At 45.2% G+C, this 99,409-nt stretch carries 77 protein-coding genes, 2 tRNA genes and 2 pseudogenes (1 of these 81 running past the window's edge); 45 read left to right on the plus strand and 36 right to left on the minus strand.

The annotated features are described in order from the left end of the window. A protein-coding gene (lpdA, locus tag F0229_RS05775; protein WP_048659365.1) for a dihydrolipoyl dehydrogenase crosses the window boundary here: on the plus strand, positions 1–1,409 show its 3' portion. It extends 22 nt beyond the left edge of the window; only the last 1,409 of its 1,431 coding nucleotides appear in the window; the start codon falls outside the window, past its left edge; its stop codon occupies positions 1,407–1,409. A gap of 275 nt (positions 1,410–1,684) precedes the next feature. Here lpdA and F0229_RS05780 read toward each other — a convergent pair whose 3' ends face one another. Beyond that, the gene (locus F0229_RS05780; RefSeq protein WP_019824386.1) at positions 1,685–2,290 is read right to left on the minus strand and encodes a LuxR/HapR/OpaR family quorum-sensing transcriptional regulator; all 606 of its coding nucleotides are present in this window, start codon (positions 2,288–2,290) and stop codon (positions 1,685–1,687) included. A gap of 337 nt (positions 2,291–2,627) precedes the next feature. On the opposite strand from F0229_RS05780, the gene hpt reads away from it, so the two are divergent. Next, positions 2,628–3,158, plus strand: a complete 531-nt coding sequence (hpt, locus tag F0229_RS05785) for a hypoxanthine phosphoribosyltransferase (protein ID WP_017633235.1) — start codon at positions 2,628–2,630, stop codon at positions 3,156–3,158. Positions 3,159–3,233: 75 nt separating this feature from the next. On the opposite strand, the gene can is transcribed toward hpt, so the two are convergent. After that, on the minus strand, positions 3,234–3,902 hold the full coding sequence (gene can, locus F0229_RS05790) for a carbonate dehydratase (protein ID WP_017063246.1): 669 nt from the start codon (positions 3,900–3,902) through the stop codon (positions 3,234–3,236). A 286-nt stretch (positions 3,903–4,188) separates the two neighbouring features. On the opposite strand from can, the gene F0229_RS05795 reads away from it, so the two are divergent. From F0229_RS05795 to F0229_RS05805, 3 genes are all read left to right on the plus strand, one after another. Then, positions 4,189–5,820 carry a SulP family inorganic anion transporter gene (locus tag F0229_RS05795; RefSeq protein ID WP_171732459.1) on the plus strand — a complete coding sequence of 544 codons (1,632 nt, stop codon included), beginning with the start codon at positions 4,189–4,191 and terminating at the stop codon, positions 5,818–5,820. Between the two features lie 336 nt (positions 5,821–6,156). After that, complete coding sequence (locus F0229_RS05800) at positions 6,157–7,074, plus strand: ABC transporter ATP-binding protein (protein ID WP_017059435.1); 918 nt, start codon at positions 6,157–6,159, stop codon at positions 7,072–7,074. A gap of 1 nt (position 7,075) precedes the next feature. Next, positions 7,076–7,846, plus strand: coding sequence for an ABC transporter permease (locus F0229_RS05805; protein WP_010435987.1), 771 nt, complete (start codon positions 7,076–7,078; stop codon positions 7,844–7,846). Between the two features lie 86 nt (positions 7,847–7,932). Here the strand turns inward: F0229_RS05805 and panC are convergent, their stop codons facing one another. The 7 genes from panC to sfsA all read right to left on the minus strand — a co-directional run bounded on the left by panC (position 7,933) and on the right by sfsA (position 14,071). Beyond that, positions 7,933–8,823 carry a pantoate--beta-alanine ligase gene (gene panC, locus F0229_RS05810; RefSeq protein ID WP_017059434.1) on the minus strand — a complete coding sequence of 297 codons (891 nt, stop codon included), beginning with the start codon at positions 8,821–8,823 and terminating at the stop codon, positions 7,933–7,935. Positions 8,824–8,831: 8 nt separating this feature from the next. Beyond that, positions 8,832–9,626, minus strand: coding sequence for a 3-methyl-2-oxobutanoate hydroxymethyltransferase (gene panB, locus F0229_RS05815; protein ID WP_171732438.1), 795 nt, complete (start codon positions 9,624–9,626; stop codon positions 8,832–8,834). 22 nt (positions 9,627–9,648) lie between these two features. Continuing rightward, positions 9,649–10,134: a 2-amino-4-hydroxy-6-hydroxymethyldihydropteridine diphosphokinase gene (folK, locus tag F0229_RS05820; RefSeq protein ID WP_004735459.1), complete on the minus strand. Its 486-nt coding sequence runs from the start codon at positions 10,132–10,134 to the stop codon at positions 9,649–9,651. Continuing rightward, positions 10,131–11,486: a polynucleotide adenylyltransferase PcnB gene (gene pcnB / locus F0229_RS05825; RefSeq protein WP_017059432.1), complete on the minus strand. Its 1,356-nt coding sequence runs from the start codon at positions 11,484–11,486 to the stop codon at positions 10,131–10,133. Before pcnB ends, folK begins: the two co-directional genes overlap by 4 nt. Before the next feature lie 183 nt (positions 11,487–11,669). After that, positions 11,670–12,545: a tRNA glutamyl-Q(34) synthetase GluQRS gene (gene gluQRS / locus F0229_RS05830; RefSeq protein WP_048612329.1), complete on the minus strand. Its 876-nt coding sequence runs from the start codon at positions 12,543–12,545 to the stop codon at positions 11,670–11,672. 218 nt (positions 12,546–12,763) lie between these two features. Next, positions 12,764–13,210, minus strand: coding sequence for an RNA polymerase-binding protein DksA (gene dksA, locus F0229_RS05835; RefSeq protein ID WP_004738189.1), 447 nt, complete (start codon positions 13,208–13,210; stop codon positions 12,764–12,766). Positions 13,211–13,345: 135 nt separating this feature from the next. Continuing rightward, positions 13,346–14,071, minus strand: a complete 726-nt coding sequence (gene sfsA / locus F0229_RS05840; RefSeq protein WP_017066814.1) for a DNA/RNA nuclease SfsA — start codon at positions 14,069–14,071, stop codon at positions 13,346–13,348. A 34-nt stretch (positions 14,072–14,105) separates the two neighbouring features. On the opposite strand from sfsA, the gene hrpB reads away from it, so the two are divergent. The 4 genes from hrpB to acnB all read left to right on the plus strand — a co-directional run bounded on the left by hrpB (position 14,106) and on the right by acnB (position 24,233). Next, positions 14,106–16,604, plus strand: a complete 2,499-nt coding sequence (gene hrpB / locus F0229_RS05845; RefSeq protein WP_171732439.1) for an ATP-dependent helicase HrpB — start codon at positions 14,106–14,108, stop codon at positions 16,602–16,604. Beyond that, positions 16,601–19,000 (plus strand): penicillin-binding protein 1B, encoded by a 2,400-nt coding sequence (gene mrcB / locus F0229_RS05850; protein ID WP_017063253.1) that lies wholly within the window; start codon positions 16,601–16,603, stop codon positions 18,998–19,000. The genes hrpB and mrcB overlap by 4 nt, the downstream gene beginning before the upstream one ends. A gap of 38 nt (positions 19,001–19,038) precedes the next feature. Next, positions 19,039–21,372: a patatin-like phospholipase family protein gene (locus F0229_RS05855; RefSeq protein ID WP_171732440.1), complete on the plus strand. Its 2,334-nt coding sequence runs from the start codon at positions 19,039–19,041 to the stop codon at positions 21,370–21,372. 272 nt (positions 21,373–21,644) lie between these two features. Next, the gene (gene acnB / locus F0229_RS05860) at positions 21,645–24,233 is read left to right on the plus strand and encodes a bifunctional aconitate hydratase 2/2-methylisocitrate dehydratase (RefSeq protein ID WP_171732441.1); all 2,589 of its coding nucleotides are present in this window, start codon (positions 21,645–21,647) and stop codon (positions 24,231–24,233) included. 101 nt (positions 24,234–24,334) lie between these two features. Here the strand turns inward: acnB and F0229_RS05865 are convergent, their stop codons facing one another. From F0229_RS05865 to F0229_RS05875, 3 genes are all read right to left on the minus strand, one after another. Further along, positions 24,335–25,468 carry a glycerate kinase gene (locus tag F0229_RS05865; RefSeq protein WP_171732442.1) on the minus strand — a complete coding sequence of 378 codons (1,134 nt, stop codon included), beginning with the start codon at positions 25,466–25,468 and terminating at the stop codon, positions 24,335–24,337. Positions 25,469–25,484: 16 nt separating this feature from the next. Next, the gene (locus F0229_RS05870; RefSeq protein ID WP_017059423.1) at positions 25,485–26,750 is read right to left on the minus strand and encodes a GntP family permease; all 1,266 of its coding nucleotides are present in this window, start codon (positions 26,748–26,750) and stop codon (positions 25,485–25,487) included. Between the two features lie 127 nt (positions 26,751–26,877). Beyond that, positions 26,878–28,032: a sugar diacid recognition domain-containing protein gene (locus tag F0229_RS05875; protein ID WP_017059422.1), complete on the minus strand. Its 1,155-nt coding sequence runs from the start codon at positions 28,030–28,032 to the stop codon at positions 26,878–26,880. Between the two features lie 131 nt (positions 28,033–28,163). On the opposite strand from F0229_RS05875, the gene F0229_RS05880 reads away from it, so the two are divergent. From F0229_RS05880 to F0229_RS05905, 6 genes are all read left to right on the plus strand, one after another. Beyond that, complete coding sequence (locus F0229_RS05880) at positions 28,164–28,532, plus strand: YacL family protein (RefSeq protein ID WP_019824378.1); 369 nt, start codon at positions 28,164–28,166, stop codon at positions 28,530–28,532. A gap of 238 nt (positions 28,533–28,770) precedes the next feature. Then, positions 28,771–29,109 carry a P-II family nitrogen regulator gene (gene glnK, locus F0229_RS05885; RefSeq protein ID WP_004738200.1) on the plus strand — a complete coding sequence of 113 codons (339 nt, stop codon included), beginning with the start codon at positions 28,771–28,773 and terminating at the stop codon, positions 29,107–29,109. A gap of 27 nt (positions 29,110–29,136) precedes the next feature. After that, the gene (locus F0229_RS05890; RefSeq protein WP_017059420.1) at positions 29,137–30,366 is read left to right on the plus strand and encodes an ammonium transporter; all 1,230 of its coding nucleotides are present in this window, start codon (positions 29,137–29,139) and stop codon (positions 30,364–30,366) included. A gap of 295 nt (positions 30,367–30,661) precedes the next feature. Next, a complete protein-coding gene (locus F0229_RS05895) occupies positions 30,662–31,675 on the plus strand; it encodes a Fe(3+) ABC transporter substrate-binding protein (protein ID WP_171732443.1) in 1,014 nt (337 codons plus the stop codon). Positions 31,676–31,919: 244 nt separating this feature from the next. Beyond that, positions 31,920–33,545, plus strand: coding sequence for an iron ABC transporter permease (locus F0229_RS05900; RefSeq protein ID WP_017059418.1), 1,626 nt, complete (start codon positions 31,920–31,922; stop codon positions 33,543–33,545). Beyond that, complete coding sequence (locus F0229_RS05905; protein ID WP_171732444.1) at positions 33,545–34,573, plus strand: ABC transporter ATP-binding protein; 1,029 nt, start codon at positions 33,545–33,547, stop codon at positions 34,571–34,573. The genes F0229_RS05900 and F0229_RS05905 overlap by 1 nt, the downstream gene beginning before the upstream one ends. Before the next feature lie 152 nt (positions 34,574–34,725). On the opposite strand, the gene F0229_RS05910 is transcribed toward F0229_RS05905, so the two are convergent. The 13 genes from F0229_RS05910 to F0229_RS05970 form a co-directional block, all read right to left on the minus strand. Next, positions 34,726–36,138: a phosphoglucomutase/phosphomannomutase family protein gene (locus tag F0229_RS05910; protein ID WP_171732445.1), complete on the minus strand. Its 1,413-nt coding sequence runs from the start codon at positions 36,136–36,138 to the stop codon at positions 34,726–34,728. A 74-nt stretch (positions 36,139–36,212) separates the two neighbouring features. Further along, positions 36,213–38,618: a N,N'-diacetylchitobiose phosphorylase gene (locus tag F0229_RS05915; protein WP_017066806.1), complete on the minus strand. Its 2,406-nt coding sequence runs from the start codon at positions 38,616–38,618 to the stop codon at positions 36,213–36,215. A 128-nt stretch (positions 38,619–38,746) separates the two neighbouring features. After that, positions 38,747–40,708: a beta-N-acetylhexosaminidase gene (locus tag F0229_RS05920; RefSeq protein WP_171732446.1), complete on the minus strand. Its 1,962-nt coding sequence runs from the start codon at positions 40,706–40,708 to the stop codon at positions 38,747–38,749. Positions 40,709–40,720: 12 nt separating this feature from the next. Beyond that, positions 40,721–41,605 (minus strand): BadF/BadG/BcrA/BcrD ATPase family protein, encoded by an 885-nt coding sequence (locus F0229_RS05925; protein ID WP_171732447.1) that lies wholly within the window; start codon positions 41,603–41,605, stop codon positions 40,721–40,723. A 2-nt stretch (positions 41,606–41,607) separates the two neighbouring features. Beyond that, positions 41,608–43,329: a glycoside hydrolase family 9 protein gene (locus tag F0229_RS05930; RefSeq protein WP_171732448.1), complete on the minus strand. Its 1,722-nt coding sequence runs from the start codon at positions 43,327–43,329 to the stop codon at positions 41,608–41,610. A 98-nt stretch (positions 43,330–43,427) separates the two neighbouring features. Next, the gene (locus F0229_RS05935) at positions 43,428–44,423 is read right to left on the minus strand and encodes an ABC transporter ATP-binding protein (RefSeq protein ID WP_171732449.1); all 996 of its coding nucleotides are present in this window, start codon (positions 44,421–44,423) and stop codon (positions 43,428–43,430) included. 87 nt (positions 44,424–44,510) lie between these two features. Then, the gene (locus tag F0229_RS05940; protein ID WP_017059410.1) at positions 44,511–45,494 is read right to left on the minus strand and encodes an ABC transporter ATP-binding protein; all 984 of its coding nucleotides are present in this window, start codon (positions 45,492–45,494) and stop codon (positions 44,511–44,513) included. Between the two features lie 2 nt (positions 45,495–45,496). Further along, positions 45,497–46,522 (minus strand): ABC transporter permease, encoded by a 1,026-nt coding sequence (locus F0229_RS05945; protein ID WP_017056648.1) that lies wholly within the window; start codon positions 46,520–46,522, stop codon positions 45,497–45,499. Between the two features lie 2 nt (positions 46,523–46,524). Continuing rightward, positions 46,525–47,511 (minus strand): ABC transporter permease, encoded by a 987-nt coding sequence (locus tag F0229_RS05950; RefSeq protein WP_017059409.1) that lies wholly within the window; start codon positions 47,509–47,511, stop codon positions 46,525–46,527. Positions 47,512–47,680: 169 nt separating this feature from the next. Continuing rightward, positions 47,681–49,363 (minus strand): ABC transporter substrate-binding protein, encoded by a 1,683-nt coding sequence (locus tag F0229_RS05955; protein WP_017056650.1) that lies wholly within the window; start codon positions 49,361–49,363, stop codon positions 47,681–47,683. Positions 49,364–50,074: 711 nt separating this feature from the next. Then, a complete protein-coding gene (locus F0229_RS05960) occupies positions 50,075–53,464 on the minus strand; it encodes a response regulator (protein ID WP_171732450.1) in 3,390 nt (1,129 codons plus the stop codon). A gap of 216 nt (positions 53,465–53,680) precedes the next feature. Then, positions 53,681–54,703: a 16S rRNA (guanine(1207)-N(2))-methyltransferase RsmC gene (gene rsmC, locus F0229_RS05965; protein WP_017066801.1), complete on the minus strand. Its 1,023-nt coding sequence runs from the start codon at positions 54,701–54,703 to the stop codon at positions 53,681–53,683. Positions 54,704–54,813: 110 nt separating this feature from the next. Continuing rightward, a complete protein-coding gene (locus F0229_RS05970) occupies positions 54,814–55,899 on the minus strand; it encodes an AI-2E family transporter (protein ID WP_017059406.1) in 1,086 nt (361 codons plus the stop codon). A 76-nt stretch (positions 55,900–55,975) separates the two neighbouring features. Between F0229_RS05970 and F0229_RS21955 the strand changes: the two genes are divergently transcribed. Next, the gene (locus tag F0229_RS21955) at positions 55,976–56,101 is read left to right on the plus strand and encodes a hypothetical protein (RefSeq protein WP_301338064.1); all 126 of its coding nucleotides are present in this window, start codon (positions 55,976–55,978) and stop codon (positions 56,099–56,101) included. A gap of 140 nt (positions 56,102–56,241) precedes the next feature. Here F0229_RS21955 and hemL read toward each other — a convergent pair whose 3' ends face one another. Then, a complete protein-coding gene (hemL, locus tag F0229_RS05975; protein WP_010436060.1) occupies positions 56,242–57,537 on the minus strand; it encodes a glutamate-1-semialdehyde 2,1-aminomutase in 1,296 nt (431 codons plus the stop codon). A gap of 296 nt (positions 57,538–57,833) precedes the next feature. On the opposite strand from hemL, the gene erpA reads away from it, so the two are divergent. The 3 genes from erpA (at position 57,834) to F0229_RS05990 (ending at position 62,674) form a co-directional block, all read left to right on the plus strand. Then, positions 57,834–58,175 carry an iron-sulfur cluster insertion protein ErpA gene (gene erpA, locus F0229_RS05980; protein ID WP_004734539.1) on the plus strand — a complete coding sequence of 114 codons (342 nt, stop codon included), beginning with the start codon at positions 57,834–57,836 and terminating at the stop codon, positions 58,173–58,175. A 271-nt stretch (positions 58,176–58,446) separates the two neighbouring features. Beyond that, positions 58,447–59,571 (plus strand): efflux RND transporter periplasmic adaptor subunit, encoded by a 1,125-nt coding sequence (locus F0229_RS05985; protein ID WP_017059405.1) that lies wholly within the window; start codon positions 58,447–58,449, stop codon positions 59,569–59,571. Between the two features lie 10 nt (positions 59,572–59,581). Then, the gene (locus tag F0229_RS05990; RefSeq protein WP_017063268.1) at positions 59,582–62,674 is read left to right on the plus strand and encodes an efflux RND transporter permease subunit; all 3,093 of its coding nucleotides are present in this window, start codon (positions 59,582–59,584) and stop codon (positions 62,672–62,674) included. 84 nt (positions 62,675–62,758) lie between these two features. Here the strand turns inward: F0229_RS05990 and F0229_RS05995 are convergent, their stop codons facing one another. Beyond that, positions 62,759–64,048 carry a peptidoglycan DD-metalloendopeptidase family protein gene (locus F0229_RS05995; RefSeq protein ID WP_065584911.1) on the minus strand — a complete coding sequence of 430 codons (1,290 nt, stop codon included), beginning with the start codon at positions 64,046–64,048 and terminating at the stop codon, positions 62,759–62,761. Positions 64,049–64,177: 129 nt separating this feature from the next. On the opposite strand from F0229_RS05995, the gene tyrS reads away from it, so the two are divergent. Together tyrS and F0229_RS06005 are read left to right on the plus strand one after the other, a co-directional pair. Beyond that, positions 64,178–65,365, plus strand: a complete 1,188-nt coding sequence (gene tyrS, locus F0229_RS06000; protein WP_017059402.1) for a tyrosine--tRNA ligase — start codon at positions 64,178–64,180, stop codon at positions 65,363–65,365. A gap of 382 nt (positions 65,366–65,747) precedes the next feature. Beyond that, positions 65,748–66,593, plus strand: coding sequence for a magnesium transporter (locus tag F0229_RS06005; protein ID WP_102428941.1), 846 nt, complete (start codon positions 65,748–65,750; stop codon positions 66,591–66,593). Positions 66,594–66,702: 109 nt separating this feature from the next. Here the strand turns inward: F0229_RS06005 and dacB are convergent, their stop codons facing one another. Both dacB and F0229_RS06015 read right to left on the minus strand, forming a co-directional pair. Further along, positions 66,703–68,136: a serine-type D-Ala-D-Ala carboxypeptidase gene (dacB, locus tag F0229_RS06010; protein ID WP_171732451.1), complete on the minus strand. Its 1,434-nt coding sequence runs from the start codon at positions 68,134–68,136 to the stop codon at positions 66,703–66,705. Positions 68,137–68,246: 110 nt separating this feature from the next. Further along, positions 68,247–69,302 carry a porin gene (locus F0229_RS06015; protein WP_171732452.1) on the minus strand — a complete coding sequence of 352 codons (1,056 nt, stop codon included), beginning with the start codon at positions 69,300–69,302 and terminating at the stop codon, positions 68,247–68,249. Positions 69,303–69,815: 513 nt separating this feature from the next. Between F0229_RS06015 and greA the strand changes: the two genes are divergently transcribed. Then, entirely contained in the window at positions 69,816–70,289 is a 474-nt protein-coding gene (gene greA, locus F0229_RS06020; RefSeq protein WP_017059397.1) for a transcription elongation factor GreA, read from the plus strand. A 125-nt stretch (positions 70,290–70,414) separates the two neighbouring features. Here greA and yhbY read toward each other — a convergent pair whose 3' ends face one another. Beyond that, positions 70,415–70,711, minus strand: a complete 297-nt coding sequence (gene yhbY / locus F0229_RS06025; RefSeq protein ID WP_004738252.1) for a ribosome assembly RNA-binding protein YhbY — start codon at positions 70,709–70,711, stop codon at positions 70,415–70,417. Between the two features lie 114 nt (positions 70,712–70,825). Here yhbY and rlmE point away from each other — a divergent pair, with 114 nt between their 5' ends. From rlmE to F0229_RS06110, 17 genes are all read left to right on the plus strand, one after another. After that, the gene (gene rlmE, locus F0229_RS06030) at positions 70,826–71,455 is read left to right on the plus strand and encodes a 23S rRNA (uridine(2552)-2'-O)-methyltransferase RlmE (protein ID WP_017633278.1); all 630 of its coding nucleotides are present in this window, start codon (positions 70,826–70,828) and stop codon (positions 71,453–71,455) included. 107 nt (positions 71,456–71,562) lie between these two features. Further along, entirely contained in the window at positions 71,563–73,530 is a 1,968-nt protein-coding gene (gene ftsH / locus F0229_RS06035) for an ATP-dependent zinc metalloprotease FtsH (RefSeq protein ID WP_017059395.1), read from the plus strand. An 88-nt stretch (positions 73,531–73,618) separates the two neighbouring features. Beyond that, positions 73,619–74,449, plus strand: coding sequence for a dihydropteroate synthase (folP, locus tag F0229_RS06040; RefSeq protein ID WP_017063276.1), 831 nt, complete (start codon positions 73,619–73,621; stop codon positions 74,447–74,449). 21 nt (positions 74,450–74,470) lie between these two features. Continuing rightward, positions 74,471–75,811: a phosphoglucosamine mutase gene (gene glmM / locus F0229_RS06045; protein WP_017059393.1), complete on the plus strand. Its 1,341-nt coding sequence runs from the start codon at positions 74,471–74,473 to the stop codon at positions 75,809–75,811. A gap of 294 nt (positions 75,812–76,105) precedes the next feature. Then, the gene (gene secG / locus F0229_RS06050; protein WP_017059392.1) at positions 76,106–76,438 is read left to right on the plus strand and encodes a preprotein translocase subunit SecG; all 333 of its coding nucleotides are present in this window, start codon (positions 76,106–76,108) and stop codon (positions 76,436–76,438) included. 16 nt (positions 76,439–76,454) lie between these two features. After that, positions 76,455–76,539: transfer RNA gene (locus tag F0229_RS06055), tRNA-Leu, on the plus strand. 53 nt (positions 76,540–76,592) lie between these two features. After that, positions 76,593–76,669: transfer RNA gene (locus F0229_RS06060), tRNA-Met, on the plus strand. 234 nt (positions 76,670–76,903) lie between these two features. Further along, entirely contained in the window at positions 76,904–77,359 is a 456-nt protein-coding gene (gene rimP, locus F0229_RS06065) for a ribosome maturation factor RimP (protein WP_004738265.1), read from the plus strand. 35 nt (positions 77,360–77,394) lie between these two features. After that, positions 77,395–78,882 carry a transcription termination factor NusA gene (gene nusA, locus F0229_RS06070; protein WP_017059230.1) on the plus strand — a complete coding sequence of 496 codons (1,488 nt, stop codon included), beginning with the start codon at positions 77,395–77,397 and terminating at the stop codon, positions 78,880–78,882. A gap of 22 nt (positions 78,883–78,904) precedes the next feature. Continuing rightward, complete coding sequence (gene infB, locus F0229_RS06075; RefSeq protein ID WP_017059231.1) at positions 78,905–81,595, plus strand: translation initiation factor IF-2; 2,691 nt, start codon at positions 78,905–78,907, stop codon at positions 81,593–81,595. Between the two features lie 134 nt (positions 81,596–81,729). Beyond that, on the plus strand, positions 81,730–82,143 hold the full coding sequence (gene rbfA, locus F0229_RS06080; protein WP_017059232.1) for a 30S ribosome-binding factor RbfA: 414 nt from the start codon (positions 81,730–81,732) through the stop codon (positions 82,141–82,143). Next, entirely contained in the window at positions 82,143–83,096 is a 954-nt protein-coding gene (gene truB / locus F0229_RS06085) for a tRNA pseudouridine(55) synthase TruB (RefSeq protein ID WP_017059233.1), read from the plus strand. Before rbfA ends, truB begins: the two co-directional genes overlap by 1 nt. A gap of 213 nt (positions 83,097–83,309) precedes the next feature. Next, positions 83,310–83,579 carry a 30S ribosomal protein S15 gene (rpsO, locus tag F0229_RS06090; protein ID WP_010436144.1) on the plus strand — a complete coding sequence of 90 codons (270 nt, stop codon included), beginning with the start codon at positions 83,310–83,312 and terminating at the stop codon, positions 83,577–83,579. Between the two features lie 378 nt (positions 83,580–83,957). Then, the gene (pnp, locus tag F0229_RS06095; RefSeq protein WP_019819855.1) at positions 83,958–86,078 is read left to right on the plus strand and encodes a polyribonucleotide nucleotidyltransferase; all 2,121 of its coding nucleotides are present in this window, start codon (positions 83,958–83,960) and stop codon (positions 86,076–86,078) included. A gap of 124 nt (positions 86,079–86,202) precedes the next feature. Then, positions 86,203–87,126 carry a lipoprotein NlpI gene (gene nlpI / locus F0229_RS06100; RefSeq protein ID WP_171732453.1) on the plus strand — a complete coding sequence of 308 codons (924 nt, stop codon included), beginning with the start codon at positions 86,203–86,205 and terminating at the stop codon, positions 87,124–87,126. A gap of 153 nt (positions 87,127–87,279) precedes the next feature. Beyond that, positions 87,280–87,687 carry a MarR family winged helix-turn-helix transcriptional regulator gene (locus F0229_RS06105; RefSeq protein WP_009847536.1) on the plus strand — a complete coding sequence of 136 codons (408 nt, stop codon included), beginning with the start codon at positions 87,280–87,282 and terminating at the stop codon, positions 87,685–87,687. Positions 87,688–87,776: 89 nt separating this feature from the next. Then, complete coding sequence (locus tag F0229_RS06110) at positions 87,777–89,114, plus strand: MATE family efflux transporter (RefSeq protein WP_017065966.1); 1,338 nt, start codon at positions 87,777–87,779, stop codon at positions 89,112–89,114. A gap of 85 nt (positions 89,115–89,199) precedes the next feature. Here the strand turns inward: F0229_RS06110 and F0229_RS06115 are convergent, their stop codons facing one another. The 4 genes and pseudogenes from F0229_RS06115 to F0229_RS06125 form a co-directional block, all read right to left on the minus strand. After that, positions 89,200–90,078: a U32 family peptidase gene (locus F0229_RS06115; protein ID WP_017059237.1), complete on the minus strand. Its 879-nt coding sequence runs from the start codon at positions 90,076–90,078 to the stop codon at positions 89,200–89,202. Positions 90,079–90,096: 18 nt separating this feature from the next. Further along, positions 90,097–90,876 (minus strand): annotated as a pseudogene (locus tag F0229_RS06120) (peptidase U32 family protein); the annotation flags it as partial. Beyond that, a pseudogene (locus tag F0229_RS22040) lies at positions 90,875–90,919 on the minus strand (hypothetical protein); the annotation flags it as partial. The pseudogenes F0229_RS06120 and F0229_RS22040, both read right to left, overlap by 2 nt. Positions 90,920–91,278: 359 nt before the next feature. Continuing rightward, positions 91,279–93,318, minus strand: coding sequence for a bifunctional diguanylate cyclase/phosphodiesterase (locus F0229_RS06125; protein WP_132762165.1), 2,040 nt, complete (start codon positions 93,316–93,318; stop codon positions 91,279–91,281). A 258-nt stretch (positions 93,319–93,576) separates the two neighbouring features. On the opposite strand from F0229_RS06125, the gene F0229_RS06130 reads away from it, so the two are divergent. The 6 genes from F0229_RS06130 (at position 93,577) to F0229_RS22045 (ending at position 98,274) form a co-directional block, all read left to right on the plus strand. Continuing rightward, on the plus strand, positions 93,577–94,104 hold the full coding sequence (locus F0229_RS06130; RefSeq protein WP_029235120.1) for an SCP2 domain-containing protein: 528 nt from the start codon (positions 93,577–93,579) through the stop codon (positions 94,102–94,104). Beyond that, on the plus strand, positions 94,088–94,591 hold the full coding sequence (locus tag F0229_RS06135) for a GNAT family N-acetyltransferase (protein WP_102433383.1): 504 nt from the start codon (positions 94,088–94,090) through the stop codon (positions 94,589–94,591). The genes F0229_RS06130 and F0229_RS06135 overlap by 17 nt, the downstream gene beginning before the upstream one ends. A gap of 159 nt (positions 94,592–94,750) precedes the next feature. After that, positions 94,751–95,149: a DNA polymerase III subunit psi gene (locus F0229_RS06140; RefSeq protein WP_171732454.1), complete on the plus strand. Its 399-nt coding sequence runs from the start codon at positions 94,751–94,753 to the stop codon at positions 95,147–95,149. Beyond that, on the plus strand, positions 95,142–95,597 hold the full coding sequence (rimI, locus tag F0229_RS06145) for a ribosomal protein S18-alanine N-acetyltransferase (protein WP_171732455.1): 456 nt from the start codon (positions 95,142–95,144) through the stop codon (positions 95,595–95,597). Before F0229_RS06140 ends, rimI begins: the two co-directional genes overlap by 8 nt. A gap of 159 nt (positions 95,598–95,756) precedes the next feature. Then, on the plus strand, positions 95,757–97,337 hold the full coding sequence (gene prfC, locus F0229_RS06150; protein ID WP_017063282.1) for a peptide chain release factor 3: 1,581 nt from the start codon (positions 95,757–95,759) through the stop codon (positions 97,335–97,337). Positions 97,338–97,443: 106 nt separating this feature from the next. Continuing rightward, positions 97,444–98,274 carry a LysR family transcriptional regulator gene (locus F0229_RS22045; protein ID WP_171732456.1) on the plus strand — a complete coding sequence of 277 codons (831 nt, stop codon included), beginning with the start codon at positions 97,444–97,446 and terminating at the stop codon, positions 98,272–98,274. Here F0229_RS22045 and F0229_RS06160 read toward each other — a convergent pair. Together F0229_RS06160 and F0229_RS06165 are read right to left on the minus strand one after the other, a co-directional pair. After that, complete coding sequence (locus F0229_RS06160; RefSeq protein WP_017059246.1) at positions 98,271–98,984, minus strand: hypothetical protein; 714 nt, start codon at positions 98,982–98,984, stop codon at positions 98,271–98,273. The genes F0229_RS22045 and F0229_RS06160 overlap by 4 nt on opposite strands. Before the next feature lie 95 nt (positions 98,985–99,079). Further along, positions 99,080–99,409, minus strand: a 330-nt coding sequence (locus F0229_RS06165) for a hypothetical protein (protein WP_216606081.1), incomplete at its 5' end; no start/stop codon positions are given.

The raw sequence follows: 99,409 nt of genomic DNA on the forward strand, positions 1-99,409 counted from the left end.
AAGTTGTTGTACTTGGTTCAGGTCCTGCTGGTTACTCAGCGGCATTCCGTTGTGCGGATTTAGGTCTAGAAACAGTACTAGTTGAACGTTACAGCACTCTTGGTGGTGTATGTCTAAACGTTGGTTGTATTCCATCAAAAGCACTTCTTCACGTTTCTAAAGTAATCGAAGAAGCTAAAGCGATGGCAGAGCACGGCGTTGTATTCGGCGAGCCACAAACGGACATCAACAAGATCCGTATTTGGAAAGAAAAAGTAGTTGATCAACTAACTGGCGGTCTTGGCGGTATGGCTAAGATGCGTAACGTTACTGTTGTTAACGGTTTCGGTAAGTTCACTGGTCCTAACAGCATTCTTGTTGAAGGCGAAGGCGAAGCAACAACTGTTAACTTCGACAACGCAATCATTGCTGCGGGTTCTCGCCCAATCAAACTTCCTTTCATCCCACATGAAGACCCACGTATTTGGGATTCTACGGATGCACTAGAACTAAACGAAGTACCTGAAAAACTGCTTATCATGGGCGGAGGTATCATCGGTCTTGAGATGGGTACGGTTTACCACTCTCTAGGTTCTAAAGTTGAAGTTGTAGAGATGTTCGATCAAGTTATCCCTGCTGCGGATAAAGACATCGTTAAAGTTTTCACTAAGCGCATTAAGAATAAGTTCAAGCTAATGCTTGAAACTAAAGTGACTGCTGTTGAAGCGAAAGAAGACGGTATCTACGTTTCAATGGAAGGCAAAAAAGCACCAGCTGAAGCTGAGCGCTACGATGCTGTTCTTGTTGCTATCGGTCGTGTTCCAAACGGTGCACTTATCGACGCTGAAAAAGCTGGTATCGAAGTTGATGAGCGTGGTTTCATCAATGTTGATAAGCAAATGCGTACAAACGTTCCTCACATCCACGCGATCGGTGACGTTGTTGGTCAACCAATGCTTGCTCACAAAGGTGTGCATGAAGGTCACGTAGCTGCTGAAGTTATCTCTGGTAAGAAGCACTACTTCGACCCTAAAGTAATCCCATCAATTGCGTACACTGAGCCAGAAGTTGCTTGGGTAGGTAAGACTGAGAAAGAAGCGAAAGCGGAAGGCATCAACTACGAAGTTGCTACTTTCCCTTGGGCTGCTTCTGGTCGTGCAATCGCTTCTGACTGTGCAGACGGTATGACTAAGATGATCTTTGATAAAGAGACTCATCGCGTAATCGGTGGTGCTGTTGTTGGTACTAACGGTGGTGAACTTCTTGGCGAAATCGGCCTAGCAATCGAAATGGGTTGTGATGCAGAAGATATCGCTCTTACTATCCACGCTCACCCAACTCTACACGAGTCTGTAGGTCTAGCTGCGGAAGTATTCGAAGGTTCAATCACTGACCTTCCAAACAAGAAAGCAGTGAAAAAGAAGAAGTAATTCTTTCTTAGCCACTCGCTAATGTTTTTAAAAACCGCTGATTCGTCAGCGGTTTTTTTATGTCTGAAGTAAGGCGCAGGAACGTTTCACTCCGAGATGCGAGTACGCTGCGCTTCGGGATGCGAAGAGCCATTCCATTCTACAAAAAAGGGTTGACCGCTTAGGCCAACCCTTAAATTATTTACTCGAATCTCGAATCTCGAATCTCGAATCTCGAATCTCGAATCTCGAATCTCGAATCTCGAATCTCGAATCTCGAATCTCGAATCTCGAATCTATTTATAAATGCACAGCATGTTTAAGTAGCTATCTGTTAAGCTTGAAAGCTCTTCAGGTGTTTCTACACGTTTCGCTTGGATGAATAGCGAGTAGCAGATGCCGTGGAATAGGTTCGCTAGATGCTTAGGATCGTGATCGTCACAAACTTCGCCGCGCTCAATCGCTTTACTAAACATGTTTTGTACCAACATTTGGTTAGTGCGGTTTGTTGTTACGAACAGTGGCCATACTTCATCACGCGTCGATGCGCTCCATTCGAACCATACGTTCAACCAGTGGCTGTCTTGAGCTACTAGTGTCACCATTTCAGTCGCAATATTATGTAGGTTTTGTTTTGCGTGAATATCTAGATCGATATTGTCTGAAAGGAAGTTTGAGAATTGACGGACAACATGATTAAGCACTTCATCAACCAGATCTTCACGAGTAGGGAAGTAGTTAAATACTGTTGCTACTGATACCTGAGCGATATCTGCAATGTCAGCGTGACCACCACGGCCAATGCCGCGACGAGAGAACACTTCAAGCGCGATTTCCATCAGCTGAAGTTTTCTTTTTAAAGGTGAAAGCCTAGTTCTAGGTCTCTTAGAGATTGAGTCCATTTTATTTTCCTTGCCAACGATTTTTTTATATTAATGATTTTATTATTATTTAAGCCAAGATGAGTGTAATGGTGCATATGCGAATGGTCAATCCTTTCAGCTTGTTTTATAGACAGTTACATCAAACTTGATACATAAAGCGTGATCAGCATTGATGTGAAAGGAGACGAGTATTGGATAAGGCACCAGCGCACATTTCGTTGAGAATCTGACAGTAAATTCGAACCATAAGGTGGTGTGGGTATTTGAGCAGTGCTAGACTTACGCACAAAATTGAGCGACACAACTGACGAAACTGTCAACATTCGTCGCAATCACCAAATAGAATGAGAGCAGTATGAAGCATACAGTTGAAGTCATGATCTCTGAGCAAGAAGTTCAGGATCGAGTGAACGAACTAGGCAAACAGATCACGGAGCACTACAAAGGTAGTGAAGATCTAGTTTTAGTTGGCTTATTGCGTGGATCTTTTGTCTTTATGGCAGATCTTGCTCGTGCTATCGATTTAACTCACCAAGTTGATTTCATGACCGCGTCTAGCTACGGCAACGGCATGGAAAGCTCACGTGATGTTCGTATTTTGAAAGACCTTGATGATGATATTCAAGGTAAAGACGTTCTACTTGTAGAAGATATTATCGATACGGGTAACACGCTGACTAAGGTGAAAGAGATTCTAAGCCTACGTGGCCCTAAGTCTATCGAAATTTGTACGCTACTAGACAAACCTTCTCGCCGTGAAGTGACTGTAGATACAAAGTGGATTGGTTTTGAAATCCCAGATGAGTTCGTTGTTGGTGTTGGTATCGACTACGCACAAAAATATCGTCACCTACCGTACATCGGTAAGGTAGTACCTCAAGAGTAATCATTGCGCTTGTGGTTTAGAAGTCATTAAAAAGCCCGCTTGATGCGGGCTTTTTGTATTTATTACAGAAGGGGGTTAGCTTTGTTGACTAAGAAGAGGCGTCGTTAAGATCTTGTTTAATGCATCTAAGTGACTGTTCTCTAAAGTATCGTTACTTGAGCAACGTACGCCAAGGTCCTGTAGCTTGCCATCGCCAATACCATAAACCACACCATGGATTTCAACGTCTTGGCCACGCTCCCACGCATTTTGCATAATGGTTGAGTTACCTAGGTTATAAACCTGTTCTGCGACGTTAATTTCGCATAACTTGTCACCCCATTGTTCACGAGGAAGCCCCTCGATTTGCTTGCGGTATTTTAGGTAATTGTCACGGATGTGCAGTAACCAGTTGTTGATAAGACCAAGTTTAGGGTTATCAATCGCCGCGTTAACACCGCCACAACCGTAGTGACCACAGACAATAATGTGTTTCACTTTAAGCACATCTACTGCGTACTGAACAACAGATAGACAGTTTAGGTCTGTATGAACCACTTGGTTGGCCACGTTTCGGTGAACAAACAGTTCTCCAGAATATAAGCCAGTCAGGCGCTCGGCTGGAACTCGGCTATCTGAACAACCTATCCATAGAAAACCAGGGCTTTGACCCTCTTCAAGCGTTGTAAAATACTCAGGTCTTTCAGAGCGAATTTCTTCAGACCATTTGGAATTGTTCTCAAAAAGCTGTTTTATTTCTGGCATCTTGCTTCTTACATCCCTCAATTAAGATGCTTAACTATACACAATGTTACAAATTCAATCTCGTAAAAACTGCGTCAAAATGTACTCATCTGACGTGTTCTAGTACGGAAAATCATAAACTTAGCCCACTATCAATAATCCGGTTATAAGACATGAATAATGTGATTGAATTAACACTTTCTGAACACTTGATACATTTGCTAAAGTGATAAGGTTTGTCATTTCATCATCAGGAAGGTGTGTTTTGTTTGGAAGTCGTTTTACGGATATCAATATCAAAGGGGATATGTTTGGCGGTGTAACTACAGCCATCATCTCGTTACCTTTAGCATTGGCATTTGGTGTTGCTTCTGGCGCGGGAGCTGAAGCTGGCTTGTGGGGCGCCATTATGGTTGGCCTATTTGCAGCATTGTTTGGCGGTTCGAGTAGTTTGATTTCTGAACCTACCGGCCCGATGACGGTGATCATGACTGCCGTAATGACGAGTATGGTTGCTAAATATCCTGAAACGGGTATGGCAATGACCTTTACTGTCGTGATGATGGCCGGTGCATTCCAGATATTACTTGGTACGTTAAAGCTAGGAAAATACGTCACTTTGATGCCATATAGCGTGATCTCCGGATTCATGTCGGGCATTGGCGTTATTCTGATTATCTTGCAGCTGTCTCCATTGTTAGGGCATGCCGCTCCATCCGGTGGTGTAATGGGCACGATCTCTGCTTTACCTGATACGCTAGCAAACTTAAAAGTGAGTGAGCTATTTCTAGGTGCTCTGACACTCGGTATTCTTTTTGGCTTCCCCGCTAAGTATCGTAAGTATGTGCCTGCTCAACTGGTCGCGTTAGTGGCTGTAACGCTCTTGTCCGTCATTATTTTTGATACCGACTCTATTCGCCGTATTGGTGAAATCCCAGCTGGTTTACCTTCCCTCGTTATCCCTACGATCAGCGCTGAACAGTTTACTACTATGGTTATCGATGCCTTGGTGCTTGGTACATTAGGTTGTATTGATACGCTTTTGACCGCGGTTATCGGAGATTCATTGACTCGTAAAGAGCATGACTCAGACAAAGAGCTTCGTGGCCAAGGCATTGCCAATATGATCTCTGGCCTGTTTGGTGCACTACCTGGCGCGGGTGCCACTATGGGGACTGTAACCAATATTCAGGTGGGAGCGCGTTCTCCGCTTTCAGGTGTTATTCGAGCTTTAGTACTTGCGCTCGTGGTATTGGTTGCAGGTGGTTTAACAGAACCGATTCCTATGGCAGTGCTGGCTGGTATCGCGATGTATGTTGGTTTCAATATCCTAGATTGGAGCTTTATCCAGCGCGCGCACAAGGTTAGCTATGCCGGCATGGGCGTGATGTACGGCGTGATGCTATTGACTGTGTTTGTTGACTTGATTATTGCCGTTGGACTGGGTGTGTTTATCTCGAATATTCTGATTATTGAAAGATTAAGCCGAGAGCAAGCCAGACAAGTTAAGGCGATCAGTGATGGTGATGATGAAGACGATATCCCATTGACTGATAGCGAACGTCAGTTACTCGATAGTGCCAATGGTAAGGTGCTATTCTTCTACCTATCAGGGCCGATGATATTCAGCGTTTCAAAGGCGATTTCACGTCAGCACTCAAGTATCTCTGACTATGAAGCGATGATTCTAGACCTGACAGATGTCCCTATGATTGATGTCACTGTTGGCCTAGCGCTAGAGAATGCGATTAAAGATGCATTGGATGCGCAGTGTGAGGTGTATCTGCTGTGTCCTAATGAGAATACTCGTCAACAACTAGAGAAGTTCCACGTGATTGACCTAGTACCTGAATCCAACACTTATCGATTCAGATATGAAGCCCTGACGGCAGCAACAAGCTATGTCGACAGAGATGAGCATCAATTTGAGTCAGTTTAATTTTTCAGTAATAAGCTGATATGAATGACCTGATATGAATAAGCCATAGACGCTCACTTCAAGACTGATCATTAATGCCGTTAAGTGAATCACTTAGCGGCATTCTTATATTTATTGAACGTTGATTTAGTCTTCACGTAGCCAAGACGCTTATTTGTTTTCGAAAGAAACTCTCACACGATATTTGTATTAATCGTCAATCAACGATAAACTTGTTTGCAAAATGGCCGAGTTAACAAGTTTGGGTTAGTTTTCTGCTAGCTCGTTTTAAGCATTACTCTCTTCCTCAAGCTCGGCCGTCTACATCTTATCTATAGCAAATGGCAGTCTATCTCTATGTATGCATTAGAAATTGAGCAATTAAGAAAAACTTATGCTGGGGGCTTCGAGGCTCTTAAGGGCGTTAGTTTACAAGTAGAAAAAGGCGACTTTTACGCACTACTTGGTCCCAATGGTGCGGGTAAATCAACCACCATTGGTGTTATCTCTTCACTGGTAAATAAAACGTCAGGCAAGGTTAAAGTGTTCGGCTACGACATTGATACCGATCTGGAATTGGCGAAGCAGAACTTAGGCCTTGTGCCTCAAGAGTTTAACTTTAACCCGTTTGAAACCGTTGAACAGATCGTGCTGCAACAAGCGGGTTATTACGGCGTGCCAAAAGCATTAGCGAAAGAGCGAGCGAAAAAGTACCTATCTCAACTCGATCTGTGGGAAAAGCGTGGCGAACGCGCGCGTAACTTGTCTGGTGGTATGAAGCGTCGTTTGATGATCGCGCGTGCATTGATGCATGAACCTCATTTGTTGATCCTTGATGAACCGACAGCAGGCGTTGATATTGAACTACGTCGTTCAATGTGGGAATTCCTAAAAGAGATCAATGAGAAGCAGGGCATTACCATTATCTTGACCACGCACTACCTAGAAGAAGCAGAAATGCTGTGTCGCAACATTGGTATCATCAATCGCGGTGAGCTGATTGAGAACACAACAATGAAAGCGCTGTTGGGCAAATTGAGTGCTGAGACCTTTATTCTGGATCTGGAAGAGGGCACGACTGAACCTAAGCTTGAAGGCGTGAATAGCCAAGTGATGGTCAATGGCTCGCTAGAAATCGAAATCGACAAGAACCTAGGTTTGAATACCATCTTTGCTCAATTGAGCGAGCAACAGGTTAAAGTCCTCTCTATGCGTAACAAAGCAAACCGTCTAGAAGAGCTATTTGTGAGTATCGTCCGTGAGGGGAGTAAATAATATGTACAGCCTATATTGGACCGCTTTCTGCAGTTTGTTGACCAAAGAGATCAATCGCTTTACTCGTATCTGGGTGCAGACTCTGGTGCCGCCAGCGATTACCATGACGCTTTACTTCATCATCTTCGGTAACCTGATTGGTGCGCGTATTGGTGAAATGAACGGCTTTAGCTACATGGAATACATTGTTCCCGGTCTGATCATGATGTCGGTGATCACCAACTCATATTCCAACGTTGCTTCATCGTTCTTTAGTGCCAAGTTCCAGAAGAACATTGAAGAGCTGCTTGTAGCGCCTGTTCCTAACTACGTGATTATCGCCGGCTTCGTAATGGGTGGTGTGGTTCGTGGATTGTTAGTGGGTACCATAGTAACCTTCGTGTCGTTGTTCTTTGTCGACTTACAAGTTGACCATTGGGGCGTGATCATTGCGACGGTATTTTTAACGTCGGTAGTATTCGCTTTGGGTGGCTTGATTAACGCGGTATTCGCACGCACGTTTGATGATATCTCTATTATCCCAACCTTTATCTTAACGCCGCTGACGTACCTTGGTGGTGTGTTCTACTCGATCAGTCTATTGCCTGAATTCTGGCAAGGTGTATCGAAGTTGAACCCTATCGTGTACATGGTTAACGCGTTCAGATATGGCTTCTTGGGTGTGTCTGATGTGGGGATCGTGACGTCGTTTGGCGTACTAGGTGTGTTTATCGTGCTGTTGTATGGCATTGCACACTACCTAGTGACAAAGGGTATTGGCTTACGTAGCTAACCTTTGGTTCATCTAAGTAACAGGTAAAGAAAAAGGTCGATATAACATCGACCTTTTTTTTGTTTTGCGTTAAGAGCAGAAGCCGACTATTCAGTCGTTTCTTCTTTCACTTCTTCTTTGGTTTCCGTTACCAAATCGAGAACTTGGTTATCGATAAGACGCGTCTTACCTAGGAAAGCCGACATTAGAATCACTGCTTGAGTTGATTCTGAAGTGATCGCTTGCAGAGTTTTAGCATCACAAATGAAGATTTCGTCAGGTTGAAGATCTGCAGCGCGTAGCTGGTCAGTAGCATCTTCAATCACTGATGCGTAATCATCGCGACCACCACGAATAGCGCTGCTGATCCAGCGCATAGTACGCGCTAAAACGGGCGCTCGTTGGCGCTCGTCAATCGTTAGGTTGCTATTGCGAGAGCTCATTGCCAAACCATCCATTTCACGAACGGTCGCAACGCCGACAACTTCAATGTCTAATGCTAAATCAGTGGTCATCTGGCGAATAACAGCAAGTTGCTGAAAGTCTTTCTCGCCGAAGCATGCAAAGTCTGGCTGAACGATATTAAACAGTTTAGTGACAATGGTTGATACACCACGGAAGTGACCTGGACGAGAGGCACCTTCAAGCATGTGAGATATGCCAGGGACCTCAACAAACGTCTGCTTGTCTAATCCATCTGGGTACATCACCTCTGGCGTTGGTGTAAATACTAGCTCAACCCCTTCACCTGTTAGTTTGCTTAAATCTGCTTCTAACGTTCGAGGGTAGTTGTTTAGGTCGTCTGCACGGTCAAACTGCATTGGGTTTACAAAGATGCTTACCACAACGATGTCGGCCAGTTCACGAGCTTTCTTTACCAGAGTCAGGTGGCCTTCATGCAGGTTTCCCATTGTCGGTACAAAAGCAACCGTACGTCCATCACGCTTAAACTGTTTAATCTGCTCACGAAGAGCCGCTATTTCAGCAAAAGTTTGCATACTTACTCCTAAGCGATTGTATGAGCTTCATCAGGGAAGCGCGCGCTCTCTACTTCTTCTTTGTATAGAGCTACTGCCTTACGCATATCACCTGTTTCTGCTAGGAAGTTCTTAGAGAACTTCGGCATGTAGTTCGCAGAAATACCGAACATGTCATGCATAACCAAGATCTGACCATCGGTAACATTACCTGCGCCGATACCGATAACCGGTACGTCACAAGCTTCTGTAATTCGTTTTGCCAATGAAGCTGGCACACATTCAAGTAGAACGATTTGAGCGCCTGCGTTTTGCAGTGCTAACGCGTCAGCAACCATTTTGTCGGCTTGCTCGTCGTCACGACCTTGAATCTTGTAACCACCAAAAATGTTCACAGACTGGGGCGTCAAGCCTAAGTGTGCACATACTGGTACTGCACGTTCTGTTAGCATCTTCACAGTATCAACCAACCAGCTTCCGCCTTCGATTTTTACCATGTTCGCACCAGCACGCATCAAAGTCGCTGCGCTCTCACAAGCTTGTTCTGGCGTCGCGTAGCTCATGAAAGGCATGTCAGCCATAAGAAGACAATTTGGGCTACCAGCACGCACTGAGCGAGTATGGTAAGCAATGTCTTCAACGGTTACTGGTAATGTATCGTTATGGCCTTGTAAAACCATACCCAGTGAATCACCGACAAGCAGAACTGGCATTTCTTGGCTTTCGAATAATTGAGCAAAGCTCGCATCATAAGCTGTCGAAGTCGCAAATTTACGGCCTTCAAGTTTGCATTTGATCAGGTCGTTAATGGTTACTTTTTTCATTGGTTTTCCTTAATGCGCTTGGCTATTGTTGCCAAACATTGAGCCCGTTCTTATCTACTATTTTCAGTAGTTCTGTCAGCTCAGTCCCATCAGGGAGTTGTAAACTTGGTGCGATTTCAGCAAGCGGGTAGAGTACAAACTCTCGTTCTTTCATTCCATAATGAGGAACGATTAAGCGCTCTGAATCGATCACCTCATTGCCGTATAGCACAATGTCGAGATCCAAGGTTCTTGGCCCCCAACGCTCGTCTTTACGGACGCGCCCTTGCTCTAACTCGATCTTTTGAGTGCAATCAAGCAGTTCAATTGGCGTTAATTCGGTTTGGATAGCGACTACCGCGTTGATGTAGTCCGGTTGATTTTGCGGCCCCATTGGAGTGCTACTATATAGCTGAGAGGTCGCAATAAACGTTGATCGCGGTAGGCTTTTTAGCGTTTCGATAGCCAAATTTGCTTGGCTAACTGGGTCGGCAAGGTTGCTGCCGACCGCAATGTAAGCCGTTATCATTCTGATTGCTTACTCTTTTTGTTTCGGTAAGTCTTACGGCGACGATGGCCTGACTTTGATGGTGCTGCAACGTCGTTAGCCATCGCTTGACGCATGTTGCGACCGGCTGTTTGATAACGCTCCCACCATTTTGCTAACTCTTTGGTTTCGCCACCTTCAATCTCACCACGCATTTCTAGGAAATCGTAGCCTGCACGGAATTTGTTTAATTCCATTAGACGAACAGCGCGTTTACCGTTGCGACGAGGCAGTCGAAGTTGCAGTTGCCAAACTTCGCGAATGGTTGCTGTGTGACGACGAGGAATAGCAATAGACTTTACTTGCTGATCTAGAATGATGTTACTCGCTTCCATGATCGCATCGTAGTGTGCCATACCCTGTTCAGCGACAAGTTTGTCTGCCAGCTTGTTCATTGGGTACCAAAGCATCGCTGCGAACATGAATGCTGGGTTTACTCGCTTACCATCTTCGATGCGAAGGTCGGTTGAATCGAGAACCAAATCAAGCATCTGCTCTGTGTGTGAGTCGTAATCTTCGGTGAAGTGCTCCGCTACCGCTGGGAACATCTGTTGGAATAGATTGTACTCGCGCATCAAGTGGTAGGTTTCTAAACCGTGACCTGATTGCAGTAATTTCAGAGACTCTTCGTAAAGGCGCGCTGCTGGGATATCTCTTAGAAGGTGAGCTAACTCTTCAATCGGGTCAGCCGTGTCTTCTTCGATGTCGAAATCCAGTTTAGCGGCGAAGCGCATTGCACGTAGCATACGCACTGGGTCTTCGCGGTAACGCGTTTCTGGATCGCCAATCAGGCGGATCAGTTTATCTTCTAAATCTTCTACACCACCCGCGTAATCGTGGATGCTGTAGTCTGCAATGTTGTAGTACATCGCGTTGATTGTGAAATCACGACGCTCTGCATCTTCATCAACACTGCCGTACACGTTATCGCGAAGTAGCATGCCTTCTTTAGATTGTGCAGAAACGTTCTTCGATGGTTCTTGGTGGTGACCACGGAAAGTTGCCACTTCAATGATGTCGCGACCAAACATGATATGTGCCAAGCGGAAACGGCGACCGATAAGACGACAGTTTCTGAAGAGGTGTTTGATTTGCTCTGGCGTTGCGTTGGTCGCAATATCAAAATCTTTTGGCTGAGAGCCTAATAAGATATCGCGCACACCACCACCGACTAGAAATGCGTCAAAACCCGCACCATTCAGGCGATATAGCACTTTTAGTGCGTTGTCGCTGATCTGCTTGCGTGAAATATTGTGCTCTTGACGAGTATAAATATTCAGAGCTAATTCGTGGAATCCGCGTTGTTCGCTTGGGGTATTGTCGTTTGTATTCATTAGTTTAGAACAAAGTAGGTATCGCCAACTTTGTTTTTCTCTTAGTCCAAAGTGGTAGTGCAGAGTTTAATTGCGGCTAATAATAGCTTAGCGCGAGCCATTTGAGAACATCGTCTGCTTAACCACAGTGGTTGGTTATGGCATTTTTATGTGTCGTTTTTGCTATTTGCCGTGAGTTTCGAGCTAATTACAGTGCTCTTTTTGTAAACTATCAGGTAACTGACTGACGTTCCATTGTTGGCAGCCCCACAATAAAATCTCATCCATTGAAGCCTCATAAAGGGCCGTCGGGATATCAAAACCTAAGAATCGCATCGCGTTGAGTAACGTTGGTTTTGGGTTGTCTAGATCTATCGCGGTGGCATGGTTCTGTTTTGACAGTTTATTCCCCAAGCCATCGGTTGCCAATGGTAAGTGCAAGTAGCTCACTGTTTTTTGCTTGAGCGTCTTATACAAACTGATTTGTCGACCTGTTGGTTCTATCAGGTCTGCGCCTCTTACGACTTCTGTTACTCCTTGGTCGATGTCATCAAGAACAACGGCCAAGTTATAGGCAAACAATCCATCTCTGCGTTTAATAATAAAATCTTCTTCAGCTAGTGCTTTAGGGATTTGAATGGTGCCGTGGCGAACATCATCAAAGGACTCCACTGGAAAGTCCATGCACAAGCGCACCGCCTGTTCGCCTGAATCGATTAAGCCTGCATCTCGACAATGACCATTGTAAAAACCACCCAAAGCCTTTATCTGCTTGCGGGTGCATTGGCAGTAGTAGGCTTGATTGTCAGCGACCCATTGATCGATTTGAGCTTGATACAAGCCATGACGCTGACTTTGATAAACGACTTCACCATCCCAGAATAGATGGTAAGCCTCAAGCGTCTTAAGAATGAGGTCTGCAGCGCCGGCCATTTCTCTTGGCGGGTCGAGGTCTTCCATACGAACTAACCATTTTCCTTGGTTAGATTTCGCTTGAAAGTAGCTACCAAGAGCAGCAACAAGTGAGCCAAAATGAAGAGGACCTGACGGTGATGGTGCAAAGCGCCCGATATAATTCATGAGTGAACAACCTAATCTAAATGGTACCGCAGTAGCCGATTCTTAAGACGTTTGACAAGAGCTTTAATGCCTAGAACTAAGCTTCAATCTATAGAACAAGGTTTGATGTATAGAACTAAGGCTTAAAGCTGCTATTTACTATCAAGCGTGTGAAATACTTCGCTTGGATAACAAACAAAAAAGGGAGCCAAGGCTCCCTTTCTTTACATCTGCAAGAATTAACCTTGCATCTGTTTTTCTTTGATCTCTGCAAGTGTTTTACAGTCAATACAAAGATCAGCAGTTGGACGAGCTTCAAGGCGACGAATGCCAATCTCGATACCGCAAGAATCACAGAAGCCGAAATCGTCTTCTTCGATCTTGTCTAATGTCTTCTCAATTTTTTTGATAAGACGACGCTCACGGTCACGGTTACGTAACTCTAAGCTGAATTCTTCTTCTTGAGAAGCACGGTCAACTGGGTCTGGGAAATTCGCTGCTTCGTCCTGCATGTGGTGCACAGTACGATCAACTTCTTCCCTGAGCTGGTTGCGCCAAGCTGCTAAAATTTTTGTAAAATGTTCCGTTTGCTCAGGTGACATGTACTCTTCACCTGGCTTCTCTTGGTACGGTTCAACACCTGCGATGGCTAGGATGCCTAGCGCTTTTTTCTTAGATTCTGGCATACAGCATCTCCTATTTACACCTAGTCAACTGCAAAGCAGCTAATTTTAAGGCGGGTATCTATAGCAGAAAGAACGAATGGTGGCAAATACTCTTATTCAAACTTGCAATCAATGTGATTAGTTCAGCATCTTTGCTTAGCTATTGATAAATTCAACAGCTTGTTTTAGTTGTATTTGAGTACTGCTGAGCTCTGCTTTATAGCAAAGCACTTCAACTCCAGCGTCTTGTGCTTGTTTTAGTAATAACGAATATTTGGCGTCTATATGGTGTGCCGCAGACACTTTTTCAATACCTGAATGTAAAACAGTGAATAAAAGTACGGCTCTATTTCCAGATTCGACCATTTCTGTGAGTTCACGCAGATGTTTTTGGCCTCTGGTTGTGACCGCATCAGGGAAAAAACCTTGCCCTTTAGTTGACGTTTCTTGCTCGTCGAGCAAAGTGACGCTTTTCACTTCGATATAGCAAGGCGGCTTTTCGTTATCTTCAAGCAGAATATCAATGCGACTATTCTCACTGCCATATTTCACTTCGGTTCGTAACGCGTTATAACCTAAGAGTTCAACTATAGTCCCATTTTCAATTGCTTCCACTGCTAGCTGGTTTGCCCGCGCAGTATTTACACAAATACGATGACCTTTGTCTGTTTCTGAGATCTCCCAGCTGTTTGGGTACTTTCTCTTTGCATTATCGGAGGTTGAGTACCACACCGTATTGCCAGGAGTCGCACATCCTGTCATCGCTCCAGTGTTAGCGCAGTGAATAGTACGCTCGCTACCGTCAGGAAGTTGGATGTCAGTGAGGAAACGTTTATAGCGTTTAATAAGAGTCGCAGGCTCTAATGGCGGATTGAAGTGCATATTACTTATTTAGACAGGTAGGTTTTTATGTACAATGTTGCCAACATTACACCACAAGGTTCTCCCATTGCCACAACTGCCCATAGAAGCTGTGATGCCAGATCTGCTCGCTGGCGTAGAAACACACACTCAACTTATTCTAAAGGCCGCTCCCGGTGCGGGTAAGTCAACATTCTTCCCTTTACAGTTAGTTAAGACCAACGCCGTTCAAGGCAAAATCATCATGCTTGAACCGAGGCGTTTGGCTGCAAGGAATATTGCTACTTACTTAGCGAGCCAATTGGGAGAAAAGGTGGGAGAGAGCATTGGCTTTAGAGTTCGTGGTGAATCTAAAAGCAGCAGTGCGACTCGCTTAGAGATTGTTACTGAAGGGATCATGACAAGAATGATCCAAACCGACCCTGAATTAACTGGGGTTGATATGGTGATCTTTGATGAATTTCACGAGCGCAGTATTCACGCCGATACCGCATTGGCGTTTAGCTTAGAGATCCAAGAGGCGTTGCGTGATGATCTGAAAGTGGTAGTGATGTCGGCAACTTTAGATCAACAAGCTCTGCAAACTTTGCTGCCGAATGCCAAATACGTTGAATCACAAGGTCGCACCTTTCCGGTCGATTTCCGTTATCAGCCTCTTAACGCAAATGAATATCTAGCCCCTAAAATGGCTAACGTGATTCGCTCTCTGATGGAGAAAGAGTCAGGCTCACTTCTGGCCTTTTTGCCGGGCGTTTCTGCGATTAAGCAGGTGGAATCTCAACTAGAACAATTCGCCAATGATATCGATGTGTGTCCTCTGTATGGGCAACTCAGCTTTTCTCAACAGCAGAAAGCGATCGCGCCATCAGAGAAAGGGCGTCGAAAGGTGGTGTTAGCGACCAATATTGCTGAGACTTCTTTGACGATTGAAGGTATTCGATTGGTGGTTGATTCCGGGCTTGAACGTGTGGCGAAGTTCGATCTGAAAACCGGTATTACTAAGCTTGAGCAAGTGAAAATCTCGCAATCTTCAGCTGAACAACGAGCGGGCCGTGCGGGACGAATTGAAGAGGGCTTGTGCGTTCGTTTGTACAGCGAAACGCAGCTGATGCAGCAACCAGCTATACCAGAACCTGAAATTCTTCATTCTGATTTGTCTTCGCTGGTGTCTGAATTGACGCAATGGGGCGCTGCGAGTGCTGATGAACTGCAATGGTTAGACGTTCCACCCAAAGCTTCTATCGGGCAAGCCAAGCAACTCTTACAGACTCTTGAATTGTTAGACGATAATGGTCAATTTACGGCATTAGGAAAACAGGTCCAACGTTTAGGTCTAGAGCCTCGTATTGCCAGCATGTTGGTTAAAGCGCAGCAAGGTAGTCCTGCTCTGTTGAATGTCGCGATTGTTGCTGCTGCTTTGCTGGAAGAGCCGGAGCGCAATGTGACGGATATTCAACACTCTTTGCATCGACTTAAGCAAAGAAAACATTCCAAAAATAGCGTTGTGATGCAGCGAGCGAAAAGTCTCGCGAGCAAACTCAATCATCACTTAGATTTGTCACAAGCTGACGAATCATTGCTACCATTAGTGCTTTGTTTTGCCTTCCCAGACCGGATTGCACAAGTGAGAAGCGCGACCAGCAGTGCTTTCCTTTTGGCGAATGGCCACGGTGCTGAGGTTCGTGATGATGATCCACTGGCGAACAATAACTATATCGTAGTGATTGATTTGATGCGCAGCACAGGGCGAGCCAGTCAGATTTTCTTAGCCACCGCGGTTGATATCGCACAGTTAGAAGCTGAATTTCCAAAACTGTTTGTGCGCTCCGATTACGCCGATTGGGATGAGAAACGTGGCCGTTTAGTTGCTGAGCAGCGTGTATCTCTGGGCAAGTTGATTATCAGCACCAAAGCTTTACCTGATCCCGATGCGAATCAGGCGAGCCAAGCGCTGCTCAATTATGTCGCTCGATGTGGGTTGGATCGCTTAAATTGGACAGCTTCGGCTAAGCAGTTGGTTGAGCGTGTACGCTGTGCAGAGCTTTGGATGCCTGAGCATGATTGGCCAGCGATGGACGATGCGAGTTTGATTGAACACCTTGATGAGTGGCTATCTCCCTATCTGAATGGCATTAAGTCGGCAAAAGGACTGTCTAGTGTTTCGATTGAGCAAGCATTGTCGGCTTATCTTGGTTGGCCTTTGAATCAAGAAATCGACCAATGGTTGCCAACGCACTATCTGATGCCAACAGGCAGCAAGAAGGCCATTCGTTATCAATATCAATCTGAACCAGTGATCTCAGTGCGAATGCAGGAAGTCTTTGGCGAACAAGACTCGCCATTGATCGCGCAAGGGCGTAAAAAAGTAGTGCTTGAGCTCCTTTCTCCAGCACAGCGACCACTACAAATTACTCAAGATTTAGCTGGCTTTTGGGCTGGCGCGTACAAAGAAGTACAAAAAGAGATGAAGGGCCGTTACCCAAAACATCCTTGGCCGGATGACCCTGCTAACCATGTAGCAACCACTAAAACTAAACGACAGTTGAATCGATGATGACCAAAATGTTAACGCCAAAAAAGGCACCACCTAAAAAAGCGCCAGCAAAGAAGTCACCAGCGACCAAAGCCAAGCCAAGAAAACCAAGAGCGGCTGCGAAAAAGACCAAACCTAAGGCTAAGAAATCTGGCAAAAGAGGTTGGTTGAAGATCCTATGGGGCATTTCTTGGAAAGCGGGCTTAGCGCTTGCGGCATTGCTGTTGTTCGTCGGTATTTATCTTGATTCTGTGGTCAAACAGCGCTTTGAAGGTCAGCTGTTTGATTTGCCAACCGTGGTTTATGCGCGAGTGCTAGACCTGTCTCCGGGAACTCCGGTGAGTTTGGTTCAGGTTAAGAATGAGCTCGATGTACTTAATTACCGTAAGGTGAACGCGCCTCGTCACCCAGGCGAATACTCTTCTTCTTCGACCAAGATTGAAATGATTCGTCGTCCGTTCGAGTTTGTTGATGGACCGGAAGCGGATCGTCATGTGATGCTGCACTTCAATGGTAACGAATTAACTCGCATTCAGTCGCTGGAGAAGAAAGGCGACATGGGCTACCTGCGTGTTGAACCGAAAATGCTTGGCATGCTTGAGAAAAGTAACGATGAGCAGCGCCTGTTCTTAAAACGCAATCAGTTCCCAGAAGTGATGGTTGATGCCTTACTGGCAACCGAAGACCGAAACTTCTATCAACACGATGGTGTGTCGCCACTGGCCATCGCTCGTGCAATGGTCGTTAACGTCAAAGCTGGGCGAACGGTACAAGGTGGTAGTACGCTGACACAACAGTTGGCAAAAAACCTGTTCCTGTCCAGTGAACGTACATTGTGGCGTAAGGTTCGTGAAGCCTACATTGCACTTATCTTAGACCATCGTTACAGCAAAGACCGTATCCTAGAGGCTTACTTAAATGAGGTTTATCTTGGACAGAATGGTGGGCAAGCGATTCATGGCTTCGGTTTAGCGTCTCGTTTGTATTTTGGTCAACCTATTCAAGAGCTGCGCATCGATCAGCTAGCACTGCTGGTGGGTATGGTGAAAGGACCGTCGTATTACAATCCGGTTCGCTATCCTGAGCGTGCTAAGACTCGACGCGATCTGGTTCTTCGCTTATTGATGCAACAAGACATCTTAACTCCGCGACAATACGAAGAGGCGGCGAGTCGTGATTTGGATATTCAAGACAACCCACGCATTGCTAGCCGTCAGCCCGCTTATTTCCAACAAGTAAACATTGAGCTTAAGAAGTATGTCGGCGATCGATTTGAGGCGAAAAAAGGGATTCGAGTCTTTACCTCTCTGGATCCGGTATCTCAAGACAAGTTAGAGAAGTCGATTGCTCGTAAGGTGCCTGATTTATCGAAAACCGCAGGTAATAAGCTGGAAGCAGCAGCTATTGCCGTGGATAGAAATACCGGTGAAATCCGGGCGATGGTCGGTGGTAAGCGTACTGGCTACGATGGCTTTAACCGTGCCTTGAACGCGAGTCGCCCAATTGGTTCTTTGGTCAAGCCTGCAATTTACTTAACCGCACTAGAGCAGCCTCAGAAGTACACGTTGGCGACAACATTGAAAGACACGCCACTGAGCTTGAAAGGCAGTAAAGGTAGCGTGTGGAGCCCGAGAAACTTCGATCGTAAGTTCCGTGGCGATGTGCCTTTGTATGTGGCGCTTTCTAAGTCTTACAACGTACCTACTGTTCGTTTAGGCATGCAATTAGGCATTGATAGTGTCTCGGATACGATTGGAAAACTGGGGGTCGATAAAAATGAGATTCGCCCAGTGCCGTCGATGTTTTTGGGTTCGTTCTCACTGACTCCGTTCCAAGTTGCGCAGATGTATCAAACCATTACCAATTCTGGGCGTATAGCACCTTTGTCTGCGCTTCGCTCAGTTGTTGATAACGATGGCGAGGTTCTGTATCAGTCGATCCCTCGTGTATCACAAAGCGTTGACCAGCAAGCCGCTTGGCTTACAACCTATGCAATGAAACGTGGCGTGTCGGAAGGCACGGGCCGTTTCCTACAAGGTCAGTTTGCATGGGCAGGGTTAGCTGGTAAAACTGGCACTAGTAATGACAGCCGAGACAGTTGGTTCGTGGGCGTAGATGGCCGTGAAGTGACGACCATCTGGCTAGGACGTGATGATAATAAGCCGACTAAGCTTACTGGTTCGAGTGGTGCGTTACGTGTTTATGCCGATTATCTCAAACAGAGAACACCCGAGCAGTTATTACTGCCTTGGCCGACAGGAATTGTCACCGCTAACTTTACTCGAACTTCTGAAGGGGCTTTAGAGTTTGATTGTGATGGTGCAGTTAAACTGCCACTTTGGGATGAGGGTGGAAACATTAAAAAGGGCTGTGAAAGTCAACCAAAACAGTGGCTAAAGAAGCTTTTTCAGTGGTAAAGTCGTAACAAGAAAGAATGACAAGGACAGTTAACATAATGATTTCTCGTTGGTTAGTGAGTGGCTTAGGTGTTGTCGGTACTGTGATCAGTTTTCAGCTGTTTGCATCCACCGCGACACAGATTGATCAATCTCAGCAGGCTGAACAAGCTCATAAAAGGCCAACCGTTGCTGTCGTTCTTGCTGGTGGTGGGGCAAAAGGTGCAGCTCACATTGGTGTGCTTAAAGCTCTAGAAGAGATGCAAATCCCGGTTGATTACATTACCGGTACCAGTATGGGCTCATACGTTGGTGGTCTTTATGCGACAGGGATGAGCGCAGACGAGATCGAGAGCTTTATTTATACGGTTGATTGGAATCGCGGTTATCGTGATCGCGTTAACCGTAGTGATCGCCGCGTACGTGACAAAGAATATGAAGACCGCTACCAACTGAACACCGATCTCGGCTTAGGTTGGGGCGAAATCAAAGCAAGGAAAGGGGTGGTGCAAGGCCAGAATATGTTGCGTATTCTGCGTGAGACCACGGGTAATCTATCCTCATTCGATTCTTTCGACCATCTTGCTATCCCATACCGTTCAGTCGCAACTGACATTATCGAACTTGAAGAGGTGGTCATCGATCATGGCCACCTTGTTGATGCCATGATGGCGAGTATGTCAGTTCCCGGCGCGCTTCCCCCTTATTCCTTAGATGGTCGAATGCTGGTTGATGGTGGTGTCACCAATAACATGCCCGTCGACGTAGCCAGAGCGATGGGTGCAGACATCGTCATTGCGGTGGATATCAGTACCAATTACAAAGGCAAAGAAGACTTCACGAATTTTCTAGCCGCAGCTGACCAACTCTCTAATTATCTTGTTCAACGCAGCACCCAAGAGCAAGCTGAAACACTCACAGACGATGATGTCTTCCTGCGCCCAGATGTTGGGGATATGGAGACGACAGAATTTGATAAAATGCCATCGGCTTTCCTCGCGGGCTATGAAGCCGCAAAGCAGCATACTGATGAGCTTTCTAAGCTATCGCTCTCAAATGCCGATTATCAGCATTATATCGAGGACAAACAAAAAGCGCGCAGACAGCTAAAACACGGCGATAAGACCGTCGTTGACCGAGTTGTTATCAATAACAATACCCACTATTCCGATAAGCTGATCGAAAACCGTTTAAACCTTGATTCAGGTGAGATTCTGAAGACCAGTGAAATTGAATCTAAAGTACAAGACCTCTATGCGCTAGATAGATTCGAGTTGGTGACTTATGAATTTGACACGGTAGATGGCGAGGAGCAACTGCTGGTCGATGTGAACGAAAAATCTTGGGGGCCAAACTACCTCAACTTTCGATTCTTTCTTGAAGATGATTTCTCTACTACAAGCCAATACTCGCTCGGCGTCTCAGCCAACTTTACTGATATTAATAAGCATGGTGCAGAGCTAAGAACCAATATCGAGATGGGAACGGACAAGCGAATTGAAGCGGAACTTTACTCGCCATTCTTTTCGAGTCAAAAGCTGTTTACTTCGGCATCGGTTGTTTACAGCAAAGAGAACAGAAACCTCCCCGCAGATATTGATGATATTGAAGAACCGACACTGGACGTAACGAAAGATTATCTCCCTATGACGTATAGTGAATATGTCGGTGAATTGGCATTAGGCTATCAACCAACCTTGTGGCAGGAGCTGACATTTGGTGTTCGTTATACAGATGGGGATGTTGAGGTTTCTTCGTTACCTTCATTGGGCAGTGGTGGCTACAAGCGTATTGGTGGCTTCATGGGTTACCGACTGGATACTTTGGATAATTTCAGCTTACCGACCAAGGGTTACTTTGTCGATTTAGAGTACCTCGTTTCTCATGATGATTTTGATAATGACAGCTCTCTTGGTGAATCGGATTTAACGTCTGAGAGCGATACGGTTTATGAGTTTTCGGCTAATTTCATGGCAGCAAAGAGTATTGAGAAGCATACTTTAGTCGCAAAGCTTGATTACGGTATTGTAGAGAGCAAAAATTCGATTTTCCCTATTGATCCCAAAGAGCTTGGTGGCTTCTTAAACCTGTCAGGTATTCCAAGGAATAGTATGATTGGTCAGAACTTGGCTTACACCAGCCTTATTTATCGTTATAAGTGGTTTGAAAATGACTTCGGCCTTTTTAAATCACCATTCTACGTGGGCGCATCCATTGAGCATGGTGGTGTTTGGTCGAACAATGATTTGAGTATTGATGAAGCGCCAATGTACACCGCGGGTTCTGTTTTCGCGGGTGTTGATTCTCCAATCGGGCCGATCATTTTAGCTTATGGCCGAACCGAAGATAATTTCGATTCGGTGTATCTGATTGTAGGTACGTCCTACAAATAATCATGCGCAGAGTCGCCATTTAAGTGCGTAATTAGGCAAAAATAGTGGGACTTTCGTCTTAACTTGCTATGTTGGTCAAAATGATAAGATTTTAATTTAACGTTAAATTTGCTATTCTACCGCCCACAGTTTGGCCTCTATGACGCCGCTCATCAATACAAATTGAATGACAAAAATGGCAATGGAGAGCCAAGTTTCCAAGGATGTTCACTTCTTTATTTTACTAACAATTATGAAGGGAAGAAGTGAACCGCAATGAGAGGAAAAAAGTCGTGCTTGAAGCCTACCGTAAACACGTCGAAGAACGTGCTGCCGAAGGAGTTGTTCCAAAACCACTAGATGCTGAGCAGGTAGCTGGCCTAGTTGAACTTCTGAAGAATCCACCTCAAGGTGAAGAAGAAATCATTCTTGACCTACTAGAAAATCGCATTCCACCGGGTGTAGATGAAGCTGCTTACGTAAAAGCTGGCTTCCTTACGGCTATCACTAAAGGTGAAGTAGCTTCGCCACTAGTAAGCAAAGCAAAAGCTGCAGAACTGCTTGGTACCATGCAAGGCGGTTACAACATCGAATCTCTAGTATCTCTACTAGACGATGCTGAGCTTGCTCCAATCGCTGTTAAAGCGCTATCTCATACTCTACTGATGTTCGATGCGTTCTATGACGTAGAAGAGAAAGCGAAAGCTGGCAATGCTGCTGCACAACAAGTACTTCAATCTTGGGCTGATGCTGAATGGTTTACAGCGAAAGATAAAGTAGCAGAAAAAATCACAGTAAAAGTATTTAAAGTCACTGGTGAAACGAACACCGATGACCTATCTCCAGCGCCTGATGCATGGTCACGTCCTGACATCCCAGTACACGCGAAAGCGATGCTGAAGATGGAACGTGATGGCATTACTCCTGATGAACAGGGTAGCGTTGGTCCAATCAAACAAATTGAAGAAATGCAAAAAGATGGCATTCCACTGGCTTACGTAGGTGATGTTGTTGGTACAGGTTCTTCACGTAAATCGGCAACAAACTCAGTACTTTGGTTCATGGGTGAAGATATCCCATTCGTACCAAACAAGCGTACTGGCGGTGTTTGTCTTGGTGGTAAAATTGCACCAATCTTCTACAACACAATGGAAGATTCAGGCGCACTACCCATTGAACTGAACGTACAAGACATGAACATGGGCGATATCATTGATATCTACCCGTACGAAGGTGTTGTTCACAAGAACGGTTCTGTGATCTCAAACTTTGAGCTAAGCAAAGTACTTCTTGATGAAGTGCGTGCTGGTGGCCGTATTCCACTGATCATCGGTCGTGGTCTAACGGGTCGTGCTCGTGACGCTCTAGGTCTAGCTGAAACGGATCTGTTTGCTAAACCAATCGATCCATCGGCATCTGATAAAGGCTACACGCTAGCTCAGAAGATGGTTGGTAAAGCATGTGGCGTTGAAGGTGTTCGTGCTGGTCAGTACTGTGAACCTAAAATGACGACAGTCGGTTCTCAAGATACGACCGGTCCTATGACGCGTGATGAGCTTAAAGACCTTGCATGTCTTGGCTTCTCAGCAGACCTAGTGATGCAGTCTTTCTGTCACACATCGGCATACCCGAAACCAGTTGACGTAAACACGCACCACACACTACCTGATTTCATCATGAACCGTGCTGGTGTTTCACTACGCCCAGGTGATGGTGTTATCCACTCATGGCTAAACCGTATGCTTCTTCCTGATACTGTAGGTACAGGTGGTGACTCGCATACTCGTTTCCCTCTAGGTATTTCATTCCCTGCGGGTTCTGGCTTGGTAGCATTTGCTGCAGCAACAGGCGTTATGCCTCTTGATATGCCAGAATCTATCTTGGTTCGTTTTAAAGGTGAAATGCAGCCAGGTATCACGCTACGTGACCTAGTACATGCGATTCCTCTATACGGCATCAAGCAAGGCCTACTAACCGTAGAGAAAGCAGGTAAGATCAACGAATTCTCTGGTCGCGTACTAGAAATTGAAGGTGTTGAGCACTTATCTGTTGAGCAAGCATTTGAGCTTTCTGATGCATCTGCTGAGCGTTCTGCTGCAGGTTGTACCGTTAAGCTTTCTCAAGAGTCTATCTCTGAGTACTTGAACTCGAACATCGTGATGCTGAAGTGGATGATCGCTGAAGGTTACGGTGATGTTCGTACGATTGAGCGTCGTATTACAGCAATGGAAGAGTGGCTAGCTAACCCTGAGTTGCTGTCTGCTGATTCAGATGCGGAATACGCGCACGTTATCGAGATTGACCTTGCTGATATCGATCAGCCAATCCTATGTGCACCGAACGATCCAGATGATGCTCGTCTTCTTTCTGACGTTCAAGGCACAGAGATCCAAGAAGTGTTCATCGGTTCTTGTATGACCAACATCGGTCACTTCCGTGCTGCAGGTAAGATGCTTGAAGAGTTCAACGGCTCGCTAAGTACTCGCCTATGGGTGGCTCCGCCAACTAAGATGGATAAAGACCAGCTAACAGAAGAAGGCTACTACGGCATCTTCGGTCGTGCAGGGGTTCGTATCGAAACTCCGGGTTGTTCTCTATGTATGGGTAACCAAGCACGTGTTGCAGACAAGTCGACAGTAATGTCTACGTCTACTCGTAACTTCCCGAACCGTTTGGGTACAGGTGCGAACGTTTACCTAGCATCTGCTGAGCTTTCTGCTGTTGGCGCGATTCTAGGTCGCATCCCAACGAAAGAAGAGTACTTAGAGTACGCTGAGAAGATTAATGCAACGGCTGCTGATACATACCGTTACCTGAACTTCCATAAAATGGGTCAGTACACGGAAAAAGCAGACACGGTTATCTTCCAAGAGCCTGCGTAACGTCTGATTTTGTTGTAAATATAATTAAGGCCGCTGTGAATAGCGGCCTTAATTGCTTTTAGCATACAGCGAAAATTGCTTTTAGCTTACAGAGAGCTCGATTAGTGCTTAATCGTATACATTGCTGCAACATTGCGAGCAGTAAGTTCAATATTTTCAGCCGCTTCAGCCAAAGCTGTCGGCAAGTCTACTGAACGGTTCACTACCGCAAATACCGCGTCGATACCATGCTCATGAACCACACCACAATCACTGGCTAGACAGCCGGCAATACCGATGACAGGCAGTTTATGTTTTTTGGCTGTGCGAGCGACACCAATCGGTGTTTTGCCATGAATGGTTTGGCTATCAATGCGCCCCTCTCCTGTAATCACAAGATCAGCATCTGAGACTATTTCATCTAAATTGACGGCGTCCATTACGATGTTAATACCAGGGCGAAGCTCCGCATTTAACAGGCCAACAAGTGCCGCGCCTAGACCGCCTGCCGCGCCAGCACCAGGGAGATCAATGACATCGACGCCTAACTGGTTTTTCATGATACTGGCATAATGAGCAAGGTTAGCATCTAACTGCTCAACCATTTCTGGTGTTGCGCCTTTTTGCGGACCGAATACCTGTGATGCCCCTTTTGGTCCGCATAATGGATTATCGACATCACAAGCGACCTCTAAGCGTACGTTTTGTAGGCGTGGGTCGAGGTTGGTGAGATCAATGGTTGTCAGTTTTGACAGTTCACCACCACCAAACACCAGCTCGTGACCCTCTGCATCTAGCATACGAATGCCTAGCGCTTGAGCCATTCCTAAGCCACCATCATTGGTCGCACTACCACCAATGCCAATAATAATATGCTCAACACCTTTATCTAATACGGCTTTGATCAACTCACCCGTACCATAGGTAGTGGTTTTTAGTGGATTACGTTGTTCTGGAGAGACTAAATCTAGGCCGGAAGCGGCCGCCATTTCAATAATGGCAGTTTTACCGTCACCGAACATACCGTAGAAGCCTTCGACAATTTCACCTAATGGACCAATCACTGGATGTTGGATGATAGAGCCATTGGTCGCATCCACCAGAGATTGTACTGTGCCTTCACCACCATCAGCCATTGGTAATTTTACGTATTCGGCGTTTGGTATTAGCTGTTTAAAGCCATCTTCAATCGCTTGAGCAACGCCCATTGCTGATAGGCTTTCTTTATATGAGTCAGGAGCAATTACAATTTTCATTTTGATACCTTTAAACTTAAACAAACAGACCAAATACACCGAAGATCATTACTGAGACGAAGGCGATAACAAGACCGACCGCTGACTCATAAGGGATGAGTTTTAGACGTTCATGAATACTCATATGTACCGCACCACCCGTGGCATGGAAGAAGCTACCATGTGGCATATGGTCAAGTACTGTCGCACCAGAGTGGATCATTGCTGCGCCTGCGAGAGCTGGAACACCTAGCTCAAGAATGGTGCTGGCAAATACATTCGATGCCACTACTGTTCCGGCAGTTGTCGATGCGGTTGATAGTGCCATCAGTGCGCCAGAAAACGGAGCAAGTAAGTAAGAAGGCAGCCCAGACATCGTCAGCACTTCAATCAGATCAGCTTTTAGTCCTGAGTTAGCAATGATGCCTGCAATGGTTCCTGTGCCCAGTAGCATTACAGCAACCGGTGCCATACGTGACAAGCCTGAAACCGCAAAGCTATTGGCTTGTTTGAAGCGACCCATAGCCAGTGCACCCAGCAATCCACCCAAGGGTAATGCAATTAGAGGATCAACATTGATATCAGCGAGTGGTCGCAGCGCGAGTAGGGCAATAGCCACTAACGGTGCAACGATTGAAGAAGAAAAGCTTGGCAGTGAACTTTGATCCGCTTTGACCACTTCACTTTCCGCTACTTTTGAACCTTTATTGACGAGGCGCTTTGCCAAGAAGTAGGCGAAAAGCAGCCCAAATAGACCCGGAATCACGCCTGCAGCCATCACAGAGGTTAACGGAACATTGAACGCATCAGCCGCCGCAATGGCATTTGGGTTAGGCGACATGACATTACCTGCTTTACCGCCGCCCACCATCGCCAAAAGGATAGCGGTTTTAGAAAGGTCTGCGCGGCGAGCAATAGCCAGTGCAATAGGAGAAACCGTGATAACGGCCACATCAACGAAAACGCCAACAGCGGTTAAAATCATGGTCGCAATGGCAAGAGCAAGTAAGGCGCGAGTTTCGCCTACTTTTTTGATGATGGATTCTGCAATCGAGGTAGCCGCCCCTGATTCAATTAGTACGCCGGCCAACACACCAGCGGCGAGAATTCGCATCACTGAAGTGACGATCCCTTGGGCACCACCTATCATTAACTCAACGGTTTCGGTGAGAGAAACGCCGCCAACCACGCCGCCAACCAAAGCACCGATGATCATGCCGTAGGTGGGTGGCACTTTTTTAAGAATGAGCGCGATAGCAACAATCAATGCTGAAAGTGCGCCAAGAGTTGAAACTTCAATCATGTTCTATTTCCCAGATAACGATGTGTCATTTTCGGCAAATATAAAGATATAGGGTTGGTAAGTCTTTGTCATTCTCTACAAATAAGTGCTCAAATCGGTCCTTTTAAATTGTGCAGTTGCACATTTTTTAGCTCGACCAGTGGAATAGATTTATTGCAATGTAGAGTTGAAATAGATCGTCTATATTGTTGATATTTAATGATGTTATTTGGTTTATCTTGTCTGTTCGATAGCGTAGCGTATTGCGATGGATATGTAGTTCGTTACAGGTGAGAGCTGAATCACAGTTCTGCTTTAAATATGTCTTCAAAGTTTTGATCAGTATCCCTTTACTGTCCTGTTGTTGAAGATGTAGGTAAGACTGCTCCAGTTGCTCACGAATCCATGGATCTTGTAACAGGCTACTCATAATGGCCGGCAGTCGATAGTCTTGATAGAAAAACATGTCTCCGGGGCGGTTACCGACACTGCGCATAGTGAGCTCAGCGGTATCATATGAGCGTGCTAAACCAGAAAGTCCGGTAAAGTAATCCCCAAGCGCAATCTTGATTTGAAACTTAGCTTCTTTCTTTATTCTTTTGAGTAGCAATTTCACGCGCTTGGCTTCTGCATCCTTGGACCAGCTGTTCCCTATCAGGGTTATAGGCTTGAGTACCACCACTTCGTTTTGTGAAACAGACAAGATACCGACTAAATTATCGCGCTCGGGATATTCAAGTAAATGTACTAATTGCTGTAAGTTTTCCAATGAAGGCGCAGTGTCTCCTATCGGTAACACCTTGACGATGGCGGCAATCCGCGGTTGTGCAAGGTCGAGATCCAGACGCTGTGCGATGGATTGCAGTTGCATGTCATTAAGCGTGCTACCTCGGATTAATTGCAATACCAATTCTTCACGATGCCTCTTATTCCATTCTACTTGAGACATAAGTACAGCTTGTTCAACAATAAGCTCAGCGGTCATCTTCACCAGCTCACCAAAATGATGAACTTGCTGCAGTGTCCCAGAAACCCCAATCACCCCAATGACATTATCCTGAAATAGAATCGGTAAATTAACTCCAGGCTTAACCCCTTTTAGGTGTTCGGCAGTGGCTTCGTCAATATTAACGACTCGTGACTCGGTGATGGCAAGTACCGCTCCTTCATGTTTTTGGTATAAGCGAGTAGGATCACTGGATCCAATAATGCGACCTTTATTATCCATCACATTAATCGAGTGTGGGATGATCTTCATGGTTCGTTCGACAATTTGTTTGGCAATCATTTCGTTCAACTGCATAGAGCCCTCCTCTTCATTGACTGTGTAGGTTGGATCGTAACGATAAATTCGTCAATACGCTCGTTTCTGACAAGACAATGGTATACTCAGAAATAGTATCGCTTGAGTATTAATGCAGTATAGGTTGAGTTATGGAGTTTGAATTTACTAGAAACACTCTAATGGGTGAATACTATGTGAAATGCAGCATGGGCCATGAGATTGTTGGCCGTTGGCTTCAAGAAGAGATCGGTAAAGATAAGCAAAAATTAGATCATGTGATGGCGTTGATTGAGCAATCTCGACAGGACTTGAGCAATGAAGTGACGTTGCTTGGCAAAGAGATTAGCCTTGCGATTAATGAAGACGAAGTAACGATTCAAGAAAACGTGTTAGCGCATGAGCAAGAGATGGAAGAGGGCAGTGAGTTCGACTTCTATAACTGTGAAAGCCAAGCAAGCTGTGGAATCGACGATTTCGAACTGCTCATCGAACGCTGGATGGATTTTTTAGGTTACTAGTCCTAAGACCTATTTGTTAGTCATTCAGAGCTTTGAAGGCTCCGTTGCCCAAAACTGGAGCAATAAGAGCATCGCGCATTAAGATAGTGAAAAGGCCGCACCATGTTGGTGCGGCCTTTTTCGTTATTACGACCTTATTATCTTCATCTTATTTAAAATCAATCACTTAACTTTTTGGCACGCTACTTGGATTGTAATAAGAGAATTAACGGATTAAGTAAGAATTTAAGGAACGAATATGAAATTAATAAATGCCATTGTTAAGCCATTCAAATTAGACGATGTACGCGAAGCGCTCTCTGATGTGGGTATTGAAGGTATGACTGTTTCTGAAGTGAAAGGCTTTGGTCGTCAGAAGGGACACACTGAATTGTATCGTGGTGCAGAGTACCAAGTGGATTTCCTACCAAAGGTGAAGCTAGAGATTGCTACCCAAGCTGAGAATGTTGACCGAGTTGTTGAAGCGATTAGCCAAGCGGCACACACCGGAAAAATCGGCGACGGCAAAATTTTTGTGTATGACCTAAGCCAAGCCGTACGAATTCGTACTGGTGAAATGGATGCTGAAGCACTTTAAAGAATTACAAGGACTGGAGACTTTAATATGGAACTTACAACAACAGTAACGGAACTACGTTACGCACTAGACACTTTTTTCTTCCTCATTTCAGGTGCGTTGGTAATGTGGATGGCAGCAGGCTTCGCGATGTTAGAAGCTGGCCTAGTTCGTTCAAAGAACACCACAGAAATTTTAACTAAGAACATCTGTTTGTACGCAATTGCTTGTACAGCTTTCTTAGTGGTTGGTTACAACATCATGTATGTCGACAACGGTGAAGGCGGTTGGTTGCCATCATTTGGTACTCTAATTGGCACACAAGGTGAAGGCGCAGATCACTCTCTAGAATCAGACTTCTTCTTCCAGGTAGTATTCGTTGCAACAGCAATGTCTGTAGTATCTGGTGCGGTTGCTGAGCGTATGAAGCTTTGGTCATTCCTAATCTTCTCTGTAGTACTAACAGCGTTCATTTACCCTGTTGAAGGTTATTGGACTTGGGGCGGTGGTTTCCTATCAGAAGCGGGTTTCAGTGACTTCGCAGGTTCAGGTATCGTACACATGGCTGGTGCAGCAGCAGCGTTAGCTGGTGTTCTACTACTCGGTGCTCGTAAAGGTAAATACGGTAAGAACGGTGAAATCTACCCGATTCCTGGTTCAAACATGCCACTTGCAACGCTAGGTACATTTATCCTTTGGTTCGGTTGGTTCGGTTTCAACGGCGGTTCTCAACTGATGGTTTCGGATTTTGAGAACGCAACAGCAGTAGGTCAAATCTTCCTTAACACCAACGCAGCAGCAGCAGCAGGCGCAATTGCAGCACTACTAGTATGTAAAACAACTTGGGGTAAAGCAGACCTAACAATGATTCTTAACGGCGCGTTAGCTGGCCTAGTAGCAATCACTGCAGACCCTCTATCACCATCACCTCTATTTGCTGTAGCGATTGGTTCGGTATCTGGTGCATTGGTTGTATTCAGCATCATCGCACTAGACAAAGCTAAGATTGATGATCCAGTAGGTGCTATCTCTGTACATGGTGTATGTGGTTTCTTCGGTCTAATGGCTGTGCCACTAAGCAACGCTGATGCAACGTTTGGTGCTCAGCTAATGGGTGCAGCAGTCATCTTTGCATGGGTATTCGGTGCCAGCCTAGCAGTATGGGCGGTGCTTAAAGCAACAATCGGTATCCGAGTAACGGAAGATGAAGAACTTGAAGGTATGGACATGCACGATTGTGGTGTCGGCGCTTACCCTGAGTTTGTATCAGTAAAATAATCAACAGTCGTCGCCTAATCTGAATGGGTTAGGTTGGACAAAGAAAGCCCCGCAACTCTTGTTGCGGGGCTTTGTTGTATTTACGGTTGCACAATATATAAACACGAACGTTGAAGTTAGGCTCATTGTTTAAGGGGAACGACAAGACACAAAGTTGAAATGGTTTGTTACAAAAGTGAGAGTTTGAATGGTCTGAGTAGACGGATTTTTTGTTGGTCGTCATTGTAATTATGTTAATGATGAATATAATAACGCAACTGATAGACATTATCATTTCGATATGAAGGATTTTACAATGAAGAAACTGCTAACACTTTCAGCTCTAGCGTGTGGTGTAATTGCCCCGACAGCAATGGCTGCGGAAGAAGTAAACGTATACTCTTACCGTCAACCTTTCCTTGTTGAGCCAATGTTCAAAGAGTTCACAAAAGAGACTGGTATTAAAGTAAACGTTAAGTTTGCTAAAAAAGGTTTAGCAGAGAAGTTAGCTCAAGAGGGTGAATACAGCCCTGCAGACGTAGTGTTAACTGTAGACATCAGTCGTCTATCTGAGCTAACTAAACAAGGTTTAGTTCAGTCTGTTGAAAGCGAAGTTCTTGAAAAGAATATTCCTGCTCAATACCAAGATACAAACAATGAGTGGTTCGCTCTAACAACACGTACACGTAGCGTTTACTCTTCTCGTGACCGTGTTGGTCGTCTAGGTGAGGAGTTTACTTACGAAGATCTAACTAAGCCTGAATTTAAAGGTAAGATCTGTACGCGTAGTGGTAAGCACCCATACAATGTTTCTCTAGTATCTTCGATGATTGCTCACAAAGGTGAAGCTGAAACGAAAGAATGGCTAGAAGGCGTAAAAGCAAACCTAGCACGTAAGCCTCAAGGTAACGACCGCGCGCAAGTTAAAGCGATTAAAGAAGGTCTATGTGATGTTGCTCTTGGTAACAGCTACTACCTAGGTAAGATGGTTAATGATAAAGAGCAAAAAGCTTGGGCTGACTCTGTTTACATTAACTTCCCTAACCAAGAGACTACAGGTACTCACGTAAACATCTCTGGTATGGCAATGGCTAAATACTCTCCAAATGAAGAGAATGCCGTTAAGCTGATGGAATTCCTATCTGGTGACACAGCACAAAGCATGTACGCAGAAGTGAACTACGAATACCCAGTGAAAGCAGACGTTAAACCTTCTGAGCTTGTTGCTTCATGGGGCGAGTTCAAAGCGGATACTATTTCTCTAGACGAAATTGCAAACCACCACGCGGCTGCAATCAAGCTATTAGACGAAGTTAAGTTCGATCTATAATTTATTACGGTAGGCTTCGGCCTAAGTAAAATGACAACCTCAAGTCGCCATTTTGGCTACTTGGGGTTGTTTGTTATTGGAAAATCACTTTTTGATACAAAGCACCCCGTTGATCCCTTGAGTTATTAGCATCTCACCTTGAAGTCATTAGAGTATATGGGTATAAATAACCCCACCATTAAAAGGATATGAGATGTATTTGCAAATGCATTTGTGTTTCATTAAGCCTCGTTGTAGTTAGGCGATGAAAGAAAAGAATTATTTATGGAACACCAGTAGCGGCATTATTGCTGTATTACTGGTCTTACCGATCTTAGCGATTTTTACGACGGCTGTTGGAGAAACAGATGAGCTATTTTCTCATCTGATGTCCACAGTGATGCCTACCTATGCCTACAATACGGTGGTTTTAGTCATAGGAACCATGTTCCTGTCTTTAGTTTTTGGTATTCCGTCGGCTTGGGTTATGGCAATGTGCCGTGTTCCGGGAGAGCGTGTTTTGCAGTGGGCACTCGTCCTGCCATTAGCAATGCCAGGCTATATTGTTGGCTATATCTTTACCGATTGGTTCGACTTTGCCGGCCCTGTTCAGGTTCTACTGCGAGATCTTACTGGGTGGGGACCCGGTGAGTATTGGTTCCCAGATATTAGAACCTTATCCGGCGCTATTATTGTTCTGTCTCTCGTTCTCTATCCTTATGTTTACTTGCTGTGCCGCGCCGCATTTATGGAGCAAAACGTCTCCTTACTGCAATCCGCTCGGTTGCTAAAATGCTCGCCTTGGGAAAGCTTCCGTCGTATCTCCTTACCACTTGTTCGTCCATCAATGGCGGTCGGTTTATCGCTTGTTGCTATGGAGACCATCGGTGACTTTGGTACCGTGAGTTACTTTGCGGTAAATACTTTAACGACTGCGGTTTATGATACTTGGCTAGGCTACTCAAGCTTAACGGCAGCTGCGAAAATATCGGCAATCATGCTGGTTATCGTGATCCTACTGTTGAGCTCAGAGCGATACAGTCGCCGTAAGCAGAAGCTATTCCAGAATCAGTTCAGCAGCCGCGAAGATTTTCGTTACGACCTTTCTGGTTGGAAAAAATGGCTGGCACTATTCTGGTGCTGGGGATTAGTTTGCGTTGCGTTCTTATTCCCTCTTGGCCAGCTCATTATTTACGCCTACAAATATTTTGCTCAAAGCTGGACCCCTGAATTCAGAGAATATGCCATCAACAGCCTTTACGTTTCGGTAGCTGCTGCGATTATTGGCGTGATTATCGCGATGATTGTTAACTTTAATCAACGCGTTAGTCCGAGTAAGAAAAATCAGGCTTATATGCGTCTCGCTTCGATGGGCTATGCCGTTCCAGGCACCGTGTTAGCGATTGGGGTGATGGTACCTGTTTTGTTCATGGATCACTTGGTCAATGACATTGCGAAAGTGATGGAGTGGGGGCGACCTGGTTTGATCTTCTCTGGCTCCATGTTCGCGCTAATTTTTGCCATGGTCGTACGTTTCTCTGCAGTGGCAATTGGCAGTATTGAAAGCAGCTTGAGTAAAGTATCCCCTTCATTGGATATGGCCTCAAAAACCATGGGTTGCAATACCAATCAGATGTTACGCCGTGTTCATTTACCTTTGATTAAACGTGGCGCATTGATCGCTGGCTTACTGGTGTTTATCGAATCAATGAAAGAGTTGAATGCGGCCTTGCTGCTGCGTCCTTTCAACTTCGAAACATTGGCGACTTATGTTTATAACTATGCCTCAGATGAGCACCTAGAATTGGCGGCGATGCCTGCTGTATTATTGGTGTTGGTGGGTTTAATTCCTCTAATCATCGTAAACCGTTCCTTGGAGCAGAAAAACTAATGAGTTGTGCATTATCAATTAAAGATCTGACTTGTAAGTATGAGTCGCAAACCATTTTGGAAGCGCTCTCGTTAGAAGTTGAGCATGGTGAAATTGTTTGTCTTCTTGGTGCGAGTGGCTGCGGTAAAACGACCTTACTGAAGGCGATTGCGGGCTTACTTCCATTGAGTAGCGGTGTGATGAGTTTGAACTGTCAAACCATTGATGATGGCGAGAATTGGTTGCCACCAGAGCAGCGTAACATTGGTATGATTTTCCAAGATTACGCCCTGTTTCCGCACCTGACGGTAAACCAGAATGTCGGCTTTGGCTTGAAAGACCTTTCTGAGCAGCAAAAGAAAGACAAAGTTCAAGAGATGCTGGAGCTGGTTCACTTAGGTGAGTTCGGTGACCGCTACCCACATCAACTTTCAGGTGGTCAACAGCAGCGTGTCGCTATTGCTCGTTCTTTGGCGTACAAGCCAGACTTGCTACTGTTAGATGAACCATTCTCAAACATCGATACTCAGGTTCGTCATGAGCTGATTTCTCAGATTCGCAAGATTTTTAAGAAGCAGGGTGTGACAGCTATTTTTGTGACTCACAGTCGTGAAGAGGCGTTCGCGTTTGCAGATAAGATGGCAGTAATGAACCATGGTGTGATTGAACAGTATGGTTCGGCGTCGGAGCTTTACTTCCACCCTTCGAGTAAGTTTGTTGCAGACTTTTTGGGCGGCGGCAGTTACCTCAATGCACAGCGTATTTCAGAGCTGGAGTTTGAAACCAGCTTGGGTGTGGTTGAAGCTAAACCACAAACGGAGATTGAATTTGGCAGTGCGTGTGAGCTTCTTTTAAGACCACAGCATATCCAAGTTAGTTACGAACAAGACAGTGCTATTTCAGTACTAGAGCAGCAATTTATGGGCGATCACTGTCGTTATGTTATTGAAGCTCACGGTCAAAAGCTATTGGCAACCTCGTCAGAAGCGCTTGAAGTTGGTATGCCGGTCAACGTAAAAGTGGATACCAAAGGCGTATTGGCTTTCTAATTAGGTACAATTCATAGTACCGCTAATTCTCGATGAACCATAAAAAAGCCCAGCACTTTAATGTAAAGTACTGGGCAAAAGCTCTTCATCTATAGGGGTTAACAAGGCAGTGATTTGTTAAGTCCCATACAAGACTGCTGCGCTCTATAAGCCTATAGAGAGAGGAAGTCTTTCACTTTTTGAAGAACACGTTCTGCAGTGTCTTTATCTTCCATTTCTGCGAAGATTCGTAGTAACGGCTCTGTTCCTGAGAAGCGAGCAATCACCCAGCCGCCATTCTTGAAGTACACCTTGGCACCATCTTCATAGCTTACTTTTTCAATTTCGTATTCAAATTCAGGCAGTTGCTTCTCGACGTAGATCTTAGTGTAGAGCGCTTCTTTCTCTGAAGGTTTAAACTTATAATCGCCTTCTGCGGTGTAGGCATAGCCATATTTAGAGTAAATCTCATCAAGTAATTCAGACAGCTTCTTGCCTGTCACACTGATCATCTCAACCAGTAAGCTTGAAGCAAATACGCCATCCTTACCTTTGATATGACCACGAATGGTTAAACCCCCCGAACTTTCGCCGCCAATCAGAGAGTCATCGGCCTCCATTTGTGAGCTGATGTGCTTAAAGCCTACAGGAACCTCAAAGCTCTTCTCACCATGATCCGCAGCGACTTTATCCAGTAGATGTGTGGTTGCGATGTTACGAACGACAGAGCCCTTCCAACCTTTGTATTCCAGCAAGTAGTAGTAAAGTAGGAGTAGTACTTCGTTAGGGTGAATGAAGTGACCTTTCTCATCGATGATTCCCAAACGGTCGGCATCGCCATCAGTACCAATACCAATGTCATAGCCTTCTGCTGCAACTAAGTGCTTCAAGCGATAGAGCGTTGCTGCGCTAGGAGAAGGCATTAGGCCACCGAAGTCTGGGTTTTTACCATCGTTGATTACGTCGACATCACAACGACCGTTGATAAGAACCGTTTGCAGAGCGTTTTTCGCCACACCAAACATTGGGTCGATCAGCACGCGTAGATTCGCTTTCTTAATCGATTCAATATCGATGGCATTAATGATGGAATCAACAAAGGCGTTCATCGGGTTGATGATTTCGATCTCTTTGTCATTCAACGCTTGCTCGAAATCGACACGAATAATATCTTCGTTGGTCAGTGTTGCGATTTGCTGTTCGATCTTCTCTGTGATGATCTCATCAGCATCACGGCCACCTTCAATGAATACCTTGATGCCATTGTAATCGGCTGGGTTGTGAGAGGCGGTAATACACGCCGAGTAGGTGCATCCCATCTCTTTTGCTTGGAACATCACGATAGGTGTTGGAACAAACTTATCGATGAAGCTTACTTTGATGTTGTTCGCCGCAAGTACTTCTGCAAACCAACATGCGGCTTTATCGGAAAGGAAACGACGGTCATAGCCGATCACAAACCCATTCTTGGCTGCATCTTCGTTGTTGATGATGTTAGCGAGTGCTTGCGCTACCAAACGGACGTTTTCTCTAGTGAACTCCTCACCAATGAAAGCGCGCCAGCCACCTGTACCAAATTTAATCATTAGAAAATCCTTTTAGTCTCATTGCCTCAAGCCTGTAAAGACTTGAGACAAGAGCTGTTCGTTAAATTGCGTGACTAGCCTAGAACAACGACAACATCGTTCACGCTGCCTTCTGCTTGTACTGGGATAGCGCCTTCAACTGATTCACCATTGATAGTGATAGAGGCAACGCCTTTGCTTACTGCATTCGGGTTTTGCACTGTGATGTTATAAGTCGCGCCACGCCATTGACGAGTAACCTCGAATTCTGGCCAATCAGTCGGGATACAAGGATCAACCGTTAAGCCTTCAAAGCCTGTACGAACACCAAGAATGAAGTTGGTTACCGCGAAGTAAGCCCAACCCGACGTACCCGTTAACCAAGGGTGGTTTGCACGGCCGTGGTCTTGATGATCTTTACCCATGATGAACTGCACGTACGAGTATGGTTCTGCGTAACGCGTTTCAATCATGTCGTTTTGGTTGTATGGGTTCAGTGCGTCGTAGAATTTCATCGCACGGTCACCACGGCCTAGTTTCGCTTCTGCTACCCAGGCCCATGGGTTAGGGTGAGAGAAGATTGCGCCGTTCTCTTTTACGCCTTGGTAAACGCGAGTTACGAAACCGATATCATCGTTTGGTGTTGCAAATGAAGGAGAGTTTAGGTGTAGGCCGTATTCTGAGAAAAGGTTCTCATCAACAGCGTCCATCGCTTTCTCACCGCGTTCTTGAGATACAGCACCAGATAGAACGGCTAGCGTGTTTGACTCAAGGTGTACACGACCTTCAGCTTGTTGAGCGGTACCGATCTTGTCGCCATTTTTAGTTAGACCACGGATGTACCAGCCGCCTTCGTCATCCCAAAGGTGCGTTTCACACGCTTCGCGAACGTTAGCTGCCATTTCAGTGTATTTCGCAACATCAGCATCGTTATTACGGAACTTAGCAAGATCTAGGAATTCTTGTAGCGCCCAGAAGTGTAGGAATGAAACCATTGAAGATTCACCACCACCTAGGTTCAAACAGTCATTCCAGTCAGCACGAAGGCCTTTACAGATACCCGTTTGACCCACGTATTCAGCAGAGAAGTTCAGTGCCGCTTTCATGTGTTCATAAACTGTCGCCTCGCCACCGTCTGCGTATGGAATCACTTCATCGAAGAAGTCGTGCTCACCGGTTTCCATTACGTATTTGATAATGGTCGGAACGATCCATAGGTGGTCATCAGAACATGTGTCTTCAATGCCGTGGATCTTGTCGTCATCTGACGGTGTTGGAACAACTGTTGGTGATTTTGATGGCTCAACGTCGGCTTTCTCTGGATCGAACCAGTCAGGATCGAACAAGTGTAGACCGTAGCCCGCTTTCACTTGGCCGCGAAGCAGGTCGATAATACGTTTCTTGGTCATTTGTGGGTTGGCATGGGGTACTGAAATAGCATCTTGAGCCGTATCACGGTAACCAAGACCAGTACGACCGCCAACTTCGATGAATGATGCAAAGCGTGACCAAACCACACAGGTTTCCGCTTGGTATAGCGTCCACGTGTTGATCATTGTGTCTAAGCCTTCGTTTGGCGACTTAACTTGGAATTTGTTGCAACGCTCGTCCCAGTGATCTTTGATGCCTTGGAAAGCGGCGTCTACGTTTGCTGTGTCTTGGTACTTCTCACGTAGGCGTTCACCGTTGCCTTTACCGATACCGAGTACATACGCAAAGCGAACTTCTTCACCGGGTTGAATCGTAAATTGCTTGTGCAGAGAACCACAATGGTTGTAACAAGTTTGAGCGCTGTTAGAACACTTACCGTTTTCAACCGCAATTGGATTTGCTTCATCACGGTACATACCAAGGAAGTTGTCACGTTGGCCATCGTAGCTGTCTGGTGAGAAAGTTGAAGCTAGGTAGTAGAAGCCTTCAAAGTCGTTAGTGTTGTAGTACAGGTCGTATTCCAGAACACCTTCTTGGTAAGACGTGCCCGCAGAGTACAAAGACATCTGATGGTTTTGATTGTCTGATTGAATATGGCTGAAAGAGAACTCAACAAACGAGAAAGTGCTGATAGTACGTGGCTTGTCAGTGTTGTTCTTTAATACAACGTCCCAAACTTCTGCATCTTCACCCTTAGGTACGAATAGCGTCTTGGTTGCGGTAATGCCGCTGTATTCACATTTGAACTTTGAGTATGACAGGCCGTGACGAACCTCGTAGTTCGCTTCATCTAGGCTCTTGGCCACTGGTTGCCAAGAGATAGACCAGTAATCACCCGTCTCATCATCACGCAAGTAAACATAGTGTCCAGGACGGTCAAAGGTGCCGTTTGGACGGAACTTAGTAACACGGTTGTATTCCGGAGAGTTGTAGAACGAGTAACCGCCCGCATTGTGCGAAATCACGGTACAAAACTTTTCAGTACCTAGGTAGTTGGTCCAAGGTGCTGGTACATCAGGGCGAGTGATGACGTATTCGCGATTGTCGTTATCGAAATAGCCGTATTTCATTGTCATTTCCTTTTTAACAAACTGCATCTATGCAGCTAATTTTTAAATAGTGATGCTGAGTCTTATCTGACTGAGCACCTTAATTTGAGTTAGCAAGCGCTCGATGTGAGTGTTGCTTTGGTTTTGTTTTATTGAGCTTTCCAAGGGTTGCGATAGTCAACATTGAGTCTGTCGAGTAGCGGCAAGTGACCCTTTAGGCGAGACAGGTAATCTAGCCAGTTTCGGTTGTTTTTATGTGTCCAACATCCTTCAGCTAAAGCGCTAATTCTTGGGAATACCATGTAATCCATACGCTTTTGGTTGGTGACGATCTCACACCATAGAGCACACTGAATTCCGCGGATCCGCTTACGAATTGGGTCGGTGTCGGATATCTCAGCAAGCGCTTCGTAGGTATAAGCTTGTTCTAATGGGATAACGGCAGCCCAATCTACGCCCGGCTCTTCCGGTGCATAATCTTGGGTCATGTCGAGATAGGTAAATTGTGCAGGTTGCAATACCACATCAAAGCCTTGGCGAGCGCAGTTCACAGCCGCTTCTTCACTGAGCCATGAATAGATGATGGTCTCTTTGCTCACCTTGTCGCCGTGCTGAGCTTCTTCCCAGCCCACCATGCGTTTGCCGAGTTGCTTAAGCTTATTCTCGGCATAGCGGAATAGGTGACCTTGCAAATCTTTGCTGTCTTGGTACTGGTGTTCTTTCATCAACGCTTGAGCAGCAGGGCTGTTGCTCCACACTCCCGGTGGCACTTCGTCTGCACCCATGTGAATTAATTCGCTCGGGAACAGCTCTGCGACTTCTTCAATAACTGCATCTAGAAATTGGTAAGTGCCTGGTAAACCTGGGTTTAGGACGTTGTCGTTGTAGTGCTGAATGCTTTTGTATTGAGTAGTGTCAGCTTGCTCCACCAACATGTCAGGCAGTGATTTGATTGCGGCACGGCAGTGTCCCGGAATATCGATCTCTGGGATCACCGTGATGCTGCGTTGCTCTGCATATTCAATGACTTCACGAATTTGTTGTTGCGTGTAGAAGCCGCCGTAGTTTTCCGCAATGTGGGTATATTGCGGCTCTAGTGCATGATCAGGGCCACGCCAAGCGCCAATTTCTGTTAGCTGTGGCAGGCTCTTTATCTCAATTCTCCAACCTTCATCGTCAGTTAGGTGCCAATGAAATACGTTGAACTTGTAGTGCGCCAGTTGATTGATTAAACGCTTCACTTGATCCACTGAGTGGAAGTGACGAGCGCAATCCAACATCATGCCGCGGTACTTAAAGCGCGGTTGGTCGGCTATCTTGCAACATGGTAGAGAGAAGTTCTCTGCGTCCAGTTGTTGAACTAGTTGAATCAAGCTTGCCACAGCGTGTGTAAAGCCCGACTGGCTGCCTGATTCAGCAATAATCTGTTGTGCAGTGATGGTCAGTTTGTATTCGGCTTCATCTAACGTCGGGTTGCTGCGAAATAGAATGTTGTCGCTTTCGTCTTTTGAAAGTTCAGCTGAAAGCGCGGTCGAAAGAGACAGCTCAAAGGTCGAGAGCAACTCTTGCTGGAACCAAGAGACTGCCTTATCAGCAAGATGAGATTGAACCTCAATTCTGCAGTCGTTATTTAGCGCGAAGTTACTTAGCGCGAAACTACCTTGCTGAAATTCGATCTGATTAGGCTGAGGAATCAATGCAATCTCAGCAGCGTTAACTTCAGGTATTTGATTGCGTTCACGGTATGGCGAAGCCAGTACTATGGGTGATATCGCGACAGGCAGTACCGATGTTTCTCCATCATTATGTGACTGGATAAAGGCATCGTTAAGGCCATCAGAATAGAAGCGGAATGGTGCGCTTTGAATACTGAATTCAAGGTAGTAATGGTTGTTGGCCTTTAACACTGACGAACTTGGTGTGAATGAGCAAAAGCTGCCAACTTGAGTCAGCTCTCCTTGCGATAAACTCTCTGGAAGGATGAAACGATCAAATGCAAAGTGCAGAGACCAATCTTTTACGTCGAGGTCACTTAAGTTATGTACCGTAAGGCCAAATCGGCAGTTATTTTTTTGTTCAGAAAGAACAGCTAAGTCGATGCGATAATTCATATAACTTCCCTGCTAAGCCTGTTGATACAAGTTGTGTTGTGGTTTTCCGGCAAACATCAATGCGCCTTCAATAGCGTCGAATTGAGGTTTAACGATCCATTGTTGTACTGGTGGTGATAGCCAGTTGAGAATACGCTCAGCGATACTTCCCATTAAGCACACCTTGTCAGCGCCTTTTCGATGCAGTGCTAAGACAACCATTTCGATATCAGCCGCGGTTTGCTTGAGCATATCGATAGCCAGTTCGTCACCTTCGTTAGCGAGTTGAAAAATAACTGGTGAGAATTGACCGTAATCCTTTGGAATAGCACATTTTGACCATTCGACAATGGCATCCACATCATTATTAAAGTGATTCATCACATGTAGAGTCAGCGGGGTTTTGTTGCGAATACCGTCTTCTGCAAGCAAGACTTGTTGAATCAAACGTAAGCCCATGACTGCGCCGCCGCCTTGATCTGAAATCGGAAATTCACGACCGCCAACCACATATTGCTCACCGTCTTTTAGGAAGATACCGCAAGAACCCGTACCACCGATCATGATTGCGCCGTTTTGGCCATTGTGAGCACCAATGCAAGCGCCATAAGCGTCGGTATTTAGTGTCATGCTTGTGAAAGGGTGTGGTTGAGCCATGAAGTCGAACCATGCTGATTTTTGCTCAGCGCCAGCCAGTGCTAGGCCAACATGCATATTTGAAAAATGGTCTGAGTTGAGTTGCCCTTGTTGTGCTGCTTTTGTAATGGCATCAATAATTGAGCTCATCGCAACATCAACACCCAAAAGGATGTTGGCACTGCCACTTTTCGCTTCACCAATCAATTTGCCTTGGTCGTCACGAATACGAGCACGACAAGAAGTACCACCACCATCAATACCTACGTAGTAAAGAGTCATTATTATTGCTCCTTACGCTGAGCTAGGAAGCTGAACTGTGCCGCTGTGGCTAATAGGAACCAAGCGCCGTGAGGGATCCATTGTTCGCCCCAGCGCCAGTTTTGAAGCATGTCATCTTTTTGTGCTGGAGGGTTGAACGCAATGTCTTGTTCATCTTCAAAACCAGCCGTGATGCCATTACAGATACCGCCTTTCGCATTGAAGAAACCAAGCTGAGGTAGGTAGTCTGGGTTGTTATGGCCATGACCATCGAGCATGCACATGTGATATGGGTTGAGGCCCAAGATCCAATCAAGGCTATTTTGTGAAAGCTGGATTAAGCGCTCTTGAAGCTCGCTATCTTTAATGTGCGGTTGAACTAGGTAAGCCATGGTTGCTAGTGAGCCAAGGCGTGCGTTCTCGCCTTGCCACCAGTAACCGGTTTCGTTCTGTTGAGCGACGAAGAAGGCATCACGTTTATCACCATCGATAGATTTTACGTATTGTCTTGGATAGCCAAATGGGTTGGTGACTTTGTCGGTGATGTTGATTTCGAACTGACAAGCTTGTTCAACAACTGTGCGAGCCTGTTCTTTTAGTTCAGCATCGGTTTCGTTGTTGATGTATTCACATAGTGCAATCACCGGAAGACCGGCTTCAGCTGCGTGAAAGTATGGACGAGAGCCATCAGAGTTTGCCGACCAGAAGTGCTCAAATGAATCATCGGATTGCTGACGAGAGATTAAACGAGTCGCCCAAGTTCTTGCTTCTGATAGGTATTGCTGGTCTTGTGTTACGCGATACAGCTCATTGGCTGCGAGTAGGGCGCAATACTCATCGATGATGTTCTCTTCACCATCGTTTAGATACTGGAGGTTGTACTCTTTTAGATGCCAGTAACCCTTAACAGCCGTTTCAAGGTATGTGTGGCTCGAGTAGCTGCCAGAGATTTCAAGCTCAGAAGCTGCGGCTAATGCTGCGATAGCAACACCTGCACCTTGTCGGTAGCCCGCTTGTAAGTCCGTTGATTTATGACCTTCTTGAGTCGCATAAGCGCAGATATCGCGTTGGTTGATATCTTTGCTCCATTTGTCGAATACCGTCATATAGAAGTATCCGTCAGCGTCTTGCATACGCACTAAGAAGTCGGCACCGAACAGAGCCTCTTCCGTTAGACGAGTCATGGAGAATTTCGGGAAGTCTGGGTTATGGCCAGTCAAGCGTACGCTTTTTAGCATGTTCCAAACGACCATCGGAATTTGTTGTGGGTTTAGGTAGTTACCATAAGACAGGTGGCTAAAATACTTACTGACATCACCTGATGCGTCATACCATCCACCGTGGACATCGACGTATCGGTCGGTACCTAGAATTTGTGCTTGTCGATCTTTTTTGTCGAAAATCCCGCCACAGCGTTGTGACTTAAAGTAATGAAGCACATCAGAAAACGTGTGGTTCATTAATAGGTTGCTACCAATCTCAAATACTTCTGAACGCAGGTTGTCAAAACGTAGGTAGTAGCGACCAGATTCAGTGACTGAACTGAAATCAATAGTGAAGAATTGCCCTTGATGCCAATTTGCTACGCGGCCTTGTTTAACCACATCAAAATTTCCGACAGTCATATGGTTGTCAGCACAGACGAGTAGAGCCGTAGTGCTTGATAGGCGAGCTTTCTTAGTTTGTAGGATAGCTTGCTTCGGGCCTGTGGACTCATAGCCAATATGGTTGGTCAATAACAGCATCAATATTCTCCGACAGTCCTAGTTTCTATTGGCTAGGTACTTGAATGTTTTGGATATAAATAGTTAGGGTCCGAAGACCCTAACTTGGGTTTTATTGCTTAGCTTTCGTGTAGGTAACAGCGCACAAAGTGGTTATCAGCGAGCTGCGTAACCCCTGGTAGCTGCTCTTTGCACTTATCCATTGCGTGAGTACATCGGCCTGCAAATGGGCAGCCTGCTGATACTGGTGTCCACAGAGGAATCTCACCTTTGTTGCCTGCAAGTTGCTCGTGGATCGACTTCTTAGGATCTGGAACGGCCGAAACAAGCAATTGGGTGTATGGGTGCTGAGGGTTAGCAATCACGTCATCGGTATCGCCCCATTCCACCATGTGTCCCACGTACATCACCGAAAGGTCTTCAGCGATGTAACGAGCGGTTGCGATATCGTGAGTGATGTAAAGCAGAGACATTTGCTTCTCGAACTTCATCTCTTCCATCAGGTTCAAAACACCGGCACGAATCGATACATCAAGCATTGAAGTTGGCTCATCGGCTAGTACAACTTCGGCACCTACTGCGATGTTGCGGGCTAGGTTGACACGTTGACGCTGACCACCAGACAGTTGGTGAGGGTATTTCTTCGCCGTCTCTTTTGGCGGAATGAGACCTACTTGCTCTAAAAGATCGTAAACGCGTTCTTCTAGCTCTTTCTTGTTGCCCGGAGTTACTTTCTTGTGGATCAACAGTGGTCGAGCAATGTGGTGGAAGATATTGTGCGTTGGGTTCAATGAACCAAACGGGTCTTGCCATACCATCTGCACGCCTTCACGGTAGTGCATAAGATCTTTTCTGCTTGAGATCTCTTGGATATCACGACCTTTGTATTCGATCGTGCCGCCTGAAGGTGCGTACATTTTTGCGATCATTTTTGCGGTTGTTGATTTGCCTGAACCAGACTCACCAACCACTGCTAGGCCACGGCTTTTGTACATCTTGAATGACACGTCGTTAATCGCACGCATCATTGGGGTTTGAATGGTGGTACTGCTTATTGGGAAGTCTTTTACGACATTCTTGCCTTCTACCAATAATTGACCGAAATCTTTGCTCATAATTGTCTCCAGAATCCTTATTCGCTTTGCTTGTTTTTAGGCGGTCGAGCCGCCTTGTTCGTTATTCACGCTGAGTCAGCGTGCAAGCTATAGCTTCCTTTGTACTATTGGGTCACCGTACAGGTGGCAGTTAGACAAATGTCCCGGGTCGATAGAACGCAGCTTGGTTGGCACCTTGGTACACTTTTCATGTACACGGTCACAACGAGCTTGGAAACGACACCCTTCAGGGATCTCTAACAGGTTCAGAGGGTTACCCGGAATACCTGCTAACTTTGTCTTTGGCCCTGTCAGTGGAGGGAAAGAATTTCCCAGCCCTTTGGTGTAAGGGTGGTAAGGGTTTTCTAGAATATCTTGAGAGTTAGCCACTTCGATTAGCTCACCTGAGTACATGATGCCGATGCGGTCAGAGAACTCGACCATCAATGACAAGTCATGGGTGATGAACAGAATTGAGAAGCCAAATTCTTCTTTTAGTGCATAGATCTTTTGTAGGATTTCGCGTTGCACAACCACATCAAGTGCGGTTGTCGGCTCATCCATAATGATCAGCTTTGGATTCAGTGCTAACGCGATAGCAATAACCAAGCGCTGACGCATGCCGCCAGAGAATTGGTGAGGATAGTCACTCAATCGGCTCGGGTGAATATCGACGATTTCAAGTAGACCTTCAGCACGCTGCTTAGCTTGCTCGCGAGTCATGTTGGTGTGACGCATGATTACGTCACAGAACTGCTCTTCCATCGGTAGTACTGGGTTGAGTGCGTTCATCGCGCTCTGGAATACCATCGACATCTCACTCCAACGGAACGACTGCATACGGTCATCACTGTATTCAAGGATGTTCTCACCGTTGAAGATAACCTCACCACCACTGATGTAAGCGGGCGGCTTATGAAGACGCATAAGAGAGAAAGCGACCGTTGATTTACCACAGCCAGATTCACCAGCTAGGCCGAAGACTTCACCTGGAGCGATGTCGAAACTTACGTTGTTACACGCACGCACATCGCCAGACTCTGTGATGTAATCCACGCATAAGTTGCGGATAGAAATTAGTGGTTCAGACATGATTATTTATCTCCGCTCCAAAGTGCATTTTGTGGTGGTAGTTCTGGTTCACGTTCTTCTTTGTCTTGAGCTGCTAGTTTCTTCCAACGCTTCATGCCTTTGTGAGAACGCAGTTGCGGGTTAGCAATTTCATCGACCGCGAAGTTAAGTAGAGCAAGACCAGTTACAAGTAGTGTCAATGCGATACAAGGAGCCAACAGTTCCCACCAAGCGCCAATCAGCATTGATGAAGAGGTTTGAACGTTGTAAAGCATGATGCCCCAGCTGATTGTGTTCGGGTCACCAAGACCTAGGAACGAGATGGTTGCTTCCATCATGATTGCGTACATCACCGAACCGATGAAGCTTGCGCCAACGATAGAGATAAGGTTTGGCAGAATCTCTACGAAGATGATGCGGAATGAAGATTCACCCAAAACTTCAGCGGCTTTTACAAACTCTTTTTCACGCAGTGCTAAGGTTTGGGAGCGAACAACACGGGCACCCCAAGCCCAAGACATAAAGCCGATAACCAAGGTTATGGTGAGTGGCCCTGCCTCACCGATAAAGGCTGCTACCACGAACAGTAATGGGTATTGAGGGATTACCAGCATGATGTTCATTGCGGCTGTTAGAACGTCATCGACACGGCCACCGAAGTAACCTGCAGAAACACCAATAACAGTTGCGAGTAAACATACGGTTAGACCCGCACCAAAACCTACAGCAAGAGATACGCGTGCGCCGTATACCACTTGAGACCAAACGTCACGACCCATACGAGTTGTACCTAGTACGTGGTCTGCCTTTTTAGACATGATTAATGTACGACGGTCGTCTGCTAGATTTTGAGCAACCCAGCCATCAGGGTTAGTTTGTGCAGACTTCACCACGAAACCAGGATATTCGTGTGGGTTACCTGTACGCTTGTCTGGTACATGTTTGGTGATTAATGGAGCTGCAATCGCGCCAAGAATAAAAATACTTAGGATGATGACGCCTGTTAGGGCCATCGGGTTACGCCAAATGAGTTTTAAAAAGTCTTTCATGATTATTTACCACCCTTACGAAGACGAGGGTCAAGAACAACGTAAAGCATGTCTGCAACTAGGTTAAAGAACAGCATGAATAGCGTCATGATAAGCAGCTGACCTTGCAGTACTTGGTAGTCACGAGCGTTAATTGCGTTGAAAAGTACGCTGCCAAGACCTGGGTAGTTAAAGATGATTTCGATAATTAACTGACCGCCGATTGCCATACCTAGCGACATTGACAGGGCTGTCACACTAGGTAGCATCGCGTTACGAGCTGCGTAGTTGAATACCACTCGGTTTTCGCTCAGGCCTTTGCCTTTCGCCATGGTGATGTAGTCTTCGGCTAATAGGTTGATCATGTTGTTACGCATGTTTACTAGGAAGCCACCAATTTGAACAACAGAAGCACAGAACAGTGGTAAGAAGGCGTGGTAAGCGACATCTTTAATGAATGCCCAGCTTGTCCAATCAGGTATAGTACCAGCGGTGTAGGCATACCCTGTTGGGAACCACTTCAAGCCAATTGCAAAGGTAAATAGTGCAATCATCGCGATAACAACTTGAGGAACGGCTTGTAGAATCAGCATCCCTGGCGTTACGAAGGCATCGTACTTACTGCCGCGTTTCCACGCTGCGAAAATACCTAGGATTGAACCAATCGAGAAAGAAAGAATAACTGCGGTGCCGGCTAAGAAAAGCGACCAACCGAATGCTCCACCCAACAGTGTGTTTACAGAAAGTGGGTAGAATTGAATTGATGTACCAAGTTCCCAGCTAAGAATGTTCTTCATGTACGCCACGTATTGAACTAAGTAGCCACCATCAACGAAGCCTAATAGTTCTTTCATTGCAGCAATACGCTCTGGAGTAACTTGTACAGAAGCGTTCGCAAACATCATGGTAACTGGGTCACCAGGCATTGCTCTTGGAATAATAAAGTTTAACGTCGCAGCAACTAATAGCGCGACAAAATAAAATGACAAACGTCTTAAAAAATAACCCATAACTCACACCTTACTCACCCAGATTGTTTCCCTGTTTCTGGATTCAGGTCGCTCCTAGCGAAATTTGGAACGAAAAATCCCCTGACGACTAGCGCCATACTTTCAATTGAGAGTGTGGGGATTTTTATAAGCGGCGTAAGAGGTTACGCCGCAAGGATTGAACGATTACTTATTTAACTGGTTTTAGGTCCAGTACATGAAGTAGACGCTCTGGAATACCAGCCCAAATGTTTGGACGGCCTTTTGGATTTTCTTCGTTCCACCAACCAGTGAAGCGAGTTGTGTTGTATTGGTACATGTAAGCACCAGACATCACAGGGATTGTCACTTGGTCTGCAGCGATGATTTGCTGGATACCGTGTGCAATGTCTAGCTGCTCGTTCTTATCAGCTGTTTTGTAGAAGCTGTTTAGAAGACCATCTAGCTTGTCGTTTTTGTAGAAGTGCATTGCGAAACGAGGCATACCATCACCAGATTGTAGTGATGAGTTGTAAGCACTGTTCCAGTACGTGTATGGATCCGCACCGTGGAAGTAGTTTGTGTATGCTACGTCGTATGTACCTTCAAGCATTGCTTGGTTGTAAACAGAGAAGTCAGGTGTACGAGCTTTTGCTTTAATACCGATTTCGTTTAGCTGTTCTACCGCTAGTTGAACTGTGTTGTTGAAGTCAGTCCAGCCGTTTGGCGATTGAATCATTAGTTCGAAAGACTTGCCTGATGGAGTGTCAACAAAACCATCTTTGTTTACATCTTTGAAGCCAGCGTCAGCAAGAAGCTTCTTCGCGCCTTCAGCGTTGTAAGTGTTGAAGCCTTTGTACTTGTCATGAGTTTTTTCATCAGACCAAGCTTCAAACGCGTAGCCAAGACCCGATGCGAAATCGTTTACAGTACCGCCACCGTAGAATGCGATGTCGATGATAGTTTGACGGTCAAGAGCCATAGAGAAAGCACGACGGAAGTCAACGTTGCTCAATGCTTCATGCTTCGCAGCATCAGGGTGCTTGAAGTTAACGATGAATGCCTGTGTACCTGCTGGCGGGTACCAGTAGTGGTGTTTAGGGCTAGCTGCTGCGTATGTACGATCGATATCTGGAACGAAAGAAGACGTCCAGTCCATTTCACTGTTTACAACTTTACCTAGGAATTGGTCGTTGTTCGCAATTTGTGGAACACGTAGACAGTCAACATCTAGGTTGTCTGCATCCCAGTAGTTCGGGTTTGCACACTGGATGTATAGCTGCGCTGTAAACGTATCGATTTCTGTAAATGGACCAGAACCTACCGGGTTCTCATTGGTAAACGTTGATGGATCTTTAACGTCTTTCCAGATGTGCTTAGGTACTACAGGTACTTTAGCAATCTCGTAAGGTACGTTTGAGTTTGCTTCTGTTAGTGTGAACTTAACTTGGTTGTCGTTCAGTTTTTCTACAGAAGTTACCCAAGAGTTGATACCAGATTGGTCAAGCTCTGGCTTCTCTTTTACAAGGTTGAAAGAAAAAACAACATCATCAGCAGAGAAAGTTTCTCCGTCTGACCATTTAACACCCTTACGAATGTCGAAAACAACGCTCATCAGATCATCTGACATCTTGAAGTTTTCAGCTAGACGGAACACTGGAGTGTTACCGTGCATTTCGTTAAATACTACTAGCGGCTCATACATGAAGTCAGTTGTAGTATGTAGGTTAGTAGCACCAAGGTACGGGTTAAAGTTACGTACGAATGTAGTGTACTCTTTCGGGTGAACGGTCAGTTCACTGCGTTCTGCAGCGGTTGCTACTGATGCAAAACCTGTTGTAGCAGTTGCAATAATTGCTGTTGCTATTGCTGTTTTTTTTATATTGGCAAGCATAGCTGTTCCTTACTATTTGCTTTCATTTCACTAATGGATTGAATGTTATCTGTCGCTAAATTGTTTAGTAGATACACACTCTGGTTAAAGGCCTACCTCTTCTTCGTTGCTCCAGATTCATCGTTGATTCTGAGAAGTGGTAAGAGTGGCCTGTAGGCCTTTGGCAGGAGTAAGAAAACACCTTATCGATGAATTAATCAAACTCGTTTCCCGTCAAAAACGTTAAAAACACACAACCCCACGTCATTAACGTCAAAATAGGTTGCTTTGGTGGTTTTTTGTACGCAATTGTTAAAGTGATGTGACTCGCATTTGGTTTTGAGGTTCTTGCAGATTGTAAGTGGCCACTAACTTTAAAGGCTTTTTATTATAATGCCTTACCCTACTTTGGTATAATTGTAGATCTCGGTCACTTGCCAGTTTTACGTTAAATTTCCCTAGAAAATTAAATCTGCCGTTCTGTTGTGACTCGCTTCTCAAACTGCAACAAAGAGTCAGATAACGGTCAGATATGATTGAGAATAGAACGAAAAGTACTGACGGTTACCAGCACGCACTGTGCGTAATTGGCGTGAATTTCCCCTTGTTTAAAGGCGTAAAAAAAGTGCGTTGCAAGCGTTGGGATTCTACTTTTTGTGTTTATGAGGCGTACAAAAAAGCCCACGCTAGGTGGGCTCTATTATTCAAAGTATCGTGATGTTGGTTCAGGGATTAACTGGTCAGTAGTTTCTGAAGTTTATCTCTTAGCATCTCAATATGGGTTCTTTCTGGCGTCTGTTCTTTACAGTGTTCCAGTATGAATTCGATTGAGCTCAGTACCGTTCGCCAGCGAGGGGTTTTCGGTAGGGTTTCTACGCGTAGGTATTTGTCTAGCGTTCGAGTTTGCAGCGTACTGCGGTCTAAGTAGACGCGCCACAAGCCACTCTTTTCGGCGAAAGCGAACTTGGTTTCACCAGTCACCGATTCCCAGTAGATGATGGCATTCGTCATCGCATCGACCAGTACCTCGCGCATTAACTCTTGCTTGTTTTTACCTTCACCGGTTGCCTTGTCAGCAAGACGAGTAAATTCTCCGCCAAGCTCCTTCAACTGTTGCAACTTATCTTTGTCGCCTTCAAAGGCATAACTAGAGAGAGCTTCAACCGCCGTTTCAAGGTTATTGATTCGGTTTGAGTTAACACCACCACCTACATTGAAGATATACATGGTGTCGAGCCCTGAGCCTTCAGGCAGCTTAAGGATGTCACTTGGTATGCGCTGACGTGTATCGTCTATATAGATATCAATATCACCGCAGTAGTGGGCTTGTTCTACCTTAAGGTATTTAGGCGCAATGATCTCGTCGGCCATTGAGCGTTTGAGTTGCTCCTGTCCGCGTCTGAATAGCTTCGCTGCGGCTTCGTTAGCAAAACGAATGCGTTGGTCATCGCGAATACAGATGATGGCTTCAGGTGCCGATTCTAGCTGCTCCAATAAGCGGCCTTGAGTTTCTAGCAAGTTAGCTTCAACCATCGCTCTATGTTTGAGTTCGAGTTGCAGTTGATCGTTTTCAAGGCGTCTCTGTTCGGCTTTGCTTGCTGATAGATGTGCTGTAATTCGAGCCGCCAGTTCTTGTTTGTTGAACGGTTTAGACAAGTAGTCATTGGCACCCGCTTCGAAACCTCGAACACGGTCTTCTGCTTGGTTGAGTGCCGTTAGCATGATGATTGGCAACTGAGCATGATCGTATTGCTTTCTCAGTGCTTCACAAACCTGATAGCCGCTCATTCCTGGCATCATGATGTCGAGCAGAAGCAGCTCTGGCTTCTCTTTCTCAATCAGTTCAATGGTTTCAGGGCCATCACATGCAGTACGTACTCGATAACCTTCTAACTTCAAGAAGCTGTCTAATACTCGCAGGTTAACCGGCTCATCATCGGCGATAACCAATAACGGGCCATCTGGGTTTTCACTGATAACACTGTTTTCTTGTTGGCTGTTATCAATTAAATCAGGCGCTTGGAAGTGAGAGTAGTGACCTGATTCGTTGTAACTGTCCAGCTCACCTTGAGTCGCTAGGGGCAGGGTAAAGCTAAACGTAGTGCCAAGCATTGGTTGGCTACTTACGTACAGTGAACCGCCCATTAGCTCGATCAACTGACGGCTGATCGATAGTCCAAGCCCTGCACCTTGGCGGTAGTTACTCGCATCTTGGCCTGCTTGAATCAATGGCTCAAAGATGTGCTCAAGGTACTCGGCCGGTATACCTTGGCCAGTATCGACAACTTGTACACGAATGTTGTCATCGATAACGCTGGCAGAGATAACAATTTTACCTTCTGAGGTGTACTTGATGGCATTGCCGACCAAGTTATACATCACTTGCTCAAGTCGTTGAGGATCCGATGAAACCAGACCTAAATCACTTGGGACTTGGTTAATAATACGGATTGGCTTATTGCCCAATAGGTGATGAGACAACTCTAGGACCAAGCTGGTGGCTGCCGACAAATCAACGGCTGATTTCTTAATATCTAAGCTGCCATAGCGCATCTTGTGATAATCAAGCAGATCATCAACCAAGGTCGCCAATCTCTGACCGCTATTGATGATGATATCCAACTGATATTTCTGATTAGCAGGAATAGGGCCGTTAGCTCCAGATATCAACGCTTCAGCGATACCCACCATGCCATGCAGTGGTGTTCTCAATTCATGTGAAGTAGTCGCTAAGAACTCATCTTTGAGTTTATTTGCCAGTTGTAACTCTTCGTTTTGCTTTTGAATGGTCTTAAGGTTGTCCTCAAGCTCATCGTTTTGGCTTTTGATGAGCTGCATTTTTTCACGAATAGATCGCTGCATTCTTTCGAAGCTCACCGCGAGTCGGCCTACCTCATCTTTGCGCTCGGTATTGATCATGGTTTCATCGAGATCACCCGCCGATACTTTTTCGGCAGCCCACGTCAGTTTAAGCAGTGGGGATGTGATGAAGTTAGACAGATAGTGCGATGCAACGACTACCAGAATGATCGCCGTTAGCATCACGATCACGAAGATCTTTTCTAACTGATGAATACGGGCAAACGCCTCTTTCTCTGGCAGCTCTACGACAAGAGCCCATGTTGCGTATTTCAGCTCAATTGGCGTATATGCCGCGATGATCGCTTGATCTAGGGTGTTGTCGAAGGTGCCAACCGCTGTTTCGCCAGCCAATGCTTTATCGACAACATCTAGGCTCAAGTTGATAGATTCTTGTGAATGAGCAAGGCTACGCGGCAGGTGATCATCACCTACAAGCAGCGTTTGAATATTCGAACTCTTGTTGAGATCCGCAATCAACTTAGTAATGCCGTTGATTGGTAGCCTAAACATCGCGTAACTGTGTAGGTAGCCTTGTTGAACGATAGGTGCGCCTAGCCATGCGGTCTGTTTGCCATTCTCGTCTTTAAAGTCAGAAACGATAACCGGCGTGTAATCTTCGTTAGATTTGCGTCGGTCGGTTACGTCTTTGGCTAGTCGTTGAAAGGTAATACCTAGGTTGGAGTCCTTGTATTTTCCTGTCAGCAGATTGGTGCCGTAATCGTCATTTTTAAAGACGGAATAAGCGACGTTACCGTTGATATCAACTAAGAGAATATCGTCAAAATCAGAGCGTTTAAGCAGTTCTAGGTAAGCATTATGGTAGCGCTTGTGGAGCAGGCGATAACGCTCGCTGCCAATAAAGCTGCTGGATTCAGGGAGGATCGACGTTTTGATTTGATCGCCAGAGCCTTGAATATAGCGCTGCTGTGCATTACTGCGTGCCTCGTCAATATCTAACCCCAATCGTTGAAATGCATTGATCAAACCATAAAATCGCCCGCCACTGGCATTGGCCAATTCTGAGCGAACAAAGCCCATCACTTGGGATTCTTGAGCTTGTAGGTAATCGACAATTTGCTGCTGCTTAGTATCACGAACCGAAACAAGGTGTGAGGTGCTTTGTTCCTGGAGATCCTGACTGTGCGATTGGAGGAAAAATATCGCGATAAGTGTCACAGGGGTAATACTGAGGACAAGAAATGCCAGCATTAGGGTATTTTGAAGGCGCTTAAACTTCTGCTTACGATAGAATCTAAACATAAATTGGGTACTACTTTCCTTTGATGTACTGCTAAAAGGGGCGAAAACAAGTACAGAGAATAGAATTAACGGGTTCCAATTTAACGAAATTAACGAGTTTTTTTACTTTGACAAGTAAGTGGTATTTAAAGCGTGTGCAAAAGCTCATTTTTATAGAGTTTTGACAAAAATATGAACAGGCAGCGCAGATAATGACCCTGCGCTGTGCTAGAGAGGTTATTTGTTTGCGTGATAGATCGCGAATTTAGTGGTCTTATTTAGAGTCGCGCATTTTCCAAACGCTTGTTCAATAATTGGAATGTATTTTAAGAAACTATTCGCAACAATAATCATCTCACCAGAACGCTTCAAATGCTTAGGAGCCTGAGAAAGTAAGGTCTCAGTCGCGCTGTAGCTAGTGTCTAAACCTGAATGGAATGGTGGGTTACTGATGATGAACTGATAGTCTTCTGCAGTATCAGAATAGACATCGGATGCGAAGACTTTACCCGTTAAACCATTCGCTTCTAGCGTTGCTTGGCTTGATGCCACGGCAAATGCACTGATGTCGCACATTTCTAGCTCGATATCTGGGTTACGAGATGCCATCACCGCGCCCAATACGCCTGCACCACAGCCAAAATCCAGTACCTTGCCTTTTAGTTTTGGCAGAGTATCCAACAGAAGTTGGCTACCGACATCGAATTGACCGTGACTGAAGACGCCAGGAAGGCTTTTTACCGTAAGTGATTGCTCACCAATGTTAACCGTGTAGGTCTTAAACCAGTCTTGCAGGTTGAACGCTTGTGGTTGCTCGAAGCATTGACCCCAGTAGAAAGAGCAACGACGCGCTGAATCGTATTTAACAACTTTGCCGTAAGGAGCAAACATCTTCTCGATGCTTTTCACGCCTGAACGGTTTTCACCAACCACGACGATCTCGGTATCTTTGCCTAGCTTGGCAAATAGCATCGCCAACAAAAATTCCGCTTCCGCTTTGGCTTTTGGCCAGTACAACATCACTAAGTCGGCTTTAGTCTCTTCGGTAAACTCCGCACCATAAAAACGTTGGATGGTGTTGTAGCCTTCTAATTGACGGTAGTAGCTGTAATTAGAAGTAAACACAGAGACAGATTCACAATGCTTCGCTAACTCAACAGGGAACAAGTCTTCTGCCTCACCGGCAACTAAAACATGTTTGCCTTCAAAGTAGGCGAGTTGGCGTTGAGCAATCTGGCTTGGTGCAATATAAGCTGACATAGGACACTCTGTTGAATCGTTAGCAAAAAATGAGGGCGGATTTTCGCATAATCCGCCCAAAGCTTGAAGTGTTTAATACGGGTTCGCCAATCAAGTTGACGTCAAGTTCGTTAACTCTTGTCTTGCTGGTTTAAAAAGTCCTTAAACTCTTCATCGTAGATGTTGAATAGGACAATGGTAATCGCAAAAATCAATGGTCCGTAGATAAGACCAATTAGGCCAAACAGTTGAATACCACCCAATAGTGAGAAGAAGATCATCAGGGTATTCATGCCTGCACTGCCTTGCATTAGCAGCGGACGCAGAAGGTTATCAATTGAACCAACAATCGCTACACAGTAAACCGTTAGGAAAATCGCCCACGTGGTATCACCAGTTAGGAACAAGTAGGTTGCTGCTGGAATCCAGATTAATGCGGTACCCACAACTGGGATGAAAGAGGCAAAGCCCATCATAGTACCCCAAAATAGACCTGGGAAACCGGCAATCCACATACCTAAACCGCCGGCAAAACCTTGCGCTATTGCGGTTAAGAATGAGCCCATTACTGCTGATTTAGATACTTGTTCTATCTCTGTTAGAAGTTTGTCTTCTTGGCTACGAGACAGCGGCAGAATATGACGAACCACACTGATGATTTTGTCATGATCTCTTAATAAGAAGAACAAAACGAACAGCATCAAGAAGAAATCCATCAAGAAATTGGTTGCGTCACCTAAGATTTTGGCACTGATACCAACTAGCTTAGAACCAAAGCTGGTCGCAAACTCACCGACTTTTTGTGCGATGGCTTGGGGCTCAATGTTGTCGAAAGGCAGGTAGTTATTCACAAATGACAGCGCTTTGACCACTAACGGATGAGCAAACAGAGTCTGAATGCCACCGTGGGTCACCCATTGGTAAGTATTCTGAGAGAACAGAGAACCTTGCTGAACAATTGCTGCGAATACTGCCAATAAAGGGATAACAATAATGAAGGTCAGTATGATACAAGACAGCAGAGAGACGATGTTTTCTTTATTCGGGAGCTTTTTTTCAAGCCACTCATGGATTGGGAACATCAATAGTGAAATGATAAAGGCCATCACGATAGAGTTAACGTATGGCTCGATAAGCAAGTAACAAGCATAAGCCGCCGCGAGTAGGGCAATGATGATCACCCAGTGGCTGGAATTGATTTTGAGTTTTTCTGACACGGTAATGGTCTCTATATTTGCGTTCTGAGTTTATAATGGCTGCAAAACAGAGAGTTAGCAATGAGGAGTTTTGATAATGGGATGCTGTAATAAAGATAAGAAATGCCAAGACGAAGAACAGCAAACAAAAAAAGAGATCCCTTGGTTCAGAGTGTTCCTTGGTACCTTGATGTTGTTGGTTTTCCTTTTCTGGGAACGTTAATGCTTTTGGTTCAGCTTTAGCCTTAGTCGACGGCTAAATAAGCTGTCATATTTGTGGCTGGTGAGCGCGATATATAAAAAAGGGCTGCATTTAATGCAGCCCTAAATTCAATCGGTTAGCGACTTATAAAGTGCTTTCGATTATTTGCTTTCAGCAGCAATGATCGCAAGAGAGCGGTCAGCAGCTTCTAGTGTTGCATCAAGTTCTTTTGAACCATGAGCAAGAGAAGTAAAGCTTGCTTCGAATGCTGAAGGTGCAAGGTAAACACCGTGATCTAACATTAGGTGGAAGAAGCGCTTGAAGCGTTCTACATCACACTTAGTTACATCTTCGTAGCACGTCACAGTTTCTTGGTCAGTGAAGAAGAAACCAAACATACCGCCAACTTGATGAACTAGCATCGGGATGCCGTGCTTGTCAGCAAGTTGCTTGAAGCCTTTTGCCAACTGCTTAGTTTTTGAAGCTAGACGCTTTTCGTTGCCTTCTTCTCGTAGAAGGTTCAAACATGCGTAGCCAGCAGCCATTGCAACAGGGTTACCTGAAAGCGTACCCGCTTGGTAAACAGGGCCAGTTGGTGCGATGTATTGCATCACGTCTTTACGACCACCGAAAGCACCGACAGGCATGCCGCCGCCAATCACTTTACCAAGACACGTTAGGTCTGGCTTGATGTTGTAGTAAGCCTGAGCACAACCTTCAGCAACGCGGAAACCTGTCATTACTTCATCAAAGATTAGCAATGCACCTTCTTGATCACAGATTTCACGTAGACCTTCGTGGAAGCCTTCTACAGGAGGGATACAGTTCATGTTACCCGCTACTGGCTCAACGATGATACAAGCGATCTCGCCTTTGTTTGCTGCGAAGATTTCACGTACTGAATCTAGATTGTTGAAGGTTGCTGTTAGCGTTAGTTTCGCAAAATCAGCCGGTACGCCTGGAGAGCTTGGTTGACCTAAAGTCAGTGCGCCAGAACCAGCTTTTACAAGTAGGCTGTCTGCGTGGCCGTGGTAGCAGCCTTCAAACTTAAGAATTTTGTCACGACCAGTGAAGCCACGAGCTAGACGAATCGCGCTCATTGTTGCTTCTGTACCTGAGCTCACCATACGTAGCTGTTCCATTGATGGAACCATCTCAGATACAAGTTCAGCCATTTTGATTTCAGTTTCGGTTGGAGCACCGAAGCTAAGGCCGCGTTGAGCTGCTGCAATCACAGCATCACGAATAACAGCGTGGTTGTGACCAAGGATCATTGGCCCCCAAGAGCCAACGTAATCGATATACGCTTTACCATCAGCATCAAAAATAAGTGGGCCATCAGCGCGTTCAACGAAGATTGGAGAACCACCTACGCCATTGAATGCACGAACTGGAGAGTTTACGCCACCAGGAATAGTTTGCTGTGCTTTTTCGTACAGCTCTGCTGATTTGGTCATTGATATATCCTCTTTTGACTGTCGGACCAATTGGCACGCATTGTACCTATCCCTAATCCAACTAGGAATGCTTTCGCCCAGATAATCACCCGAATCTGGTTGTTTTGTGTGGTTACACGTTTTAATTGTTAGATATTGGTGAGTTTACAGCAGTAAAAGGACCGATCCTGTGGTGAATACTTGAACGTTTCAGTCAGGTATTAGATAATCACCGGAATATAAGAAAATACTCAACAACTATGGTCTCGAATTAGATTTGTATCATGTTGTTTTTGACACAGGTAAGAGAGGTTGTCGTGAGCGAAGTAAATATCCCATTGTCTTTTTCTGATGCAGCAGCTACCCGCGTACAAACGCTAATTGCTGAAGAAGAAAACCCAGAACTAAAACTGCGTGTATACATTACAGGTGGTGGTTGTAGCGGTTTCCAATACGGCTTCACATTTGATGAAAAAGTAAATGATGGCGACACTACAATTGTAAACAGCGGTGTAACGCTGGTTGTTGATCCAATGAGCCTACAATACCTAATGGGCGGCATGGTTGATTACACTGAAGGCCTAGAAGGCGCACGCTTCTTTGTGAACAACCCGAACGCTACAACAACATGTGGTTGTGGCGCATCATTCAGCGTATAGCATGAGTTGAAAATAGCTTGAGCTCAAAGCTGTATTAGATACATTTCAAACGCCGAACTTATGTTCGGCGTTTTTGTTTTTACTTAGTAACTTATTACTTTTCAAAGCATTCCTCTCATTTTTAGTACACGGCATATTTTTTAAACTGTCGATAGCGTCCAACTTCGTTGAGGATTGGTCTGTTAAGGTTACCTTTGTGCATAAGGAAGTTGCACATCACGCTATTAAGCCAACTAGCGCGCCTGAATGACATCGGACAAAAGGATTTGTTATGCCCACTCTATTTTCTAACTCACCACTTTTTCAGAAATTGAAGCAGCCGTGGCTGGTTTCTCTGACTCTAGTCGTGTTGTTGTCGATCTGGCTTGGTTTAGGCGTAGGGCAAGCAGAAGAGTCGCCTGAGAAAAAAGCAACAGAAATTCCGCTGGCTAAGGTTTCCTTTCAAACCTTCACCTCATCACCGACCTTTAAAACGATTGATCTCTATGGAAGAACGGCGCCCGATAGGCATGCTCGTCTAGGTGCAGAAGTCGCGGGTAAGATTGTCAGATTGAATGTTGTTAAGGGGGGGATGGTTAAAGCAGGACAAGCCATTGCCCAGATAGATAAGGGTGATTTAGAGATTCAACTAGAGCGAGCATCTGCATTATATCGCTTGAAGCAGAAAGAGTTCAAAGCGGCGCAGTCACTGAAGAAAAGAGGACTGCAAGGTGAAATCGCCTACACCACAGCTGAGGCTTCATTAACAGAAGCAAAAGCCATGATGCGCAATGCGGAATTGGCTTTAAAGAATACTGTCATTACTTCGCCTTTTTCGGGTGTGGTTCAAGATTTGATGGTGGAGCTCGGTGATTTCGTTAGTGTTGGCGATCCTGTTGCTGGCGTGATTGACCTCGATCCTTTGGTTATTGAGGCGGATGTCAGTGAGCGTCATATCCAACATTTGCTAGTCAATCAATCTGCTTTGGTTCGTTTGTTAGGGCGAGAAGAAGCGGAAGGCCGTTTACGCTATGTTTCTCGTATCTCTTCTGTTGCTACTAATACCTTCCCAATCGAGATAGAAATCGATAACTCTAAAGGCCTATTACCAGCAGGTGTCAGTGCCGAAGTTAAACTCAACCTAGAAACAAGAGATGCAATAAAGATAACACCGGCGATGCTAGCATTGGATGAGGCGGGTAACCTAGGGGTCAAAACCTTGGTTTCAGTCGATGACTCACCAACGGTGAAGTTTGTAGGCATTCAGCTAGTAAAGGCCGAACAAGATGGAGTTTGGCTCACAGGACTTGGACAACGCGTCGATATCATCACAGTAGGCCAAGGGTTTGTGCGTGATGGTGATTCGGTGATTGCTGTTGAGCAAGTCGCTGAACTCTCTAACGTAACCGCAGAGTAGGAGATAACCGATGTATTCAATTATTGATGCAGCCTTGTCTCGTGCTCGAACAATGCTCTCCCTTTTAGCGTTAATCCTTGTAGCCGGTGTCGTCACCTATATCACGATACCTAAGGAATCGAGCCCAGACATTACCATCCCAATTATCTATGTTTCGGTCGGGCACCAAGGGATCTCGCCAACGGATGCAGAACGTTTATTGGTTCGACCTATTGAGCAAGAGCTGAGGTCGATTGAAGGCGTAAAAGAGATGACAGCAACCGCAGCAGAAGGGCATGCCTCTGTTGTGTTGGAGTTTAATGTTGGCGTCGATCTCACCAAAGCAATGGCCGATGTGCGTGACGCGGTTGATCTGGCTAAACCAAAACTACCAGAAGACAGTGACGAACCAACCGTAAATGAGGTGACGCTGGCTTCTGAGCAACCTGTTTTGTCTGTTGTGCTATTCGGTACCGTTCCTGAGCGCACCATAGTGCAAATTGCCCGAGAGCTTGGAGACAAATTAGAAAGCTATCGCCAAATCCTTGAAGTCGATATTGCGGGCGATCGCGCTGACATCGTCGAGATCATTGTCGATCCGTTATTGATGGAGAGCTACAGCTTAGATCAAGCGGATATCTATAATCTGATCGCTCTGAACAATCGAGTGGTGGCCGCAGGTTTTGTTGATACTGGCTACGGACGTTTTTCTGTCAAAGTCCCTTCGGTATTTAACTCCTTAAAAGACGTGCTTGAGTTGCCTATTAAAGTGGATGGCAAGCAGGTGGTCACTTTTGGCGATGTCGCTACGGTTCGTCGAGCGTTTCGAGATCCTGAAAGTTTTGCTCGTTTAGATGGCAAATCTGCGGTGGTGTTGGATATCAAGAAGCGTGCAGGTGAGAACATCATCGAAACCGTTGAGCTAGTCAAAGCGGTAATGGCTGGTGCTCAGCAGCAAGCGGAATGGCCAAATAACCTGTTGGTCAAATACACCTGGGATGAATCTAAAGATGTGAAGATCATGCTTAATGATCTGCAAAACAATATCTTATCTGCCATTATTCTGGTGGTGATCGTTATCATCGCGATTCTTGGTGTGCGTACCGCTTTGTTAGTGGGTATTTCCATTCCAGGCTCATTCCTAACCGGGTTATTGGTTCTTTCGGTGTTTGGCTTAACCGTCAACATCGTAGTGCTGTTCTCTCTGATTATGGCGGTGGGGATGCTAGTAGACGGTGCGATTGTGGTGACCGAATTTGCAGACAGGCGAATGCAAGAGGGTGAAGGGCGCAAAGCCGCTTACCGAGATGCAGCGAAACGGATGGCGTGGCCGATAACCGCATCGACTGCCACAACCTTAGCCGCATTTGCTCCGTTACTGTTTTGGCCTGATGTGACGGGCGAATTTATGAAGTTCTTACCACTAACTCTGATCGCGACTTTAACTGCATCATTGATCATGGCGTTGTTGTTTGTGCCCGTGCTGGGCGGTTTGATTGGCAAACCTCAATACGTATCGTCTAAAAGCCAAGCTCGAATGGTCGCACTGCATAATGGTGACTTTTCACAGGCTACTGGTTTAACCAAGGCTTACTACCACACGCTTTCTTTAGCGATTAAACACCCCTTTAAGATTTTGTTCAGTGCGGCACTGCTCGCGGTTGCAGTTGGTTTTACTTATTCAAAAGCGGGTCTAGGTGCAGAGTTCTTCCCAGAAGTTGATCCGCCATTCTTTAATGTCAAAGTTCGCTCGCATGGGGATCTGTCTATCCAAGAAAAGGATGACATCATGCGTGATATTGAACTGATGATGCTCAATCATGATGAGTTCGATACCGTTTACACGCGTACTGGTGGTGACGACCAGATTGGTTTGATCTCAATTACGCCTGTTGACTGGCAATACCGTCGCAGCGTTAAGGCGATTATTGATGAGTTGAAGGTACAAACCGATCAATACGCTGGTGTTGAGATTGAATATAAGTTCCCTGATGCTGGGCCTCCGGTTGAAAATGACTTAGTGATTGAGCTGTCGGCAAGAACTCCAGAGCAGCTCAATCAGGCTGCAAAAATTGTGAGAGGTTGGGCTGATGGAAATAAAGCACTGACCAATATCAGCGATACTGCGAGTAAAGATGGCATCGATTGGAAGGTGGATATTCGCCGCGACGATGCTGCGCGCTTTGCAGCTGATGCGACCTTAGTGGGTAATACCGTTCAATTCGTGACTAATGGTCTCAAGATTGGTGATTATCTGCCCGATGACTCTTCAGAAGAGGTCGATATCTTGGTGCGCTACCCTAATGATAAGCGTGATATCGGGCGCTTCGACCAGCTTAGGGTGAAAACGCCAGCAGGTTTAGTACCTATTACTAATTTCGCTCAGATCGTTCCCGACCATAAGCAAGACACCATTAAACGCCTTGATGGCAAGCGTGTGGTGAACATCATGGCGGATATGGAAGAAGGGTATAACCTTGCTCTCGAACTACCAAAGATCGAACAAGCATTGAGTGAGCTAGGGCTGCCGAGTAGCGTGGAATTTCGCATCCGTGGTCAAAACGAAGAACAAGAAAACTCGTCAGCCTTTTTACAAAGTGCTTTCTTGGTTGCTTTGGCGGTAATGGCTTTGATTCTGATTACTCAGTTCAATAGCTTCTATCAAGCGTTTTTGATTCTGAGTGCTGTATTGTTTTCGACCGTTGGCGTGTTCGTTGGCTTACTGATCTTCCAACGTCCGTTTGGCATTGTGATGTCGGGAATTGGGGTAATAGCGCTCGCCGGCATAGTCGTGAACAACAACATCGTGTTGATTGATACTTATAATCAGCTCATCAAAAGAGGCTTGGACAAGCGAGATGCGATTCTAAGAACCGGTGTTCAGCGTTTAAGGCCAGTAATGCTCACGACGGTTACGACTATCTTAGGTTTAATGCCGATGGTGTTAGAGATGAACATCGACCTGATTAATCAAAAGATAGAGTTTGGCGCGCCAAGTACACAATGGTGGTCACAGCTTGCGACCGCTATTGCTGGTGGTTTGGCGTTTGCCACGGTGCTGACTTTAGTATTAACCCCTTGTTTATTAATGCTTGGACGGAACAACAAACCTGAAAAACAGTAGCTAGTTGTGGTATGTGAGCATAAAAAAGAGCGCCTTGATGGGCGCTCTTTGCATTTTTCTATTTTGCAGTGAAGCTACAAACGCCTAGTTAGTCGCTAGTAACTGACCGTATCGCTCAAGGTTTCTTAATCGAATCTCTGAGTTGGCAATAAAGGTTGCTTTTGCTTTACCAGTTAACGACTTGGATTGAGGCAATTTCACGGTACGCGCATTTTTATGTACGCCATTAACCAAGAATTCATAATGTAAGTGCGGGCCAGTCACACGGCCTGTACCGCCCAAAGTACCAATGGTTTGGCCTTGTTTTACGCGCTGACCGGTTTTCACCATACGTCGCTTCATGTGCAGGTACTTGGTGATGTAGGTGTTGCTGTGGCGGATGAACACGTAGTTACCATTGAATTGGTTGTAACCTGACTTCTGAACAATACCGTCACCGGCTGCCCAGATAGGCGTGCCAACAGGGGCTGCGTAGTCAGTACCGCGGTGAGCTCGAATCTTACCGGTTACTGGGTGTCTCCTGGTAGGGTTAAAGTTCGATGTTACGCGACGAAAATCAATTGGTGAGCGCAAGAACGCCTTCTTCATCGCACGACCATTTTCATCGAAGTAGTTGCCGCTTTTATCATCCAATACCGCGGTAAATGAATCGCCTTGGTTTTTGAATACGGCTGCCATGATCTTACCGCGACCAACTACTTCACCTTCAACCACTTTCTCTTGGTATAAGATTTTGAAGCTGTCGTTCTTACGAATATCTAACGCAAAGTCGATATCCCAACCGAAGATGCCGGCCAGTTCCATAATTTGGTTTGCGGTTAAACCTGCGCTGACGCCAGCGTTCCAGAAGTTAGAGGTGATGTTGGCTTCGGCATAATTGTATTGGTATACCACTTCTTTTTTGTCGAAACTTGATGAGAAAGAATCGCCAGATTTAGTGATCTTGAAGCTTTCAAACGCACTAAGTTGTCGTTTTAACTGAATAAGGTCGTTGTTTTCATCAAAGCCGAACTGCAAGACATCACCAGGTCTTAGGTTAGACAGCTGCTTCTTAATATCATTATTGGTATTGAGTAGCGTGATCAGCAGACGGTATGAGAGGCCAATACGTTCAAATAAAACAGAGGTGCTTTCGCCAGAGCGAACGGTGTATTTCTCCCAATTGAGCACTGCCGTCGGTGGAGCGTCACTTGAGCTAATAAGTGCAGAGGCATTGATAGTCAGTGGGTAATGTTTTCCCACAACTAAAGCGCCCGAATCGTCACGCAAACTGTTGACGTCGGGGAGTAAGAAAATCGCGACGAAAATTATGGCACTAAAAAATGCGATAAAAGCCCGGTGCAAAATAGGAAGGCGTGCAAAAATAGACAACATGTTCCGGTTCGTTCTGTAAATATTATGAAAATCGACGACGGAATAGTGTAACTGGTTTCAAAATACATCGCTATTCAAGTAAGATGTCTAATTAATGTATTTTTGCCAAATCTGTGGGAGTGAACAAGAATGGCGAGTATTGAAGCTGCACTAGCCGAGATCAAACGTGGCGTAGAAGAACTGATTCCAGAAGACGAACTGATTGCAAAACTAAAAGAAGGTCGTCCTTTACGCATTAAGCTGGGTGCCGATCCAACAGCTCCAGATATCCACCTAGGCCATACGGTTATCTTTAACAAGCTTCGTGCTTTCCAAGAGCTTGGTCATGAAGTGACATTCCTTATCGGTGATTTCACTGCAATGGTTGGTGACCCATCAGGTAAAAACTCAACACGTCCACCGCTAAGCCGCGAAGACGTATTGAAGAATGCTGAAACTTACAAAGAGCAAGTATTCAAGATTCTAGATCCTGCGAAGACGCAAATTCGTTTCAACTCTGAATGGCTATCTGAGCTTGGCGCTGAAGGCATGATTCGTCTTGCTTCTAACCAAACTGTTGCTCGTATGCTTGAGCGTGATGACTTCAAAAAGCGTTACGCTGGTGGTCAACCGATCGCAATCCACGAATTCATGTACCCACTTCTACAAGGTCACGACTCTGTTGCACTAGAGAGCGACGTTGAGCTTGGCGGTACTGACCAGAAGTTTAACCTTCTAATGGGTCGTGAACTGCAAAAAGCAGCAGGTCAAAAACCACAAGCGGTACTAATGATGCCACTACTTGTTGGTCTAGACGGCGTTAAGAAGATGTCTAAGTCTGCGCATAACTACATCGGTATTAGCGAAGCACCAAGCGAGATGTTTGGTAAGATCATGTCTATCTCTGACGATCTAATGTGGAGCTACTACGAGCTGCTGTCTTTCCGTCCTCTTGAAGAAGTTGCGGAACTGAAAGCTGGCGTTGATGCAGGTAAGAACCCGCGTGACGTTAAAGTGCTTCTTGCTAAAGAGATCATCGCTCGTTTCCACAGTGAAGCAGATGCTGAAGCCGCTGAGCAAGAGTTCGTTAACCGTTTTGCTAAGAACCAAGTTCCTGATGAAATGCCGGAGTTTGAATTCGAAGCAGGCCTGCCAATTGCGAACGTTCTAAAAGAAGCGGGTCTTGTAAACTCGACTTCTGATGCGATGCGTATGATCAAGCAAGGCGCTGCTAAGCTTGAAGGCGAGAAGATTGAAGACAGCAAATTCGTGCCTGAAGCAGGTACTGCCGTTTACCAAGTAGGTAAGCGTAAGTTTGCTCGTATTACTATTAAGTAATAATGCACATCAATAATTGAACCAAAGGCATCCACGGATGCCTTTTTTATTGACTTAAAATTGACGAAACTTTGAAACGCCTATTGCTACACTATGCGCGCTGTCAAATTGACAGTAATTCTGGAGATTTTTATGAACAATACCGACCATCCTCCTAGTTTGAATGGAGAAGAATAACCTGTCTCGGTATTGATCTATTGTCCTGCCGTTCAGGTAGGGTATCTTTGTTTTTCCCCCTCATTCTTTTCCACACACTAGATTCTAACAAGTAGACACACCAGTAGCTTTCAGCTCTTGGTGCGCTTAGCTGTACGCTCTTGGTGTATTAGCTATAGGCTATTTGTTTTGATGGTCGTTACCTTTGCCAATCGGGAGATTCGCCATGACGGTAATGAACAACACTTTTTTATCTATTGAAGCTCTGTACTCAGAGCAAGACATCCAAGCTGTATCGAATGCATTTCAACAGTACGGACGTGAACAACAAATTAATCTTTTGAATCGAATGCCGCTCGAAGATGCGGTGCTAGTGCTGGGGCAATGCTCTTTGAGTACGATTCAGACTTTACTTAGTGAGCTAGAAGAGCAGGGCTTTGAGAAGCGCTCTCGACATCTAGCTCACCAACTAGGGCTGATCTACTCTGAGGTAGAACCTCAACAGGGTTACCTTTCGACTGGCGTCATGAGCCACGTCAGGCAGCGTATCGGTTGGATTATTGCGTTAGCACTATTGGGAATCGTCTCAGGGCTTATCATTGCTCAGTATGAAGACATTCTCAGTCAGTTGGTACTTTTGGCAATCTACATGCCGGTAATTGCTGCTGCTGGTGGTAACACCGGAACACAAGCAGCGACTTTGGTGATCCGAGCCTTAGCCACAGGTGAGTTGAAAAAACGCCAATGGGCTAACGTTCTATGGAAAGAGTTTAGAGTTGCTATTTGTTTAGCTTTAGCGATTGCTGTAGTGATGATTGGACGTATTTTGCTCTTTAGTGAAAACCAAGCGACAGGTGGTTATGATATCAACATGATTGCGTTAGCTATTGCGGTAGCGCTGTTTATTCAGGTGACCATATCAACCGTGCTGGGTGGCGGATTGCCGATAGTTGCTAGGCTATTTAAGCTTGATCCAGCGGTGTTAGTGAGCCCAGTGCTTGCTTCCATAGTTGATATCTCAGGAATGTGGATCTACTTCACTGTGGTTAACTCATTCCTCGGTATCGCTTAGCTCCTATAAAAATAGCTAAATACATCTGAGAAACAAAAATGGCGCTGAAGATTTAAGGTCTTCAGCGCCATTTTTATTGTTTGAGTAGAAGTTTACACAGAGCTAAGCATTACTTAGATTTGCTTTGTGTTTGACTGAACTCGACCACATCTTTGTAGAAAGCACGCTCAAACTGGGTGATAGGTGCTTCCACTGGTTTGTCTGGATCTTGTTCTTCAGGGAAGTAATCACGGACAAATTGTACAAACAGAGAGTTTGGTTTTCCCGCTTTATCTAATCCGTATCCCGCCATGTTGTAACTGCCGTATAGAGAACCACTCTTGGCGATAATGTTGCCTTGAATCGGTGCTTTTCTCATGCTCTGACGGTATTTGAGCGTTCCATCAGTGCCAGATGTAGGCATAGCCTCAATCAGGCTGAGCTGTTGATCGTTTTCCCAGATATAACGAAGCACTTGAGCCATGGTCTGTGACCTCATTCGGTTATTTCTGGATAACCCTGAACCATCGACGAGCTGCGCTTTACTGAGGTCAATATTAGCCTTGGTCAGCAGTATCTGTTTTATTGCTTCAGTGCCGTTATTGAAGCTGCCCGGTTGAACATAAAATGTTGCTCCTAGCGTTTTAGTTAGATTATCTGCGATAAGGTTATCTGACTTCTTGAGCATGATATCGAGCAGTTCAGGAAGCTTTTCTGAGTTGTGACTAGCGACTAACGTGGTTTTGTCTGCTTGCGCTTTTTTACCAATAATCACATCACCTTTTACTTCTATTTTCAGTTCTTTGAGAAGCGATGTAACGACTTGATAGGTGTAAAGTTCTGGATTTTGAATCGCGAACTTGAGTGGCAGTGGCTTTTTACGCTCAACCAAGCAACCAGAGAGCTTGTAAGCGTTATCTGGTGTCGTGATGAGCTCCAAGTCGCATTGTGTTGCCTTCTGCCCAGAGCGAGTTACCGTGGCAGCGGTGGTCGTCACGTCTATCGGATAGTGAGCGGGAATATAGACGCGAGTGCTGCCGTTATCTTTTGTATAAATAGAGGCTTGTGCACAGTTGCTGTCTAAGGTCATCGCACTAGAGGGCGCGCTGTAACAAACGCCTAGAATGTCCCAAGGCCAACCCACCGCTCGTTGATAGCCGGTATAAGCCGTGTTATCGAGGTATAAGTTGCCTTTGATGGTTCTGGATTGCGACTTAGCGTACTGAGCTAACAGGCTTTTTAGCTGTTCACGTTGCAGAGTTGGATCTCCGCTAAATGAAATGATTGAATCATTGCCAGAACGAAGAATGCTAGTCGTGTAATGAAAGTCATCTCCCAACTCTAGCTTGGCCGCTAAAGCCGTCACCAGTTTTAACGTGCTGGCTGGTGGATAAAAGTCATTGCTATTGGAATTAAGCTCGCTCGAATCATCACTCAATGATTTGAGTATCAAACTCGTACTACTACCATCGGGCAGTTTACCAAGAGGGACGTATGCGAAAGCGTGAACAGATAAAGCGCTAATGGAAAAACTACATACCAGTAGTGTGGATAGAAGGCGCATAGAAGATTTCTTGGATGGCTGATGTTTTCAGTATACAGATATAAAAAACGCCCGCTAGATAGCGGGCGTTTTGATTCTCAATTAACTAATGAATCATTAGATAATCAGAATTAGAAGTCGTAACGTAGACCTAGAGCTAGCTCGTCTTCAGCTTGTGCTTTAGTTGCACCGAAGTTAGCTGGAATGCCTGCTGTACCGAACTTGTCACCTTCAGAGATTAGGTTGAAATTGTACGAGATGTACGTACGGAAGTTAGGCTTGAAGTAGTAAGTCGCATCGATAGCAACGTTGTCAGCAGATGTGTCGCCGTTTGTTTCTGCGTTGTTGTACGTTAGCGTGAATGCAGTTTTTTCTAGTGTGTATGCTGCTGCGAATTCGTAACCAGTGTAATCACCGTTATCTTTCGCTAGCTCACCGTCTGTGAATGTACCAGCAAAGTATAGAGCGTCAGTACGGAAAGAAGCTGCTAGCATGTATTCGTTTTGGTCAGCTTGGTCTGCGTAACCAGCACCTAGCTTAACGCCAGAGTCGCCGATAGCGTAGATACCAGATAGAGAGTAGCCATCAGCGTCGTTGTCACAGTACTCACCGATGTTACAACCATTAACAACACCTTCTTGACGGTCAGCAAAACGGTAGCTTGCTTTTACGCCTAGGTCTTGGAATTGACCTTTGTATGAAACCATGTTGTCTGAACGATCTGCTACAGCAATTTTCATTGCAGCAGAGTTACCGTGGTAAGACATGATATCCGTGAAGTCTGTGATTACGCCTAGCGCACCGTCGTTTTTACCGTAAGTAACTTCACCGAAGTCACCGCCGATACCAGCGTATGTGTAACGGTTAGTGATGTCGCCGTCGTTGTTATCAGTAGAGCCGCCGTTTTCAGCAGTTGTGAATTCGCCTTCGTAGAAACCAACACCGTATAGGCCGTCTTGGATTTCAACTTTACCTAGGAAGTTAAGACGTACACGTGTTTTGTCTTCAGCTTTGCCATCTTTCATCGATAGACGAGCTTCCGCACGACCACCGATCTCTAGAGACGTGCCGTTTGAGCTGTATACAGAAGTACCGGCAATATCACCAGCTTGTTTACCGTCGGCTGCCACTGCGTTAGTAGCAAGAGCTGCAGCAGATACAGCAAGCGCGATCATAGTCTTGTTCATGTTATTATTTCCTAATTACTGTCCATAGAAGTTTTATTAAGGATTTGAACCCTTTTGTGTATTGCCTGTATTAATCAGGCTTCATAATCATGATTAGAACAGAAGTCTGAAAAATGCCAGTGCAATCCATGGGTTACTTTTTACCTCTAAAGTTCCATGGTCAGTTAGTAAAATGATATAAAACTAAAGAATGAACACTGTTTTATTATATCTTTTTTTGTTTAAGTGGTTGTTTTTGAGTATATTTTATAAAAGTGTGATCTGTGTTTATTTTGTTTGTTTTTTGTTTTTTTAGGTATTTAACTCTCCGCTTATTGATGGGGAGGTTATTATTCATTTTTGTGATGTCTGTAATTTAGACCTAGATAAAGCTTTTATAACGCAAAGTGGAATAAAGGTGATTTAGCCATAAAGTTTGTTTACACTAAGCCAAATCGTTTTGTTTCTATCACCCAATAAATACGTTGGGTGTATTTATGTTGGCCAAAGAAAGCTTTGGCATAGAGGTAAAAAATGGAAAAGGTTCCAATGACAGTACGTGGCGCTCAGCAGCTACGTGACGAATTAGATCGCCTACTTAAGCTACGCCCTGTTATCTCAGCAGCTATTGGTGAAGCACGTGAACTAGGTGACCTGAAAGAGAATGCTGAATACCACGCCGCTCGTGAAGAGCAGGGTATTTGTGAAGCTCAGATCCGTGATATCGAATATAAGCTATCTCTAGCTCAGATCATCGATGTAACGCAAATGGATAATACGGGCAAGATTATCTTTGGTACGACAGTGACACTGATTGATGTGGATACCGATGATGAGTTCCGCTACCAAATCGTTTCAGAAGACGAAGCAGACATCAAAACGGGTCGCATTTCTGTGAAATCGCCAATTGCTCGCGGTCTTATCGGTAAAATGGAAGGCGACGAAGTCATGATCTCTACCCCTGGTGGTGACAAAGACTTCGAAATCGACAAAGTAGAATATATCTAATTGAATTTTCTTTGTTTCTGATAAGTAAAAAGGTCGCTAAATGCGACCTTTTTCGTTTCTCACGCTACACTAAAAGATAAGCGCTGTGGCTTCCTATTAGTGAAGTTAGCTTATATCAAACTCGCTTATTTACGTGGAATCTCGATTTTACGTGCTTCTGACTGGCGGAACAGTACTAGAACTTTACCGATAGTCTGTACTTTCTCAGCTTTAGTTTCACGTACAATTGCATCGATAATCAGTTGCTTAGTCTCACGGTCTTCTGATGCAACTTTAATCTTGATCAGTTCGTGGTGGTCTAGAGCTAATTCGATTTCCGCTAGAACAGCTTCAGTAAGTCCATTTGCGCCCATTAGCACAACAGGTTTTAAACTGTGAGCTAGGCCCTTTAGATGCTGCTTTTGTTTGGTACTTAGGTTCATTACGCGGCCAATTTTCTTTACTATTAGGGTTGAAAAAACCTATTTTAACGCCATCTAAAGCTGAAGACTATAATTTATTCAGCAATTAGTACTTTCCTCCAATTTAGGTATCCAATGAGCAAACAGAAACACTCGGCCAGTTCAGGCCGTTGGTTGAAGGAACACTTCGACGACAAGTACGCAAATGAAGCAAGAAAGAAAGGCTATCGTTCACGTGCTTATTTCAAAATGGAAGAGATTCAAACGAAAGATAAATTGCTGTCTCCTGGGATGACCATTGTGGATTTGGGTGCAGCACCTGGCGGTTGGTCTCAATATGCTGCTAAGATTGTTGGAGACAACGGACAAATCATTGCGTGTGACTTGTTACCAATGGATCCGATTGCTGGTGTTAGCTTTTTACAAGGCGATTTTCGTGAAGACGCTGTGCTAGAAGCTCTATTGGAACGTATACAACCAAACATGGTTGATGTCGTGATGTCAGATATGGCACCTAATATAGCAGGCAACAATTCTGTGGATCAGCCAAGAGCTATGTATTTAGTTGAATTAGCTTTGGATATGTGTCGACAAGTTCTAGCTACCAATGGTAGTTTTGTTGTAAAAGTATTCCAAGGCGAAGGGTTTGACCAATACGTTAAGGACGTCCGCGAGATGTTTAAAACAGTAAAAGTTAGAAAACCCGACTCTTCTCGAGCTCGATCTCGTGAAGTGTTTATCGTAGCCACTGGTTACAAAGGTTAACGATTCTCTTCCAAGAGTGAGAGTTAACAACATGGCTACAGGTTACAAACTGTAGTACCCTACCTTTAATTACAATTAGTTATCGAGAGGCTTACACCTTGAGTGACATGGCAAAAAATTTAATTCTGTGGCTTGTTATCGCGGTAGTGTTGATGTCGGTATTCCAGAGCTTCGGCCCTGGGGAAAGTAACGGCAGAGCAGTAGATTACACCACGTTTGTACAGGAAGTTGGCCAAGGCCAGATTCAAGACGCACAGTTCAATAACAGCGAAATCACTTTCACACGTCGTGGTGGTGGTTCTAAGTATGTAACTTACATGCCTGTTTATGATCAAAAGCTACTTGATGACTTAATTAATCAAAACGTAAAAGTTCAGGGTACACCACCTGAAGAGCAGAGCCTGCTTGGCACTATCTTCATCTCATGGTTCCCAATGATCTTACTGATTGGTGTATGGATTTTCTTCATGCGTCAAATGCAAGGCGGCGGCGGCGGTAAAGGCGCGATGTCTTTCGGTAAGAGTAAAGCTCGAATGATGAGCGAAGAACAAATCAAAACCATGTTTGCTGATGTTGCTGGTTGTGACGAAGCAAAAGAAGACGTGAAAGAGCTTGTGGACTACCTTCGTGACCCAAGCCGCTTCCAAAAGCTAGGTGGTAAGATCCCGACAGGTATCCTGTTGGTTGGTCCTCCTGGTACGGGTAAAACATTGCTTGCAAAAGCGATTGCTGGTGAAGCGAAAGTACCGTTCTTTACTATTTCTGGTTCTGACTTCGTTGAAATGTTTGTAGGTGTTGGTGCATCTCGTGTGCGTGACATGTTCGAACAAGCGAAGAAAGCGGCACCTTGTATCATCTTTATCGATGAGATTGATGCGGTAGGTCGTCAACGTGGCGCTGGTGTTGGTGGTGGTCATGATGAGCGTGAACAAACATTGAACCAAATGCTGGTTGAGATGGATGGTTTCGAAGGTAATGAAGGTATTATTGTTATCGCTGCGACTAACCGTCCAGACGTACTAGACCCAGCACTACTTCGTCCAGGTCGTTTTGACCGTCAGGTTGTAGTTGGTCTACCAGACGTACGTGGTCGTGAACAGATCCTTAAAGTACACATGCGTAAAGTTCCACTATCTGGCGATGTTGAACCATCTCTGATTGCTCGTGGTACTCCAGGTTTCTCTGGTGCAGACCTTGCAAACCTTGTTAACGAAGCGGCGCTATTTGCAGCTCGTGGTAACAAGCGCAATGTCTCTATGGTTGAGTTTGAACTGGCTAAAGATAAAATCATGATGGGTGCTGAGCGCCGTTCAATGGTGATGTCTGAGGAAGTGAAAGAGTCAACGGCTTACCACGAAGCCGGTCACGCAATTGTTGGTCGTTTGGTACCAGAACACGATCCTGTGTACAAAGTATCAATCATTCCACGTGGTCGTGCGCTTGGTGTAACCATGTACTTGCCAGAGCAAGATCGTGTGAGCATGTCTCGCCAACATCTAGAGTCTATGATTTCTAGCCTGTACGGTGGTCGTCTTGCTGAAGAACTTATTTACGGTAAAGACAAAGTGTCAACTGGTGCGTCTAACGATATCGAACGTGCAACTGATATTGCTCGTAAGATGGTTACGCAGTGGGGCTTCTCTGAGAAATTGGGTCCTCTTCTTTACGCAGAAGAAGAAGGTGAAGTTTTCCTAGGTCGCGGCATGAGCCAAGCTAAGCACGTTTCTGATGACACGACTAAGCTTATCGATGAAGAGATTCGTATCCTTATCGACCGTAACTACGATAGAGCTAAGAAGATTCTTGAAGATAACATGGATATCATGCATTCGATGAAAGACGCGCTAATGAAGTTTGAAACGATTGATGCAGGTCAAATTGATGACTTGATGGAGCGTAAGCAAGAGATTCGTGATCCAGCTGGTTGGGGTGATCAGGTAAAAGCTGAACCTACAAAGGAAGAAGCAAAACCTGAAGCTAAGGCAGAAGAAGCTAAAGCGGAACCTAAAGCTGAAGAGTCAAAAGTTGAAGAAGTTAAATCTGAATCAGATGATGCTCAAAACAAAGATTCTTAATCGCTAAACTATCAATTAAAACCCTGAGTACGCTCAGGGTTTTTCTGTTTATAGCCTATGGTGTTTTTCCCTTTAAGATCGGCCTTCCATGATATTAAAAGCAAAGAATAAAACTCTCGTGTTAGATCGCCCACATGTGATGGGCATCCTCAATGTCACTCCTGACTCTTTCTCTGACGGTGGGAAATTTAACTCACTTGATAATGCCTTACAGCAAGCTGAACGCATGGTTCAAGCGGGCGTTAGCATTATCGATATTGGTGGTGAGTCAACTCGACCTGGCGCTCCTGATGTTTCGTTAGAAGAGGAGCTTGCCCGTGTCATTCCTGCTATTAAAGCCATTCGTGCCAAGTTTGATGTGTGGATCTCGATAGATACCAGTAAAGCGGAAGTGATGCGCCAAGCTGTTGAAGCGGGCGCTGATTTGATCAATGATGTGCGCGCTTTGCAAGAGCCTGGAGCATTACAAGTCGCCGCTGATGCTAATGTTCCGATTTGTCTGATGCACATGAAAGGTCAGCCGAGAACCATGCAAGCTAACCCAAGTTATGATGATGTTCTTCAGGATGTAGAAGCATTCTTGCAAGAAAGGGTAGAAGCGTGTGAGGCGGTGGGTATTTCAAAAGATCAGCTGATCCTTGACCCTGGCTTTGGCTTTGGGAAAACCATCGAACACAATTATCACCTACTAGCGCATCTTGAAAAGTTTCATTCGTTAGGCTTACCTGTTTTAGCGGGGATGTCGAGAAAATCGATGATCTTTAAATTGCTAGACAAGGTTCCGGCCGACTGCATGGTCGCAAGCGTCACTTGCGCGACGATTGCCGCGATGAAAGGCGCACAAATTATTCGCGTTCATGATGTCGAGGAGACACTGGAAGCGATGAAAATAATCGAAGTGATGAACAACAATCACTAAATATAATTAAGGAAAATCACTATGTCTGATAAAAGACGTTATTTCGGCACAGATGGTGTGCGTGGCAAAGTAGGCCAGTACCCGATTACACCTGATTTTGTTCTGAAGCTTGGCTGGGCTGCGGGTCGTGTTCTTGCGAAGCAAGGCACAAAGAAAGTCATCATTGGTAAAGATACTCGTATCTCTGGTTACATGCTTGAGTCAGCGCTAGAAGCTGGCCTTGCTGCTGCTGGTCTTCAGGCTACGTTTACTGGCCCAATGCCAACACCTGCTGTGGCTTACCTAACTCAAACCTTCCGCGCTGAAGCCGGTATTGTTATCTCTGCATCACACAACCCATACTACGATAACGGTATCAAGTTCTTCTCTTCTGAGGGAACAAAACTGCCGGACGATATCGAGTTGGCAATTGAAGCAGAGTTGGATAAAGACATCGAATGTGTTGATTCTTCAGAGCTAGGTAAAGCAGTACGTTTGAACGATGCGGCTGGCCGTTACATCGAGTTCTGTAAAAGTACGTTCCCACATAAAATGACATTAGCTGGCATGAAGATCGTTATCGATTGTGCACATGGTGCGACTTACCACATTGCGCCTGCTGTATTTAAAGAACTGGGTGCTGAGGTCGTTGCGATTGGTGTTGAGCCAAACGGTACTAACATCAACCACGAAGTCGGTGCGACGGATGTACGTGCTCTGCAAGCAAAAGTGCTTGAAGAAAAAGCGGCATTAGGTCTTGGCTTTGATGGTGATGGTGACCGTATCATCATGGTTGACGAGCTAGGCAACAAAGTTGATGGCGACCAAATCGCTTACATTATTGCTCGTGATGCACTGCGTCGCGGTGAGTTGAAAGGCGGCGTTGTTGGTACACTAATGACCAACCTGGGTATGGAAAACGGCCTTAAGCAGTTAGGTATTCCGTTTGTACGTGCTGCTGTTGGTGACCGTTACGTAATGGAACAGCTTCTTGCTAAAGGCTGGAAGATCGGCGCTGAAAACTCGGGGCACGTTATCCTACTAGATAAAGTGACGACGGGTGATGCTATCGTTGCTGCTCTGCAAGTTTTGGCTTCAGTTGTTGATAGCGAAATGACACTGAATGAGTTGTCTCAGGGCATGACGTTGTACCCTCAAGTTCTAGAAAACGTTCGTTTCAGCGGAGATTCAAACCCACTAGAAGCCGAAGCGGTAAAAGCAGCGGTTGTTGAAGTAGAAGCAGAGCTTGGCGAGAAAGGCCGTGTACTATTACGCAAGTCTGGTACCGAGCCACTACTGCGTGTCATGGTTGAAGGCGAAGATGCAGAGCTTGTTCAAGCATCAGCGCTTAAGATTGCAGATGCAGTAAAAGCAAACTGCTAATTTAACCTTTTACTTAGCTGGCGCAGCGAATAGCGCTTGTGATTAGAAGTGGTTGACTTATATCACGGTCAAAAGATATAACGGTCAAAAGAGACATAAATGAGTTTTGTGTCGCTTTTGACCTTTTTTTGACCATTCACTTGGTAAAGGCTTATTTTTTAGCAAATTCTCCTTGTCAGCCATCGTCGCATTCGCTAGTATTGCTCGGCCTTCAGTTAGGAGGTCGCTAGCCTTGTTCTTAAAAATAGTTTTTTGAACGGCGCTGGCTCAACAATTAGGAACATAGGTGGAAAAATGTTTACAGTTCTACTTGTGATTTACCTGTTGGCAGCGCTTGGTGTAATTGGCCTAGTGTTGATTCAACAAGGTAAAGGCGCAGATATGGGAGCCTCTTTCGGTGCTGGCGCTTCAAACACTGTGTTTGGTGCTGGTGGCTCAGGAAATTTCCTTACCCGAATGACTGCAATTTTTGCAACTACATTTTTTATCCTTAGCTTAGTGCTTGGTAATATGTCTACACATAAAACTGAGTCACAATGGATTGACCCGACCCAAGGTCAGGTGATTCAACAAGCTGATGATGCAGTGAGTGAAGTTCCGGCGCAAGGCGACGAAATTCCACAATAATCTGTAAAGATTTGATGCCGAGATGGTGAAATTGGTAGACACGCTAGCATGAGGTGCTAGTGCCTTAGGGTGTGAGGGTTCGAGTCCCTCTCTCGGCACCATGTTTACAAACTTGTAAAACATCTTGTTGGGCGTATAATGCTCGCAAGTCGGACGCGGGATGGAGCAGTTTGGTAGCTCGTCGGGCTCATAACCCGAAGGTCGTCGGTTCAAATCCGGCTCCCGCAACCAATTTCAATGCTATTATATAGCTTGTATTGGTTGCAAGTTTGCACAGTGTGAACCTCACTGTGAGTTAAGTGCGATATCGAATGTGATGGCACTTAACATATAAGGGTCCAGCAACAAAAACCCCGGCTTATACGGGGTTTTTTGTTATCTAAGCATTTGTAAATGTATTTAGATAATGTTTGCTTGGAATTTAAATTGGGCTTTGAGCCCTTTTTTTGTTTCTGGAGTGGTTAAATGACTGGTTTAGAAAGACAACTTACTGAAATGCTTGACGCTCCAGTAGCAGCATCAGGTTATGAGTTAGTTGGATTAGAATTTATTCGTGCTGGTGAGCACTCAACGCTACGTATTTACATCGATTCACCAAACGGTATCAATGTAGATGATTGCGCTGAAGTTAGTCACCAAGTAAGTGCCGTAATGGACGTTGAAGATCCAATTTCAGTGGCTTATAACCTTGAAGTGTCTTCACCAGGTTTAGAGAGACCACTGTTCAAAGCAGAGCATTACCAACAATTTATTGGTCACGAGGTAAGCATCGTTTTGAAAATGGCTGTCGGCAACCGTCGTAAATGGAAAGGTGATATCCAATCTATCGAAGGCGAGACAGTGAAAGTATTGGTTGAAGGACAAGAAGAAGAATTCGTCCTGAGCAATATTGCGAAAGCTAACCTGATCCCTAAATTTTAGTTCTCCTAGAGAGAAGAGCTTAAGAGGCTAGATTAATGAACAAAGAAATTTTGGCGGTAGTAGAAGCTGTTTCAAATGAGAAAGCAGTTCCTCGTGAGCGTATTTTTGAAGCGCTTGAAATCGCGCTTGCAACGGCAACAAAAAAGAAAAGCGAACTAGAAATTGAAGTTCGTGTTGAAATTGACCGTAAAACGGGTGATTTCGAAACTTTCCGTCGTTGGGAAGCTGTTGAGGAAGTTGAATTCCCAACAAAAGAAATCTCTATTGAAGCTGCAAAGTACGATGACCCAGAGATCGAACTTGGCGGTTTCATTGAAGATGATATCGAATCAGTAACGTTTGACCGTATTACGACTCAAACGGCTAAGCAAGTTATCGTACAGAAAGTACGTGAAGCTGAACGCGCTCAAATCGTTGAGCAGTTCATCGATAACGAAGGCGAGCTAGTAACTGGCGCAGTTAAGAAAGTTAACCGTGACACTATTATCCTAGACCTAGGTAACAACGCTGAAGCGGTAATCCTTCGTGATGACCAACTTCCTCGTGAAAACTTCCGTCCAGGTGACCGTGTTCGTGGTCTTCTTTACGCAGTTAAACCAGAAGCTCGTGGTTTCCAGCTTTTCGTTACTCGTTCGAAGCCAGAAATGCTAGCTGAACTATTCCGTGTTGAAGTGCCTGAGATTGGTGAAGAGCTAATTGAACTTAAAGGTGCTGCACGTGATGCCGGTTCTCGTGCTAAAATCGCTGTGAAAACAAACGACAAACGTATTGACCCAGTTGGTGCGTGTGTTGGTATGCGTGGCGCACGTGTACAAGCTGTTTCTAACGATCTTGGTGGTGAGCGTATTGATATCGTTCTTTGGGATGATAACCCGGCTCAATTCGTAATCAACGCAATGGCTCCTGCTGATGTTGCTTCAATCATCGTTGATGAAGACGCACACTCTATGGATATCGCTGTTGAAGCGGATAACCTAGCACAAGCGATTGGCCGTAGCGGTCAAAACGTACGTCTAGCGTCTCAACTTACTGGTTGGGAACTGAACGTAATGACTGTTGCTGATCTTGAGAAGAAGCACCAAGAAGAAGCAGTTGCTTCTATTGAAAACTTCATGAAGCACCTAGACATTGAAGAAGACTTTGCTCAAATGCTTGTTGAAGAAGGCTTCTCTACGCTTGAAGAAGTAGCATACGTTCCTGTGAACGAGCTTCTTGAAGTAGACGGTCTAGACGAAGGTATCGTTGAAGAACTACGTAACCGCGCAAAAGACGCACTGACTACTCTAGCGCTAGCGAAAGAAGAAACTTTCGACGGTGTTGAGCCTGCTGAAGACTTACTTGCACTTGAAGGTCTTGAGCGTGAAATGGCTTACAAGCTAGCAGCAAAAGGCGTTGCGACACTGGAAGACCTAGCTGACCAAGGCGTTGATGAACTAGAAGGCATCGAAGACCTAACTGCAGAGCGTGCAGGCGAGCTAATTATGGCTGCGCGTAACATCTGTTGGTTCGGCGACGAAGAATAATTCAGCAAGGAGAGAAAGCGGTATGACACAATTAACAGTTAAAGCACTGAGTGAAGAGATTGGTACGCCAGTTGACCGCTTAATTGAACAACTTGCTGATGCAGGCATGAAGAAAGCAGGGTCGGATCAAGTGACTGATTCAGAGAAGCAAACATTGCTAACGCACCTTAAAAAGGAGCACGGCGATACTTCAGGCGAAACAGAACCGACTCGTTTAACTCTTCAACGCAAGACCCGCAGCACGCTAAGTGTTGCCGCTGGAGGCGGTAAGAGTAAGGATGTTCAAGTAGAGGTACGTAAAAAGCGTACTTACGTGAAGCGCAGCACTATTGAAGATGAAGCGAAACGTGAAGCTGAGGAAGTAGCTAATCGTGAAGCGGAAGAGAAAGCACAACGCGATGCTGAAGAGCAAGCGAAACGTGATGCTGCAGAGAAAGCACAGCGCGAAGCTGAAGAAAAAGTAACACGTGAAGCGGATGCAAAACGTGAAGCTGAAGAGAAGGCTCAACGCGCACAAGCTGAAAAGGCTAAAAAAGACATGAATTCAAAAAATGCAGACGCTAACGCACAAGCGAAAAAAGAAGCGGATGAACTTAAAGCTCGTCAAGAGCTAGAAGCAACTCGTAAAGCAGAAGCTGAAGCAGCTAAGCTTGTTGAAGAAGCTCGTAAGTTAGCAGAAGAGAACCAAGAACGTTGGTCTGAAGAAGAGAAGAAGAAGAAAGAGCAAGAGAAATCTGCGGATTACCATGTGACTACTTCTACTTACGCTCGTGAAGCTGAAGATGCGGCAGATAAGAAAGATGAGAAAGCACCTCGTCGTCGCAAGAAGAAAGCAGCTCCTGCTAACCAACCTGCAAACAACCGTGGTGGTCGTAACCAGCGTGGTCGTGGCGGTAAAGGTAAGCTTGCTAAACCAACTTCAATGCAGCAAGGCTTCGATAAGTCAGCAACTGTTGCTAAATCTGACGTTGCTATCGGCGAAACTATCGTTGTTTCTGAACTGGCTAGCAAAATGTCAGTTAAAGCAACTGAAGTTATCAAAGTAATGATGAAGATGGGCGCTATGGCGACTATCAACCAAGTGATCGACCAAGAAACAGCACAACTTGTTGCTGAAGAAATGGGTCACAAGGTAATCCTACGTAAAGAAAACGAACTTGAAGAAGCAGTACTAGCTGACCGTGATAGCGATGCTATCGCTGAAGGTCGTGCTCCTGTTGTTACTATCATGGGTCACGTTGACCACGGTAAAACTTCAACACTTGATTACATTCGTAAAGCACACGTTGCTTCTGGCGAAGCTGGCGGTATCACGCAGCACATTGGTGCTTACCACGTAGATACTGACAACGGTATGATCACTTTCCTTGATACTCCTGGACACGCGGCGTTTACAGCTATGCGTGCTCGTGGTGCTCAAGCGACAGATATCGTTGTACTTGTAGTTGCAGCAGACGATGGCGTAATGCCACAAACAATCGAAGCAATCCAGCACGCGAAAGCGGCAGGCGTTCCTCTGATTGTTGCTGTGAACAAGATCGATAAAGAGGGTGCAAACCCAGACAACGTTAAGAATGAGCTAGCTCAATACGACGTTATCCCTGAAGAATGGGGTGGTGAGAACATCTTCGTTCACATCTCTGCTAAACAGGGTACAAACATCGATGGTCTTCTAGAAGCTATCCTTCTTCAGTCTGAAGTTCTTGAACTTACAGCGGTTAAAGAAGGCATGGCGTCTGGTGTTGTTGTTGAATCTCGTCTTGATAAAGGTCGTGGTCCAGTTGCAACAGTACTAGTACAGTCTGGTACTCTAAACAAAGGCGATATCGTTCTTTGTGGTCAAGAGTACGGCCGTGTTCGTGCAATGCGTGATGAAAACGGTAAAGACATCGAAACTGCAGGTCCATCTATTCCTGTAGAAATTCTAGGTCTTTCTGGTGTTCCTTCGTCAGGCGATGAAGCGACTGTTGTACGTGATGAGCGTAAAGCACGTGAAGTTGCGAACTACCGTCAAGGTAAATTCCGTGATGTTAAACTAGCTCGCCAACAAAAAGCGAAACTAGAGAACATGTTCGCGAACATGACGGCTGGCGAAGTTGCTGAGCTTAACGTGGTACTTAAAGCTGACGTTCAAGGTTCTGTAGAAGCGATTGCTGACTCTCTACTGAAACTGTCAACTGACGAAGTTAAAGTGAACATTGTAGGTTCTGGTGTTGGTGGTATTACTGAAACTGATGCAACGCTTGCTGCAGCTTCTAACGCTATCATCCTTGGTTTCAACGTTCGTGCTGACGCAACTGCGCGTAACACGGTTCAGAACGAAAACCTAGATCTACGTTACTACTCAATCATTTACCAACTAATTGACGAAGTTAAACAGGCGATGGGCGGTATGCTTGCTCCTGAATTCCGTCAAGAGATCATTGGTCTTGCACAAGTTCGTGACGTATTTAAGTCGCCTAAACTTGGTGCAATCGCTGGTTGTATCGTGACTGAAGGTACGATTAAGCGTAGCAACCCAATCCGCGTACTTCGTGAAAACGTTGTTATCTACGAAGGTGAACTAGAGTCACTTCGTCGCTTTAAAGATGACGTACAAGAAGTTAAGAACGGTTACGAGTGTGGTGTCGGCGTTAAGAACTACAACGACGTTCGCGTTGGTGACCAGATCGAAGTATTCGAAATCGTTGAGGTTAAACGTACTCTAGACTAATCAGTCTGTACGACTCGACATATTGACTAAGGTTACTAACATTACTAGTAAAGGTAATAAGTAATCGGTTGTTGAATACACCATGGGGGGCTGGTAATTACCAAGCCCCCCATCTTTCTAAGTGAGAAAAGAAAATGTCAAAAGAATTTAGCCGCACACAACGTGTGTCTCAGCAGCTTCAAAAAGAGCTTGCTCTTATCCTACAACGTGAAGTTCGTGACTCACGTATTGGTATGGTAACTATCTCAGACGTAGAAGTGTCTCGTGACCTTGCTTACGCAAAAGTGTTCGTGACTTTCCTATGTGTTGGTGAGCAAACACCGGAATCATGCCTTAAAGCTCTTAAAGAGCATGAAGTGCCAGTTCGTATGGCTCTTGGTAAGCGTATTCGCCACCGTCTAACGCCTGAAGTTCGTTTTACTTACGACAACACACTAGTAGAAGGCATGCGTATGTCTAACCTAGTAAGTGAAGTTCTGAACGATGATAAGCGTAAGCAAGAAGAAGCTGGCCGCACTGACGAAGCTCAGTCTAAGGGCGAAGAGTAATGGCTCGCCGTCGTAAAGGTCGCCCTATCAACGGGGTAATTCTATTAGATAAGCCGACTGGCATTTCGTCTAATGATGCACTGCAAAAAGTAAAGCGTATTTACTTTGCAGAGAAGGCAGGGCACACCGGTGCTCTGGATCCTCTTGCGACTGGCATGCTGCCAATTTGTCTTGGTGAAGCAACGAAGTTCTCTCAGTTTCTTCTAGATTCTGATAAGCGCTACGTTGTTATCGCTAAGCTTGGTGAGCGTACCAATACCTCTGACTCTGATGGTGAAGTGGTAGAGACACGTGATGTTAACGTGACTCAAGAACAGCTTGAACGTTGCATTGCGAGCTTCAAGGGTGAAACCGATCAGATACCATCAATGTTTTCGGCATTGAAGTATCAAGGTAAGCCTTTGTACGAATACGCACGTGCAGGTATCGAGGTTCCTCGTGAGTCTCGTAAGATCACTGTGTACTCTATTGAACTGCTTCGCTTTGAAGGTGATGAAGTTGAAATGGAAGTGCATTGTTCGAAAGGCACATACATCCGCACAATTACCGACGACCTTGGTGAAATGCTAGGTTGTGGTGCTCACGTGACCATGCTTCGTCGTACAGGTGTCGCAAAGTACCCATACGAGCGTATGGTGACTTTGGAGCAGTTAAACGAGATCCTAGAGCAAGCACAGGCGCAAGAAATTGCACCGAAAGAGCTGCTTGATCCACTGCTGATGCCAATGGACACTGCCGTTGAAGACTTACCAGAAGTAAACCTGAACGCGGAACTGACTGACCTAGTTCAGCACGGTATGCCAGTTCAGGTTGCTGGTGCGCCAACTGAAGGCACGGTTCGTATGACAAGTGGCGAAGAGAAGCTGTTTGTCGGCGTAGCTCAGATTGCTGAAGATGGCCGAGTTGCACCGAAGCGTTTGGTTGTTTTCAGAGATGAAGAGCCACAAGCGTAGCGCTTACATCGGATCTTAGCGCTGAGTCGTGAAAAGCGAGCAAATAAGATAGAAAGCGAACGCCTAATTTAGGTGGTTCGCTTTTTTCGTTTTTAATGGGTTCGATTGTTATTGCACCAACTGACAAACTTCCCTATAATCCTCGGCTCGCGTAGCGGCTGAATCAGAGATTGGCTGCTACAAATATAAACTTACTCTTATCAGGAGAGAATTATGTCTCTGAATGCAGAAACTAAAGCAGCAATCGTTGCAGAATACGCACAATCTGAAGGCGACACAGGTTCACCAGAAGTACAAGTAGCACTACTTACTGCTTCTATCAACCACCTACAAGGTCACTTCAAAGCGCACAAACACGATCACCACAGCCGTCGTGGTCTACTACGTATGGTTTCTAGCCGTCGTAAGCTTCTTGATTACTTGAAAGGCAAAAACCTTGCTCGTTACCAAGACCTAATCAAGCGTCTAGGCCTACGTCGCTAATAGCGATGTCTGCAAAGACAGTTTGAAGAAAAGGAGCATTTATGCTCCTTTTTTTGTGCCTGTAAGAAAATGCTAGGCTGGATGCTCAGAATATCATCTGGCTTTTTCTGATAGGAAATATATCTCCTAATAAAAATAGTTTATACTACGCCCGCCTATAGCGTTTTCAGCGTTTGGCAATCAACCTCTCAAGAGATTACAGTCACAGATGTCGGCCAATAGGTCGCGACTATTCAAAGGCGGATTTGGTCCTAATTCGGCGTATGAACTCATACAAAGAGTCACCATCCTAAGTCCCTTTTCACTAGTCGCGATTGGTAATGTCTTGAGTCATTATTCACTTAATCTAAAGTCTGACTTTAGAGCTAAGGATATACAATGTTTGAAAAACCAGTTGTAAAATCGTTCCAGTACGGTAACCACACCGTTACTCTAGAAACGGGCGTAATTGCACGTCAAGCTACTGCTGCTGTAATGGCGACTATGGACGATACATCAGTATTCGTTTCTGTTGTTGCTAAGAAGGAAGCAGTTGCAGGTCAAGACTTCTTCCCACTAACAGTAAACTACCAAGAGCGTACATACGCTGCGGGTAAAATCCCTGGTGGTTTCTTCAAGCGTGAAGGTCGTCCATCTGAAGGCGAAACACTAACAGCTCGTCTGATTGACCGTCCAATTCGTCCACTTTTCCCAAGTGCGTTTAAAAACGAAGTTCAAGTTATCGCTACGGTTGTTTCTATCAACCCTGACGTAAACCCAGACATGATCACTATGATCGCAACATCTGCTGCGCTTGCTATCTCTGGTGCTCCATTCAATGGTCCTATCGGTGCTGCACGTGTTGGTCACATCGACGGCGAACTTGTTCTTAACCCATCAAATACTGAGCTTGAAAACTCTAAACTAGACCTAGTAGTGTCTGGTACAGAAGGCGCAGTACTTATGGTTGAATCTGAAGCAGATAACCTATCTGAAGAAGAAATGCTTTCAGCTGTTGTTTACGGTCACGACCAACAACAAGTTGTAATCAAAGCAATCAACGAGTTTGCTGCTGAAGTTGCAACTCCATCTTGGAACTGGGAAGCACCAGCAGTTAACACTGAGCTTAAAGCTCAAGTTGCTGAACTTGCTGAAACTCGTCTATCTGACGCGTACCAGATCACTGAGAAAATGGCTCGTTACGAGCAAGTTGGCGCAATCAAGAACGACGTTGTTGAAGCTCTAATTGCACAAGACGAAAACCTAGATGAGCGCGAAATCCGCGGCATGCTTGGTTCTCTAGAGAAAAACGTAGTACGTAGCCGCATCATCGCTGGTAACCCACGTATCGATGGCCGTGAAAAAGACATGGTTCGTGCGCTAGACGTACGTACTGGTGTTCTTCCACGTACACACGGTTCTTCTCTATTCACTCGTGGTGAAACTCAAGCACTTGTTACTGCAACGCTTGGCACACAACGTGATGCTCAAATCATCGACAGCCTGATGGGTGAGAAGAAAGACAACTTCCTTCTACACTACAACTTCCCTCCATACTGTGTAGGTGAAACTGGTTTCGTTGGTTCTCCTAAGCGTCGTGAAATTGGTCACGGTAAGCTTGCTAAACGTGGTATCCAAGCAGTAATGCCTTCTGTTGAAGAATTCCCATACACAGTTCGTGTTGTATCGGAAATCACAGAATCTAACGGTTCTTCTTCAATGGCTTCTGTATGTGGTACATCTCTAGCTCTTATGGATGCTGGTGTTCCAATCAAAGCTTCTGTTGCGGGTATCGCAATGGGTCTTGTTAAAGAAGGCGACGATTTCGTTGTTCTTTCTGACATCCTTGGCGACGAAGATCACCTAGGTGACATGGACTTTAAAGTAGCAGGTACTAACGCTGGTATCACTGCACTTCAAATGGACATCAAGATCGAAGGTATCACTAAAGAGATCATGCAAATTGCACTTAACCAAGCGCAAGGTGCACGTAAGCACATCCTTTCTGTAATGGATGAAGCTATCTCTGGTGCTCGTGAAGATATCTCTGAATTCGCTCCACGTATCCACACAATGAAAATCAGCTCTGATAAGATCAAAGATGTTATCGGTAAAGGCGGCGCAGTTATCCGTGCTCTTTGTGAAGAAACTGGTACTACAATCGAAATCGAAGACGATGGCACAATCAAGATTGCTGCTACTGAAGGCGCAGCTGCTAAAGAAGCTATCCGTCGTATCGAAGAGATCACAGCTGAAGTTGAAGTTGGCCGCATTTACCAAGGTAAAGTTGCTCGTCTAGCTGACTTCGGTGCATTCGTTACTATCCTTCCAGGTAAAGATGGTCTAGTACACATCTCTCAAATCGCTGACAAGCGCGTTGAGAAAGTGTCTGACTACCTAACTGAAGGTCAAGAAGTTCCTGTTAAGGTTCTTGAAATTGATCGTCAAGGCCGTGTACGTCTAAGCATGAAAGAAGCAGTTGAAACGCCAGCTGAAGGCGAAGCACCTGCTGCTGAGTAATTCTCAGTGTGTCGATGGTGATATCGCTTTTTAGTGATTTCTAACCTATCGTCAACAAAGCATGTTATAAAGGGGAGCATATCGCTCCCCTTTTTTATTGCGGTCATAACAGGAGTAATTATTTGTGAAATGGTTTCAAACCGCGAGTATGTGTTTACTGCTTGTACTAACAGGTTGTGCGACAACATCAGATAACACCTCAAGTTGGGTTTATCCACCGATGGCTGTGCCACTGCAACCAAGCGTTCAGCAAGAAGTTCAAATTGCACGTCTTAGTCAGTTATTACAGCGCCCAGATTTGAACGATGAAGTTCGAGCTAAGATGCTGTTTGAACGTGGTAACTACTACGACAGTGTTGGCCTGCGTGATCTCGCGCGTCTCGACTTCAACCAATCTCTTTCATTGAACCCAGCTCAACCTGATATCTTCAATCTTTTGGGTGTTTACTTTACGCAGGTAGGGGAGTTTGATGCGGCTTATGAATCTTTTGATTCTACGTTAGAGCTTGATCCTGCAAACTCTTACGCAGAAAGAAACCGTTCTATCGCGCTTTATTATGGCGAACGTTACGACTTAGCCAATGAAGAGATGATGAAGCACTACGCCGATGATCCTAGCGATCCGTTTCGCGCTCTTTGGTTGTATATTATTCAGCATGAGCTAACGCCAGAGCAAGCTAAGCTTGATTTACAAAAACGTTACGAGAGTCGCGATGAGCAGTGGGGCTGGGTATTAGTCGCGATTATGCTTGATGACATTACTGAAGAGCAGGCTTTTAAGGCGATCTTAACCGGTACTCGTGACAACACGTTACTAGCGCAGCGTCTAACAGAGACGTACTTCTACCTTGCTAAGCGTTACCATATGAATGGTGACTACGCGAATGCGATCTCTTTGTACAAGTTGTCAGTCTCTTTCAACGTGTATGAATATGTAGAGCACCGCTACTCTTTCTTAGAGCTAAGCCGTATCTTCACCACGCTTAAAGCCGAGCACTTAGCACAAGTTAAGTTAGCTGAGGCTGAAGAAGAAGCCAGCGCTAAGTAAGCAATACATTTTGACTCCGAGAAGCCGCTGCCTGTCAGCGGTTTTTTTATGCTCCTTTTTTATGATCTTCATCTCGTTTTGATTGCTTTTTATTTAAACAACACTAAAATAGTTAGTCTTGCTAACTAAATGCTATTCTTTGATTGGGTGAGTATGCTAAACCAGAATTTAGAAAAGATTGAGCGTTTTGCTTCAAAGATATGGCGAACTCAGGTAAATGAAGATCCTATTTGCCAATTGAGCTTTAACGAGTATGACTATTTGAAGGTCATTCAATCCTCTCCTGAACCGATACGATTGACTGATCTTGCGATTGAGATGCAGGTGACCAAGCCTTCAGCAACCACTATGGTTCAGAGACTAGAGAGAAAGGGGCTTGTTGAGCGTAAAGCTTCGCTCGAAGATGCGAGGTCTAAGTTGGTTGTACTGACCAGCAAAGCTGAAGTCGGCTTAGAAGAAGAAAGTAAGATCTATCAGGTCATGGCACAAATACTGGAAAGTCGTTTGTCTGAGCAAGAATCTCAGCAGCTAAACCTATTATTAAATAAAGCTTTGAAGTAAATAATTTAGATATTTAGTTAGCCTTGTTAACTAATTTTTCGAGTCATATCTTGTTGATATGCGACTCACAAATGAAAGTAGAGTAAGAAATGAGTAACTCAATTAGTCGTCAATTTTGGCGATACACAATCCCTACCGTTGCGGCCATGTTGGTTAATGGCCTGTACCAAGTGGTGGATGGCATCTTCATTGGCCGCTATGTGGGGGCTGATGGACTTGCAGGTATCAATGTTGCGTGGCCTGTGATTGGTTCGATTCTTGGTATTGGTATGTTGGTGGGTGTGGGCACAGGTGCGCTTGTCTCGATTCGCCAAGGTGAAAAAGATACTCAAGGCGCTAAGCAGATCTTAGCAACGGGCTTAACCTTGTTGTTAGCGATAACGCCTATTGTCTCTGCATTGCTGTTCTTGTTTGCTGATAACTTCTTGCTTTGGCAGGGCGCTGAAGGGCGAGTGTATGAACTTGGTCTGCAGTACTTACATATTCTGATTGGTGCTAGTGTCTTCACGCTAGGTTCGATCGCGATGCCGTTTCTACTGCGTAACGATGACAGTCCGAACTTAGCGACGATACTGATGATCGTTGGTGCGGTGATTAATATCGTGCTCGATTACCTGTTTATCGCTCTCTATGGCTGGGAGTTGATGGGTGCAGCATTAGCAACAGCGATTGCCCAGTTTGTAGTAACGGCTCTCGGCTTGGCTTACTTCTTCTCGCGTCGAGCAAACCTACGTTTACGTTGGAATGAGTTGAGATTGAAGCTGGATGTGATTCCACAAATCTTCGCCATTGGTACATCAAGCTTCTTTATGTACGCTTATGGTTCGATGATGGTGGCGTTGCACAATGCGTTGTTCTCTCAATATGGCGACCAGTTGATGATCGGTGCTTACGCGATTTTGGGCTACATCGTGACGGTTTATTATCTCACGGCTGAAGGTATCGCCAACGGCATGCAACCATTGGTGAGCTACAACCATGGTGCGCGTAACCAAGCAAACATCCGCAAGCTACTTAAGATTGCGATGATGAGTTCGGTATTGATTGGTGTGGCGTTCGTGCTGCTTCTGAACGCGTTCCCACGTGAGTTTGTATCAGTATTTAACTCAGACGAACCTCAGTTGGTTGAGTACACCGTGTTGGGTATTCGCCTTCACATGTTTGCACTGGCGCTGGATGGCTTCTTGGTAGTCGCAGCTGCTTACTATCAAGCGGTGAACAAGGGCAGCAAGGCGATGTTTGTGACCATAGGTAATATGCTTATCCAACTACCGTTCTTGTACATTATGCCTAAGTTGTATGGTGTGCCGGGGATCTGGATTGCGTACCCACTGTCTAACATCGCACTAAGTGTGGTGGTGATGGTAATGCTCTACAAAGACTTAAAGAAGCTCGATGCCTCACCGATGGAAACAGCGACGGCATAGGCCGTGTTTCTTAAGTCGCATTAAAAAGGTCTAGCGAACGCTAGACCTTTTTTGTATCTGTTGCTGGTTAGTCCAATGCGAGGAACTAGATGTTCTTAACGTCTAAACCTGCAAGCTGATGCCAGTAACCATTACATTGGCGGCTTTCAATCTTCATCGGTTTTTGACCTTGCTCGTTCGCTCTGAAGTTATTGATTTCAGAGAAGGTATCGATGCCGAGTGGGCTTAAACGAACCACATCAACCAAGTCGTGCATATTTGGCAAATCGTTGACTAGGTTGTAGCAGTAGCCTGATTGCGTCTGAATACCGTTAAGGTTGAAGACTGATTGGCCTTCTTGGCTTTCTACTTGTAGCCCTGTTGGGTACTTGATACAGCAGGTTTCGCAATCGTCTTTAGCTTTGTTTTCAGCGCGAGCGGTAAAGCAGCGTGCTGAGTAAGCAAGCGGTAGGTAGCCGTGGCTAAACACTTCAACTTCGAACTTGTTACGAATATTTAGCTCTTCGCACTGGGTCATTACGTTGCTTAGCCATTCGCGAGAAAGCTCAACCGGCATACACCAACGCGTCATACCTTGTTTCAAGAACAGGTTCAGGGTGCGTGCGTTGTAGGTGTTTACTGCCGGGCCAACCACGAAAGGTACTTTGCTTTCGCTGGCCAGTTGAATAGCAGACACATCATTGGCTTCGATCGCAAAGTCACCGTTATCGATGTACTTCTTCATGATGTTGACTTCGCTTGGTGCTTCTAGCAATGCCATGGTGGAAAGTACGACTTGCTTACCTGAAGCCGACAGCTCTTTAGCAATGTCCATCCAGTGTTTCGCTTTCATCTCACGACGCTTTGAACACACCGCTTCACCTAGGTAGATGATATCGGCTGAGCTTGATTTCGCTTGCTCATAGAAGCTTTCAACGTCTTGTTTTGGCCAAAAATAAAGTAGAGGGCCTAATGCGTATTTCATTGAGTTCTCCATTTGGCTCTATTGCCATTTACGGTGATAAGCGCCAAGCGTGGTTTGTGTACCTTCAGATACATTCGCCAGTGTCGCATTCCAAGCTTGTTCCACTTGGTATTGTTCTGGGTTCGCTAAGTAGCGATCGATAGCTGCGCGCCAAGTGCGAGTGACTTGTTCAACATAAGCCGGGCTGCGTTGGCGACCTTCAATCTTCACTGAGGCAACGTTTGCCGCGAAAAGCTCAGGCAACATGGATAGCGTGTTGAGGCTGGTGGGCTCTTCAAGTGCGTGATAGCGCTTACGTTCACCATCGATATCTGCTTCAAAGCGGCCTTTACACAGCGTTGGGTAACCTGCGTTTTCACCTGCTTCATATTTATCGATAAGGATTTCGTTCAAGCGAGATTCGAGGCCAGTTTCTGTTTCTTGCCAGCGAACGTATTTCGCCGGAGAACAAGCACCAACAGTATTTGGTGATTCGCCTGTCATGTATGAAGAGAGGTAGCAACGGCCTTCTGCCATGATGCACAAGCTACCAAAAGCGAATACTTCAAGGTCAACGTCAGAAGTGATGTTACGAGAAAGCTGTTTGACCTGATGAATCGACAACACACGCGGTAGTACGACACGCTTAACGTTGAAGTTTTTATGGTAGAAGTCGATAGCCGCCGCATTGGTCGCAGATGCTTGCACTGATAGGTGCAGTTCGAGATCTGGATACTTATTTGCTGCGTACTCAAGCACCGCGATGTCTGCGATGATCAGCGCATCAACACCCAGAGCAGCGGCGTTGTCTACGGCATTAGTCCAACGGTCGAAGCCATTTGGGTGAGCAAACGTATTTAGGGCAACATGAATTTTCTTGTTGTGGTCATGCACATACTGCACAGCACGATCGAGCTTTTTACCCGCAAAGTTTAGGCCTGCAAAGTGTCGGGCATTGGTATCGTCTTTGAATCCGATATAGACAGCATCCGCACCACAATCAATAGCGGTTTTCAAAGCAGGTAAGTTACCCGCTGGGCATAAGAGTTCCATTTGCTCACTACCAGTAGAATTAAGTTGAAGCGAGCATTTTATGAAGAATTGTGAATGACGGAATTGATGTAAGGCAGGTTTAGATGGATAAATCTGCTTTTACTCCGTTTGAGGTACTGACGAGTGACCGTTTTACATGTTGGCTTGGTTTAAATATGAGGTACTTGATTAGTTCTTATGACGGCGGTTTTGGGCAAACAACTCTTCGACATCTTGTTTTGGTTGCGGACGGTAGAAGTGGAAGCCTTGAATCGAACTACAGTTGAGGTTCGATAGCAGAGTTGCTTGCTCACTGGTTTCGACACCTTCAGCAACCACGGTCAAATCGAGAGATTTACCTAGGTTGATGATGTTTTCAATTACGGTGATTTGCTTTGGTAGGGTATCGATATCAGAGATGAAAGCACGGTCTATCTTAAGCTCATCAATTGGGAAGCGAGCAAGGTAAGACAGTGAAGAGTAACCTGTACCAAAATCATCAATGGAGAGAGCAAAGCCAAGTTTCTTGATGGCGTTAAGCATTTGGAGTGTGTGTTCACTATCACTCATCACCGCACTTTCCGTTAGCTCGAACGTAATCGCACTTGGATCAAGCTCGGTCGAACGCAGTAGCTTTTCCATGTAATCAATCAGTTTCGGGTTCCCAAACTGTTCAGGAGAAAGGTTGATTGCCACACGGCCAGGTAGGATCCCCTGCATCTTCCAGCGTTTAACTGTTGCGAATACTTCACGCATCACCACACGACCAAGCTGCTCGATAAGACCTGCACGTTCTGCAACTGGGATGAAAGCAGCAGGGCTGATGTAGCCTTCGACAGGGTGTTTCCAACGAACTAGAGCTTCTGCTCCGTTGATGGTGAAATCACGGGCATTTACTTTTGGTTGGTACCAAACCTCGAGTCCATTTTGTTGCAGCGCTTTCTGAAGCTCAATCTCCAGCCACAGTCGCATACGCGCTTCTTTGTTCATCTGTTCGTTGAACTTGATCAAGCGGTTGCGACCACGATCTTTCGCTTCATACATTGCTGTGTCTGCATTTTGCAACAAGATACGAGCATCAGTACCATCTTGAGGGAAGTTCACGCTACCAATCGAGCAGGCCAAGCGTTTACTGAAGTGGTGAAGATCGAAGGGTTGATTGATCAGGGAGATGATCTTTTCAGCGAGCATTTCAGGTGTTCGCTGATGTTCAGGTTCTGGCAGGATAATACCAAACTCATCCCCGCCTAAATGCCCAATCACAGCCTTACGGGGCAGTAAGCGTTTAAGGCGTGAAGCGACCTCTTTAATCACCTTGTCACCGATGTGATGACCAAGTGAATCATTGATATTCTTAAAGTTATCAATGTCTAAGTAGAGCATCACCACTGGCGTATCGTTGTGAATGAACTGCTCAAGACGCTTTGTAAACCCAACTCGGTTATAGAGCTTAGTCAGTGCGTCGATGTAGGCATCTTCACTGTTTGCCTGTGTATATTGTTTTGCGGTTTCTTGTGCGTCTTGGATAAGCACCAACTGAGTATTACTTCCAAGAACAGTGGTGGAGTCGATGTTGAGCTGAACCTTACGTTCAAAGCCGCATCGGGCACCCGTTAAGCAAACCAAACCAGACTCAGAAATAATAGAAGTGAGGTTATTATTGAAAACTGTTTTGGTTTGTTCATCGATAAATAGGCGTCCCAATTCTTCGCCAATTAACTCTGTGGTTGAGTTAAAGCCAAGCAAGCGAGCTGCTGCTGGGTTGGATGACAAGATGTAGTCACTTTCAACGAGCAGTAATCCGTCTGGGAGTAGTTGAGATAGCTTGTGGAATTTAGCTTCGGATTCTTCTAAAGAACGGACAAGTACTTGGTTTTCTGATGTGTCGAAGGCGTGAAAGACGATGTAGTCGGTTTTGTTGCCATTGGTAAGCGGAGATAGGCTGAAATGAAGGCTGGTATCGAGGTCAGTTTCGTTAAGGGTGACTTCGGCCTCAATCGTTTCGCCACTGAATGCACGCTCATAGTAAGGCTTAAGATGTTGGTAAAATTGTTCGCCCAATGTTTGGCGGTCATTCATGCCTGCAAGCTCTGTTTGACTCAAACCAGCAATATCGCAGTAACGCTCATTCACCATAAAATAGTTATGTTGAGCATCAAGTACTGCAAAAAAGAACGGACTATTTGCAGTTAGCTGGGTAAACCAATGTTGTAGTTGCTGGGGAGGCATCAAAGTACTACCAATTCTCCAAGAGCTTGAATATTCACTATCGATAAATATTTATTACTTTTTGTGTGGCTATCGATATTTACCTGTGAGTGCAGCGATCCGCTGTAATTCTCATTACCTGAGTTACTATAACTGTGATTTTCAGGATATTAAAGGTCGAGCATCAAACAGAAGTTAATTTGATACATAACAGTAACTGAGATCTTAACATCATCTATGATGCATTCCATATTATTGACAAAGTTACGGATAAGTCACGTGATAAACAAGATTCGCACTCAACTAGTTCAAAATGCCGCATCAATTTTGCGATCTCCAGTCCAGTTATTGCCTAAAACAGTACAAAAAAGAGCCTTGTTGGAGGCGCTTAAGAATGTCTTTAAGGAAGCTTTAGAGGACGGTGACTTTGAGTTCTTAGAAGATAAGTGGCTTAAAGTCTCAATAAAAGATATGGGGTTAAGTTGGTGTATTAGTTACAAAAATGAGCAACTAGTTGTAGCTGATAAAGAGGTGGTTGAAGATGTAAGCTTTAGCGGGAATCTTAATGACCTTGTGTTGATTGCGGGGCGTAAAGAAGATCCAGATACGCTTTTCTTCCAACGTAGACTGTCTATTGAAGGCGATACCGAGCTTGGTTTAGAAGTCAAAAACTTGATGGATAGCGTAGATTTGGACTTATTGCCGACTCCTATGAAAACTTTGTTAAATCAATTAGCTGATTTTGTGCAGAAGGGAGTACAATCCCCAGATACACAAAGTGAGGTAATGAATGCTTATTCGAACTGAAGCACCGGCAGATATACTTGTCATTGATCGTTTATTGAAATCTGTTTTTGAAACAGATGCAGAAGCTAATTTGGTTATGAGCCTGCGTGAGAATAGTCATTTAACGCTATCGCTGGTGGCTTGTTCTGACGAAGGCGAGGTGGTTGGTCACCTGATGTTTAGCCCTATCACGCTTAAAGGTGACGATCACAATTGGCAGGGGCTTGCACCGCTTGCTGTGAAAGAAGAGTTTCGCAACCAAGGCATTGCTAAATCACTGGTTGAAGATGCTTTCTCTACTTTGGTTGATTTTGGTTACCCAGCCTGTGTTGTGCTTGGTGATCCTGCCTATTACGGCCGCTTTGGTTTCAAGGCTGCGAGTGAGTTTGGTTTGAGCTGCACTTGGAATGTGCCAGAGGGAGCCTTTCAAGCTATCGAGTTAGTTGAAGGTGCGCTTGCAGGGCATTCTGGTGAGATTGCTTACAGTCCTGAGTTCAATGACTTATAAGCACATTTCCCACGCAATATGATGCAAACTGATTTAGTCTAAATAAAGGAGCTTGATGCTCCTTTATTTTTTGTTAGTATCAGCCCAACTCTGATGAGCTCGTTTTTAACTTCGCTCTAATAAATCGCCCACTATAAACCTAAGGTTACACCGCTAGATATGTCACAAACACACGCACAATACCTGCAAGAGATGGGCATTAGCCAATGGGAGCTTAGCCACCCAGAGCGTTTAGCGGGTTATGAATCTGAATTGATGCCACTCTCAAATGACTGCAAGCTACTGTTGGTTTCGCCTGAAAAGCCTCAGGAAGATCTCGCCGTGATGTTTGAACGAGTACTCAAAAGTATCAAGCTCGACTTATTTCAGGCATTACACATTCAGCCTCAGTACCTATCTTCTGTGGATTTAGGTTCGGTTGAGTGGATATGGTTTGCTGGTTGTGAGTCGGCTCAAGAGCTGAAGGCTAAAACACTTCAATCGCCATTACTGTCTGACATTAACGGTAACAACCAACACCGCCGCGACTTATGGCAACAAATTTGTGCTTATGACTAATCAATTTTTACCGACTTCACAACAACACCTAGACGCCATTTGGAAGATAGAGCAGGCCGCGCATTCTCACCCTTGGTCTGAAAATATGATCCGAGATCTTGATAGCCGAGGCGCTTGTCATCATGTGCTTGAAGTCGATGGGCAAGTGGTTGGGTACTTCTTCGCGCAAAACATCGTTGGCGAAGTCACATTGCTTAATATCGCGGTAGACCCAAGCCTGCAGGGTAAAGGGTATGGAAAAGCGTTAACGGAACATTTCCTTGATATGTGCGAACAAGCTGGTGCGGAAAGCGCTTGGCTAGAAGTTCGCGAAAGTAATGTGAATGCGTTTAATCTTTATGAAAAGGCCGGCTTCAATGAAGTTGATCGCCGTCGTAACTATTATCCAACTAAGCAAGGCAACGAAGACGCCATCATTATGAGCTATCTTTTTATGTCTTTTAGCTAGTCATACTGTAGCTTTTAGCTAAGCAGAGGGTACGCGAAAAATAGGGTGTAAACTGACCCTTTAGAAAGTGATACGCTTTCTGTATAATCCGCACACAGAATTCAAGGGCAAGTATTATCTACTTGCCCTTTTTACGCTTTAGATCAGCAAAGGGCGACTATGTCTTTCCAACAAGAAGTGAGCAAACGTAGAACGTTTGCGATTATCTCTCACCCGGATGCGGGTAAAACCACGATTACTGAAAAAGTTCTTTTATTCGGAAACGCGATTCAAAAAGCGGGTACCGTAAAAGGCCGTGGCTCTAACCAGCACGCTAAATCTGACTGGATGGAGATGGAAAAAGAACGTGGTATCTCGGTAACTACGTCGGTAATGCAATTCCCATACAATGATTGCCTAGTAAACCTACTCGATACTCCAGGACACGAAGATTTCTCGGAAGATACGTACCGTACGCTAACAGCGGTTGATTCTTGTTTGATGGTTATCGATGCTGCTAAAGGTGTCGAAGACCGTACTCGTAAGCTGATGGAAGTAACACGTCTTCGTGATACTCCAATCGTAACGTTTATGAACAAACTTGACCGTGATGTTCGTGACCCGATGGAAGTGCTTGATGAAGTGGAAAGCGAGCTAGGTATGGCCTGTGCTCCAATCTCATGGCCAATCGGTTGTGGTAAAGAGTTTAAAGGTGTTTACCATATTCACCGTGACGAAACGATCTTGTACGAATCTGGCCACGGTCATGAGATTCAAGAAGTTCGCATCATTAAAGGTTTGGACAACCCTGAGCTAGATGAAGCGGTAGGTGCTGATCTTGCGGAAAGCGTACGTGAAGAACTAGAGCTTGTTATTGGTGCTTGTCCGGAGTTTGATCACGAACTGTTCCTTGCTGGTGAGCTAACGCCGGTTTACTTCGGTACTGCATTGGGTAACTTTGGTGTGGACCACATGCTTGATGGTCTAACGAAGTGGGCTCCTGCACCTCAAACGCGCCAAGCGAATGAGCGTGATGTAGAAGCGACAGAAGAGAAATTCTCTGGTTTCGTGTTTAAGATCCAAGCAAACATGGATCCAAAACACCGTGACCGTATCGCATTCATGCGTATCGTATCAGGTACTTACGACCAAGGCATGAAGATGAACCATGTTCGTACTGGTAAGAACGTAAGTATTTCGGATGCGGTAACCTTCATGGCGGGCGACCGTGCGCGTGCTGAAAAAGCATACGCTGGTGACATTATTGGTCTGCATAACCATGGCACAATCCAGATTGGCGATACCTTTACTCAAGGTGAGAGCCTTAAGTTCGCTGGTATTCCTAACTTCGCACCTGAGCTATTCCGTCGTATTCGCCTACGCGATCCACTTAAGCAGAAGCAACTTCTAAAAGGCTTAGTTCAGCTTTCAGAAGAGGGCGCAGTACAAGTATTCCGTCCTATGCAGAACAACGATCTGATCGTTGGTGCGGTTGGTGTACTTCAGTTCGACGTGGTTGTAGCGCGCTTGAAAGCGGAATACAACGTAGAAGCTATCTACGAAGGTGTTAACGTTGCAACAGCTCGTTGGGTTGAATGTGATGACGCTAAGAAACTAGAAGAATTCAAACGTAAGAACCAATCTAACCTAGCGCTAGATGGCGGTGATAACCTGTCTTACATCGCACCAACTATGGTGAACTTGAACCTAGCTTCTGAACGTTTCCCTGAAGTTCAATTCCGAGCGACGCGCGAGCACTAATAGCGACAGTTCTACATAACACTGTTGGATAATATTAAAGCCGAATTGCTTCTAGCATTCGGTTTTTTTGTTACACTAAGAGTACACCGTTTTGATGGAGTAAAGCGTGTTTGATCTCAATTTAGTAAAGCCATTCCTCTCTGTATATCAACAAAGATCGATAACCAAAGCGGCTGAATCGTTAGAGCTAACTCAACCTGCGGTCAGTGCTGCAATCAAGAGGTTTGAAGCGGTGGTAGGCTATGCGTTGTTCGTAAGAGTAGGGCGTTCAATAGAACCAACGTCAATGGCTCACAAATTGGCAGGTCAATTATCTGATGCTTTAGAGCTGATGGAAGGTGCAGTATCAAGAAAGCGTGATTTTATTGTTTATATGCCTGCGAATCTGCTCCACAAAATGCCCATGCTCAATGGTGTTCAGCTGGTTGAATCACCAATCTCTGTTGATAACGTTGTCGAGGATATCCGACTCAACCGAGTAGATTTAGTAGTCGATACTGGTTTACCAAAACAAACGAGCTTAGCTTCTGAATTTGCGACAACCGATAGACTGTTATTGATGAGCGATCCCGAGGTCAGTAAATTTAGTGAGCAGATTTCAATGGATGAATTTCTTGCAGCTCGTCATGTAACTTTGAAGTTACTTCGCCAAGATACTCAAATAGTCGACTTTCTTTCCGAAAAGAGCTTCACACGTGATGTGGCAATTGAAGTTCGCAACCTGACGAACTTGATTTTAGCGGTAAAAGGGACTGACTACATTGCTGCGGTTCCGGTTAGCATGATCCAATTAGCAAAAACCATTGGCTTACGGATTCATGAGCCTCCATTTTCAATGCGTCCTGTGGAGTTTGAGTTTTTCTATCACAAGAAGTATCAAACTAATGGGCAACACCAAGAGCTACGAGATGAGCTTAAACAGTTATTAAATAGCTAGAAATCGAAGGCTAAACCGAATTCCACATAGTTTTTGTTTTCAGGGTATATGGTGTAGGTAACGGACGGTTTTACGTACTTCAAGTTAAAGAATACAGCTACTTCGTGATAATGAATGTTGGTCCTAGTTTCATTTCTGATATGTCTAGATCTCGTAGTAGTATCATCTTTAATATAAAAGTCTTGGGTATCTTTTTTGAATCCGATTTCTTGGTTGAATTTGTAAAGAAAGTCAGCATATTGAATCGGGCTCCACAGAGCGCCTGCACTATAATCGAATGTGTCAGAGGCTCTATATTCCATGCATAAGTTTGGAAGACAAGCATCGAAATCTCTGTCCATATAGTTGTAGTTGATATCGCCAAGCAGTGTCCAATTTTCATGAATCAACTTAGCAACAAAAATGCCTGTTGTGATCTCATGTTCGCTGACTTTTACGGTGTTTTCAGTGTAGTACGTGTCCCCTTGCCAGAATGAATATCCCAACCCTGCTTGCCAATAGTCTTGAGTATCAACCTCTCCAAAAACACGCAATTTATCATTGATTTGATAGTTGATATCAAGAGTGGCAACCGTTTTTTCGTTGTCTGGGTTTTGAGATAAGCTGACGGAAAAAATATCCGTAAAACGCTCAATAGATTCAACCAGAGTGTCATTTGCTGATGAATGAAAAGGGAAGGTGGAAGCAAGTATTAATAGAAGGCGTTTCATATTCAATTCCGAATCGCTTTCCTTAGCTAGTGAGTAAAAACACCCGATAATAGCGTTCACTATTATCGGGTGAGAGGATTTAACTTGGTTTTAGATTAACCGCGCAAACGCTGTTGAATTGCTGATTTAGCTTTCTGTAGCTTGGTTGGGTCGATAGATTTAAGTTTGCTACGGTCGATGTTTCCTTTATCAACAATTTTATCGTTGATGTCAGATTTACTGAAATCAATCGTCTGCCCCTTGGCGTTGGTGATGGTAGCTGTGCCATCGCCATTACCTTCGATCTTGGCAACAAACTCACTGTTGTGAGAATGAGTAATCACAATCACACCATCAGCGTTGTGGAATTGGTACTGAGTGTCGATTTGAGGTAAGTCGAAGGTTGGTGCATCCAACTGTGGCATGTCGTTACCTTTGTCAACAAT

Origin of the sequence: Vibrio sp. AIC-3, assembly GCF_013114515.1 — a bacterium.
Lineage (GTDB): Bacteria > Pseudomonadota > Gammaproteobacteria > Enterobacterales > Vibrionaceae > Vibrio > Vibrio crassostreae_C.

Bases quoted from the DNA above. Each gene is read 5' to 3' on its own strand.
- F0229_RS05780 (WP_019824386.1), bottom strand. From the start codon at position 2,290: ATGGACTCAATCTCTAAGAGACCTAGAACTAGGCTTTCACCTTTAAAA.
- hpt (WP_017633235.1), top strand. From the start codon at position 2,628: ATGAAGCATACAGTTGAAGTCATGATCTCTGAGCAAGAAGTTCAGGAT.
- can (WP_017063246.1), bottom strand. From the start codon at position 3,902: ATGCCAGAAATAAAACAGCTTTTTGAGAACAATTCCAAATGGTCTGAA.
- F0229_RS05795 (WP_171732459.1), top strand. From the start codon at position 4,189: ATGTTTGGCGGTGTAACTACAGCCATCATCTCGTTACCTTTAGCATTG.
- F0229_RS05800 (WP_017059435.1), top strand. From the start codon at position 6,157: ATGTATGCATTAGAAATTGAGCAATTAAGAAAAACTTATGCTGGGGGC.
- F0229_RS05805 (WP_010435987.1), top strand. From the start codon at position 7,076: ATGTACAGCCTATATTGGACCGCTTTCTGCAGTTTGTTGACCAAAGAG.
- panC (WP_017059434.1), bottom strand. From the start codon at position 8,823: ATGCAAACTTTTGCTGAAATAGCGGCTCTTCGTGAGCAGATTAAACAG.
- panB (WP_171732438.1), bottom strand. From the start codon at position 9,626: ATGAAAAAAGTAACCATTAACGACCTGATCAAATGCAAACTTGAAGGC.
- folK (WP_004735459.1), bottom strand. From the start codon at position 10,134: ATGATAACGGCTTACATTGCGGTCGGCAGCAACCTTGCCGACCCAGTT.
- pcnB (WP_017059432.1), bottom strand. From the start codon at position 11,486: ATGAATACAAACGACAATACCCCAAGCGAACAACGCGGATTCCACGAA.
- gluQRS (WP_048612329.1), bottom strand. From the start codon at position 12,545: ATGAATTATATCGGGCGCTTTGCACCATCACCGTCAGGTCCTCTTCAT.
- dksA (WP_004738189.1), bottom strand. From the start codon at position 13,210: ATGCCAGAATCTAAGAAAAAAGCGCTAGGCATCCTAGCCATCGCAGGT.
- sfsA (WP_017066814.1), bottom strand. From the start codon at position 14,071: ATGCACTTCAATCCGCCATTAGAGCCTGCGACTCTTATTAAACGCTAT.
- hrpB (WP_171732439.1), top strand. From the start codon at position 14,106: ATGTTGCCAACATTACACCACAAGGTTCTCCCATTGCCACAACTGCCC.
- mrcB (WP_017063253.1), top strand. From the start codon at position 16,601: ATGATGACCAAAATGTTAACGCCAAAAAAGGCACCACCTAAAAAAGCG.
- F0229_RS05855 (WP_171732440.1), top strand. From the start codon at position 19,039: ATGATTTCTCGTTGGTTAGTGAGTGGCTTAGGTGTTGTCGGTACTGTG.
- F0229_RS05865 (WP_171732442.1), bottom strand. From the start codon at position 25,468: ATGAAAATTGTAATTGCTCCTGACTCATATAAAGAAAGCCTATCAGCA.
- F0229_RS05870 (WP_017059423.1), bottom strand. From the start codon at position 26,750: ATGATTGAAGTTTCAACTCTTGGCGCACTTTCAGCATTGATTGTTGCT.
- F0229_RS05875 (WP_017059422.1), bottom strand. From the start codon at position 28,032: ATGCAGTTGAACGAAATGATTGCCAAACAAATTGTCGAACGAACCATG.
- F0229_RS05880 (WP_019824378.1), top strand. From the start codon at position 28,164: ATGGAGTTTGAATTTACTAGAAACACTCTAATGGGTGAATACTATGTG.
- glnK (WP_004738200.1), top strand. From the start codon at position 28,771: ATGAAATTAATAAATGCCATTGTTAAGCCATTCAAATTAGACGATGTA.
- F0229_RS05890 (WP_017059420.1), top strand. From the start codon at position 29,137: ATGGAACTTACAACAACAGTAACGGAACTACGTTACGCACTAGACACT.
- F0229_RS05895 (WP_171732443.1), top strand. From the start codon at position 30,662: ATGAAGAAACTGCTAACACTTTCAGCTCTAGCGTGTGGTGTAATTGCC.
- F0229_RS05900 (WP_017059418.1), top strand. From the start codon at position 31,920: ATGAAAGAAAAGAATTATTTATGGAACACCAGTAGCGGCATTATTGCT.
- F0229_RS05905 (WP_171732444.1), top strand. From the start codon at position 33,545: ATGAGTTGTGCATTATCAATTAAAGATCTGACTTGTAAGTATGAGTCG.
- F0229_RS05910 (WP_171732445.1), bottom strand. From the start codon at position 36,138: ATGATTAAATTTGGTACAGGTGGCTGGCGCGCTTTCATTGGTGAGGAG.
- F0229_RS05915 (WP_017066806.1), bottom strand. From the start codon at position 38,618: ATGAAATACGGCTATTTCGATAACGACAATCGCGAATACGTCATCACT.
- F0229_RS05920 (WP_171732446.1), bottom strand. From the start codon at position 40,708: ATGAATTATCGCATCGACTTAGCTGTTCTTTCTGAACAAAAAAATAAC.
- F0229_RS05925 (WP_171732447.1), bottom strand. From the start codon at position 41,605: ATGACTCTTTACTACGTAGGTATTGATGGTGGTGGTACTTCTTGTCGT.
- F0229_RS05930 (WP_171732448.1), bottom strand. From the start codon at position 43,329: ATGCTGTTATTGACCAACCATATTGGCTATGAGTCCACAGGCCCGAAG.
- F0229_RS05935 (WP_171732449.1), bottom strand. From the start codon at position 44,423: ATGAGCAAAGATTTCGGTCAATTATTGGTAGAAGGCAAGAATGTCGTA.
- F0229_RS05940 (WP_017059410.1), bottom strand. From the start codon at position 45,494: ATGTCTGAACCACTAATTTCTATCCGCAACTTATGCGTGGATTACATC.
- F0229_RS05945 (WP_017056648.1), bottom strand. From the start codon at position 46,522: ATGAAAGACTTTTTAAAACTCATTTGGCGTAACCCGATGGCCCTAACA.
- F0229_RS05950 (WP_017059409.1), bottom strand. From the start codon at position 47,511: ATGGGTTATTTTTTAAGACGTTTGTCATTTTATTTTGTCGCGCTATTA.
- F0229_RS05955 (WP_017056650.1), bottom strand. From the start codon at position 49,363: ATGCTTGCCAATATAAAAAAAACAGCAATAGCAACAGCAATTATTGCA.
- F0229_RS05960 (WP_171732450.1), bottom strand. From the start codon at position 53,464: ATGTTTAGATTCTATCGTAAGCAGAAGTTTAAGCGCCTTCAAAATACC.
- rsmC (WP_017066801.1), bottom strand. From the start codon at position 54,703: ATGTCAGCTTATATTGCACCAAGCCAGATTGCTCAACGCCAACTCGCC.
- F0229_RS21955 (WP_301338064.1), top strand. From the start codon at position 55,976: ATGGGATGCTGTAATAAAGATAAGAAATGCCAAGACGAAGAACAGCAA.
- hemL (WP_010436060.1), bottom strand. From the start codon at position 57,537: ATGACCAAATCAGCAGAGCTGTACGAAAAAGCACAGCAAACTATTCCT.
- F0229_RS05985 (WP_017059405.1), top strand. From the start codon at position 58,447: ATGCCCACTCTATTTTCTAACTCACCACTTTTTCAGAAATTGAAGCAG.
- F0229_RS05990 (WP_017063268.1), top strand. From the start codon at position 59,582: ATGTATTCAATTATTGATGCAGCCTTGTCTCGTGCTCGAACAATGCTC.
- F0229_RS05995 (WP_065584911.1), bottom strand. From the start codon at position 64,048: ATGTTGTCTATTTTTGCACGCCTTCCTATTTTGCACCGGGCTTTTATC.
- tyrS (WP_017059402.1), top strand. From the start codon at position 64,178: ATGGCGAGTATTGAAGCTGCACTAGCCGAGATCAAACGTGGCGTAGAA.
- F0229_RS06005 (WP_102428941.1), top strand. From the start codon at position 65,748: ATGACGGTAATGAACAACACTTTTTTATCTATTGAAGCTCTGTACTCA.
- dacB (WP_171732451.1), bottom strand. From the start codon at position 68,136: ATGCGCCTTCTATCCACACTACTGGTATGTAGTTTTTCCATTAGCGCT.
- F0229_RS06015 (WP_171732452.1), bottom strand. From the start codon at position 69,302: ATGAACAAGACTATGATCGCGCTTGCTGTATCTGCTGCAGCTCTTGCT.
- greA (WP_017059397.1), top strand. From the start codon at position 69,816: ATGGAAAAGGTTCCAATGACAGTACGTGGCGCTCAGCAGCTACGTGAC.
- yhbY (WP_004738252.1), bottom strand. From the start codon at position 70,711: ATGAACCTAAGTACCAAACAAAAGCAGCATCTAAAGGGCCTAGCTCAC.
- rlmE (WP_017633278.1), top strand. From the start codon at position 70,826: ATGAGCAAACAGAAACACTCGGCCAGTTCAGGCCGTTGGTTGAAGGAA.
- ftsH (WP_017059395.1), top strand. From the start codon at position 71,563: ATGGCAAAAAATTTAATTCTGTGGCTTGTTATCGCGGTAGTGTTGATG.
- folP (WP_017063276.1), top strand. From the start codon at position 73,619: ATGATATTAAAAGCAAAGAATAAAACTCTCGTGTTAGATCGCCCACAT.
- glmM (WP_017059393.1), top strand. From the start codon at position 74,471: ATGTCTGATAAAAGACGTTATTTCGGCACAGATGGTGTGCGTGGCAAA.
- secG (WP_017059392.1), top strand. From the start codon at position 76,106: ATGTTTACAGTTCTACTTGTGATTTACCTGTTGGCAGCGCTTGGTGTA.
- rimP (WP_004738265.1), top strand. From the start codon at position 76,904: ATGACTGGTTTAGAAAGACAACTTACTGAAATGCTTGACGCTCCAGTA.
- nusA (WP_017059230.1), top strand. From the start codon at position 77,395: ATGAACAAAGAAATTTTGGCGGTAGTAGAAGCTGTTTCAAATGAGAAA.
- infB (WP_017059231.1), top strand. From the start codon at position 78,905: ATGACACAATTAACAGTTAAAGCACTGAGTGAAGAGATTGGTACGCCA.
- rbfA (WP_017059232.1), top strand. From the start codon at position 81,730: ATGTCAAAAGAATTTAGCCGCACACAACGTGTGTCTCAGCAGCTTCAA.
- truB (WP_017059233.1), top strand. From the start codon at position 82,143: ATGGCTCGCCGTCGTAAAGGTCGCCCTATCAACGGGGTAATTCTATTA.
- rpsO (WP_010436144.1), top strand. From the start codon at position 83,310: ATGTCTCTGAATGCAGAAACTAAAGCAGCAATCGTTGCAGAATACGCA.
- pnp (WP_019819855.1), top strand. From the start codon at position 83,958: ATGTTTGAAAAACCAGTTGTAAAATCGTTCCAGTACGGTAACCACACC.
- F0229_RS06105 (WP_009847536.1), top strand. From the start codon at position 87,280: ATGCTAAACCAGAATTTAGAAAAGATTGAGCGTTTTGCTTCAAAGATA.
- F0229_RS06110 (WP_017065966.1), top strand. From the start codon at position 87,777: ATGAGTAACTCAATTAGTCGTCAATTTTGGCGATACACAATCCCTACC.
- F0229_RS06115 (WP_017059237.1), bottom strand. From the start codon at position 90,078: ATGAAATACGCATTAGGCCCTCTACTTTATTTTTGGCCAAAACAAGAC.
- F0229_RS06125 (WP_132762165.1), bottom strand. From the start codon at position 93,318: ATGCCTCCCCAGCAACTACAACATTGGTTTACCCAGCTAACTGCAAAT.
- F0229_RS06135 (WP_102433383.1), top strand. From the start codon at position 94,088: ATGCTTATTCGAACTGAAGCACCGGCAGATATACTTGTCATTGATCGT.
- F0229_RS06140 (WP_171732454.1), top strand. From the start codon at position 94,751: ATGTCACAAACACACGCACAATACCTGCAAGAGATGGGCATTAGCCAA.
- rimI (WP_171732455.1), top strand. From the start codon at position 95,142: ATGACTAATCAATTTTTACCGACTTCACAACAACACCTAGACGCCATT.
- prfC (WP_017063282.1), top strand. From the start codon at position 95,757: ATGTCTTTCCAACAAGAAGTGAGCAAACGTAGAACGTTTGCGATTATC.
- F0229_RS06160 (WP_017059246.1), bottom strand. From the start codon at position 98,984: ATGAAACGCCTTCTATTAATACTTGCTTCCACCTTCCCTTTTCATTCA.